The sequence below is a fragment of the Paraburkholderia sp. CI2 genome, assembly GCF_014201055.1.
GTDB lineage: Bacteria > Pseudomonadota > Gammaproteobacteria > Burkholderiales > Burkholderiaceae > Paraburkholderia > Paraburkholderia tuberum.
In genome coordinates this window covers 1-112,362 of the sequence record NZ_JACHDL010000017.1, presented here as the reverse complement: position 1 = coordinate 112,362, position 112,362 = coordinate 1, and the positions used below count along the sequence as shown (strand labels likewise).

105 protein-coding genes, 4 tRNA genes, 1 other RNA gene, 1 pseudogene and 1 riboswitch (1 of these 112 only partly in view) are annotated in these 112,362 nt (G+C 64.5%); of the genes and pseudogenes, 68 read left to right on the top strand and 43 right to left on the bottom strand.

Translation table 11 applies throughout. The features are described 5' to 3' along the window. The 5 genes from HDG32_RS22740 to rph form a co-directional block, all read right to left on the bottom strand. On the bottom strand, window positions 1-517 hold the 5' portion of the coding sequence (locus tag HDG32_RS22740; protein ID WP_184070843.1) for a hypothetical protein. 485 nt of this gene lie to the left of the window's left edge; only the first 517 of its 1,002 coding nucleotides appear in the window; its start codon is at window positions 515-517; the stop codon falls past the left edge of the window. A gap of 91 nt (window positions 518-608) precedes the next feature. Then, window positions 609-698 (bottom strand) — tRNA-Ser (locus tag HDG32_RS22735). Between the two features lie 55 nt (window positions 699-753). Further along, window positions 754-1,983, bottom strand: coding sequence for a radical SAM family heme chaperone HemW (gene hemW, locus HDG32_RS22730; RefSeq protein ID WP_184070841.1), 1,230 nt, complete (start codon window positions 1,981-1,983; stop codon window positions 754-756). Continuing rightward, entirely contained in the window at window positions 1,980-2,642 is a 663-nt protein-coding gene (gene rdgB / locus HDG32_RS22725) for an RdgB/HAM1 family non-canonical purine NTP pyrophosphatase (protein WP_409340050.1), read from the bottom strand. Before rdgB ends, hemW begins: the two co-directional genes overlap by 4 nt. Next, a complete protein-coding gene (rph, locus tag HDG32_RS22720) occupies window positions 2,639-3,376 on the bottom strand; it encodes a ribonuclease PH (protein WP_090801456.1) in 738 nt (245 codons plus the stop codon). The genes rdgB and rph overlap by 4 nt, the downstream gene beginning before the upstream one ends. 200 nt (window positions 3,377-3,576) lie before the next feature. On the opposite strand from rph, the gene HDG32_RS22715 reads away from it, so the two are divergent. The 5 genes from HDG32_RS22715 to HDG32_RS22695 all read left to right on the top strand — a co-directional run bounded on the left by HDG32_RS22715 (window position 3,577) and on the right by HDG32_RS22695 (window position 8,535). After that, window positions 3,577-4,500: a YicC/YloC family endoribonuclease gene (locus HDG32_RS22715; RefSeq protein ID WP_184070839.1), complete on the top strand. Its 924-nt coding sequence runs from the start codon at window positions 3,577-3,579 to the stop codon at window positions 4,498-4,500. A 19-nt stretch (window positions 4,501-4,519) separates the two neighbouring features. Further along, window positions 4,520-5,203: a guanylate kinase gene (gmk, locus tag HDG32_RS22710; RefSeq protein ID WP_090801453.1), complete on the top strand. Its 684-nt coding sequence runs from the start codon at window positions 4,520-4,522 to the stop codon at window positions 5,201-5,203. 60 nt (window positions 5,204-5,263) lie between these two features. Beyond that, complete coding sequence (gene rpoZ, locus HDG32_RS22705; protein WP_008921215.1) at window positions 5,264-5,467, top strand: DNA-directed RNA polymerase subunit omega; 204 nt, start codon at window positions 5,264-5,266, stop codon at window positions 5,465-5,467. A 98-nt stretch (window positions 5,468-5,565) separates the two neighbouring features. After that, entirely contained in the window at window positions 5,566-7,926 is a 2,361-nt protein-coding gene (locus HDG32_RS22700) for a bifunctional (p)ppGpp synthetase/guanosine-3',5'-bis(diphosphate) 3'-pyrophosphohydrolase (protein WP_090801451.1), read from the top strand. Between the two features lie 123 nt (window positions 7,927-8,049). Continuing rightward, complete coding sequence (locus tag HDG32_RS22695; protein WP_184070837.1) at window positions 8,050-8,535, top strand: phage protein NinX family protein; 486 nt, start codon at window positions 8,050-8,052, stop codon at window positions 8,533-8,535. Window positions 8,536-8,609: 74 nt separating this feature from the next. Here HDG32_RS22695 and HDG32_RS22690 read toward each other — a convergent pair. Continuing rightward, window positions 8,610-8,686, bottom strand: a tRNA-Arg gene (locus HDG32_RS22690). Window positions 8,687-8,760: 74 nt separating this feature from the next. Further along, window positions 8,761-8,837 (bottom strand) — tRNA-Arg (locus tag HDG32_RS22685). A 123-nt stretch (window positions 8,838-8,960) separates the two neighbouring features. On the opposite strand from HDG32_RS22685, the gene greB reads away from it, so the two are divergent. Next, window positions 8,961-9,530, top strand: a complete 570-nt coding sequence (greB, locus tag HDG32_RS22680) for a transcription elongation factor GreB (RefSeq protein WP_184023299.1) — start codon at window positions 8,961-8,963, stop codon at window positions 9,528-9,530. Between the two features lie 134 nt (window positions 9,531-9,664). On the opposite strand, the gene HDG32_RS22675 is transcribed toward greB, so the two are convergent. Both HDG32_RS22675 and HDG32_RS22670 read right to left on the bottom strand, forming a co-directional pair. After that, window positions 9,665-10,834, bottom strand: a complete 1,170-nt coding sequence (locus HDG32_RS22675; RefSeq protein WP_184070835.1) for a porin — start codon at window positions 10,832-10,834, stop codon at window positions 9,665-9,667. Between the two features lie 525 nt (window positions 10,835-11,359). Beyond that, window positions 11,360-11,608: a hypothetical protein gene (locus HDG32_RS22670; protein ID WP_184070833.1), complete on the bottom strand. Its 249-nt coding sequence runs from the start codon at window positions 11,606-11,608 to the stop codon at window positions 11,360-11,362. Window positions 11,609-11,999: 391 nt separating this feature from the next. On the opposite strand from HDG32_RS22670, the gene HDG32_RS22665 reads away from it, so the two are divergent. Beyond that, on the top strand, window positions 12,000-12,203 hold the full coding sequence (locus HDG32_RS22665; RefSeq protein ID WP_008921209.1) for a cold-shock protein: 204 nt from the start codon (window positions 12,000-12,002) through the stop codon (window positions 12,201-12,203). 331 nt (window positions 12,204-12,534) lie between these two features. Further along, window positions 12,535-13,683, top strand: coding sequence for an exonuclease domain-containing protein (locus tag HDG32_RS22660; RefSeq protein WP_184070831.1), 1,149 nt, complete (start codon window positions 12,535-12,537; stop codon window positions 13,681-13,683). A gap of 38 nt (window positions 13,684-13,721) precedes the next feature. Here HDG32_RS22660 and HDG32_RS22655 read toward each other — a convergent pair whose 3' ends face one another. Then, entirely contained in the window at window positions 13,722-14,318 is a 597-nt protein-coding gene (locus HDG32_RS22655; protein WP_184070829.1) for a chorismate mutase, read from the bottom strand. 281 nt (window positions 14,319-14,599) lie between these two features. After that, entirely contained in the window at window positions 14,600-14,749 is a 150-nt protein-coding gene (locus tag HDG32_RS22650; RefSeq protein ID WP_018421453.1) for a hypothetical protein, read from the bottom strand. 665 nt (window positions 14,750-15,414) lie between these two features. Here HDG32_RS22650 and HDG32_RS22645 point away from each other — a divergent pair. After that, window positions 15,415-15,666, top strand: a complete 252-nt coding sequence (locus HDG32_RS22645) for a hypothetical protein (protein WP_184070827.1) — start codon at window positions 15,415-15,417, stop codon at window positions 15,664-15,666. Between the two features lie 310 nt (window positions 15,667-15,976). Beyond that, window positions 15,977-16,399: an acyltransferase gene (locus tag HDG32_RS22640; RefSeq protein ID WP_184070826.1), complete on the top strand. Its 423-nt coding sequence runs from the start codon at window positions 15,977-15,979 to the stop codon at window positions 16,397-16,399. Window positions 16,400-17,391: 992 nt separating this feature from the next. On the opposite strand, the gene HDG32_RS22635 is transcribed toward HDG32_RS22640, so the two are convergent. The 3 genes from HDG32_RS22635 to HDG32_RS37285 form a co-directional block, all read right to left on the bottom strand. Beyond that, on the bottom strand, window positions 17,392-17,850 hold the full coding sequence (locus tag HDG32_RS22635; RefSeq protein WP_184070824.1) for a hypothetical protein: 459 nt from the start codon (window positions 17,848-17,850) through the stop codon (window positions 17,392-17,394). 144 nt (window positions 17,851-17,994) lie between these two features. Beyond that, window positions 17,995-18,336, bottom strand: coding sequence for a hypothetical protein (locus tag HDG32_RS22630; protein WP_184070822.1), 342 nt, complete (start codon window positions 18,334-18,336; stop codon window positions 17,995-17,997). A gap of 3 nt (window positions 18,337-18,339) precedes the next feature. Beyond that, a complete protein-coding gene (locus HDG32_RS37285; protein WP_409340049.1) occupies window positions 18,340-18,615 on the bottom strand; it encodes a hypothetical protein in 276 nt (91 codons plus the stop codon). 6 nt (window positions 18,616-18,621) lie between these two features. On the opposite strand from HDG32_RS37285, the gene HDG32_RS22620 reads away from it, so the two are divergent. Beyond that, window positions 18,622-19,221 carry a DedA family protein gene (locus HDG32_RS22620; RefSeq protein WP_260336558.1) on the top strand — a complete coding sequence of 200 codons (600 nt, stop codon included), beginning with the start codon at window positions 18,622-18,624 and terminating at the stop codon, window positions 19,219-19,221. Window positions 19,222-19,268: 47 nt separating this feature from the next. Continuing rightward, window positions 19,269-20,300, top strand: a complete 1,032-nt coding sequence (locus tag HDG32_RS22615) for an AI-2E family transporter (RefSeq protein ID WP_184070819.1) — start codon at window positions 19,269-19,271, stop codon at window positions 20,298-20,300. 142 nt (window positions 20,301-20,442) lie between these two features. Here the strand turns inward: HDG32_RS22615 and HDG32_RS22610 are convergent, their stop codons facing one another. After that, the gene (locus HDG32_RS22610) at window positions 20,443-21,126 is read right to left on the bottom strand and encodes an ureidoglycolate lyase (RefSeq protein ID WP_184070817.1); all 684 of its coding nucleotides are present in this window, start codon (window positions 21,124-21,126) and stop codon (window positions 20,443-20,445) included. Continuing rightward, window positions 21,123-21,602 (bottom strand): nucleotidyltransferase domain-containing protein, encoded by a 480-nt coding sequence (locus tag HDG32_RS37280; RefSeq protein ID WP_409340052.1) that lies wholly within the window; start codon window positions 21,600-21,602, stop codon window positions 21,123-21,125. The genes HDG32_RS22610 and HDG32_RS37280 overlap by 4 nt, the downstream gene beginning before the upstream one ends. Window positions 21,603-22,122: 520 nt before the next feature. Between HDG32_RS37280 and HDG32_RS22600 the strand changes: the two genes are divergently transcribed. From HDG32_RS22600 to HDG32_RS36605, 7 genes are all read left to right on the top strand, one after another. Continuing rightward, on the top strand, window positions 22,123-22,608 hold the full coding sequence (locus HDG32_RS22600) for an SgcJ/EcaC family oxidoreductase (protein WP_184070813.1): 486 nt from the start codon (window positions 22,123-22,125) through the stop codon (window positions 22,606-22,608). A 271-nt stretch (window positions 22,609-22,879) separates the two neighbouring features. Further along, entirely contained in the window at window positions 22,880-23,005 is a 126-nt protein-coding gene (locus tag HDG32_RS37275; protein WP_143037115.1) for a PliI family lysozyme inhibitor of I-type lysozyme, read from the top strand. A gap of 82 nt (window positions 23,006-23,087) precedes the next feature. Beyond that, on the top strand, window positions 23,088-24,347 hold the full coding sequence (locus HDG32_RS22590) for a putative Na+/H+ antiporter (protein WP_184070919.1): 1,260 nt from the start codon (window positions 23,088-23,090) through the stop codon (window positions 24,345-24,347). Window positions 24,348-24,840: 493 nt separating this feature from the next. Further along, window positions 24,841-25,146 (top strand): DUF4148 domain-containing protein, encoded by a 306-nt coding sequence (locus tag HDG32_RS22585; protein WP_184070811.1) that lies wholly within the window; start codon window positions 24,841-24,843, stop codon window positions 25,144-25,146. 384 nt (window positions 25,147-25,530) lie between these two features. Next, window positions 25,531-25,887 carry an HPF/RaiA family ribosome-associated protein gene (locus HDG32_RS22580; protein ID WP_184027342.1) on the top strand — a complete coding sequence of 119 codons (357 nt, stop codon included), beginning with the start codon at window positions 25,531-25,533 and terminating at the stop codon, window positions 25,885-25,887. A gap of 126 nt (window positions 25,888-26,013) precedes the next feature. Further along, on the top strand, window positions 26,014-26,985 hold the full coding sequence (locus HDG32_RS22575; RefSeq protein WP_184070809.1) for a Tim44 domain-containing protein: 972 nt from the start codon (window positions 26,014-26,016) through the stop codon (window positions 26,983-26,985). A gap of 104 nt (window positions 26,986-27,089) precedes the next feature. Beyond that, a complete protein-coding gene (locus HDG32_RS36605; protein ID WP_409340048.1) occupies window positions 27,090-27,353 on the top strand; it encodes a hypothetical protein in 264 nt (87 codons plus the stop codon). 362 nt (window positions 27,354-27,715) lie between these two features. Here HDG32_RS36605 and HDG32_RS22570 read toward each other — a convergent pair. The 5 genes from HDG32_RS22570 to pepN form a co-directional block, all read right to left on the bottom strand. Then, window positions 27,716-27,791 (bottom strand) — tRNA-Thr (locus tag HDG32_RS22570). Window positions 27,792-27,865: 74 nt separating this feature from the next. After that, window positions 27,866-28,882 carry a class 1 fructose-bisphosphatase gene (locus HDG32_RS22565; protein ID WP_184070807.1) on the bottom strand — a complete coding sequence of 339 codons (1,017 nt, stop codon included), beginning with the start codon at window positions 28,880-28,882 and terminating at the stop codon, window positions 27,866-27,868. Window positions 28,883-28,967: 85 nt separating this feature from the next. Then, entirely contained in the window at window positions 28,968-29,420 is a 453-nt protein-coding gene (locus tag HDG32_RS22560; RefSeq protein WP_090801406.1) for a HigA family addiction module antitoxin, read from the bottom strand. A gap of 16 nt (window positions 29,421-29,436) precedes the next feature. Next, window positions 29,437-29,718, bottom strand: coding sequence for a type II toxin-antitoxin system RelE/ParE family toxin (locus HDG32_RS22555; protein WP_184070805.1), 282 nt, complete (start codon window positions 29,716-29,718; stop codon window positions 29,437-29,439). A 198-nt stretch (window positions 29,719-29,916) separates the two neighbouring features. Further along, on the bottom strand, window positions 29,917-32,613 hold the full coding sequence (pepN, locus tag HDG32_RS22550; protein WP_184070803.1) for an aminopeptidase N: 2,697 nt from the start codon (window positions 32,611-32,613) through the stop codon (window positions 29,917-29,919). Between the two features lie 322 nt (window positions 32,614-32,935). Here pepN and HDG32_RS22545 point away from each other — a divergent pair, with 322 nt between their 5' ends. Beyond that, window positions 32,936-33,631 (top strand): DUF4136 domain-containing protein, encoded by a 696-nt coding sequence (locus HDG32_RS22545; protein WP_184070802.1) that lies wholly within the window; start codon window positions 32,936-32,938, stop codon window positions 33,629-33,631. A gap of 1 nt (window position 33,632) precedes the next feature. Here the strand turns inward: HDG32_RS22545 and HDG32_RS22540 are convergent, their stop codons facing one another. Then, window positions 33,633-34,205, bottom strand: a complete 573-nt coding sequence (locus tag HDG32_RS22540; RefSeq protein ID WP_184027431.1) for a TMEM165/GDT1 family protein — start codon at window positions 34,203-34,205, stop codon at window positions 33,633-33,635. Window positions 34,206-34,216: 11 nt separating this feature from the next. Next, window positions 34,217-34,429: riboswitch (yybP-ykoY riboswitch) on the bottom strand. A 494-nt stretch (window positions 34,430-34,923) separates the two neighbouring features. Here HDG32_RS22540 and HDG32_RS22535 point away from each other — a divergent pair. From HDG32_RS22535 to HDG32_RS22450, 18 genes are all read left to right on the top strand, one after another. Next, a complete protein-coding gene (locus HDG32_RS22535) occupies window positions 34,924-35,649 on the top strand; it encodes a beta-ketoacyl synthase chain length factor (RefSeq protein ID WP_184070800.1) in 726 nt (241 codons plus the stop codon). Continuing rightward, window positions 35,633-36,427, top strand: coding sequence for a 1-acyl-sn-glycerol-3-phosphate acyltransferase (locus HDG32_RS22530; protein WP_184070798.1), 795 nt, complete (start codon window positions 35,633-35,635; stop codon window positions 36,425-36,427). Before HDG32_RS22535 ends, HDG32_RS22530 begins: the two co-directional genes overlap by 17 nt. After that, window positions 36,402-36,701, top strand: a complete 300-nt coding sequence (locus HDG32_RS22525) for a phosphopantetheine-binding protein (protein ID WP_090801395.1) — start codon at window positions 36,402-36,404, stop codon at window positions 36,699-36,701. The genes HDG32_RS22530 and HDG32_RS22525 overlap by 26 nt, the downstream gene beginning before the upstream one ends. Before the next feature lie 2 nt (window positions 36,702-36,703). After that, the gene (locus HDG32_RS22520; RefSeq protein WP_013090186.1) at window positions 36,704-36,955 is read left to right on the top strand and encodes an acyl carrier protein; all 252 of its coding nucleotides are present in this window, start codon (window positions 36,704-36,706) and stop codon (window positions 36,953-36,955) included. Beyond that, window positions 36,955-37,623 carry a hypothetical protein gene (locus HDG32_RS22515; protein WP_184070796.1) on the top strand — a complete coding sequence of 223 codons (669 nt, stop codon included), beginning with the start codon at window positions 36,955-36,957 and terminating at the stop codon, window positions 37,621-37,623. Before HDG32_RS22520 ends, HDG32_RS22515 begins: the two co-directional genes overlap by 1 nt. Beyond that, entirely contained in the window at window positions 37,623-39,347 is a 1,725-nt protein-coding gene (locus HDG32_RS22510) for an AMP-binding protein (protein ID WP_184070794.1), read from the top strand. Before HDG32_RS22515 ends, HDG32_RS22510 begins: the two co-directional genes overlap by 1 nt. Beyond that, window positions 39,347-41,071 carry a glycosyltransferase gene (locus tag HDG32_RS22505; RefSeq protein WP_184070792.1) on the top strand — a complete coding sequence of 575 codons (1,725 nt, stop codon included), beginning with the start codon at window positions 39,347-39,349 and terminating at the stop codon, window positions 41,069-41,071. The genes HDG32_RS22510 and HDG32_RS22505 overlap by 1 nt, the downstream gene beginning before the upstream one ends. 90 nt (window positions 41,072-41,161) lie before the next feature. Continuing rightward, complete coding sequence (locus tag HDG32_RS22500; RefSeq protein WP_184070790.1) at window positions 41,162-41,602, top strand: thioesterase family protein; 441 nt, start codon at window positions 41,162-41,164, stop codon at window positions 41,600-41,602. Continuing rightward, window positions 41,590-42,300: an outer membrane lipoprotein carrier protein LolA gene (locus tag HDG32_RS22495; protein ID WP_184070788.1), complete on the top strand. Its 711-nt coding sequence runs from the start codon at window positions 41,590-41,592 to the stop codon at window positions 42,298-42,300. The genes HDG32_RS22500 and HDG32_RS22495 overlap by 13 nt, the downstream gene beginning before the upstream one ends. Then, window positions 42,300-44,759, top strand: coding sequence for an MMPL family transporter (locus HDG32_RS22490; RefSeq protein ID WP_184070786.1), 2,460 nt, complete (start codon window positions 42,300-42,302; stop codon window positions 44,757-44,759). Before HDG32_RS22495 ends, HDG32_RS22490 begins: the two co-directional genes overlap by 1 nt. After that, window positions 44,756-45,940, top strand: a complete 1,185-nt coding sequence (locus tag HDG32_RS22485; RefSeq protein ID WP_184070784.1) for a beta-ketoacyl-[acyl-carrier-protein] synthase family protein — start codon at window positions 44,756-44,758, stop codon at window positions 45,938-45,940. The genes HDG32_RS22490 and HDG32_RS22485 overlap by 4 nt, the downstream gene beginning before the upstream one ends. A gap of 5 nt (window positions 45,941-45,945) precedes the next feature. Continuing rightward, a complete protein-coding gene (locus tag HDG32_RS22480) occupies window positions 45,946-46,434 on the top strand; it encodes a hotdog family protein (protein WP_184070782.1) in 489 nt (162 codons plus the stop codon). Next, window positions 46,431-47,156, top strand: coding sequence for a 3-ketoacyl-ACP reductase FabG2 (locus HDG32_RS22475; protein ID WP_184070780.1), 726 nt, complete (start codon window positions 46,431-46,433; stop codon window positions 47,154-47,156). Before HDG32_RS22480 ends, HDG32_RS22475 begins: the two co-directional genes overlap by 4 nt. Beyond that, the gene (locus HDG32_RS22470; RefSeq protein ID WP_184070778.1) at window positions 47,156-48,382 is read left to right on the top strand and encodes a beta-ketoacyl-ACP synthase; all 1,227 of its coding nucleotides are present in this window, start codon (window positions 47,156-47,158) and stop codon (window positions 48,380-48,382) included. The genes HDG32_RS22475 and HDG32_RS22470 overlap by 1 nt, the downstream gene beginning before the upstream one ends. Then, window positions 48,379-49,659 (top strand): beta-ketoacyl synthase, encoded by a 1,281-nt coding sequence (locus HDG32_RS22465; RefSeq protein ID WP_184070776.1) that lies wholly within the window; start codon window positions 48,379-48,381, stop codon window positions 49,657-49,659. The genes HDG32_RS22470 and HDG32_RS22465 overlap by 4 nt, the downstream gene beginning before the upstream one ends. After that, the gene (locus HDG32_RS22460; RefSeq protein ID WP_184070773.1) at window positions 49,656-50,900 is read left to right on the top strand and encodes an NAD(P)/FAD-dependent oxidoreductase; all 1,245 of its coding nucleotides are present in this window, start codon (window positions 49,656-49,658) and stop codon (window positions 50,898-50,900) included. The genes HDG32_RS22465 and HDG32_RS22460 overlap by 4 nt, the downstream gene beginning before the upstream one ends. Window positions 50,901-51,047: 147 nt before the next feature. Further along, window positions 51,048-51,860 (top strand): hypothetical protein, encoded by an 813-nt coding sequence (locus tag HDG32_RS36600; RefSeq protein ID WP_260336556.1) that lies wholly within the window; start codon window positions 51,048-51,050, stop codon window positions 51,858-51,860. An 11-nt stretch (window positions 51,861-51,871) separates the two neighbouring features. Continuing rightward, window positions 51,872-52,246, top strand: coding sequence for a hypothetical protein (locus tag HDG32_RS22450; RefSeq protein WP_184070771.1), 375 nt, complete (start codon window positions 51,872-51,874; stop codon window positions 52,244-52,246). 78 nt (window positions 52,247-52,324) lie between these two features. On the opposite strand, the gene guaD is transcribed toward HDG32_RS22450, so the two are convergent. The 7 genes from guaD to HDG32_RS22415 all read right to left on the bottom strand — a co-directional run bounded on the left by guaD (window position 52,325) and on the right by HDG32_RS22415 (window position 62,383). Continuing rightward, on the bottom strand, window positions 52,325-53,692 hold the full coding sequence (guaD, locus tag HDG32_RS22445) for a guanine deaminase (protein ID WP_184070769.1): 1,368 nt from the start codon (window positions 53,690-53,692) through the stop codon (window positions 52,325-52,327). Window positions 53,693-53,857: 165 nt separating this feature from the next. Further along, window positions 53,858-54,907, bottom strand: a complete 1,050-nt coding sequence (locus HDG32_RS22440) for an adenosine deaminase (protein ID WP_184070767.1) — start codon at window positions 54,905-54,907, stop codon at window positions 53,858-53,860. Window positions 54,908-54,954: 47 nt separating this feature from the next. Beyond that, entirely contained in the window at window positions 54,955-55,971 is a 1,017-nt protein-coding gene (xdhC, locus tag HDG32_RS22435) for a xanthine dehydrogenase accessory protein XdhC (protein WP_184070765.1), read from the bottom strand. Further along, window positions 55,952-58,441 (bottom strand): xanthine dehydrogenase molybdopterin binding subunit, encoded by a 2,490-nt coding sequence (gene xdhB, locus HDG32_RS22430; RefSeq protein ID WP_184070763.1) that lies wholly within the window; start codon window positions 58,439-58,441, stop codon window positions 55,952-55,954. The genes xdhC and xdhB overlap by 20 nt, the downstream gene beginning before the upstream one ends. After that, window positions 58,441-59,979 carry a xanthine dehydrogenase small subunit gene (gene xdhA / locus HDG32_RS22425; protein WP_184070761.1) on the bottom strand — a complete coding sequence of 513 codons (1,539 nt, stop codon included), beginning with the start codon at window positions 59,977-59,979 and terminating at the stop codon, window positions 58,441-58,443. Before xdhA ends, xdhB begins: the two co-directional genes overlap by 1 nt. A 386-nt stretch (window positions 59,980-60,365) precedes the next feature. Beyond that, entirely contained in the window at window positions 60,366-60,875 is a 510-nt protein-coding gene (locus HDG32_RS22420) for a disulfide bond formation protein B (protein ID WP_184070759.1), read from the bottom strand. A 128-nt stretch (window positions 60,876-61,003) separates the two neighbouring features. Beyond that, the gene (locus tag HDG32_RS22415) at window positions 61,004-62,383 is read right to left on the bottom strand and encodes an amidase (protein WP_184070757.1); all 1,380 of its coding nucleotides are present in this window, start codon (window positions 62,381-62,383) and stop codon (window positions 61,004-61,006) included. Window positions 62,384-62,597: 214 nt separating this feature from the next. Here HDG32_RS22415 and HDG32_RS22410 point away from each other — a divergent pair, with 214 nt between their 5' ends. The 3 genes from HDG32_RS22410 (at window position 62,598) to HDG32_RS22400 (ending at window position 66,994) form a co-directional block, all read left to right on the top strand. Then, complete coding sequence (locus HDG32_RS22410) at window positions 62,598-64,355, top strand: cation:proton antiporter (protein WP_184070755.1); 1,758 nt, start codon at window positions 62,598-62,600, stop codon at window positions 64,353-64,355. 128 nt (window positions 64,356-64,483) lie between these two features. After that, the gene (locus tag HDG32_RS22405) at window positions 64,484-65,935 is read left to right on the top strand and encodes a gamma-glutamyl-gamma-aminobutyrate hydrolase family protein (protein ID WP_184070753.1); all 1,452 of its coding nucleotides are present in this window, start codon (window positions 64,484-64,486) and stop codon (window positions 65,933-65,935) included. Between the two features lie 345 nt (window positions 65,936-66,280). Further along, on the top strand, window positions 66,281-66,994 hold the full coding sequence (locus HDG32_RS22400) for a DUF2968 domain-containing protein (protein ID WP_184070751.1): 714 nt from the start codon (window positions 66,281-66,283) through the stop codon (window positions 66,992-66,994). Window positions 66,995-67,003: 9 nt separating this feature from the next. On the opposite strand, the gene HDG32_RS22395 is transcribed toward HDG32_RS22400, so the two are convergent. Together HDG32_RS22395 and HDG32_RS22390 are read right to left on the bottom strand one after the other, a co-directional pair. After that, the gene (locus HDG32_RS22395) at window positions 67,004-67,834 is read right to left on the bottom strand and encodes a hypothetical protein (protein WP_311540333.1); all 831 of its coding nucleotides are present in this window, start codon (window positions 67,832-67,834) and stop codon (window positions 67,004-67,006) included. Window positions 67,835-68,242: 408 nt separating this feature from the next. Then, window positions 68,243-68,767, bottom strand: a complete 525-nt coding sequence (locus HDG32_RS22390; protein WP_018421404.1) for a GNAT family N-acetyltransferase — start codon at window positions 68,765-68,767, stop codon at window positions 68,243-68,245. A 323-nt stretch (window positions 68,768-69,090) separates the two neighbouring features. On the opposite strand from HDG32_RS22390, the gene HDG32_RS22385 reads away from it, so the two are divergent. Further along, on the top strand, window positions 69,091-70,392 hold the full coding sequence (locus HDG32_RS22385; protein WP_184070747.1) for an MFS transporter: 1,302 nt from the start codon (window positions 69,091-69,093) through the stop codon (window positions 70,390-70,392). 74 nt (window positions 70,393-70,466) lie between these two features. On the opposite strand, the gene HDG32_RS22380 is transcribed toward HDG32_RS22385, so the two are convergent. Then, complete coding sequence (locus tag HDG32_RS22380) at window positions 70,467-72,314, bottom strand: tetratricopeptide repeat protein (protein WP_184070745.1); 1,848 nt, start codon at window positions 72,312-72,314, stop codon at window positions 70,467-70,469. Between the two features lie 228 nt (window positions 72,315-72,542). On the opposite strand from HDG32_RS22380, the gene HDG32_RS22375 reads away from it, so the two are divergent. Beyond that, the gene (locus HDG32_RS22375) at window positions 72,543-74,267 is read left to right on the top strand and encodes an FAD-dependent monooxygenase (protein WP_184070743.1); all 1,725 of its coding nucleotides are present in this window, start codon (window positions 72,543-72,545) and stop codon (window positions 74,265-74,267) included. 87 nt (window positions 74,268-74,354) lie between these two features. On the opposite strand, the gene HDG32_RS22370 is transcribed toward HDG32_RS22375, so the two are convergent. Genes HDG32_RS22370 through HDG32_RS22355 form a run of 4 tightly spaced genes read right to left on the bottom strand, consistent with a single transcriptional unit; the run spans window position 74,355 to window position 79,680 of the window. After that, window positions 74,355-74,615 (bottom strand): formate dehydrogenase subunit delta, encoded by a 261-nt coding sequence (locus HDG32_RS22370; protein WP_184070741.1) that lies wholly within the window; start codon window positions 74,613-74,615, stop codon window positions 74,355-74,357. A gap of 8 nt (window positions 74,616-74,623) precedes the next feature. Continuing rightward, entirely contained in the window at window positions 74,624-77,608 is a 2,985-nt protein-coding gene (fdhF, locus tag HDG32_RS22365) for a formate dehydrogenase subunit alpha (RefSeq protein ID WP_184070739.1), read from the bottom strand. 15 nt (window positions 77,609-77,623) lie between these two features. Then, window positions 77,624-79,198: an NADH-quinone oxidoreductase subunit NuoF gene (locus HDG32_RS22360; RefSeq protein ID WP_184070737.1), complete on the bottom strand. Its 1,575-nt coding sequence runs from the start codon at window positions 79,196-79,198 to the stop codon at window positions 77,624-77,626. Further along, complete coding sequence (locus HDG32_RS22355; RefSeq protein ID WP_184070735.1) at window positions 79,195-79,680, bottom strand: NAD(P)H-dependent oxidoreductase subunit E; 486 nt, start codon at window positions 79,678-79,680, stop codon at window positions 79,195-79,197. Before HDG32_RS22355 ends, HDG32_RS22360 begins: the two co-directional genes overlap by 4 nt. Window positions 79,681-79,814: 134 nt before the next feature. Here HDG32_RS22355 and HDG32_RS22350 point away from each other — a divergent pair, with 134 nt between their 5' ends. Continuing rightward, the gene (locus HDG32_RS22350; RefSeq protein WP_184070733.1) at window positions 79,815-80,894 is read left to right on the top strand and encodes a substrate-binding domain-containing protein; all 1,080 of its coding nucleotides are present in this window, start codon (window positions 79,815-79,817) and stop codon (window positions 80,892-80,894) included. Between the two features lie 130 nt (window positions 80,895-81,024). Then, window positions 81,025-81,291, top strand: a complete 267-nt coding sequence (locus HDG32_RS22345; RefSeq protein ID WP_184070731.1) for a hypothetical protein — start codon at window positions 81,025-81,027, stop codon at window positions 81,289-81,291. Between the two features lie 115 nt (window positions 81,292-81,406). Here the strand turns inward: HDG32_RS22345 and HDG32_RS37070 are convergent, their stop codons facing one another. From HDG32_RS37070 to ompA, 5 genes are all read right to left on the bottom strand, one after another. Continuing rightward, window positions 81,407-81,592, bottom strand: a complete 186-nt coding sequence (locus HDG32_RS37070) for a hypothetical protein (RefSeq protein ID WP_409340051.1) — start codon at window positions 81,590-81,592, stop codon at window positions 81,407-81,409. A gap of 311 nt (window positions 81,593-81,903) precedes the next feature. Continuing rightward, window positions 81,904-82,273, bottom strand: a transfer-messenger RNA (tmRNA) gene (ssrA, locus tag HDG32_RS22335). Window positions 82,274-82,417: 144 nt separating this feature from the next. Then, a complete protein-coding gene (gene gph / locus HDG32_RS22330) occupies window positions 82,418-83,131 on the bottom strand; it encodes a phosphoglycolate phosphatase (RefSeq protein WP_184011034.1) in 714 nt (237 codons plus the stop codon). Between the two features lie 41 nt (window positions 83,132-83,172). After that, a complete protein-coding gene (gene ubiG, locus HDG32_RS22325) occupies window positions 83,173-83,871 on the bottom strand; it encodes a bifunctional 2-polyprenyl-6-hydroxyphenol methylase/3-demethylubiquinol 3-O-methyltransferase UbiG (RefSeq protein ID WP_184070729.1) in 699 nt (232 codons plus the stop codon). Window positions 83,872-84,106: 235 nt separating this feature from the next. Further along, window positions 84,107-84,754 (bottom strand): outer membrane protein OmpA, encoded by a 648-nt coding sequence (gene ompA / locus HDG32_RS22320; RefSeq protein ID WP_090801331.1) that lies wholly within the window; start codon window positions 84,752-84,754, stop codon window positions 84,107-84,109. Window positions 84,755-85,228: 474 nt separating this feature from the next. Here ompA and gyrA point away from each other — a divergent pair, with 474 nt between their 5' ends. The 17 genes from gyrA (at window position 85,229) to cysM (ending at window position 104,540) form a co-directional block, all read left to right on the top strand. Beyond that, the gene (gyrA, locus tag HDG32_RS22315; protein ID WP_184070728.1) at window positions 85,229-87,859 is read left to right on the top strand and encodes a DNA gyrase subunit A; all 2,631 of its coding nucleotides are present in this window, start codon (window positions 85,229-85,231) and stop codon (window positions 87,857-87,859) included. 123 nt (window positions 87,860-87,982) lie between these two features. After that, window positions 87,983-88,588 carry a DUF2059 domain-containing protein gene (locus HDG32_RS22310; RefSeq protein ID WP_184027684.1) on the top strand — a complete coding sequence of 202 codons (606 nt, stop codon included), beginning with the start codon at window positions 87,983-87,985 and terminating at the stop codon, window positions 88,586-88,588. A 206-nt stretch (window positions 88,589-88,794) separates the two neighbouring features. After that, window positions 88,795-89,877 carry a 3-phosphoserine/phosphohydroxythreonine transaminase gene (gene serC, locus HDG32_RS22305; protein WP_184070725.1) on the top strand — a complete coding sequence of 361 codons (1,083 nt, stop codon included), beginning with the start codon at window positions 88,795-88,797 and terminating at the stop codon, window positions 89,875-89,877. Between the two features lie 63 nt (window positions 89,878-89,940). Continuing rightward, entirely contained in the window at window positions 89,941-91,020 is a 1,080-nt protein-coding gene (pheA, locus tag HDG32_RS22300) for a prephenate dehydratase (protein ID WP_018421374.1), read from the top strand. An 81-nt stretch (window positions 91,021-91,101) separates the two neighbouring features. Then, entirely contained in the window at window positions 91,102-92,223 is a 1,122-nt protein-coding gene (hisC, locus tag HDG32_RS22295) for a histidinol-phosphate transaminase (protein WP_184070723.1), read from the top strand. Window positions 92,224-92,285: 62 nt separating this feature from the next. Then, complete coding sequence (locus HDG32_RS36590) at window positions 92,286-93,227, top strand: prephenate dehydrogenase/arogenate dehydrogenase family protein (RefSeq protein WP_311540334.1); 942 nt, start codon at window positions 92,286-92,288, stop codon at window positions 93,225-93,227. Window positions 93,228-93,245: 18 nt separating this feature from the next. Then, window positions 93,246-94,550 carry a 3-phosphoshikimate 1-carboxyvinyltransferase gene (gene aroA / locus HDG32_RS36585; RefSeq protein WP_260336553.1) on the top strand — a complete coding sequence of 435 codons (1,305 nt, stop codon included), beginning with the start codon at window positions 93,246-93,248 and terminating at the stop codon, window positions 94,548-94,550. A gap of 47 nt (window positions 94,551-94,597) precedes the next feature. Further along, window positions 94,598-95,284 carry a (d)CMP kinase gene (cmk, locus tag HDG32_RS22285; protein ID WP_184070721.1) on the top strand — a complete coding sequence of 229 codons (687 nt, stop codon included), beginning with the start codon at window positions 94,598-94,600 and terminating at the stop codon, window positions 95,282-95,284. Window positions 95,285-95,448: 164 nt separating this feature from the next. Beyond that, on the top strand, window positions 95,449-97,182 hold the full coding sequence (gene rpsA / locus HDG32_RS22280; RefSeq protein WP_008921410.1) for a 30S ribosomal protein S1: 1,734 nt from the start codon (window positions 95,449-95,451) through the stop codon (window positions 97,180-97,182). Window positions 97,183-97,203: 21 nt separating this feature from the next. Further along, window positions 97,204-97,527, top strand: coding sequence for an integration host factor subunit beta (locus tag HDG32_RS22275; RefSeq protein WP_006050255.1), 324 nt, complete (start codon window positions 97,204-97,206; stop codon window positions 97,525-97,527). A 298-nt stretch (window positions 97,528-97,825) separates the two neighbouring features. Next, entirely contained in the window at window positions 97,826-98,119 is a 294-nt protein-coding gene (locus HDG32_RS22270) for a lipopolysaccharide assembly LapA domain-containing protein (RefSeq protein ID WP_013090140.1), read from the top strand. A 70-nt stretch (window positions 98,120-98,189) separates the two neighbouring features. Further along, window positions 98,190-99,365, top strand: a complete 1,176-nt coding sequence (lapB, locus tag HDG32_RS22265) for a lipopolysaccharide assembly protein LapB (RefSeq protein WP_184070720.1) — start codon at window positions 98,190-98,192, stop codon at window positions 99,363-99,365. Window positions 99,366-99,491: 126 nt separating this feature from the next. Beyond that, entirely contained in the window at window positions 99,492-100,895 is a 1,404-nt protein-coding gene (locus HDG32_RS22260; protein ID WP_090801314.1) for a UDP-glucose/GDP-mannose dehydrogenase family protein, read from the top strand. Beyond that, complete coding sequence (gene rfaE1 / locus HDG32_RS22255; RefSeq protein ID WP_090801312.1) at window positions 100,861-101,868, top strand: D-glycero-beta-D-manno-heptose-7-phosphate kinase; 1,008 nt, start codon at window positions 100,861-100,863, stop codon at window positions 101,866-101,868. Before HDG32_RS22260 ends, rfaE1 begins: the two co-directional genes overlap by 35 nt. 85 nt (window positions 101,869-101,953) lie before the next feature. Then, window positions 101,954-102,946, top strand: a complete 993-nt coding sequence (gene rfaD, locus HDG32_RS22250) for an ADP-glyceromanno-heptose 6-epimerase (protein ID WP_184011054.1) — start codon at window positions 101,954-101,956, stop codon at window positions 102,944-102,946. A 78-nt stretch (window positions 102,947-103,024) separates the two neighbouring features. Then, complete coding sequence (locus tag HDG32_RS22245; RefSeq protein WP_184070718.1) at window positions 103,025-103,399, top strand: helix-hairpin-helix domain-containing protein; 375 nt, start codon at window positions 103,025-103,027, stop codon at window positions 103,397-103,399. 238 nt (window positions 103,400-103,637) lie between these two features. After that, window positions 103,638-104,540, top strand: a complete 903-nt coding sequence (gene cysM / locus HDG32_RS22240; RefSeq protein WP_184070716.1) for a cysteine synthase CysM — start codon at window positions 103,638-103,640, stop codon at window positions 104,538-104,540. Between the two features lie 113 nt (window positions 104,541-104,653). Here the strand turns inward: cysM and mltB are convergent, their stop codons facing one another. Continuing rightward, window positions 104,654-105,832, bottom strand: a complete 1,179-nt coding sequence (gene mltB / locus HDG32_RS22235) for a lytic murein transglycosylase B (protein WP_184070714.1) — start codon at window positions 105,830-105,832, stop codon at window positions 104,654-104,656. A gap of 334 nt (window positions 105,833-106,166) precedes the next feature. Between mltB and HDG32_RS22230 the strand changes: the two genes are divergently transcribed. Both HDG32_RS22230 and HDG32_RS22225 read left to right on the top strand, forming a co-directional pair. Beyond that, window positions 106,167-107,090 (top strand): histone deacetylase family protein, encoded by a 924-nt coding sequence (locus HDG32_RS22230; RefSeq protein WP_090801305.1) that lies wholly within the window; start codon window positions 106,167-106,169, stop codon window positions 107,088-107,090. Between the two features lie 79 nt (window positions 107,091-107,169). After that, window positions 107,170-107,979, top strand: a complete 810-nt coding sequence (locus HDG32_RS22225) for an enoyl-CoA hydratase (protein ID WP_184070712.1) — start codon at window positions 107,170-107,172, stop codon at window positions 107,977-107,979. 27 nt (window positions 107,980-108,006) lie between these two features. Here HDG32_RS22225 and HDG32_RS22220 read toward each other — a convergent pair whose 3' ends face one another. Beyond that, window positions 108,007-108,912 (bottom strand): alpha/beta hydrolase, encoded by a 906-nt coding sequence (locus tag HDG32_RS22220; protein ID WP_090801301.1) that lies wholly within the window; start codon window positions 108,910-108,912, stop codon window positions 108,007-108,009. A gap of 239 nt (window positions 108,913-109,151) precedes the next feature. On the opposite strand from HDG32_RS22220, the gene HDG32_RS22215 reads away from it, so the two are divergent. The 4 genes and pseudogenes from HDG32_RS22215 to HDG32_RS22200 form a co-directional block, all read left to right on the top strand. After that, complete coding sequence (locus HDG32_RS22215; RefSeq protein WP_184070710.1) at window positions 109,152-110,186, top strand: methionine ABC transporter ATP-binding protein; 1,035 nt, start codon at window positions 109,152-109,154, stop codon at window positions 110,184-110,186. Next, window positions 110,176-110,829 carry a methionine ABC transporter permease gene (locus tag HDG32_RS22210; RefSeq protein ID WP_184070708.1) on the top strand — a complete coding sequence of 218 codons (654 nt, stop codon included), beginning with the start codon at window positions 110,176-110,178 and terminating at the stop codon, window positions 110,827-110,829. The genes HDG32_RS22215 and HDG32_RS22210 overlap by 11 nt, the downstream gene beginning before the upstream one ends. Window positions 110,830-110,877: 48 nt before the next feature. Further along, window positions 110,878-111,675, top strand: a complete 798-nt coding sequence (locus HDG32_RS22205) for a MetQ/NlpA family ABC transporter substrate-binding protein (RefSeq protein WP_184070706.1) — start codon at window positions 110,878-110,880, stop codon at window positions 111,673-111,675. Between the two features lie 235 nt (window positions 111,676-111,910). Further along, window positions 111,911-112,362: pseudogene (locus HDG32_RS22200) on the top strand (electron transfer flavoprotein subunit beta/FixA family protein); the annotation flags it as partial.

Below are 112,362 nucleotides of genomic sequence, written 5' to 3'. Positions count from 1 at the left end.
CGGGGACGCATGTGTTTTCCCTAACCCTTATGCGGTAAAGACCGGAAAACGGCGATGCGCTCTCGTAGCCACCAATGAGGAACTCGATTTCAGGTACGTACTGATACTCCAAGGGTATGACCTCGCCGTACTTGCGGCGCATGAAAGCCAAGAAGTCTTCCGCGACCTGCGCCAACGTTTCGGCTGCAGGGTCTTGAGCGCAATACTCGTCGGCGAGCGCGCTAATAGTCTTGCCACCGATCGTTGCGAGTCCAGAGGTAACCGCCGCCGCCTCCACCCCGCCGTGCGATATGGAGAACATCTTAGTCACGCCCCCAAACGAGTTTGTGACTACGTTTTGCAGTCTGTCCAAAGAAAACTTGGCGGTAACCCGGCCGTCTTCATCAAAGACGAAATTCCCGCCTTCGTCCTTCACCACGTAGTCGAGCGGGCGCAGGAAATAATCGGTTTCGCTGCTGATACTGTCGCAACCGAACACTACGGCTCCGCTCGTTACGAGCGCGATATTGATCGTCATTCGAGCATCAACCTCTTTGAAACCGCCGTGCGGGTAGCAGTGTGGGTAGAAAAGAAGGGTGAGCCGCGAAGCCTTGTCTGGCGGGGAGTCCTGGCGGAGGCGGTGAGATTCGAACTCACGGAAGGATTGCTCCTTCGCCGGTTTTCAAGACCGGTGCCTTAAACCACTCGGCCACACCTCCAAGCCGCAAATTGTAACCTGAAAAGACTTCGCTGCCGAGTCTAGGTGACCCGCCATCACTGCGGATCTTTCAGGAACAGCGCCTGCAAGTCGTTCAGGAACGCCTGCCCAAGCGGCGTCGGCGCGATCCGTTCGTGGTCGCGTGTGATCAGCTTGCGCTGTTCCGCTTCCTGCAACGCCGGCTCGATCGTCGTAATCGACAGGCCCGTGCGCTCGATGAACCGATGCACCGGAAATCCTTCCACCAGGCGCAGCGCGTTCAGCATGAACTCGAACGGCAGATCGCGCGGCCCGACCTCATGCTCTTCCTGCACGCTTGCACCAGCCCTGGCCTGCTCGATGAACGTGGTCGGATGTTTGTAGCGCGCCTGGCGCACGATGCGATTAGGAAACGACAGCTTCGTATGCGCGCCCGCGCCGATGCCGAGATAGTCGCCGAAGCGCCAGTAGTTCAGATTGTGTTTGCTCTGCCGATGCGGCTGCGCATACGCGGACACCTCGTAGCGCCCGTAGCCGGCCTCGGCGGTGCGTTGATGAATCCAGTCCTGCATGTCTGCGGACGCGTCATCGTCGGGCAACGCGGGCGGAAACCTGGCGAATAGCGTGTTCGGTTCGAGCGTCAGGTGATACAGCGACAGATGCGGCGGGGCAAACGACAACGCCGTTTCCACGTCGGCCTGACATTCGGCGAGCGTTTGCTTGGGCAGCGCGAACATCAGGTCGAGGTTGAAGTTGTCGAACGTGGTCGCGGCGACTTCGACCGCGTGGCGTGCCTGCGCCGCGTCGTGAATGCGGCCGAGCGCCTTCAGATGCGTTTCGTTGAAACTCTGGATGCCGACCGACAGCCGGTTCACGCCGCTCGCGCGAAACTGCGCGAACTTGTCGGCTTCGAACGTGCCGGGGTTCGCTTCGAGCGTGATTTCCGCGTCGGCGTCGAGCGGCAGCAGCGCGCGAATATCCGACAGCATGCGATCGAGCCCCGCCGCCGACAGCAAACTAGGCGTGCCGCCGCCGATGAACACCGTATGCACCTGGCGGCCCCAGATCAGTGGCAAGGCCATTTCCAGGTCGGCGCGCAACGCGTCTAGGTAGTCGTTCTCCGGGAACGTCTCGCCTTTCCACTCGTGCGAATTGAAGTCGCAGTACGGGCACTTGCGCACGCACCACGGGAAATGCACGTACAGCGCAAGTGGCGGCAGCGACGTCAAACGGATGCTGCCCGGCGACGTGAACGCACTGACGACACCCTTGCCGATGTCCGCCGGCGTCGATCGGATCGCAATCACGCTTCCTCCGACAGACGCGCGAGCAGTTGCCGCAGCGCGATCGCGCGATGGCTGCTCGCGTTCTTGAGCGCCGGCTCGAGTTCGGCGGCGCTCGCGTTCAGCGACGGCAGATAGAAGTACGGGTCGTAACCGAAGCCATGCTCGCCGCGCGGCGCGTCCAGGATTTCGCCATGCCAGCGGCCTTCGGCGATCAGCGGTTCGGGATCGTCCGCGTGACGCACGAGTGCGAGCACACAGTAGTAATAGCCGCGGCGGTCGCTCACGTCCCGCAGTTCGTCGACGAGGCGCGCGTTGTTCGCCGCGTCGCTTTTCTCGCCGCCGGCGAGTTGCGCGAAGCGGGCCGAGTAGACGCCCGGCGCGCCGCGCAGCGCGCGCACGCAAAGGCCCGAGTCGTCGGCGAGCGCGGGCAGGCCGGTGAGCCGCGCAGCGTGACGGGCCTTCGTCAGCGCGTTTTCGACGAAGGTGGGATGCGGTTCTTCCGCTTCCGGCACGTTGAGCTCGCCTTGCGCGATCAACTCGATGCCGGCCGCGCCGAGCAGCGCCGCAAATTCGCGCAGCTTGCCCGCGTTGTTCGACGCGAGCACAACCTTTTTCAGCGGCATTCCCGACGTTACGCCGTGAGCATTGTTCCCGCCACCGTCCTGACGAACCTCATTCACTGCTGCACTCCCAGCGCCTCTTTCTGCTTCGCGATCAGCGTGCTGATGCCGTCGCTCGCGAGATCGAGCAGCGCATTCATTTCTTCGCGCGAGAACGGCACGCCTTCCGCGGTGCCCTGAATTTCGACGAAGCCGCCCGCCCCCGTCATTACGACGTTCATGTCGGTGTCGCACTGCGAGTCTTCGTCGTAGTCGAGGTCGAGCACCGGCACGCCGTCGTACACGCCGACCGAAATCGCGGCGACGTAATCCAGGATCGGCGAGCTTTCGATGCGGCCCGTGGCAAGCAATCTGGCGACCGCATCATGCGCGGCGACGAACGCGCCGGTAATGCTCGCGGTGCGTGTGCCGCCATCGGCCTGGATCACGTCGCAGTCGAGATTGAGCGTGCGCGCGCCGAGCTTCTCGAGATCGAACACCGAGCGCAGCGCGCGGCCGATCAGCCGCTGGATTTCCTGCGTGCGGCCGGTTTGTTTGCCGCGCGCGGCTTCACGGTCGCTGCGGGTATGCGTGGCGCGCGGCAGCATGCCGTATTCGGCGGTGAGCCAGCCCTGGCCGCGATCGCGCAGAAACGGCGGTACGCTCTCGCTGACGCTCGCGGTGCAGATCACCTTGGTGTCGCCGAATTCGACCAGCACCGAGCCCTCCGCATGCTTCGTGTAGTGACGCGTGATGCGCACGTCGCGCAACTGGTGGGGCTGGCGGCCGCTGGGGCGTTGGGTGTCGTTGCTCATGTCGGAATGGGTCGGGATGGGCTGGAGGAGGGCGGAGGAAAACCCCTAATTTTACCGCCGATCGGATAGGGCGGTTGCCCATACGGATGGCTGCAACAAAAATGGGATAATGCCGATTCCCCGCCCCGCGTCTCGTACACGCCGGGCGATCCGCTTCTCAGGCCATCGTCTACCGCATGGCCGCAATCGCGAGAAATACGATGATCTACAGCATGACTGGCTATGCGAGCGCCACGCGCGAACTCGTGGCAGCCTCGGGCACGGGTGGCGTCAGCGTGTCGGTCGAATTGCGCACGGTGAACTCGCGCTTTCTCGATCTGAACTTCCGCATGCCGGAAGACGTGCGCGTCGTCGAACCGACGCTGCGCGAGATGCTGATGAACAAGCTGTCGCGCGGCAAGGTCGACATTCGCGTGAATCTGCAGCGCAGCGAGCAGTCGGCGAACGCGGGCGCGATCAACCGCGACGCGCTCGCGCAACTCGCGCAGCTGGAACGCACGGTGCTCGGCACGTTTCCTGAAGCTGGCCGTCTGCGCACCGGCGAAATTCTGCGCTGGCCGGGCGTGCTCGCCGAAAGCGGCATCGCGCCCGAGACGCTGCGCGAAGCGGTGCTCGGATGCGGCAAGCAGGCGATCGCGGACCTGATCGACGTGCGCGCGCGTGAAGGCGCGCAACTCGCGACGATGCTGCTCGCCAACGTCACCGAAATGGAGACGATCGTCGTGAAGATCACCCCGCTCGTGCCCGAGCTGATTGCGCGACATCAGCAGAAAATCGTCGAGCGTCTGCAGGAAGCGCTCGGCATCGCCGCGCCGGATGCGGCCGCGACGATCGTGTCGCGCGAAGAGATCAACGAGCGGATTCGCCAGGAAGTGACGATGTACGGCATTCGCATCGACATCGCCGAAGAGCTGTCGCGCCTCACCGCGCACCTGAACGAAACGCGTCACGTGATCGAGAAGGGCGGCAAGGTCGGCAAGCGGCTCGACTTCATGATGCAGGAGCTGAACCGCGAAGCGAACACGCTCGGTTCGAAGGCGGCGGCGAAGGAACTCGCGGATTCGTCGATGACGCTGAAGCTCTTGATCGAACAGATGCGCGAGCAGGTACAGAATCTCGAATAAGGCTGGAGCACCACACATCATGACCGACCACCATCCACGCGAAACCGGCGCGGCGCGCCATTCGTACGCCGGCGCTTATCCCGGCAACCTGTTCATGGTCGTCGCGCCGTCGGGCGCGGGCAAGTCGACGCTCGTGAACGCGTTGCTCGCGAGCGACGACGCGATCCGTCTGTCGATCTCCTACACGACGCGCCCGCCGCGTCCGAAGGAGCAGGACGGCGAGCACTATCACTTCACGAGCGTCGAAGATTTCATGCAGCGTCACGACGCGGGCGAGTTTCTCGAAAGCGCGGAAGTGCACGGCAACTATTACGGCACGTCGCGCGTGTGGATCGAGGAGCAGATGAAAAACGGCCATGACGTGCTGCTCGAAATCGACTGGCAGGGTGCGCAGCAGGTGAAGAAGCAATTCAACAACGCGGTGGAGATTTTCATTCTGCCGCCGTCGCTCGAAGCGCTCGAAGAGCGTCTGAAAAAGCGCGGCCAGGACGAGCCGAACGTAATCACGCGACGCTTGCTCGCGGCGGGCGGCGAGATCGCGCACGCGGCCGAAGCGGAGTACGTCGTGATCAACGAGAACTTCGATCGCGCGCTGGCGGAGTTGCAGTGCCTCGTCGGCGCGACGCGCTCGCGCTTCGCGTCGCAGTACGCACGTCACACGCAGCTTTTCATGCAGCTCGGCATCCACCTGCCGCACGCGTGAGCGCGGCGTGGTGTCAAGCACATAAGGTAGAATAAGCAACATACTGAGAAGGAACCCAACATGGCCCGCATTACCGTCGAAGACTGCCTCAAACAGATCCCGAACCGTTTCGAACTCGCGCTTGCCGCAACCTATCGCGCGCGTCAGCTCGCTCAAGGCCACACGCCGAAAATCGAAAGCCGCGACAAGCCCACCGTCCTCGCCCTGCGTGAAATCGCATCGGGTCAGGTCGGCGTCGAAATGCTGAAGAAGGTGCCGGTCTAAGGCCCACGGATTTTCGTTTTCGACTTGCCGGTATTCGCCACACCGGATTGCTCAACGTGCAGAACTGCGTCCAACCCTGACCGCTACCGGAGGCGACCATGAGTGCTACCCCGCCCACCGCCACGGAAGCGGAGCACGACACCGACTCGCCGTCCTCTGCACGCAAGTACATCGACGCGGTCCTCGAGCAATCGTTTCGCCATCTGTTCGGGCCGACCGCCACGCCGGAGCAGCCGCGCCGGCATGACGTCGTCTCCATCGCCAATCTGACGTCTGCGCTGTCCGGCTATCTGCAGCCGGAAGAGATCAAGGACATCAAGGCGGCGTTCCACTTCAGCGACGAAGCCCACCTCGGCCAGTATCGCCAGAGCGGCGAGCCCTACATCACGCATCCGGTCGCCGTCGCGGAAATCTGCGCGGGCTGGAATCTCGACGCCCAGGCGATCATGGCGGCGCTGCTGCACGACGTGATGGAAGACCAGGGCGTGACCAAGGCGGAGCTCGCCGAGCGCTTCGGCGCGAAGGTCGCGGAGCTGGTCGACGGGTTGTCCAAGCTGGACAAGATGGAGTTTCGCAATCGCGAGGAAGCGCAAGCGGAGAACTTTCGCAAGATGCTGCTCGCGATGGCGCGCGACGTGCGCGTGATCCTCGTGAAGCTCGCCGACCGGCTGCACAACATGCGCACGCTCGGCGCGGTGCCGTCGGAGAAACGTCGCCGTGTCGCGCGCGAAACGCTAGACATTTACGCGCCGATCGCTCACCGGCTCGGCCTGAATAATACCTATCGCGAGCTGCAGGACCTGAGTTTCGCGAACTTTAACCCGCACCGTTACGCGACACTCGAAAAAGCCGTGAAGGCGGCGCGCGGCAATCGTCGCGAGGTGGTCGGCAAGATTCTCGAATCGGTGCAGCGCGCGATTGCGGACGCGAAGCTCGACGCCGAAGTCACCGGTCGCGAGAAAACCATCTTCAGCATTTACAAGAAGATGCGCGACAAGCAGCTGTCGTTTTCGCAGGTGCTCGACGTGTATGGTTTTCGCGTGGTCGTCGAGAGCGCGCTCGAGTGTTATACCTGCATCGGCGCGTTGCATGCGCTTTTCAAGCCTGTTCCGGGCAAGTTCAAGGATTACATCGCGATCCCGAAGGTGAACGGCTATCAGTCGCTGCACACCACGCTCGTCGGCCCGTTCGGCGCACCGATCGAGTTTCAGGTGCGCACGCGCAAGATGCACGAGATCGCCGAGGCGGGCGTCGCCGCGCACTGGCTGTACAAGAACGGCAGCGCGGATCTGAACGACGTGCAGAAGCGTGCGCACCAGTGGCTGAAGTCGCTGCTCGACATTCAGAGCGAAGCGGGCGATTCGAGCGAATTTCTCGAGCACGTGAAGATCGACCTGTTCCCGGATGCGGTCTACGTGTTCACGCCGAAGTCGAAGATCATGGCGCTGCCGCGCGGCGCCACCGCGCTCGACTTCGCGTACTCGATCCACAGCGACCTCGGCAACCAGTGCGTCGCGGTGAAGATCAACAACGAGCTGTTGCCGTTGCGTACCGAGCTGAAGAGCGGCGACATCGTCGAAGTCATCACGGCGCCGTATTCGAAGCCGAACCCCGCATGGCTCGGCTTCGTGCGCAGCGGCAAGGCGCGCTCGGCGATCCGTCATTATCTGAAGACGATGCGTCTGAACGAGTCGGTGCAGCTCGGCGAGCGTCTCGTCGATCAGGCGTTGAAGGGCTATGGCCTTGCGCTATCGGATGTGACGCCGGAGGCGTGGGAAAAGCTCGTGCAGTGGACGGGCAACAAGAACCGTCAGGAAATTTTCGCGGACATTGGTCTCGGCCGGCGGGTCGCCGCGGTGATGGCCAAGCGCATCGAAGTGCTGATGAGCGGGCGCGACGCCGACGACGACGGCTCGCGCTCCGAGTCCGGTTCGACGCCGCACGCGCCGCCGGTCGTCATCACCGGTACCGAGGGCATGTCGGTGCAGCTGTCCGCGTGTTGCCGTCCGATTCCGGGCGACGACATCATGGGCTATATCGGCATCGGTCTCGGCATGGCGATTCATACCACCGACTGCCGCGTCGCGCAGCGTATCCACCGGCGCGATCCGGGCCGCTGGATCGACGTCGCGTGGGCACCGCAGCCGGGGCGGTTGTTCGATGTCGCGGTCAAGGTACTGGTCAAGAACACCAAGGGCGTGTTCGCCCGCGTAGCGGCCGACATCACATCGGCGGACGCGAACATCGTCCATATCGCGATGGACGAAGATCTGTCGCAGGAATCCACGATTCTGCGCTTCGTGATCCAGGTCAGCGATCGGGTGCATCTGGCCAATGTGATGCGGCGCGTGCGCACGAATCCCGATGTGATGCGCATCACGCGTGAGCGGCCGAGCGAAGAGGGGCATCACCGCCACGACGGCGGCATGCGCATCGACCGCGAGCGCGCGGACTACTGAACGGCTTCCGGCTGGGCGTCGGCGCGGCTTGGACTGGCGCTTCTCGCCAGTCAGGCATCTTTCGTGCGGCGGCTCAGGATACAACTCAAGGCAGGTCTCACCTGAACTCCAGGGGGAACGCAGATGAACGTGTCCGACCTCGCTGACGTGGCGCTCGATTACTGGGTGGCGCGCAGCCTGCACGACTTCGTGCGCGAAATCTACTTTACCGATAGCGGCGAGACTGTTGCGATCCGCGGCAACGATCGTGGTCGTCCGTGGGACGGGCGTTTCACGCCTTCCGCGTCATGGGAGGCGGCTGCCGTTGTGCTCGAGCGCGCGATGCGGCTCGACGTGCGCGAGCAGAGCGATAAAGGCGCGGTATGCGTCGCTGAGTTCAAGGGCGGGCAGCGAGCCTCGGAGGGAATGGGCGACTCGCTGCGCATTGCTTTGCTGCGGGCGTTTGTCGTGAGCCATTTTGGCGATACCGTCGACGACGTGCTGCTCGAGCGCCAGGCACTGACCGGCATGCGGACCGAGACGATCAGCGAGCAAACGGTGGGCGAGGTCGTCGAGGACTTGCCGCACCCGGATGGACAAATTGGGGATATCCAGTCGCCGCCGCGATGAGTTGCTGGCGCACGGGCACGGCATGGTGCGCCAGAAAAAACAAAGGGCCTTCCGGTTGGAAGGCCCTTCATAGGTGGTGCGGCTGGCAGGATTCGAACCCACGACCCCTTGGTTCGTAGCCAAGTACTCTATCCAACTGAGCTACAGCCGCACGCAAAACGGTGATGCTTACTGTAAAAACTGATGAAACCTGAGAGCTCCCTGTAAGGGCGCTCTCGAATAAGGTGGCGCGGCTGGCAGGATTCGAACCCACGACCCCTTGGTTCGTAGCCAAGTACTCTATCCAACTGAGCTACAGCCGCACACAGAAACGAGATTATAGCCAACAGATTTGAAAAACGGAAGCCCATCACGGCGATTTGTGTTGCCGGCCCGATCGTGTAACCTTTTATGAGATTGTTGCTAGTTGCTGTTAATGGATGATTATGAACAAGGCCTTTGTCAAAGAGTCGAGCGAAGACAACGATGACGATCTCGACATCGCCCAGCCCGACGTGCCCGCCGGCACCAAAAACTACATGACTCCCGCCGGTCATCGGCGTATGCGTGATGAATTGCTGCATCTGATCGATGTCGAGCGGCCCGAGGTTGTCAAGCTCGTGTCGTGGGCGGCGTCGAACGGCGACCGCTCGGAGAATGGCGACTACATCTACGGCAAACGCCGTCTGCGGGAAATCGACCGGCGCATCCGTTTTCTGACCAAGCGGCTCGATCTAGCCGAGGTCGTCGATAGCAGCCGGCAGGAAAACGTCGACCAGGTGTTTTTCGGCGCGACGGTCGACTATGCGACCGAGGACGGCGAAGAGCATCAGGTGACGATCGTCGGTGTCGACGAGGTGGACCTGGACATCGGGCACGTGAGCTGGATTTCGCCCATTGCGCGTGCGCTGCTGAAGGCTAAAGTCGGCGATACGGTCACGCTGTTCACGCCGGCCGGTCCGCAGCCGATCGATATTCTCGACGTCAAGTATCCGCTGCCTGATAGCGGCCGCTAGGCCTCTGGCGAGGACGTGGGCTCACGTGCACGCACGCAGGCCTGCGCACAAAGCGGCAAAAACCCACGTCGGCACGGACATAAAAAAAGGCGCCGCGAACGGCGCCTTCTCTACTGCCAGTCCTTGCGCAGTGCTTAGAAGCGGTGACGCAGACCTGCGGTCACAGCGACTTGCTTGTTGTTGCCCGAAGCACCGCCCACGCCATTGATGTAGGCGTTAACGATCGAGTCTTCGTTTGCTGCCTGATACACGCCTTGCAGATACACGTCGGTACGCTTGGACAATGCGTACGCGGTTTGCAGGTTGACCTGGTTCCAGTGCACGTGCGAGCTCGACAGGTTCGCGCGCGTGTACGTGTACGCGCCAGCGATGCTGATTGCCGGCGTCAGCGCGTAACGGGCGTTGGCTTCAAAGTTCTGGAACTGAGCGCTGTTGGTCGGGAAGCCGATGCCGCCCGTTATGCCCGAATTGGCCGCGCTGATACCTGCCAAGCCATGCAGGTTCGTCTGCGAGTACACGAGGCCGACGGTTGCCGGGCCGAACGCGTAGTTGGCGCCTGCGCCCCACGTTTGCTGACGCTGAGCGAAGAACGTGTTGTCGCCCGACACCGCGCCACCCGAGTTGAACGCAGCGGCTGCGCTGTTCGCGCCATTGCTGTTCAGTTGCATGTACGCAGCGGCAACGTTCAGGCCGCCCCAGTTATACGACGCGCCCGCACTGTAAGCGCGGTTGTTGGCGAAGCCGGCAGCCTGGTTCGAGAAGCCGTACAAGCCGCCAAACTTGAAGCCGCCGTAGTTCGCGCTCTGGAATTTGGCCGAATTGTTGATACGGAACGAGTTGTTCAAGTTGTCGTTGTCGAACGGGTGCGCGAACTGCGTGCCGCCGTACTGCGTGCCGGTCAGTGCCAGCGGGCCGACGTAGTCGACCATGCTGTCGTATTGACGGCCGAGGGTCACGGCACCGAACTGGTCGCTCGACAGACCGACGAAGGCCTGACGGCCGAACAGACGGCTGTTCTGCTTGAGCGTGCCGTCATTGATGCCGAAGCCGTTCTCCAACGTGAAGATGGCCTTCAGACCACCGCCCAGATCTTCAGCGCCACGCAGGCCGAAACGGCTGCCGTTCACCGAGCCGCTCGTCATCGCCACGTTGGCGCCGTGCTGGTTACTACTCGGATTCGGATGCTGGTTGTTCGTATAAGTGATACCGGCGTCGATCAGGCCATACAGGGTGACGCTACTTTGCGCGTGCGCTGCCGTTACGAAAACGCCCGACAGGGCAGCGACCATGAGTGTCTTCTTCATTGATATAACTCCAAGAGCGAGAGAGGTATAAAACCCTGGCTTGGGAGACCTTCACGCGAGCGCTGCGAGAAGCGGAATCCGCGTGAGAAGCGCGTTGACCAGATCCGCGCCGGTTTCCGATTAGGCAGAGTGTAGAGAGACACTTCCGGGAGTTGGCGTTCCGATTCTCGCAATAAAGTATTACGCGAGGAGAAACGATCGTTAATCGCCATTCGAGCCTTATGGATCAAGGCTTTGCGGCGACTGGGCGGATTCGGCGTCTGAATTTTCCTAAAGCGCGTTGCTGATTCGCGACACCGAATGATGCGGAAAAACAACGGGCAGAAATGCGGGAAAACGATTGTTGTTGTTGCCGCAATAGACGATTGTTAATCGTGTGAATAATCGAACTTGCATATGACCGCTATACTGTAATTTCTGCTTTCCGAAGCAGACTTTTTCGTTGACGAAAAAGATCTCCAAACCTTTGTCAGCGCGACCTTCCAGTCGCGCTTTTTTTATGGCGGACGAGTTTCGCGAATGTCTCTAATGAGCGGGCGCAGTACCTTCCGCGTCGTCCCAGTCCGCCTGCGCGGGCACGCTCCAGTCTTCCATCACATAACGGCGCGCATCCATTGGCGAGGAGAGCAGGTTCTGCCAGTGGTCTCCGTGCCACATCGGATCGAAGTCGAAAACGGTGCATGAATCCCCAGTCTGTGCGGGCTGGTCTGATATGACCTTTGCGTGCGAATGAGTGAGCCAGGTGAAGAGACGGTGAATTTCCTTGGACAGCATGGCAACCTCCTGAAGCGCATCGCTACAACTGACTTGCATCATGCGAGTGGGGCGGCGCCGCAACAAGTCGGACAAACACTTACGCAAAGATAGACTTTGTTACATTCGTGTTGCATATTTTCGCAAATTTTTCCGTTTGCGGACTCGGATTATTTTCGTTCAGGTAAATTCGACGCGCCGACCTATATCCGTGTAGTTTGAAGTCTTATCTTTTTATACGCTAAACGCATATGAAAAGTTTACTTGACGGTCATTCTCTGTTCCCCGTATAACGGCAAAGCCGAATTTGATTGGCTGTTTCTGTCCTGATCAGATATAGGCAACTGAATCGGGGTTAGATCGATTCGAGGGCAACGCCCGCTTTGGATTAATCACAGAGGGAAAACAGGAAATGGAAACTGGTGTCGTCAAATGGTTCAACGATGCTAAGGGTTTTGGCTTCATCACGTCGGACGCGGGTGGCGAGGATCTGTTCGCGCACTTTTCGGAGATCCGCAGCGAGGGCTTCAAGTCGTTGAAGGAAAATCAGCGCGTGTCTTTTGAAATCAAGACCAGCCCGAAGGGCAAGCAGGCGGCCAACATTCAGCCGCTGTAAATGCGCTGGGCTGGGCGCGCCGCCCACCCAGTCGGGAGCGAAAAACCCTCGCCGTCGCGCGAGGGTTTTTATTTTTATCTAGATGTCTCCGAGGTCGGATCTTCGGTAACTGCGTGGTTCAACAATACGCATTATTGTCGGAAGATAATCCATCGAAACGAATTGACTACGTCTGGATTAATGGTCTGGTTTAAGCGTCTGCGGGATTTCAGCGCAAAATCGACGGCCCGTGCGGACGCAGTTTCCAGCTGCGCACGCGGCGCTGTCTGGATGCGCAACGTCCAACTGGTGCATACTTGCCGCAAATTCATGCGCCCGAATCCCTTGTCCCATGTCTGAACTGCTTTCGCCGGAACCGGCGCTCGATGCACCCATCGTTTTCGTAGATCTCGAAACGACCGGCGGCTCCACGAGCGAGCACCGCATTACTGAGGTTGGCGTCGTCGAAGTCGGGCTGGCTGGCGTCTCGCGCTGGAGCAGCCTGATCGACCCGCAGCAGCCGATTCCGTCGTTCATCCAACAGCTGACCGGCATCACGAACGACATGGTGCGCGGCGCACCGACGTTCGAGTCGATCGCGCCCGCATTGTTCGAGCGTTTGAACGGCAAACTGTTCGTCGCGCACAACGCGAGTTTCGATCGCGGATTTTTACGCAGCGAATTTCGTCGCGCGGGAATCGCGTTCGATCCGGACGTGCTGTGCACGGTGCGGCTGTCGCGCGCGCTGTTTCCCGGCGAAAAGCGCCACGGTCTCGATGCGCTGGTCGAACGCCATGCGCTGGTGCCGTCCGACCGCCACCGCGCGCTCGCCGACGCCGATCTGATCTGGCAGTTCTGGCAGTGTCTGCCGACGCTCGTGCCGCTGGAAGCGCTGCGCGCGCAGATCGAGCGCACGACGCGTCGCTACCGGCTCGCCGGCGACATCACCGAGGATTTGCTCGACACCGCGCCGGCTGGCTGTGGCGTGTATGCGTTTTATGGCGAAGACGATGCGCCGCTGTATGTCGGTCGCAGCGTGCGCGTGCGTCAGCGGCTGCGCTCGCATCTGACTGGCGAGCGGCGTTCGTCGAAGGATATGCGGCTAGCGCAGCTCGTGCGACGCGTCGAATGGCACGCGACTGGCGGCGAACTCGGCGCGATGCTCGCGGAGGCGCAGTGGATCGCAACGCTGCGGCCGGGCCACAACCGCTTGCCGCGCGTGACGAAGAGCGATCCCGCGAACGCGCCGTGGCCGTTCGAGGGGCCCATCGTGTTCGAGGAGCGTGAGGACGCGCAGGGTATCTTCCACGTGGTCGATCGCTGGCGCTACCTCGGACACGCGCCGTCGCTCGTCGCGGCGGCGCAGCTGCATGCGTCGACGCTGGCTGGGTCGTTCGAACTCTCGACGTACCGTATCCTGCAAAGCCATCTGGCGCGAGGCCTGCGCGTGACGCCGTTGAGCGTGTCGCGTGACAGCCCTGAGTCGAGCATCGTCGCGTGACGCTTATGCGACGTGCGCGCGCCGTGGCGTTACCGGAATCAGCCGGTGGCGCCGACTCCGCCCGTCTCGCACACGTGACCTAGTGCGTGCGTCAACGCGCTCGAATGCGCAGAGTCATAGCGCGTCAGCGCCTTCCAGTTAGCCAGCGATTGCGCGACCCGCGACGGGCAATCGTCCGCCGCGCGCAGCGGCTGCACGCGCGCCAGACTCGCCATCAACGACTGTGTCAGCTTGTCGAGCTGCGGTCGGGTGCTGGTTGCGAGATCGGGTGCGGGACCTTGCGGTGGCTGGGTGCGACGCCAGTTCGCGAAGAGCGCGTTCTGCACGTCTTTGCTCGCATCGATCTGATCCTGGAAGAACGCGCGGGCGAACGCCGGGTCGACGTTTGCCGCCGCGGCGCGCTTTTCCACCTCGGCGAGCAGCGCGTTTTCACGCGGCGTATCGGTGATCGGCCGGTGGTTCGCCCACTTCCAGCGTGCGACCGGTTCCGCGAGTGCAAGGCGCTGCGAAACCAGCGCGATCAGGCTCGTGAGCGCGGTGTCGTCGCCGTCGGCGAGGGCGGGGACGGGCGAGAAGGCGAAGGCGGCGGCGATGACGAGCGCGCATGACGCGCCGAAGCGATGCAAATGATTCATGAGGCGGACGTGGCCGGGCGGCCGTTGACGGAAAAACAGAAGAATAAATGATGCGCCGCAACCTGCGAGCACCGGGTCGATTCACACGGATCGTCGGGGCGAAGTGGGCGAGAGAAGGACGCGCGTATGAAGGCGCTCGAGCCGCGTGGCCCCGTGCAACTGCTGTGCTCAGGCGAGCTGATCCAACGTCATGACGGAGATGTCGGACGCGTAATGAGGGCGCGAGTATTCGCCGCACGTGAAATCAGCGAGCGCGAATGCTGCACCGCGCCAGGGGTCCGTTACTTCGGATCGCACGACTTGCGTTGTTCGTCAAAGAAAGCGCGAACATGCTCGGGCAGCTCGGCTCCCAAAAACTCGACGGCCACAGGTTCCGGATCCGGGTAAAGAACTTTGTCCGGGGTCGGAATCTTCGGTGGTTTGGCATCCATGATCTTTCTCCTTTGCGAATCGATTATCGGCCTCGTTCCCTGCATCGCACCAGTGTCCGATGCGAGTCATACACACTCTGTTGCTTTAACGGCACAAGCCGACACACCAGCGGAGGGATTGAATAAAATTTATCGTCTGACTATTGCCTGCGTTTCGCGGTCTGCTTGATCCGCTTAATTGCCAGCGCGAAATCATCTCCTTCCCGCTCCTTCTGCCAGTCCCTCTGAGCCTTGTCCAGCGTAGGCTTCAGCACGACCGATCGATATTGTCGCCGCGCTGCATCTAACGTTGTCGCATGACTAAAACGTGACAAACTTGTGCATTGCCGCATCGACAGGTTTTTCGCTTTTCCTGAACTGAACGGACGCAATTTGCCGATTGCATAACTCGCAGTCTAATTCTTGGTAAACGACCCATTCCCCATCGCGTTGACCGCGCAAAACACTATTTAAAGATTTGGTCGTTAATCAACTGACTGACCGGAGTTGGCAAACTCATTCCCGCATTGCTGTGACAAAAGGACCTCATTTGGTGACAAGTCATGCGCAGCGCACCGGGCCACCTATGATTGAAGCGACTACTGATGGCTCGACGTGCGCTGGCAGACGGACACGCGAGGCGCAGCGCGGATGATGACGTTCTTCATGTTCGGGGAGAGGTCGCGATGGAAAACGCTGTCTACTGGAACGGACGTCAGGTTGGCATCGAATGCGCCGGCAGGATCTTGTGGTTCGCGTCGGCACCCGCGCAAGCGATAGCCGCATACGGCGTGCCACGCCAGCAGCCGAGCGCACAGGCCGATACCGTCGTTGCGCGCAACCTCGCGATGCCACGGTCGTACGACCCGCTCCACGTTCCCGACCAGGCTGGCCATGCGTTGCGCCGCGACATCGCGCCGGACGCGGCGCAACGCTGACCGCAAACGGCTGTATCAGGCCCGAAGCGACTCGTCGGCGCACCCTCGAGACCTTACCGATCAAGTGGGGTGTTAGCGCACACACCGCGTTGCGGCGAACTTATACGATGCAATTGCCGTGCTGCCGTCGGCCTCTCACCCGTTGTCGGGCGAATCGGCAACCACACCCGCATCAGTCTGCAAACAGCCGATACCGAAGGCCGGCTGCGCGAGGAGGGTAGGCCTGTCTCGCAACATCGTTGCATCTACACTATTTGCCGCTGGGAGCCGCGCATCGCGTGGCCGCACCTCTTTTACCTGGCGCTGCGTCGTGCTCACTTGCGTGATCGCCGGGCAATTCAATGCGAAAGATCTACGGCCTGACTGGGCTGCGTGCGTTCGCGGCGTTGCTCGCCGTCGTTCATCACTTTGCCGACAACGAAGGGGGCTGCCACGGGGCATTGTGCAACTCATCGATAACCGGGTCTGGGGTGTTGACATCTTTTTCATGCTGCGCGGCTTCATCCTTGCCTATACGTATCTTCCTTCGCGAGCGACCGCGTTCGGCTGGGTCGACTATCGATCGTTTATCGTCAAGCGGTTTGCGCGCGTGTATCCGCTGTATCTGGTGACGTTTCTGGTGTTCGTCGGCCGATGTTTCGTCGCGAAGCGAGCTGGAACTTCGTGTCGTGGTCGATCAGCGCCGAATGGTTTGCCGTTCTGTTTCTGTTTTCGCGGTGCGCGAGAGCGCTGAGCCGGCTGTCGCGCGTGACTTTCGGTGTGCTACGGATCGTGTTGCAGGCGTGGCGCGGGACATCTGGGATGACTTGCCCGACGAAATGGCGCTCCCAGCGTGCGATGCGAAACTACCCACCGAGGCTGGTGAACCGGCGAATCGGGATAACTGGCAAACGGCGGCGCAGCGGATAGCGGATGAGTTGTTCGAGCGCGATACCGCAAATGGTTGTCGTGACTCGCTCGCTGGCTATTCGCAACGGGTGGTAGAGGAAATGAAGGAGCGCTGGCGGTGTTTCAACGCGTATTTGCGCACGAACTGGCCACTGTGCTCCGCGATTCCAATGCGGCGGTTTCGGCAAATCTCGTACGTGGGTCGCATATGCGTGCAATGATGCGTCGGACAGCGAAGCGCAGGACGGGGCGCGATGAGGCGCCTGAAATCTATTTCCACGTCACGCATACCATGCGCTAGTACTTGCGTGGCCTCGCGCGAGCAGGGAGAGGAACTTCTGGTTTCGGCCCAGTTTGGGTCGTTCAACAAACAAGAGTTGAGTCCTGAGCTCATTGTCAACGAGCGAATCCAACATCCATCAGCGGCTCTTTTAGCGGTCTCGGTTTAAGCGCGTACAGCACCGCATCTACAGCTCGTTCCCAGATGACCAGCGCGTTCCTCCTTGCCCGTCCGCTCAGGCGACGAAGTGTAGTTGAACGAGCCAGTTTCAGCGCTACGCGGGTTGAGCACCTTTCCTTACCGGCTTCACCTGAGTGGAGCGAAAGGCCTAGTCGCGAGTGGCGCGCTGGATTGCGCCATACCTATCAATGCGCGGATCTTTGCGGCAGGCCCACGACCGTAGATCCGCGCGACAACCTGGTGCTGTACGGCGTGCATGCCGTGCAGAAAGCGATTCAGCTTTCGGTGCGCTCAAGAATCGGCATAAGCGGATACCGCACCACTCCGAATACTCCACCAAATAAGTTGTGACTGGCTTGAATTCAACCGGCCTTAACTCACGATGCACCACTGGCAGCGAGCTTGACAAATAGTCTGGCTGCTTCGTTGCCAAGGGACAAAGCGCGCAGTGCAAGGGAGAGCGCTAGCTGTGCGTCGTGGGAGGCCGCGCTACGATCCTGATCGAAGAGCTTGACGGCGTGGCGCATATGCTGCGCCGCCTGCGTGTGAAGCTCCACGGCCGCCGCATGATGTTTTGCCACGTCCGCGGCACTTGCGCCTGAGCCGGTCGATGGAGGCGTTATTGATGGCGTATTGGCGCTGTGCGCGCCAGCGTCGTGTGCCTGATCGATCGCATGCAACGTATGGCCATGGGCCATCATCGCCTGATGTGCGGCGTGGGCAAAGTCTTGACCGTCATCGAAATGCCGCGACGCCTCGCGGTGATGTCGCGCGGCCTGCTCGTGGTGTGACGCCGCGGCTTCGAGATGACCTTTCTTGCTGTGCTTCGTGTTCATGCCGGCTCCTGTGCAACTTCAGGACTGGTTCGGATGGCGACCGATTCGAAGACACAGTGGCGGGTCGCAACAAGATCCTAATCTACACGCCCTTGCGCCTTCTGTGGCATTTGCGTCTCGCGGAGAATCGTCGCGCTGTGGCGATCACCGCGCGGTCAGCATCCGGAGGATTTTCTGCACGATGCGCTCATGCTGCTCCAGCGCCTCATCGAGCATACGTGCTCCGTAGCTCGTGTTGTCTCGCGCTTCCATTCCGGCGATGCGCGTCACGAATAGCGAAACCTCCCCGGTTTTCGGTTCGGACACACCGCGGAAGCGGGTCGTGACCGTCACGCCGGATTCGTCCAGCAGCGTGCGGCGGAAGATCAGTTCGTTCTCAGTCATCCAGCGCGACCACTCGCCGCGGTCGAACACCTCGACAGGCCTGCTCTTCGCATCGAGGACATAGAAGCGTTTCCAGCTCGACGGGACGGAGCGTGCTTTCATATTTCAATGCGAAGGCGTGAGCAGGAAGCCGATCGCCTCCCGCCACCAGGTTTCGTCGACGCGGCCCATCCAGTCGTTATGTTCAGCCGCCTTCACCACCATCAGTTGTCTCGGTTCGGCCAGCGAGTTGTAGATCGCTTCGCCGAAGCGCGGGACTGCTGCGCGCTTGCCGCTATACTTCCCCCTCCACCAACGGACACGTAGCCGGCACACATGGCCACGTTCGTGCAATTCGTCTTGCAACTGGACCAGGACCTCGAAGCGCTGCTGGTCCAGCATGGGCCGTTGGCCTACGCAATCCTCGGGGCGATCGTCTTCTGCAGTGTCGGCGTACTGCCGCTCGTCATTCTGCCCGCGGACATGCTCCTGTTCCTGTCCGGCGCGCTCGCTGCCGTCGGCGTGCTGCAGCCTGTGTGGCTCGCGCCGTTGCTGGTCGGGGCCGCGGTTGCAGGAAAAGTGTTCAACTATGCGCTGGCACGTGCCGTCGCGTCGGTATGGAACCCGAAGCGCAGCGGCTGGATCGACAAGGTGACTGCGCGAACGCGCGCGCTCTACGTACGTCACGGCGCCGCGCTGCTGCTGTACTCTCCGTTCATCGCAATCGTCCGGGCGGTCGCGCCCGCGCTCGCCGGCGCGACGAAGATGCCGTTTCGCCGCTTCGTGCGCTTCGCGACCGGCGGCGCGGTGATCTGGATATGCTCACTTGCGGGTCCCGGGTATTTTTTCGGCAACGTGCCGTGGGTCCGCTCGCACCTGCCGGCTGCGATGGCGATCGTGATCGGCGCGGGTGTCGTCGCGCTCGTCGTCAGCCTGCTGTGGCGAGGACGGCGCAAGCGCCACACCACCGACCCGACGCTACCCGACGAAAAGTCCCGCTGCGACTGACGCGGCGGCCCACAACCCGCCAGGCAGCGCTGCTCGCGAGGAAACGCATGAACCCGGGTCTGCTGAAATGCACATGTGCGGCCGTGCTCGCCACACTGCTCGGGTGGGGACTGTATGTCGGCCGCCCCGTGCTGGTGCCAATTGCGTTCGGCATCATCGCGACGTACGTGGTCTTCGGTCTCGCCAACCTGCTGCGCCGCATTCCCTACCTCGGTGCACGCCTGCGGGACGGCCTGCGCCACGCGATCGCTGCGACGCTGATGCTCTTCACGGTCTACCTGTCGGTCGACCTGCTGCTGTCCGACAGGGACCGGCTGATGGCCGTCGCGCCGAAGTACGAGGCGACGCTGCTCGTACTGTTTACGAAGTTCGCCGCGCTGCTGCACATCGAAACGGAGGCCAACTGGGCTGCGATCCGCCGCGACCTGTTAGCGAGCGTCAACGTGCAGGCGATCATAACCGCCACGCTGTCGTCGGTGTCGTCGCTGCTCGCGGCGATCATCGTCGTGCTGCTTTATGCGACGTTCTTTCTCATCGAGCACGCGAAATACCGCCGCAAGCTCGTGAACTTCGCGGGCGACTCGACGCGGATCGTGTCGGTAATCGACGAGATCAACTCGAAGATCGGCGTCTATCTCGCAATGAAGACCCTGCTCGGCGCGATCCTTGGCATCGCGAGCTGGATCTGCATGCGGCTCGTCGGACTCGAATTCGCGGAGCTTTGGGCGGTGCTGGCCGGCCTACTGAACTTTATCCCGTATGCGGGCTCGTGGATCTCGGTCGCGGTGCCGACGCTGCTCGTCGCGCTGCAGTTCGGCCAGTGGAACGCGGCGATCGTGCTGTTCATCTCGCTCACGCTCGCGAACTTCGTGGTCGGCCATCTCCTCGACCCGTGGCTGATGGGCGGCTCACTGAACCTGAGCCCCGCGGTGATCCTGATCAGTCTGGCGGTGTGGTCGTCGATCTGGGGCATCGCGGGCGCCTTCCTCGCAGTGCCGATCACCGTCGGCCTGGTCATTGCGTTTTCCACGTTCGAATCGACACGTCGTTTCGCAGTTTTCCTGACGAACGATGACTAACGTTGTTCGCCTGTCGGTGACGTCCGTTAATTTCAGGGATACTTCGTGCGCGTGGCGCGCGCCTCATCACTCTCATAAAGGGATGCGATACTGGCGAACCGAGGACGTATGTCCGCCGTCGGGAGCGGGTGTTCCCTTCGCGCTACAGCTGTAGGCCGCCGCCTCGAAGGGGTTGGGCGTCGCGGGCAATCGGTGCCTCGAGGAGACAACCAAACTCGCGGGCAAAGTCGACAGAGACGCGCGCGTGGACGGCGCCCTGCTTGTCAAAGAACCGCTGGATTCCTTCGAGAGTGAACACACCTTCATGCCAGATGTTTGGATGGATGTAGAGGCCCTGCTGTCCATCAAAGCGAAAGCACACGAACTTCTCTGGCGCTATGTCGTCCCCCGGGAGCGCCAAGGGAACGTAGAACGGGCGATGGTCGAGAGGAAAGAACAGTTGTCCACCGTCTGGGTGGTAGTTCGCGTGCCAAAGCAACATGCGCTCCGGTACATTGGTGTTGTCGTCACGGGCTGCTTCAGGCTCCACTGCGTACGCAAGGATGTAGTTGCCGCCCACAGCCTCGTTTCGACCGTACAGAATGTCCCCGCGCCATTCGCTCACAAATGTGCCTTCGGTCGTGCCTGCCTCATCACCGGTTCCAGGGTCAACGGGCCTTGCACCCACTGCCGGCCACTGCACAATCTCGATCGAACACTCGCTCGGGTCTGCTACAAGCCTGCCGAATCCATCAAGCGTTGTGGGGGTCGCATCGACCACGGGCATTGACACGCGCCGAAGGCCAGAAGGAAGGCTGGGATTGAGGTAATCGATTTCTTGGGTCATTGCGGCAGTCTACAGGAGTAGAACGTACCGACCGCCGATGGTCGAACAAAGAGGTCGACCGCCGCTTGTCCACGTGGAAACGGCCACTGGCACAACGCCGGACCTGACGTCGGAAGTGGGGCGGCTACGGAAGTTGGCGGCGATGCTGCGGCGCAACCGCAGCAACACAGGTCGACCGTCCGGGCCCGGCCCTTTCGGTCGTTCGACACAGCGGGCTGGATTGTCAACAATGCGTTCTGGAACGCATTAGCGAGGCGATCTATCACTCTGTCCAAATCGTGCATGCCGTCGAACGTGAAAAGAATTTTCGACGGCGCGAATTGCTTGATTATCGTTTGAAGTAACGAATGTCCTGCGCCTTCCAGACAAAAGACTACCAGGTCGATATCAGAGAGACGGTCTGCGCTGTCCTTTGCAAACGACCCCACAACCACCGCACCGGCGCATTCAGGCGATTCTCGAAGAGCAGCGGCGATCCGAATGAGAAGCGCGATCTGTCATGTCGTAGAGGGCTTGTTTCGCGACCTTTCGAGGAATGCGGCCTGTCACATCGGCCGCGTCCGGCCCTCAAGAGACATTCGATTTGCACGATCGAATGGCGGAAGTCCGGCGTGGATTTGACGCTGAATATCTGTCCACTTCTATAAAGAAATCCGCTCAACCTCTTCAAACTGGATCGCGCTCGAATGTTGGTCGTAGCGTTGCGTCGTGCGCGTCGACGCGTGAGTTTCCGCGCTTGCAACGTCATCAGGCGTCTGTTCGCGCGAAGCGTTTGCGAACAACGAGGCTAAAACTTTCCCCTGGCGTCATAGTTGACGAATGCATCAAGATTGGGTTTAATATCACACTACGTCCCGGACAGGTCGACTGACGACGTAGCTGGCTGGCCGTTGGCAGGCGGCGATACCTGAAAGGTTCCCTTGTAGCCTAAGGCGCCTGGTGGCTGTAGTTTCCCGACTCCTCGTTGGCTCTCATTTAAATGGATTGAACGCAAAAATGAAGAAGATTTTGATCGCCGCCGCAGTTGTTTTCAGCACTAGCGTGTTTGCAGGCGAAGTCCTCGTACCGCAGGTCTATCGCGAAATCGCCGTGGCGCCGACGAATCAGCGCGAAGCTGAAATCGCGTCGCTGTTCGATCGGTGGAATGAGGCGCTCGCAACGGGCGACGCCGACTCCGTTGCCAGGCTGTACGCACCCGATGCCGTACTGGAGCCAACGGTTTCCAATGAAGTCCGCACGACTCCCGCCAGCATCAAGGACTATTTCGTGAAGTTTCTGAAGCTGAAACCGCACGGTACGATCAACCTCCGCGAGATCCGCTTGCTGAGCGACGATTCGGCGCTGGACACGGGCGTCTATACGTTCGACCTGGTGAAGAACGGCAAGCATCAGAAGGTGCATGCGCGCTATACATTCGTGTACAAGAAGGTCGATGGGGAGTGGAAGATCCTCAATCACCATTCGTCGGCGATGCCCGAGTAACACTCCATTGAACAACGGGTCCGTGCCAGGCGATCAGATGTGAATGGCTGAGCGTGTTAGACGCCTCACGCCAATTGCTGCCGCGCATGCTTCACCCGCAGAATCGAGGGGAATTTCGGCCGCCAACCCTCATAGATCAAATGAAACTGTCAACTGGCGATTGAGTCCGGCTAGCCCCTCGATAAGAATTTGAGTTCAACGAATTCCAGGCGCCGCTCGGCCCTGTCGCCAAAATTCTCGATTGACACAATTAATTTGCACTACAAACCTCATGGCGGCCTCCGGAAACTTTCTCGAAGTCGACGCGCTCAGGATCGGCCTCCACACGGTCAGGCTGCTTGCCCGCGTCGATACCGATACGCGGCACGATGTCGTGGCTACGCTGAGAGCTGCCTAAAAGCGAGGCCAGCGATCCGGCCGGCGGCAACACTAACCGCGTGCGTTCCAGAGTCCGTTCCATCGCCATTCAAAGCGAACACATGCCACATTCAGTTGAAATCGCCGGCACAGTCATCTTCGGACTGGCCCTGCTCCATACGCTCCTTGCGAAACGCTTCGAGGTTCTGGCCCACCGGCACCCGCACCACGCGGGCCTGTTTCACTTTCTCGGCGAAGTGGAAGTCGTCTTCGGCCTCTGGGCCCTGATCCTGTGTCTGGCTATCGTCGCGCTGGCCGGTTCGGCGCAGGCGGTGGCCTATGCTGAATCGCGCTCCTTCACCGAAGCCCTGTTTGTCTTCGTGATCATGGTGATCGCCGCGAGCCGGCCCATTCTCGACGCGGTCACGACGCTCGTGTCGCACATCGCGCGTGTCCTTCCCGTCAAGACGGAAACAGGCGTCATCTGGCTTTCCCTGACCCTCGTTCCGTTGCTCGGCTCGTTCATCACGGAGCCGGCCGCAATGACGCTGGCAGCGCTGATCCTGCGAGACCGGCTTTTCAGGTCGCCGATCGCCGAACACTGGAAATATCTCACGCTCGCGGTGCTGTTTGTCAACGTGTCGGTCGGCGGCATGCTGACCGCCTATGCCGCGCCTCCGGTGCTGATGGTTGCCGCCGCCTGGGGATGGGACAGCGCGTTCATGGCGGCGCAGTTCGGCTGGAAGGCCGCCATCGCCGTGCTGGTCAACGCAACAGGCTTGCTGCTATTCATGCACCGCAAGCTCCCGAAGCACGCAGAGCGCAACGACGCGCCCGCCGCCGCGGTTCCCGTTCCGACGGGCGTCACGCTGATACACACCGGCTTTCTCGTCGCGGTGGTGCTGTCGGCCCATCACCCGGTTATCTTCATCGGCCTCCTGCTTTTCTTTTTGGGCTTCACGCAGGCATACGAGCAGTACCAGTCGCCGCTGATGTTGCGCGAGAGCCTGCTGGTAGCATTCTTTCTCGGAGGCCTGGTCGTGCTCGGGGGTTTGCAGCGATGGTGGCTGCAGCCGGTCGTCGCATCGCTCGATGCTTACGCACTTTATGCGGGCGCGCTTGGCCTGACGGCGATCATGGACAACGCGGCGATTACCTATCTCGGCTCGCTGATCGCGGGCCTTCCGGACCAGGCGAAGTACATGCTGCTGGCCGGCGCAGTGGCTGGAGGCGGTCTCACAGTGATCGCCAACGCGCCGAATCCCGCAGGACTCGCCATCGTGCACAAGGGATTCCATGATGAGTCAGTCAGCCTGCTCGGCCTGTTGCTCGCTGCCATCGTGCCGACGTGCGTCGTCTCGGCAACGCTGCTTTTGCTGTAGGCTGCCGCACCGCTGTCCGGCAGTGCGCCCAACTGGGTGCGATTCGATGGCGCGCAGTCGCAGGACGCCGGGCCACGATGAATAACGTCTTGCGGCGATAACCAACACCGGCCTGGATTTTGCACGAGACCTCCACGACTGCGCAGGTCGCGGCCAGCGGCCTGACGAACGCGCGTGACGGCAGCCTGCACTTAGCCGCGCAGACCGGCATTCCATCCCCCTTCCAGTATTAGCGACAGTTTCATTGCATTCTTGCGCCGGGGCGAATTCGTTTCGCTCCGGCGTTTCGTCGTTTGTAATTGCTTTGCGCCGCGAGGCACCCCGATGACGTTGCAGATGCGGAAAGTATCTGTTTGGTGAAAGGTGATTGTAATGGTGCGTTAAACCGATAAACTGGCTTCAACGACTAAGCACACAGGCTTCCGCCCCCGGCGGTCGTTGTTTCGCTAACCCAGTATTTTCTGTTTCTGAAATTTAAATTGGAGAATTAACCATGACTAAAACATTCATTCCGGTTATCGCACTCGTTTCGGTCCTCGCGCTGCCCACGATGGCATCCGCTAGCAGCAACGGCCCCCTCACCCGTGAGCAGGTGCGCGCGGAACTGGTCCAGTTGCAGCAGGCGGGCTACGACCGCAACCACAGTGACGCGCACTACCCGGCGCACCTCCAGGGCGCGCTGAAAAGCGTGGCGGCTCAGCAGGCCCTCAGTGGCCACGGTGGCGTGAAATCGGGCTCGGCCGCTTCCGGCGCACCGACCCAGGTGGCCTCGGATCATTCGATCTACAAAGGAAGTTGATGGGCTATCAGCCGGATGGCCGGGCGCTTTCAACTGCCCGGCCCGGTGAGCTCCGGCGAGCGGCATCGTCGCCGCTTCATCGTCTGCAACCGGGCCTGCATTCAGCCGCGCAGACCGGCATTCCATCCCCTTCCAGTATTAGCGTTTCATTGCATTTTTGCGCCGGCGCGAATTCGTCATTCGCTCCGGCGTTTTGTCGTTTGTAATTGCTTTGCGCCCACTGGGGTGACGTTGCAGACGCGACAAGTATTTATTGGGTGAAAGGGGATTGTAATGGTGCGTTAAACCGATAAACTGGTTTCAACGACTAAGCACACAGGCTTCCGCCCCGGCGGTCGTTGTTTCGCTAACCCGTCTTTTCTTTCTGTTTCTGATGGAGGTCTCATGCAAGTCCTGTTCAAGTCCTGCGACATTGAAGCTGCACGCTTGCGCAGCTTCGCGCGCCAACGCACCCAGTTTGTGTTCCGCCGGATGGCCTGGCTGGTTTCCCGGGCCACCGTCAATCTCTCCGACGTCAACGGCCCGCGCCGCGGACTCGATAAGCGTTGCCAGGTGCAGGTGCAGGTGCCCGGTGCGAATCCGGTCGTGGTGACGTCGATTGCGAAAGACTGGCGCGGCGCCCTCGATCTCGCGCTTGCCCGTGCCGTTTCTTCGATCGTCCGCAGGCGCCAGGCGCGCCTCGCGAAGCGCCGCGCGAGTCAACGCGAGTGCACCTGGAGCGCTGAGCCTGATGCCGTCTAAGCAAGCCATGCATGCACGGCTACGGTGGCATCGTACGAGCGGTATTGCTCGCTATTTGCGGTCCGCGATGGAAAGACGCGTTCGGGCGACCTTCGCGAGTTTCTGTCCTACACGAAAGAGATTCTTATGTATTCGCACACAATCAATCAGTTGCGACGCCTTGCGCGTGTCGTGACGCGCGGTACCGCTGTACTGGCCATGGCGCTAGTGCTCGTCGCGGGCACTGTCGCATCCAACCATGCCGAAGCGAAGCGTATTGGCGGTGGTAGTAGTGTCGGCCGCCAGTCGCAGACGGCGTCGCCCTCCGGGCAAGGCCAACGGAGCCAGCAAGCTCAACCGGCGCAGCAGGCCGCGCCGGCGGCCGCTGCCGCGAAGCCAGCCAACCGCTGGATGGGCCCGCTCGCCGGCCTGGCCGCAGGACTCGGCATTGCCGCGCTGATGTCGTCGTTGGGGCTGGGTGAAGGGCTGGCCCAGATGCTGTCGAACGTAGTGGTGATCGGCCTCGTGATTGTCGCCGGCATCATGCTGTTCCGCTTCATTGCCAACCGGCGCCGTCCGGATCTCGCTTATGGGCACGACGCGGCGAACGGGCAGCGCATGAACGGCTCCTGGCTCATGAATCAGAGCGGGCAGGCGGCGCCTGAGACGAATTTCGGTGCCTGGCCGCGCACAGCGATGAATTCCGCCGCAGCGGCACAAACAACGACAGGGCCGGGGCTGCCTGTCGGGCTCGATCAGGCGGTCTTGCTGGCATCGGCCAGGACCTTGTTCCTGCGTCTGCAACGCGCCTGGGACCAGAACGAACAAGGCGACCTTTTCGAACTGACAACCCCGGAAATGTTCGCGGTGATCAAGCGGGACCTGGAAGATCGGGGCAACCAGCCGAGCCATACGGAAATCACGCAGCTGGACGTGGAATTGTTGAGCACGGAACACAATGGCAGCGAAACACTGGTTAGCCTTCGCTTTCACGGCCAGATGCGGGAAGACGAGGACGCGCAGACGGCGCAGCCGTTCGAGGAGGTCTGGAACATCGTGGGCCACGGACATGGCGACCCGGCCTGGCGACTGGCGGGGATACAGCAGATTGGCCGTTAGCATCGAGCGCGGTCGGAACCGGCAGCGGCTCGCTGCCGGTTAGCCCACAAGCGAAACGGCAAAAAGACCAAAATCCGACGTCACACAAATCTGGGACTCATTTTATGCGCCGAGACTACTTTTCTCTTTGCTGGGCCACTGTCACGATGACATGCTTGCTAAGCGCTTGCGCGGCCTCGCCGCCCAGCAGCCCGTCACCCGTTGTCGGTGCAGATCGCGATGCACATGGTTGTATTGGATCGGCTGGGTATTCCTGGTGTGAATCCACGCACCAATGCGAACGTCCTTGGGAACTCGCCAGGCAGAAGGGTTTCGCGCTCTCCGCAGAAAAGTTTGCTCACTACTGCACTACTGGATCAGCCGATTAATCAATGACTTCAATGCACGGACGCGTCAACGATGGCCTCGGGCGAGCAGCGTGCATGCTCGATAGAAATCGGCTTGGCCCCACTTGTCGGCACTGGCAGATTTCCCGATCCTGCCGGCAGGACGCCGTGTCGCATCCCCATCTCAAGGCGGCCATTCAGCCGACGGACAAGCAAACGGCAGAGCAGGGTCGAACTCGGCCAGATGCACCAGGCTAGGCTCGACCGACAGTTCGTGAAATATTCGAGAACCTGGCCGTCCGAAAACACATCTAGTTGACGTGAAATGCCTACACAGCGCCTACACAGACGCCAGAAAACAAAAAGCCCAGTCGCGAGGACTGGGCTTTTTGCTTGAAACTTGATGGTGCCGGAAAGAGGAATCGAACCCCCGACCTTCGCATTACGAATGCGCTGCTCTACCGTCTGAGCTATTCCGGCATCAGGAGAAACGAGATTATAGGGACTACTTTAGTGCCTTGACAAGCCCCTTGAGGCATTTTTTTCTTTCGAGATCACTTCTTCGCTTCGAGGTGATAGCGGGTCACGCGACCGACCTCGTTCTTCGAGCCGAGAAACACCGCGACGCGCTCGTGCAGGCTCTTCGGCTGGATGTCGAGAATGCGCTTCTCGCCGTTGGTTGCGGCGCCGCCCGCCTGCTCGACGATGAACGCCATCGGATTCGCTTCGTACATCAGACGCAGCTTGCCCGGCTTGTCCGGCGTGCGCTTGTCGGCCGGGTACATGAAGATGCCGCCGCGACTCAGGATGCGATGCACGTCGGAGACCATCGACGCGATCCAGCGCATGTTGAAGTCGGCCTGACGCGAACCTTCCTTGCCCGCTTTCAGCTCGCCGATGTATTGCTGAACCGGCGGATACCAGTGGCGTTCGTTCGACGCGTTGATCGCGTACTCGCGCGTTTCGACGGGAATGCGCATGTCGCTTTGCGTGAGCACCCACGAGCCGAGCTCGCGATCGAGCGTGAAGCAGTTCACGCCGTTACCGGTGGTCAGCACGAGCACCGTTTGCGGGCCGTACACCGCATAGCCCGCGGCGACCTGCTGCGTGCCCGGCTGCAGGAACGATTGCTCGGTGGCCTGATGGCCGTCCGGGCAGCGCAGCACCGAGAAGATCGTACCGATCGACACGTTCACGTCGATGTTCGACGAGCCGTCGAGCGGATCGAACACGAGCAGATATTCGCCCTTCGGATAGTTGGCCGGAATCGGGAAGAATTGTTCCATTTCCTCGGAGGCCATGCCCGCGAGGTTGCCGCCCCATTCGTTCGCCTCGAGCAGAATTTCGTTCGAGAGGATGTCGAGCTTCTTCTGCACTTCTCCCTGGACGTTTTCGCTGCCCGCCGAGCCGAGCGCATCGCCGAGCGCGCCCTTGCTGACGTGGTAGCTGATCGCCTTGCACGCGCGCGCGACGACTTCGATCAGCAGGCGCAGGTCGGCGGGCAGGTTGTTGGTTTCGCGCTGCTGCTCGATCAGGTACTTCGTGAGAGTGGTACGACGTTGCAAAGACATTGCTGTACTCCGGAAGGCTAGAAGAATGATGGGATTTTAACCGCTCGTTTGTGTCGGCTCCGTGCTTTTGGTTGCACGACCGGCTTCAGGTCTTGCGGCGCGCCTTGGCCGAGACGGTGCCGCTGACGCTGGCTGCGAGGGCTGCGGCCCGGGCGTGTCCGGCCGGCACGCGGGGCAGTTTCGGGCGCTCGGCGCGCGGCATCGGTTCGATTTCCCGTTCGATCTGCTCGCCGGCGGCGGCGGTGGCGACACGCAGGTCGTAGGCGATTTGCAGATTGAGCCAGAACTGCGCGCTGGCGCCGAAGTAGCGCTCGAGCCGCAGCGCGGTATCGGCGGAGATTGCGCGGCGGCCGCGCACGACGTCGTTGATGCGCGGCGCCGGCACCCGCAGCGCGAGCGCGAGCGCGTTGACGGACATGCCGAGCGGCTCGAGGAACTCGCTGCGCAGAATTTCGCCCGGATGGATCTCGGCAATGGCCGCGCCCGTATCGATGTCGGAGAAATCGATGCTGTTGAGCGCCGAGCGTTTGATGACCATGTCGGTCTCCCAGTAGTCAGTGATAGTCGATGATCACGACATTCAGCGCGTTCTCGCCGACGAAGTAAAAACAGATGCGCCACTGCGCATTGATGCGGATGCTCCATTGCCCGCTGCGCTGGCCTTGCAAGGCTTCGAGCCGGTTTCCGGGCGGCGCGTGCAAATTCGAGACGGAGCTCGCGGCGTCGATCATCAGCCACTTGCGATGCGCTAGCGTCTGGATCGAGCGTGGCAACGAATGCACGAACCTGCCCTGGAAAATTCTTGCGGTGGCCTTGTCTGCGAATGTCGTGATCATCGAATCGTATAACGTGCTGCGTTAAATGTAAACCATCAAACCTGTACGTATACTTTCTGCCCGGCGAGGTCCGATGAACAGTCGGCCAAACGGCTAACGGCGCGACACGAGCGCGTGAACGCAGCTGAAAACAGCGCGAAAAAAAAAGCCGGCAACGCGTGCCGGCTTTCCGATGTGACCCGGGAACTCAGAGAGGCATCACGCCAACGCCTTCTCGACGATCTCGCGCACGTCGCGCGACTTGACCTGTGCGGCCACTTTCTCGAGCGCCGCGCGCATGCTGTCGCGCAGCGCCGGCGTGAAGCGTCGCCACAGTTCGAGCGAGCGCGCGAGGCGCGCGGCCACCTGCGGATTGAGCGCGTCGAGCGCGATCACCTGCTCGGCCCAGAATGCGTAGCCGGAGCCATCTGCCGCGTGGAACTGTGCGGGGTTGGCCGCGCAGAAGCTGAAAATCAGCGAACGCGCCCGGTTCGGGTTCTTCAGGTTGAAGGCCGGATGCGTCATCAGCTTGCGCACCGTATCGATCACCGGATGTCGTGCGCCGCCGCGCTGGGTGGCCTGCAACGCGAACCATTTGTCGATGACGAGCGGCTCCTTCTCGAAGCGTCGATAGAAGTCGTCGAGCGCGTGCTGCGCCTCGGGGCTGCCGCCTTGCGGCGCGGCCGCGTTGAGCAGTGCCGACAGCGCGGCCGCGCGGTCGGTCATGTTGTTCGCGGTTTCATATTGCGCGGCCGCGAGACGCACGGCGTCCGCGGAGTCGTCGAGTTCGGTCAGATACGACAGCGCCAGATTCTTCAGCGCGCGATGACCGGCGGCCTCGGGCGTCGTTTCATAGGCGCCCGGCGTGCGATGCTGCTCGTAGACCTTCAGCCAGTCGTCACGCAGCGCATTCGCGAGGCGCTTGCGCACGAACTGCCGTGCCGCGTGCACCGCGGCCGGATTCGATTCGGCCATCTGCTCGGCGAGATACGCTTCGGACGGCAGCATCAGTGCGAGCTCGCGGAACGCCGGCGAGAGCGTCTCGTCGGTCAAAACGCGCGCGAACGCGGCGACCACCGAGTCGTCGAACTGCAGCGCCGCGCCCGTGGCCGCGCGCGCGGCCAGCGCGAGCAACTCGCGCGTGGCAAGCCGCTGGCCGGCTTCCCAGCGGTTGAACGGATCGCTGTCGTGCGCGAGCAGGAACGCGAGCTGTTCGCCCGTGTAGTCGTATTCGACGATCACCGGCGCCGAGAAATTGCGTAGCAGCGACGGCAGCGGTTCCTGCCCGACGTTGACGAACGTGAAGGTCTGCTCGGTCTGCGTGAATTCGAGCACGCGCGTGGTCGACTCCGACGCCTTCGCCTCGCCGTCGAGCTGCAGCGGCAGATCGCGGCCGTCCTTGCCGATCAGACCGATCGCGAACGGAATCAGCAGCGGCCCCTTCTGCGTTTCGCGCGCGGCCGGCACGGCATCGCCGTAGCCCTGGCGCAGTGTCACGCCGTAGCGCTGCTGCGCGGCGTCGTAGCGCGTGCGCACCGACACGCGCGGCGTGCCGGCCTGGCTATACCAGCGCTCGAACTGCGCGAGGTCGCGGCCGTTCGCGTCGGCGAGCGCGTGACGGAAGTCGTCGCAGGTCACGGCCTGGCCGTCGTGACGCTTGAAGTACAGGTCCATGCCGTGGCGAAAGCCGTCGCGGCCGAACAGCGTCTGATACATCCGCACGACTTCCGAGCCTTTCTCGTAGACGGTCATCGTGTAGAAGTTGTTGATCTCGACGTAGCTTTCCGGGCGCACCGGATGCGCCATCGGGCCCGCGTCCTCGGCGAACTGCATCTGGCGCAGCACCCGCACGTCCTCGATGCGCTTGGTCGCGCGCGCGGCTTCGTCGGTGGCGCCGCCCGCCATGTCGGCCGAGAACTCCTGGTCGCGGAACACCGTCAGGCCTTCCTTCAGGCTCAGCTGGAACCAGTCGCGGCAGGTCACGCGATTGCCGGTCCAGTTGTGGAAGTACTCGTGACCGACCACCGCCTCGATGTTCGAGAAGTCGGTGTCGGTGGCCGTTTCGGGGTTCGCGAGCACGTACTTCGTGTTGAAGATGTTGAGCCCCTTGTTCTCCATCGCGCCCATGTTGAAGTCGCTGACCGCGACGATCATGAAGCGGTCCAGATCGAGCTCGAGCCCGAAGCGCTGTTCGTCCCAGCGGATCGAGTGGATCAGCGAATCCATCGCGTGACGGGTCTTGTCAAGATCGTGCGGCTCGACCCAGACCTGCAGCAGCTTTTCCTTGCCTGAGCCGGTCTTCACGCGTTCTTCGAGCGCGACGAGCTTGCCCGCGACGAGCGCGAACAGATAGCTCGGCTTCCTGAACGGGTCTTCCCAGCGCGCGAAATGGCGGCCGTCGGGCAACTCGCCTTGTTCCAGAAGATTGCCGTTCGACAGCAGCACCGGATAGTCGGCCTTGCTCGCGCGCAGCGTGACCGTGAAGCTCGCCATCACGTCGGGGCGGTCGAGGAAATAGGTGATGCGGCGAAAGCCCTCGGCCTCGCACTGCGTGAAGAAGTTGCCGCTCGACACATACAGCCCCGACAGCGTGGTGTTTTCCGCGGGATTGCAGATGCTGGTGAGGGTCAGCTCGAAGCTGTCCGGCACGTCGTCGAGCAGCAGGCCGTGCTCGTGGGGGTGCGCGTTCGGGAATGGCTTGCCGTCGATCGCGGCGCTGACGAACTCCAGTTGCTCGCCCATCAGTTCGAGATGCGCGGCGCGCGACGCATCCGGGTTGCGGCGAACGTGCATCGTGTTCCTGACGACCGTGCGTTCGGGGACCAGATCGAACTCCAGTGCGACGGTGTCGATCAGGAAGGCGGGCGGCGCGTAATCGGCGCGGCGGATCACATTGGGCGTTGCGGTATCGGCCATGGCGTTCTGTGGTGGTGTACTCGAGCGGTCGGGCGCGCAAACGGCGCGCGAGCCGGGCTTGGTCGACTCATTGTACAAAGCCTCGGGCAATCGTGCGGAAGGGAAGGGGCCGAGTCTCGGCGCCGGGTAGCGCTGCCGCTTTCGACGGACAGGGGAAGAACCTTTTACCGGCTGGCGAGGTCAGCGTATTATCGGGCGCCGCGCGTGGCAGAGCGCCGGCATCGTCCGCCGGGCAGCGGATCGCGCGACGGAATAATCTCGACTGAAGCAGAGTTTTAACTGAAGCAGAATAGATGCAATCAGAGGCATCACGAGGCAGACCATGAACATCGATCGATGGACCCGCCGCGTCGCGCTGCTGTTCGTCGCGCTGACGGCGCTGCTGTCCGGCTGCACGACCTACGTGACCACGCAGGTCACGGCGTTCTCGGACTGGAGCGGAAGCGACGCGACGCGCACCTATGCGTTCACGCGGCACGAGGATCAGAAGAACAATCTCGAGCTGAGCGCGTACGAGCGGATCGTCGCGAACGAGCTCGCCTTGCACGCGTTCCGCGAAGTCTCGCACGACGACGCGCGCTATCTGGTCGAGCTCGCCTATGGCATCCGCTCGGACATCGTGACCGTCGCGCAGCCGGTCTACTACAACCCGTGGCCCGGTCCTTACTGGGGCCGGCCGTTCGATATGTGGGGACCGTGGGGGCCTTTCCCGGCGACGTACGTGAACCAGAGCTATCCGGTGTTCACGCATCTGCTCGGCATCCGGATCACCGAGCGCGCGAGCGGCCGGGAGGTCTACAACGTCACGGCGCGCAATGTCGGCGAGGAGTCGTCGCTGGTGCGGGCAATGCCATATCTGGCGCGTAGCGCGCTGGCTGATTTCCCGCTGGCCAACGGCGCGGTGCACACCGTGAAGATTCCGCTCGGCGGCGGTGGCGGCGCGGACGCCAACGAAGTGTCGCTGCCGGCGGCCACGCCCCCCGCGGGCGCGGCGTCGGCGCCGAAGGCCGCGCAGTAGCTCAGACCCCGACCCCGAACAACGCCATCGCGCCCAGCACCACGAACATCACCGCGGCGATGCCGTGCACGAGCCTGGTCGGCAGACGATGCGCGAAGCGGTCGCCGAGCAGGATCGCCGGCACGTTCGCGATCATCATGCCGAGCGTCGTGCCGGCCACCACGCCGAAGAAATCGTGAAAGCGCGCGGCGAGGGCGACCGTCGCAATCTGTGTCTTGTCGCCCATTTCCGCGAGGAAGAACGTGACGACCGTCGCGCCGAACACCCCGAAGTGCGTGCGGTTCGTGTTGGCTTCCTCGTCGTCGAGCTTGTCGGGCACGAGAATCCACAGCCCCATGCCGATAAACGACGCCGCCAGCGCCCAGCGCATGATGGTCGGCGTCAGCATCGAGCCGAGCCACGCGCCGAGCGCGCCGGCTCCCGCGTGATTGATCAGCGTCGCCGTGAGCACGCCGAGAATGATCGGCACGGGCTTGCGATAGCGCGCGGCCAGCACGAGCGAGAGCAGTTGCGTCTTGTCGCCGATCTCGGCGAGCGCGACCGCTCCGGTCGAAATCAGAAAAGCTTGATTCACGTTGAATGGATTCCTCGGGCCGAAGATGAACGAGCGACGACCCACGACACGCCGGACCCTGTTGCGGCGCGTGTGGATCATCGGTCTCGCCAGGCCAGAGGCTGCGACTGCCATGGCCGTGCAGGCCAAGTCTGTTGACAGGCGCCCCCGCGAACCACACGTGCGACGCACCGGCGAAGCGGTGCGGACGTGCCGCGGGGCGGCTACTCCCCAATGAGGGCCGGAGTATAGCAGGCGCGGGCGCATCGTTGCCACGAATGTTGTTTGCACGGACGACGCGGCGTCGGTGTTTTCGCTCTGCGGCTTATTCGAAGAAAGACGAATGAAAGGTTTTTCGTCGGTTCCGGCGGCGTTGTCGCGCCAGCGCCGACGCACGAGATCGCCTTCCGGTGCGTCGTCGCAGCCGGTCTTGTCAAATCGTCTAACAATGTGTTGCGTGACAGGCGCGGATACAGATGGATACGTCTTTCCTCGCCGATCTGATTCAAAATACCCGGTACTATTCGGCCACAAAAGGAGCCCGAGCCGCTATCCACTACACCGATTGTCAGGGGCGCCTGACAAATCGGGCCCGATCGCCGGTGCTGCATTCCCTGACAGGCAGACTGGTCGGTCCCGGGTTGGAACTTCCCGATCCGCGCGGCGGCGCCCGCCGTGACGGCTGTGTATTCCGTCAGGCGCTTGAGCCCCTTCCCCGTTTCCACGCGCGAACACCAATATGCCCGATCTGCACTGGACCATTCCGGTCGGTCGCTGGTCCAGCTGGCCGGCTACCTCGTCTGCCGCACCCGATATCGGCTTCATCGAGCCGATCGTGCGGCGGCGTCTCAGCACGCTGTCCAAGCTGGCGCTCAAGGTCGCGCACGACTGCGTCGCGCAGGAACCCGCGCGCGTGGTGTTCGCTTCGCGGCACGGGGAGTTGCGGCGTACCACCGACATCCTGCGCAGCATCAGCGCCGGCGAGCCGGTATCGCCGACCGCCTTCAGCCTGTCGGTGTTGAACGCGATGACCGGCGTGTTCGGGATTGCGCGCGGCGACCGCTCGGCCGCGAGCGCGGTATCGGCTGGCGCGCAGACGCTCGGCTATGCACTGCTCGAAGCGTACGCGCAATACGCGACGCAACCGGATGCGCCGGTGCTGCTCGTGTATGCCGACGAACCGGCCGATCTCGCGTACGGCACGATCGAAGACGAAGTGCACGGCGGTGCTATCGCGGTGTTGCTCGACAAAGATGCGTCGGCTGGGCACGTTGTTTGCTCTTTGACCCGCGCTGACGAGGAGGTGGCCGAGCAACGCGGCGACCCGCGATCCGCGTTGAGCGACGCCCCGAGCTTTCCGACCCAGAGCCAGGCGCTGCTGCACTGCCTCGAAACCGGCCAGCCCGCGCGCTGGCAGCGCGCCGGCGCGCTGTGGCACTGGAGGTGGGATGAGCGCGCGGCTTGATTACGCGTGGCGTTTTTGCGCGACTGGCCTCGCTTTCGTCGCGTTCGGCGTGTGCGGCGTGCTGTTTTCGGTACTCGTGTTTCCGCTCGCGTGGCTGTGGCCGCATCGCGCGTCGCGGCAGCGCGCGGTGACCGTCGTGATTCAGCGGTTTTTCCGCGCGCTCGTCGCGGTGCTGCGCGGTCTCGGCGTGATGGAACTCGAAGTGTCCGGCGCGGAGGCGTTGCGCGCGGGCGGGCCGGCGATCGTCGTCGCGAATCACCCGACTTACCTCGACGTGATGGTTCTGCTGTCGTTGACGCCGCGCGCGTGCTGCGTCGTGAAGCACGCGCACTGGCACAACCCGTGTTTCTGGGGCATCGTGCGCGCGGCCGAATACGTGAGCAACGCGGACGCGATCGCGCTCGTCGAGGCCGGCGCGAAGCAGCTCGCGGCCGGCTATACGATGATCATTTTTCCGGAAGGCACGCGCAGCCCGGCGCCGAACCGGCTGCACGCGTTCTCGCGAGGATTCGCGCACATGGCGTTGAAGGCCGGCGCGCCGATCGTGCCGGTATTGATGGATTGCGATCCGCCCGCGTTCACGCGGCAGATGCGCTGGTACGACGTGCCGGTGCGCGCTTTCCGGATGCGCGTGAACGTGCTCGCGCCGCTTGGCGTCGACGAGCTGGCCGCGCACGACACCACCGCGGCCATCGCGGCGCGCAGCGTGACGAATGCCGTAGAAGCCCACATTACCCAGCACCTGTTCGACTATGGATTCTTTAAAACTGGAAATTAAAAAGCTTCTGATCGAAGCCCTCGATCTCGAAGACCTGAGCCCCGCCGATATCGACGACGACGCCCCGTTGTTCGGTTCCGACGGCATCGGTCTCGATTCGATCGACGCGCTCGAAATCGGCATCGTGCTGCGCAAACAATACCAATTGACCATCGTGGCGAACGACGAACGCACGCGCGAGCACTTTCGCTCGATCAACACGCTTGCCGCGTTGGTCGAGAGTCAGCGCGAAGCGGCGCACGCTGCGAACGAAACCGCAAGGAAGGGGGTTTAATCGTGACCGAGACTGAGATTCTTGAGCGCATCCGCGCGATCTTTCAGGAAAACTTCGCGATCGAGCCGCAGCGCGTGACGCCCGACGCTCACCTTTTCGAAGACCTCGATCTCGACAGCATCGACGCGGTCGATCTCGCGATCAAGCTGCAGGAGATGACCGGCCGCCGCATCAAGCCGGAGAACTTCAAATCCGTGCGCACGGTCGGCGACGTGATCGGCGCGGTCGAATCGCTGCTCGCGGCGCAAGGCTGATGCCGGTCGCGCACCCGCGCACGCAGATGTCGCAGCCACGTCCCGCCGCAAGCGAATCCGACGCGCGGCCTCACTGGAGCAGGACCGTCGTGCAGGTGCTGCTGAAACTCGCTTACCCCGCGCTGATCTTGTGCGCATGGCGCTGGGACGCGCCGCGTCTCGTCGGCGGCATGCTGCTGGTGAGTTTATGGCTGCAGCGCTGGGCCGGTGGCGGTCCGGTTGCGATGTCGCTGCGGCAGCTTTCCACGCTCGACTGGAGCGTGGTGGCGATGCTGAGCTGCGCATCGGCGATGATCGTCGTCACCGATAGCGAGCTGCTGCTGCGCTTCTATCCGTCGCTCGTCAATCTCGGTTTGCTGATCGCGTTCGGCGCGACGCTCGTGCGCGGGCCGTCGATGATCGAAAAATTTGCGCGCCTCGGCAGTCCCGATCTGCCGCCGGGTGCGGTGCGCCATACGCGGCGCGTGACCCAGGTCTGGTGCGTTTTCTTCGTGCTGAACGGCGCGGTTTCCGTCTACACCGCGCTCTATTGGAGCCGCGCGGCCTGGTCGCTGTACAACGGCGCGATCGCCTATGCACTGATCGGCGCGCTGCTGGCGGGCGAATACGTATGGCGACGTCTGTTCGTGCTGCCGCGCGCCGCGCGAGCGGATTCGGAGGCCGCCTGATGCTCGCGTTGCACGATCTGTTGTCGGCCGATCCCGCGCTTGCGACGTGCGCCGCACCGGTGTGCCGAGATGGCGCCGTGCTGCTCGATCGCGCGGCGTTTCGCGCGCGCGTCGAGGGCTTGATCGAGCTCGTGCGAACGCCCGACGCGCGGCGCTGCGCGCTCTGCATCGACGATCCGTTCGAGTTCGCCTGCGCATTGTTCGCGCTGTTCGCGTGCGGCAAGGAGCCGGTGATTCCGGCCAATGCAACGCCGGGCTATCTCGCCGATCTCGCGCACGCCTACGACTTCCTGCTGACGGATGCGGATCTGCCGCCGTTCGTCGCAGCGACGCATCGCACGGCTCACACCGCCCACCCGATCGACGCCCATGCGCCGATGACGCTCTACACATCCGGCAGCAGCGGCACGCCGAAGCCGATCCGCAAGACGCTCGCGCAATTCAACGCCGAAGTCCGCACGCTTGAACGGCAATGGGGCGCATTGCTCGGCGACGCGACGATGCTCGCGAGCGTGCCGCATCACCACATCTACGGTTTGCTGTTTCGCGTGTTGTGGCCGCTCGCGGCCGGCCGCGCGTTCGATCGCGCGATCGGCGTCGAGCCGCTGCAGCTGCAGGCGCGCATCGCGCAATGCGGCGCGACGGCGGTGGTGTCGACGCCCGCGCAGCTGTCGCGTTGGCCCGCGTTGCCGGGCTTCGCCGCGCTTACGCCCGCGCCGCGCGCGTTCTTTTCGTCGGGTGGCCCGCTCGCTGCCGACGCCGCGCAGGCCTATGCGGCGAGCTACGGCGCGGCGCCGCTCGAAATCTACGGCAGCACGGAAACCGGCGGGATCGCGTGGCGGCGTCAGGATCAGGGCGACGCGTGGCAGCCGGTCGCCGGCGCCGAGGTGCGCCGCGACGACGACGGCGCGCTGTGCGTGCGCTCGCCGCATCTCGACCACGACGGCTGGCATCGCACCGGCGATCGCATCGCGTTCGATGCCGACGGGCGCTTCCGCTTGCAAGGGCGCCTCGACCGCGTGCTGAAGCTCGGCGGCAAGCGCGTCTCGCTGCCGGAACTCGAGGCGCGTCTCGCGCTGCATCCGTATGTCGCGCAGGCGGCGCTGGTGCCGCTCATAGGCGCGTCGCGCGAACGCGTCGGCGCGGTGGTCGCGCTGACCGAAGCGGGCGGCGCTGCGTTGCGCGACGAAGGCCGCGTCGCGCTGGCGAAAACGCTGCGCCGGCATCTGGCCGATTACTTCGATGCGGTCGTGCTGCCGCGTCATTGGCGTTTTCGCGTGAGCCTGCCATTCGACGCGCGCGGCAAGCTGCCCGCGAGCGCGGTTGCGGCCGCGTTCGCGCCGCTCGCCGAGGGCATGGAAGTGCTCGCCGAAACGCGCGTCGGCGACATGCGCGTCGGCGACATGCGCGTAGGCGACACGCTGCACTACGTGCTGCGCGTGCCGCAGTCACTCCAGCATTTCGCCGGCCACTTTCCGGGTCTGCCGATTCTGCCGGGCGTCGTGCAGGTCGACTGGGCAGCGCGGCTCGCGGCCGGGCATTGGCCGCGCGTGCGAGAGGTGGCATCGGTCGACCGCCTGAAGTTCATGGCGCCGGTGTCGCCCGGTGCGGTGCTCGAGCTCACGCTCGCCTATGATGCCGCGCGCCGGCGTGTGCAGTTCGCGTACCGGCTCGACGGACGCGAATGCGCGTCGGGCTTGCTCGTGCATCGGGAGGACGCGTGATGACGTTCGCGCCCTGCATCGTCATTCCGATCTACAACCACAAGGACGCGATCGGTGCGAGCGTCGCGCATCTCGCGGTGCACGGCCTGCCGATCTTCGTCGTCGACGACGGCAGCGACGCGCCGACCCGGCGGGTACTCGCCGCGCTCGCGCTGCAATACGCGCAGCAGATGACGCTGCTGCGTCTGCCGGCAAACGGCGGCAAGGGCGCGGCAGTGATGGCGGGCCTGCGCGCCGCGCGCGCCGCGGGCTACACGCACGCGCTGCAGATCGACGCCGACGGCCAGCACGATGCGACCGACGTGCCGCGCTTCATCGATGCCGCGCGCGTCGAACCCGGCGCGGTGATTCTCGGCCGTCCGGTCTACGACGACAGCGTGCCGAAGGCACGTCTGTACGGCCGCTATCTGACCCACGTGTGGGTGTGGATCGAGACGCTGTCGCTGACGATTCGCGATTCGATGTGCGGCTTTCGTCTGTATCCGCTCGCGCTCGCGTGCGAGCTGATCGACAGCGTGCGACTGCCCACGCGCATGGACTTCGACATCGAGATCCTCGTGCGTCTCTACTGGCGCCGCGCCGCGTTCCGCTCGATCCCGACGCGCGTGACCTACGCGGCCGACGGCGTGTCGCATTTCGACGTGCTGTGGGACAACGTCCGAATCAGCCGCAGCCATACGCGGCTCGTGTTCGGGATGCTGTGGCGTCTGCCGATGCTGCTCGCGCACAAGCTGATGCCGCGCCGCGGCGCGCTGGCCGACGCCGCCGATGAAGCCCGGCCCGAAGCCTGGTGGCGCATCGCCGAACGCGGCAGCCGCCTCGGCATGAGCCTGCTCGCGCTGAGCTGCAAGCTGTTCGGCCGCCGCTTCACCGCGCTGTGGCTGCATCCGGTCGTCGCGTATTTTCTGCTGACGGGCCGCGCGGCGCGCGCCGCGTCGGACAACTACTTCGCGCATCTGAGCGCGGTCGCGCCGTCGGCGGATACGCCGCGCCCGGGCTGGCTGTCCGCGTATCGCCATATGCTCGCGTTCGCGCAATCGGGCTTCGACAAGCTCGCCGCATGGACCGGCCGCGTCGACGACACCGACGTCACGTTCGACGATCCTGCGGCGTTCGAAGCACTGATCGCGAGCGGCAAGGGCGCGCTCGTGATCGGCGCGCACCTCGGCAATCTGGAGATGATGCGCGCGCTCGCCATCCGCGGCGAACACGCGAAGGTCACGGCGGTCGTCTATACCGGGCACGCGCGCCGCTTCAATGAGGTGCTGGCGTCGTCGAATCGCGACTTCGCGCGGCATCTGCTCGAAGTCGGCGACTTCGGTCCCGAGACGGCGGTGCTGATGCAGCAGCGCATCGATGCGGGCGAGCTGCTGGTGATCGTCGGCGATCGGGTGCCGGCGCGCGAGGCGGGACGCACCACCGACGCGCAATTTCTCGGCGCGAGCGCGCGGTTCGCGCAAGGACCCTACGTGCTCGCGCATGCGCTCGGCTGTCCGGTCTACCTGTTCTTCTGCCTGAAGGAACGCGACGGTTACCGCATGTATTTCGAGCCGTTCGCCGAGCGCATCGAGCTGCCGCGCCGCGAACGCGCGCAGCATCTGGCAGCGTGGGCGCAACGCTACGCGCTGCGCCTCGAACACTATTGCCGCAAGGCCCCTTACCAATGGTTCAATTTCTTCGATTTCTGGGCCAGCCCCGAGCGAGGCGCGAATGGCCGACCATGATCTGAACGATGTGCGGCACGCACGCGCTGTTACGAGTGCCGCGGCGCATGTGGATGCCGGTGCCGCTGCCGATCGCCAAGGAGTCAACGCATGAGCGAGCCCGCGAAAACGCAGCACGTGCTCGCCGCGAGCGCGACCGTCGAAGTGCCGTTTCACGACGTCGACGCAATGAACGTGTGCTGGCACGGCAATTATCTGAAGTACTTCGAGTTGGGCCGCGCGGCGCTGTTGCGCGCGTTCGACTACGACTATCGCGAGATGCGGGCGTCCGGCTATCTGTGGCCGATCGTCGAGGCGCATCTGAGGTACGTGCGGGCCGCCGTGTACGGACAGAAGATCGAGGTGCGCGCGCAACTGCTCGAATACGAAAACCGCCTGAAAATAGGCTATGAAATCGTCGATTTCGCATCGGGCGCGCGGCTCACGAAGGGCTATACGGTCCAGGTCGCCGTCGATGCCGCCACCGAGGAATTGCAGTTCGTGTCGCCGCCGGTCGTATTCGAAAAGCTGGAGCGCGTATGGGGACGGTGAACCGGTGCGCGCTGGGAGCGCTCGTGTTGCGGCTGGCGGGGGCGATCGTCGCAATCGGGGCGCTTGCATTGGCAGCGGCGTCGGCCGATGCGGCCACCGCCAGCAATACGGCTCCAGCCGCCAACGCCGCCAGCAACGCCAACGCCGCGCTCGTCTCGCAGATCGCCGCGCGTCTCGCGCAGCCCAAGGGCGTGCGCGCGCAGTTCACGCAGACGCAGACGCTTGCCGCGATGAAGCAGCCGCTCGTCAGCAACGGCACCTTGCTGTTCTTCCGCGAGCGCGGCGTGATCTGGCGGATCGACACGCCGTACAAGGCCACCTACGTGATCACCGACGCTGGCGTCGCGCAACTCGACGCCAGCGGCCGCCGCGTGAGCACGCATAGCGCGCAGGGCAGCCGCGGCGTCGCGCAAGTGTCGAAGATGATGCGCGCGATGCTCGGCGGCGATCTGTCGGCGCTGTACTCGCAGTTCGACGTGAGCGCCGAAGGCAGCGCCGCGCAATGGCGCATGCGACTCACGCCGAATCAACCGCAGCTCGCGCAATCGATCAAGGGCCTCGACATGAGCGGCGGCGATTATCTGCAAAACCTGCGCATCACGCTCGCGAACGGCGACGTGACGAAGCTCGAGTTCGCGAACAGCATGGCCGTTGCCGAGCCGACGCCGGACGAGCGCAGCCTGTTCGGAGCGCCGTGATGGACATGCCGCAGCAGCGAACCGCGAAACATGCGTGGGGCGTGCGCGCCGCATGGCTCGTGCTCGCGCTGCTGGCGGCGCTGTATTGCGGCTGGCGCTTCGCCGGAGCGTCGCCGCTCGAAACCAATCTGCTCGCGCTGCTGCCCGCGACCGAAGCGGACCCGGTCGCCGAGAAAGCGGTCGACACGCTCGCGAGCGCGCTCGGCGATCGCACCGTGCTGCTCGTCACGAGCCGCGACGATGCGCACGCGAAAGCGGCCGCGAAGCAGTTAGGCGCGTCGCTGCAAAAGAGCGGCGCATTCGCATCGGTGACGGCTGAACTGCCGCCGTTCGACCTGTCGCAGATCTCGGCGCTGTATCTGCCATACCGCTTCGGCCTGCTCGCGCCGGCCGATCGCAGCGCGCTCGCGACCGCGAGCGCGACGACGCTGCACGACATGCTCGCGCAGCGCATCTACAGCCCGCTGCAAGGCGGCCTCAGTACGCAGCTCGCCGACGATCCGTTCGGCTGGCTCGAACGCTGGCTCGGCAATCTGCCGCTCGCGACGTCGAATCTCGAAGTCGAGGACAACCTGCTGGTGTCGCATCGTCACGACGCGCATGGCGACATGACCAGCGTGCTGGTCATCGCGACCCTGCCGGGCTCCGCCTACGAAACGAAGACGCAGCGCGCGGTACACGCGGCGCTCGCCGATGCGCAAAGCGCGTTGCGTCAGACGTTTCCCGACGTATCGGTTGCACGCACGGGCGCCGTGTTCTACGCCGAGGCCGCGCGCAGCGCTTCCGAACACGAGGTGCACGTGATCGGCATCGCGTCGCTCGCCGGCATCGCGCTGCTGATGATGTGGGTGTTCCGCTCGCCGCGTCTGTTGCTGCTCGGCTTCGTATCGACCGCGCTCGGCATCGTCTGCGCGCTCGCGGCGACGCTGCTGATCTTCGGCAAGCTGCATCTGTTGACGCTCGTGTTCGGCGCGAGCCTGATCGGCGAGGCTGTCGATTACTCGATCCAGTATTTCGTCGTCTATCTCGGCGCGGGCCGCGACTGGGATGCGCGGCTCGGCGCGCGGAGGGTACGGCCCGCGCTGGGCGTTGCGCTGGCGACGAGCCTGCTCGGCTACGCGATCCTGATGTGGGTGCCGTTCCCCGCGTTGAAGCAGATCGCGTGCTTCGCGATGGTGGGCATTACGACCGCGTTCGCGTCGGTACTGTCGCTGCTGCCCGCGCTGCTCACGCGCGCGCCGAAGCACAGCCCTCGGCGCCTGTTCGCGAGCGCGGCGCGGCTGCTCGCGCGCTGGCAGCATGCGCTCGGCGGCAAGCGCGCCTGGCTGGTCGCCGCGCTGCTGCTGATCGCGTCGGTGCCCGGTTGGCTGCGTCTGAGCAGCGACGACGACATCCATCTGCTGATCCAGCGCGATGCGTCGCTGGCCGCGCAGGAAGACACGGTGCGCGAGGCGGTCGGCGTCGATAACAGCGCGCAGTTTTTCGTCGTGCGCGGCGCGACCCAGGAAGCGGTGCTGCAACGCGCCGAAGCGCTCGGTGCGAAGCTCGATGCGCTGAACGGCAGCGCCGATAGCGTCGGCGGCTACCAGTCGGTCGCGCAGTTCGTGCCGTCCGCGCAACGTCAGCGCGAGGATCGCGCGCTGCTCGCGCGGCATGTGTTCGGCGACTTCGCCGCGTTGCGTGCGACGCTGCTGCAAGCGGGCTTCAAGGACGAAGTCGCCGATGCGTGGCTCGCCGGCTTCGCTCAGCCGCCCGCGCCGCTGACCGTCGAGCGCTGGCTCGCGGCGCCGTGGTCGCAGCCGTATCGGCATCTGTGGCTCGGCGCGGCGGGATCGAATGACAAGAATCGGGCTCATCAATCTGGCTACGCGGCCGTCGTGATCCCGCAAGGCGTGACGCCGCGCAACGAGCCCGCGCTGATCGCGCTCGCGCGCGGCCTGCCCGGCGTCGTGTTCGTCGATAAGGCCGCGAGCGTGTCGAGGCTGTTCGGCGCGTATCGCGTGGATAGCGGCTGGTGGCTCGGCGGCGCGCTCGTGCTCGTGTGCGTGCTGCTGATGCTGCGCTACGGGGCGCGCGGGGGTATCGCCACGACCTTGCCGGTGCTGTTCGCGGTCGGCGTCGCGCTGGCGGTGTTCGGCTACGCGGGCGTGCCGCTCAATCTGTTCAACTGGCTCGCGCTGATGCTGGTGCTTGGCGTCGGCGCAAACTATGCGGTGTTCCTGCGCGAAGGCTGCGCGCGCGCAGAGGCGGATCTCGGCGCGGTGTGGACCGGCGTGCTGCTGTCGGCGGCGACCACGTTGTTGTCGTTCGGCATGCTCGGCGTGAGCGCGATGCCCGCGCTCAAAAGCTTCGGCACCACGCTCGCGCTCGGCATCGCGGTGGCGGTGCTGCTCGCGCCTCTCGGCATGCCATCGGCAGCGCGCTCGGGCAAGTCATCGGAACCACGGAGGGCGGCATGAAAGCGCCAACAGTTTATTTGCACGCGCTAGGCATGATCAACGCGCTCGGCGGCGACGTCGACGAGATCGTGCCGGCGCTCGCCGCCGCGCGCTCGCCCGGCATGGGCAACGTGCATACCGGTATCGGCGACGCGTTCGTCGGCAGCGTGCTCGCGCCGCTCGATCTCGCGCCGCGCGCCGACCTCGCGCGCTACGACTGCCGCAACAACCGGCTGCTGCTCGCGGCGCTCGCGCAGATCGCGCCCGCGTTCGAAGCCGCGCGCGAGCGCTACGGCCCGCAGCGCATCGGCGTCGTGCTCGGCACCAGCACGTCGGGCATCGAGGCGGCCGAAACCGCGTTCGTCTATCACGCACGAGCCGGCGCGTTGCCGGCCAATTTCAACTATCGGCAAATGGAAATCGGCACCGCCGCGCCGTTCGCTGCCGCCGCGCTCGGCGTGCACGGGCCGGCGTTTACGATTTCGACCGCGTGTACGTCGAGCGCGAAGGCGTTCGCGTCGGCGCGTCGGCTGCTGCAATTGCAGCTATGCGATGCGGTTGTCGTTGGCGGTGTCGATTCGCTATGCGAATTGACGGTGCAGGGCTTTGCGTCGCTCGAATCGACCAGCAGCGCGCGCACCAATCCGATGAGCCGCAATCGCCGCGGCATCAACGTCGGCGAGGGCGCGGCCGTGTTCCTGATGAGCCGCGACGAAGCGGCGGTGCGGCTCGCGGGCCTCGGCGAATCGAGCGACGCGCATCATATTTCGGCGCCGGACCCGCAGGGCGTCGGTGGCGAACTCGCGCTTCGCGAAGCGCTCGCGGACGCGGGCATCGCGGCCTCGGCGGTCGGCTATGTGAATCTGCACGCGACCGCCACGCGGAAGAACGACGAAATGGAAGCGCATCTGATGGCGCGCGTGTTCCCCGGCGGCGTCGCCGCGAGCGGCACCAAGCCGTTGACCGGCCACCAGCTCGGCGCGGCCGGCGCGACCGAACTCGGCTTCGCGTGGCTCACGCTCGCGCGCGAGAACGCAACGCTGCCGCCGCATCTATGGGACGGCGAGGCCGATCCCGCGCTGCCCGCGCTCGATCTCGTCGCGGGCGCGCGCCATCTGCCGCGCGGCACGGGCACGCAGTACGCGATGAGCAATTCGTTCGCGTTCGGCGGCAGCAATGTCAGCCTGATTCTCGCCCGGTAAAGCGCATGACGACTCCGCCATTCACTGTCGAGCAACTCGTGCGTCAGCCGATCGAGGCGATCATCCCGCATCGCGGCAGCATGCTGCTGCTCGATGCGATCGACACGTTCGCCGACACCACGCTGAGCGCCTTCGCCGACGTCGACCCGCACGCATGGTATGCCGACGCCGCCGGCGCGATGCCCGCCTGGATCGGCATCGAGCTGATGGCGCAGGCGATCGCCGCGCACATCGCGCTCGTCGCGATGCGCGGCGGCGGCCATGCGCGTCCCGGCGTGCTGCTCGGCTCGCGCAGCTATCAGGCGCTGCAGCCGGTGTTCCAAAGCGGCGCGCGTTTGCGCGTTCACGTGAGCGAGCTGCTGCGCAGCGACGCAGGCCACAGTGCCTACGAATGCACGATCGACGACGGCGACGCGCGCTGTGCCGAAGCGGTGATCAAGGTGTTTCAACCGCCCGATTTCCAGTCATTCATCGAAGGGAGTATGAGTTCATGAGCCGGCGAGTTCTCGTTACCGGCGCAAGCCGCGGCATCGGCCGCGCGATTGCGTACAAGTTGGCCGCCGACGGTTTCGCCGTGACCGTGCATTGCCGCACCGGACGCAGCGAAGCCGACGCGGTCGCGACGGGCATCGCCGCGCAGGGCGGCACGGCGCGCGTGCTGCAATTCGACGTGCGCGAGCGTGCCGTGTGCCGCGAGGCGCTCGAAGCCGACGTCGCCGCGCACGGTCCGTACTACGGCATCGTGTGCAGCGCGGGTGTCACGCGCGACGCGGCGTTTCCGGCGCTCACCGAAGAAGACTGGGACGTCGTGATCGAAACCGGCCTCGATGCCTTCTACAACGTCGTGCATCCGCTGACCATGCCGATGGTGCGCGCGCGCCAGGGCGGCCGTATCGTCACGATCGCGTCGGTGTCGGGCGTGATGGGCAATCGCGGCCAGGTCAATTACAGCGCCGCGAAAGCGGGACTGATCGGCGCGACCAAGGCGCTCGCGGTCGAACTCGCGTCGCGCAACATCACCGTCAATTGCGTCGCGCCGGGGTTGATCGAAACCGGCATGCTCGAACAGGTGACGCTCGATCACGCGCTGAAGACCGTGCCGATGAACCGCGTCGGCCAGCCGGCCGAGGTCGCGTCGGTGGTGAGCTTTCTGATGTCGGATGGCGCGTCGTATGTGACGCGCCAGGTGATCGGCGTGAACGGCGGGATGGTCTGATGAAGCGCGTCGTCATCACTGGCATGGGCGGCGTGACCGCGTTCGGCGATAGCTGGGACGCGGTTCAAGCGCGCCTGAAACGCGGCGAGAACGCGGTGCGGCGCATCTCCGAGTGGGATTACTTCGAGTCGCTGCATACGCGGCTCGCGTGTCCGCTGCCCGGGTTCACGATCCCCGCGCATTACCCGCGCAAGAAAGTGCGTTCGATGGGCCCGGTGTCGCTGTACTCGGTGCGCGCGAGCGAACTCGCGCTCGCCGACGCGGGCCTCGCCGACGACACGAGCATCGCGGATGGCCGCATGGGCGTCGCGTACGGTTCGTCGTCGGGCTCGGTGCAGCCGATCCGCGCGTTCGGCACGATGCTCGAAACCGGCTTGATGAGCAACGTCACGTCGAACAGCTACGTGCAGATGATGCCGCATACGACGGCCGTCAACGTGAGCCTGTTCTGGGGCCTCAAAGGCCGCATCATCCCGACCTCGTGCGCGTGCGCGTCGGGCAGCCAGGCGATCGGCTATGCGTACGAGGCGATCCAGTCCGGCAAACAGACGCTGATGCTCGCGGGCGGCGCGGAAGAGCTGTCGGGTCCCGCGGTCGCCGTGTTCGACACGCTGTACGCGACCAGCACGCGCAACGACGAGCCGCATCTGACGCCGCGTCCGTTCGATGCCGCGCGCGACGGCCTCGTGGTCGGCGAGGGCGCGGCGACGCTCGTCCTCGAAGAGTACGAGCATGCGCTGGCGCGCGGCGCGCGGATTCACGCGGAAGTGGTCGGCTTCGGCTGCAACTCGGACGGCGCGCACATGACGCAACCCACCGCCGACACGATGGCGCTCGCGATGCAACTCGCGCTGCGCGACGCGCAATTGCCGCCCGAAGCGATTGCCTACGTGAACGCGCACGGTACGTCGACCGATCGCGGCGACATCGCCGAAAGCCATGCGACCGCGCAGACCTTCGGCGCGCGCATGCCGATCAGCTCGCTGAAAAGCTATGTCGGCCATACGCTCGGCGCGTGCGGCGCGCTCGAGGCGTGGTGGACGATCGAGATGATGAAGCGCAACTGGTACGTGCCCACCCTGAATCTCGACCACCTCGATCCGGCTTGCGCGCCGCTGGATTACATCGTCGGCGGCGCGCGCGAGATCGACGCCGAGTACGCGATGAGCAACAACTTCGCGTTCGGCGGCATCAACACGTCGCTGATTTTCCGGCGCGTTCGATGAGCACAGGCCTGCAACGCGTGGTCGTGACCGGCATGGGCATCGTGTCGTGTCTCGGCAATACGCTCGACCAGGTCTGCGCGGCGTTGCGCGCGGGGCACTCGCGAATCGAACGTATCGATGCATGGCGCGAGCGCGGGCTTGCATCGCAAGTCGCGGGCGCGGCGTCGGTCGCGCACGAGGCGCCGTTCGAGCGCAAGCTCGAACGCTTCATGGGCGACACCGCGCGCTTTGCGTGCCACGCGGCGCGACGCGCGATCGACGATGCAAGGCTCGACCTCGTTTCATTGCAGTCGCCGGGCGCGGGTGTCGTGATCGGCTCGGGCGTCGGCACGATGGCGAGCTACGACGCGGCGCTCGCGATCGCGCACTCGCGCGGCGTCGACAAGGTGCCGCCGTTCACGGTGCCGCATGTGATGAGCAGCACCGCGTCGGCGAACGTCGCGCAGATGTTCGGGCTCGAAGGCGTCAGCTATTCGCCGTCATCGGCATGCACGACGTCGGCGCTCGCGATCGGGCAGGCGATGCAGCTGATCCAGACCGGCCGCCAGCAGATCGTGCTCGCGGGCGGCAGCGAAGCGCTGCACGACAACACGACGCTGATGTTCGACGCGATGGGCGCGCTGTCGCGCCGCTTCAACGACACGCCCCGGAGCGCGTCGCGACCGTACGACACGCAGCGCGACGGTTTCGTGATCGCATCGGGCGGCGGCGTGCTCGTGCTCGAAGCGCTCGACCATGCGCTCGCGCGCGGCGCGCGCATCTACGCGGAGCTGAGCGGCTTCGGCGATTGCACCGATCGCGCGGGCATGGTCGCGCCGCGTGCGGCCGGCATCGCGCGCGCGATGCGCGGCGCGCTCGAGCAGGCGGGCCGGCGTCCCGACTACGTGAACACGCATGCGCCGTCCACACCGCTCGGCGATCTCGAAGAGCTGCACGCGTTGCGCGAGGTGTTCGGTGCATCGGCGCAAGGGTTGCCCGCGTTTTCGTCGACCAAGGGCATGACCGGGCATTCGCTCGGCGCGTGCGGCGCGCACGAAGCGATCTATACGCTGTTGATGATGCGCGACGGCTTCATCGCGGCGACCGCGCTGGTCGATACGCCGGAGCCGCAAGTGCGGGACATGCCGCTCGTGCGCTTGCCGCGCGACGCGCGCATCGACACGGCGATGTCGGTTTCTTTCGGGTTCGGCGGGAGCTGCGCGAGCCTGATGTTCGAAGCGTGGCGAGGCTCGCATACGGCGCGGCAACGCACGCAAACCGTTGGAGGAGTGATTTGAACAGCGATTCTTCAAAGCGGACCGTGGTCGACGTCGCGATCATCGGCGCGGGTCCCGCCGGCGCGGTGGCCGCCGCGCTGCTGCGTAAGGCAGGCCGCTCGGTGCTGGTGCTGGAGCGTCAGCACTTTCCGCGCTTCTCGATCGGCGAGAGCCTGTTGCCGCAAAGCATGGCGTACCTCGAAGAGGCCGGCATGCTGCAGGCCGTCGTCGAGGCGGGCTTCCAGTACAAGAACGGCGCGCACTTCGTATATCGCGACCAGAGCTCGTCGTTCGACTTTCGCGACAAGCATTCGCCGGGCTGGGGCACCACGTACCAGGTCGAGCGCGCGCTGTTCGACGACGTGCTGATTCGCTGCGCGGCCGCGCAGGGTGCCGACGTGCGGTTCGGCCACACGGTGAGCGCGGTGCGCACGGGCGCGGCACCGGTGCTCGACGTAGTCGATGAAAGTGCCGGCGCGTATCGGGTCGAAGCGCGTTTCGTGCTCGATGCGAGCGGCTTCGGGCGCGTGCTGCCGCGCCTGCTGAAGCTGGAGGCGCCGACGCGCATGCCGACCCGCGCCGCATTGTTCACGCACGTGCGCGACGGGCTCGCGCTCGACGACATCGATCGCAACAAGATCTGCATTGCGACGCATCCCGAGCGTCGCGACGTGTGGTTCTGGATGATTCCGCTCGCGGGCGGCCGTTGTTCGGTGGGATGTGTCGCCGAGGCGAGTTTTCTCGAGGTGCCCGAAACACAGCGCGAGGCGACGCTGCGCGCGCTGATCCGGCAGGAGCCGACGCTGAACCGGCTGATCGGGCAGGCGCCGTTCCTGATGCCGGTGCGGCAGATCGGCGGCTACGCGGCGAATGTCGCGAGTCTGCACGGGCCGGGCTATGCGCTGCTCGGCAATGCGGGCGAGTTTCTCGATCCGGTGTTTTCGTCGGGCGTGACGATCGCGCTGCGCTCCGCGCATCTGGCGGCGCGCGCGCTGAACCGGCAGCTCGACGGCGCGACGCTCGACTGGTCAGCCGATTACGACGTGCCGTTGCGCAAGGGCATCGATACGTTCCGCGCATTCGTCGAGCGCTGGTACACGGGCGAGCTGCAGGACATCATCTACTACCCGGAACAGGTGACGCCGATCCGCCGCATGATCTGCGCGGTGCTCGCCGGTTACGCGTGGGACGAGTCGAATCCGTATGTCGCGGATCCGGTGCGGCGCCTCAACGCGTTGCACGAGGTGTGCAAGGCGGGCTGAGGCGGGCCGCCGCTTTGGGCGTGTCCCAGGGGATCGAGGGCAGTTGAGGTTTTGGGCTGTCGCCCATATACGGACAACCCCGAGCACGGTATCTATCTGGATGCTGCCAATCCGGGCAGCAACTTCAAATAGATCGTCGACACGCCTATGTCCTTGTCCGTATTTGAAATGCACTCCGTGGAACTGCGCTGTCAAAGGCCCCTCGGTGCCTGTTATGTCATCTGCGATGAGTGGCACTACAAGGCGTGCCTCGGAAGGGCCGCAGACCTTCAGAAGGCCAAGGCGGAGACCCAGGAATTTCTCAGTATTGCCAGATTGAATCAGAGAAAGTGGGAGGAGGACCTAACGCTGCTCAGGCGTCTCATTGATCGTCAGTTGCTGGCGTTTGATGGTGTGCGAAACTGGAACCGCAACACCGATGGCTGGTGGATCATTAATGCGCTTCTCGACGATCTACGCAGAGGTGCTCGTCTTGCCATTAAAGGCCCTCGGGCTGACCTGTTTCCATCCCCCCACAGCACGCCGTTGAGCAATCTCGCGGCGAGGGCCGTCGGTCTCCCGAACGGGGAACCCATGCTGTCCGGCCGGGCTGATCCAGCCACCCGGCAAACCGGGCTGATCGCTGCACGCGCGGCCACGGCACCCAGCAGCAGCGACGGCGATCTGGCCCACGATGCGGGCGCCTCAACGCTGCTCGGCGATGCCCAGCCGTTCGCATACTACGCTAACGACTTGTCGGGGGATTCGACGGAACTGGCTGGAATCCCGTTTGAGGGTATGCCCAACACGTGGGTTGAGAACGCGCCGGGGAAAAAGAAGCAATGGCGGATGTACGGTTCACAAGGCACCCCGACCGTTGATATTGACTTCGACAACCATCATGGCCAGCCAAATCCGCACGCCCACAACTGGGACGACCAGGGTCGCGATCACGGCTGGCCGGTCTCCATACTTCCATAGGACAAGCCACCATGACCATCACAGATGCACTGGAACAGTTCGGCGGTTTTCATGACTGGTACCTGGATGCGATTGCGACCAGCAAGGAAGGTGGCGCCAATACACCAAACGTACTAACACTTGGGTTGTACGAGGAGAGCCGGCGCGCGACCGTTACCTTTCTTGGAGTGACGCGCGCGAGCATCATTGACGGTGGATTGTTGAACATCGTCAATTCGATTGAGGTGTTGAAACCCGGTGACGAGGCATATGCCGCGGCAATCGAGGTACTCAAGAAATCCGCGCATTTTGGAAAGCGCCGTGCCGACCATATCGCATACGTTTTCTCAACAGTTGGCGCTGAGATTGCCGTCGAATTTGAGACGCTCGAAATTGACACTGAATAGCCAATTTGTGAGCACTCGCGGACCAAGACGCGCACTAGCGTTTCTTCTGCGACTGGGGCGTCTCAACCGAAGCTGGTGTCAAGCCGCGATCTTCGCGCGCCCCGGCACGCGCTGGCGCGCGTCGTCGCGGCGATGCACGCACTTGCCGGCCGCATACGTTTCATACACGGCGCGATCGTCACCGAGCAGCGCGAATGCGAACAGCAGCTCCTCGAGCGATTCGCGCCGCGCGGTGCGGCGCGCGAGCAGCGGCGTCGCCTGCGGATCGAGCACGACGAAGTCCGCTTCCGAGCCGTCCCTCAGCGTGCCGATCTTGTCGCCGAGATCGAGCGCTTCGGCCGCGCCGGCGGTCGCGAGATAGAACATGCGCGTCGCCGTCAGATGATGGCCGCCGAGGCGCGCGACCTTGTGCGCTTCGTTCATCGTCTGCAGCATCGAGAACGACGTGCCGCCGCCGACGTCGGTCGCGAGCGCGATCGGCATGCCGGCCGAGTCGGCCTTGTCGAAGTCGAACAGGCCGCTGCCGAGGAACAGGTTCGAGGTCGGGCAGTGCGACGCGAGCGCGCCGGTTTGCGCCATGCGCTTGCGGTCCTCGTCGTCGAGGTAGATGCAATGGCCGTACACCGCGCGACGGCGCAAGAGCCCATAGTGATCGTAGATGTCGAGATAGCTGCGGTGGCCGGGGAACAGCTCGGCGACCCATTTCACCTCGTCGGTGTTCTCGGCGACGTGGCTCTGGACGAACACGTCCGGATGCAGCCGCGCGAGCGCGCCGCATGCTTCGAGCTGCGCCTCGGTCGAGGTCGGCGCGAAGCGCGGCGTCAGCGCGTACATCTGGCGGCCGCGATCGTGCCAGCGGCCGATCAGCTCGGCGCTGTCGTCGTAGCCCGATTGCGCGGTGTCGCGTAGGGACGCGGGGCAGTGGCGGTCCATCAGCACCTTGCCCGCGACCATGCGCAGATTGCGCGCTTCGCTCTCGGCGAAGAGGGCGTCGGCGGATTCCTTGTGGACCGTGCAGTACACGAGCGCGGTCGTCGTGCCGCAGGCGAGCAGTTCGTCGAGGAAAAAGCTCGCCGTGTCGCGGGCGTGCGCGATGTCGGCGAAGCGGCGCTCAGTTGGGAACGTGTACGTGTCGAGCCACGGCAGCAGACCCGGCGCCGGCGACGCGATCATGTCGGTCTGCGGATAGTGGATGTGGGTATCGATGAAGCCCGGCACGATCAGCTTGTCGCGCCGCTCCACGACCTGCGTGCCGGGCGCGAGCCGCGACGCGAGCGCCGCATACGCGTCCGCCGCGACGACGCGGCCGTCTTCCACGATCAGGAGACCGTCCTCGTGAAACACCACGGCGTTCGGCGCGTGCGCCGGATCGCCGTTGAAGGTCAGCAGAGGGGCGCGGAATGCCGCTTGCGCCGCCGCTTGCGCGGTATGAGCCGATTCAGTCATGGAAAAGCTGTCTCCGAATGTTGAAAGCTGGGCGGCGCAGGCAGCGGCAGCGGCTTCCCGGTTCGGGTCGTTGCCGTTTGCCCGAACGAAGCGAAGCCGCCGGCGGCCGACGTCGGTCGAGGCCTGTCAGTTGAAATCCGTCGGCGCGCGGCTCAGTGCCGCCACTCAGTGCCGCCAATACGCGTCGAGCTTACCGATCAGCATCGCGCGTTCCTCGGGCGTCACGAACGACGCCTCGAAGCCGTTGCGGATGATCGTGTAGACCTCGGCGTCGTCGAGCTTCAGCGCGTCGATCGTCGCCAGATAGTTCGCGTTCACGTAGCCGCCGAAATAGGCCGGATCGTCGGAATTGACGGTCACCGCGACGCCGCGATCGAGCAGGTCTTTCAGCGTGTGCCTGGTCAGGTCGTCGAACACGCACAGCTTCAGGTTCGACAGCGGGCACACGGTCAGCGCGACGCGCGTATCGGCGAGACGCGTGACGAGCGCCGGGTCCTCGATGCTGCGCACGCCGTGATCGACGCGGTCGACCTTCAGCACGTCGAGCGCCTCGTAGATGTAGGACGGCGGGCCTTCCTCGCCCGCATGCGCGACGAGCTTCAGACCGAGCGCGCGCGCCTTCGCGAACACGCGCTCGAACTTCGACGGCGGATGGCCGCGTTCCGACGAATCGAGCCCCACGCCGATCAGCCGATGCTCGTACTGCTCGAACAGCGGCAGCGCTTCGTCGAAGGTGGCGAGCGCATCGTCCTCGGACAGATGGCGCAGGAAACACAGGATCAGCTTGCTCGACATGCCGCGCTTCTCCGCGTCGGCGAGCGCGCGTTCGATGCCGGCCACGACGGTCGCGATCCGCACGCCGCGCTCGGTATGCGTCTGCGGGTCGAAGAAGATTTCGCTATGCACGACGTTGTCGGCGAGACAGCGCTCGACGTAGGCCATCGTCATGTCGTAGAAGTCCTGCTCGTGCAGCAGCACGCTCGCGCCCGCGTAGTAGATGTCGAGGAACGATTGCAGGTCGGTGAACGCATAGGCGGCGCGCAAGGCTTCCACCGAGTCGTAGGCGAGCTTCACGCCGTTGCGTTGCGCGAGCGCGAAAATCAGCTCGGGTTCGAGCGAGCCTTCGATGTGGATATGCAGCTCGGCCTTCGGTGCGCGCGCGGTTTTGTCGGCGAGCGTAACGGGGGAAACAGGGGTAGCGGTTGTCGGGTTCATCGTGGTTTGGAATTGTGTGTTGGGTAACGAGCGGCTCCGGCCGCGTATCAAACCGCCTGCGTCGGGTGGCGCGCACCCGCGTTCGCCTCGACGGCCTGCAACACCTGCGCGGCCGCCGAGATCGCGATGACCTCGGGCGACTTGTCGACGATGCCGTCGACACCGAGCGGACACTTCATCCGCGCGATCCGCGCCGGATCGATGCCGCGAGCCGCGAGCCGATGCTCGAACTGCTTGCGCTTGGTATGCGAGCCGATCATGCCGAAGAACGCGAAGTCGCCGCGCCGCAGGATGCGTTCGGCCAGTTCGAGATCGCGCGCGTGGTTGTGCGTCATCACGACGAAGTACGTGTTCGGCGCGGCCTGATCGATCGCCTCGTCGGGTGCGTCGTTCGCGTCGATCGTCACGTTCGGCGCGTGCAGCGCATCGAGCGACGGAAACTGCGCGTCGCGCTCGTCGACCCAGCGCACCGTGCAAGGCAGTGTCGCCAGCACGCGCACGAGCGCCGCGCCGACGTGACCGGCGCCGAACAGCACGACGGCGAATTCGCCCGGCGCGATGGTTTCGGTCAGGAGCGCGCTGCTGTCGTCGAAACCGGCGCCGTCCCACAGCAGACAGTCGGCGCCGTCGATGCCGGGCTCGGGCTCGGACAGCATCACCGCATCCGGCGCGGGGCCGAATGATACGCTACGCACCGTCGATTGCCCCGCCGCGAGGCGCTTGGCGAGCGACGTGAGCCAGCCGAGATCGCCGACGTCGAGCCGCTCGAACGCGAGGATCACGGCGCCGCCGCAGCACTGGCCGAGGCTCGGCCCCAGCGCGAAGCGTTCGAGCCGGCGCATGTGCGGCGCGCGCATGCCGTCGCGCAGCACCTGGCGCGCGGTCTCGATCGCCTTCCATTCGAGGTGGCCGCCGCCAATCGTATGCCTGGCCGCCTCGCGCGTGACGATCATCTTCGTGCCGGCTTCGCGCGGCGCCGAACCTTCGACGCGCGCGACCGTCACCAGCACGGCGGCGTCGCCATGCGCGACAAGATGTTGCAGGTCAGTGAGCCAGGCTTGCATCCGGCGATTCTCCGTGGGGGGCCGCTTCAGGTGTCGGCGCGGCGGGTGGCGTGTGGGGGACGGCGCTGTCGGGGTGCGCGGCGGGTTCGACCGGGTTTGCGTTCTGCGACGCGTCCGGCGCATTCAAAGCGTCCAGCGCATCGAGTATCGCCTCGGGCGTCGCCGGCGCGCGCAACGGCGGAGCATGTCGCGCGCCCGGCACTGCGGCCGCGATCGCGTCGCGAATCGCGAGAAACACCGAAAACGGCAGCAGCAACGGCGGCTCGCCGACCGCCTTCGAGCGGAACACGGTCGGCTCGGCGTTGCTGTTGTCGTAGAGCCGAACGTGGAACGCGGCGGGCGTGTCGCTGACCGCGGGAATCTTGTACGTCGACGGCGCGTGCGTCATCAGGCGGCCGTCGCGGTTCCACCATAGCTCTTCAGTGGTGAGCCAGCCCATGCCCTGAATGAAGCCGCCTTCGATCTGGCCGAGATCGATCGCCGGATTGATCGACTGGCCCGCGTCGTGCAGCAAGTCCGCGCGCAGGAGCTTCCACTCGCCGGTCAGCGTATCGACGACGACCTCCGACACCGCCGCACCGTACGCGAAGTAATAGAACGGATGACCGGTCAGCGACTTCGCATCCCAATGCACTTTCGGCGTCGCGTAGAAGCCGTCCGACCACAACTGCACGCGCGCGAGATACGCGGCGTTGACGAGCTGTTCGAACGGCAGCGCGCCGCCGTTCACCGACACGCTGCCGCGCGCGAATTGCACGTCGTTGGCGTCGCCACCGAGCTGGCGCACCGCGAGTTCGGCGAGCCGCGCGCGGATCGTCCGCGCGGCGGCTTCGGCGGCCATGCCGTTCAGGTCGCTGCCGGTCGAGGCCGCGGTGGCCGACGTGTTGGCGATCTTCGAGGTATCGGTCGCGGTCACCCGGACGCGCGATAACGGCAAGCCGAACTGATTCGCGACCACCTGCGCGACTTTCGTGTTGAGCCCCTGGCCCATCTCGGTGCCGCCGTGATTGACGAGCACGGAGCCGTCCTTGTACACGTGCACGAGCGCGCCGGCCTGATTCAGGAACGGCACGTTGAACGAGATGCCGAACTTGACCGGCGAAAACGCGAGGCCGCGTTTGAGCACGGGACTCTTCGCATTGAATTCGGCGAGTGCCGCGCGACGCGCGCGGTAGTCACACGAATCTAGCAGCGCGTCGGTCAGCGGCGCGATGATGTTGTCTTCGACGCGTTGTCCGTACGGCGTCGTATCCCGTTCGCCGACGCCGTAGTAATTCGCGAGCCGCACGTCGAGCGGATCGAGCCGCAGCTCGCGCGCGATGCCGTCGAGCAGCACCTCCATCACGAGCGCGCCCTGCGGTCCGCCGAAGCCGCGAAACGCGGTGTTCGACTGCGTATTGGTCTTGCAGCACAGCGCGACGATATCGACGTCGGACAGGTAGTACGCGTTGTCGAAGTGGCACACCGCGCGCGTCGCGACCGCGCCGGACAGATCCGCGGAATAGCCGGCGCGCAATGCGATTTCGACGTGCACGCCGCTCAGACGCCCGCTGTCGTCAAAGCCCGCTTCGTACTCGTAGACCGCATCGTGGCGCTTGCCGGTGATCAGAAAGTCGTCGTCGCGATCGGCGCGCAGCTTGACCGGGCGACGCAGGCGTTGCGCCGCAAGCGCGGCCACGCACGCGAACAGCGCCGATTGCGATTCCTTGCCGCCGAAGCCGCCGCCCATGCGCCGGCATTCGCAGACGACGTTATGCGCGGGCCAGTCGAGCATGTGCGCGACGACCTGCTGCATTTCGCTCGGATGCTGCGTCGAGCTGTAGACGAGCATGCCGTCCATTTCCTTCGGCACCGCATAGGCGATCTGGCCTTCGAGATAGAACTGCTCCTGGCCGCCGACCTCGAACCTGCCGGCCAGTCGATGCGGCGCGGCGGCGATCTTCGCGTCGGGGTCGCCGCGCCGCAGATGCAGTGGCGGCAGCACGAACTGCTTCGCGGCTTTCGCGTCGGCGACGGTGAGGATCGCGTCGAGCGGCTCGTAGCGGATCACGTCGTCGCTTTTCGCGAGCGCGGCGGCGCGACGTGCGAGTTCGTGGCTCTCGGCGATCACCGCGAAGACCGGCTGGCCGAGATAGAGCACTTCGCCGTCGGCGAGGATCGGATCGTCGTGCAGCACCGGGCCGCAATTGTTTTCGCCAGGGATATCGTCGGCGCTCAGCACCGCGATCACGCCGGGCGCGTTTCTCACCGCGTCGAGATCCATCGACACGATGCGCGCATGCGCATGGCGCGACAGGCCGAGCGCCGCGTGCAGCGTGCCGTGCAGCTCGGCGATGTCGTCCGTGTAGGTCGCTTCGCCGCTCACGTGCAGCGCGGCGGATTCGTGCGGCAGCGGTACGCCGATCGACGCGTCCTCGCGTTGATCGGCACGCGCGCCCGCGGGTTCGATAAAGGCATCGGTCCGGTTCATCACGGCGACTCCTTCACGACGGCTGCGTTGGCCTCGAACGCGAACGCGTTCACGTCGCAGAGCGCGAGCGGCGCGTCGTCGCGCGTTTCGAGGTAGAGGCGCCACAGCAGATTGCGCGCGACCCTCAGCCGATACGCGCTCGACGCGCGCATGTCGGTGAGCGGCTGATAGTCGGCGGCGAGCGCGTCCATCGCGCGACGGGCCGTCGGTTCGTTCCACGCCGCGCCGCTGAGCGCGGCTTCGGCATGCGCGGCCCGCTTCGGCGTCGCCGCCATGCCGCCGAACGCGACCCGCGCCGCGCGGATCGTGCCATCTTCCGCGACGTGCAGCGCAAACGCTGCGCACACCGCCGAGATGTCCTGGTCGTAACGCTTCGCCACCTTGTAGGTGCGAAACCGCAGCGCGCCGGCCGGGCGAGGCACGCGCAGCGCGCTGACGAATTCGCCTTCCGCGAGCGCGGTCTTCTGATAGCCGAGGTAGAACGCGTCGAGCGGCACGGTGCGGGTCGTGCGATCGCGGCGCAACTCGACATCGGCGCCGAGCGCGAGCAGTGCCGGCATCGAATCGCCGATCGGCGAGCCGTTCGCGACGTTGCCGCCGAGCGTGCCCGCATTGCGGATCGGCAGCGATGCGAAGCGCGTCCATAGTTCGGCGAGTTCGGGGTAGTCGGCGGTGAGCGCCGCGTACGCGTCCTCGAGCGTGACCGCCGCACCGATGGTCAGCGTTTGCGCGTCGCGCGCGATCGTCTTCAGTTCCGCGACGTTGCCGGTGTACAGCAGATCGCCGAGATCGCGGAACTGCTTGGTGACCCACAAGCCGACGTCGGTGCTGCCCGCGACGATGCGCGCGTCCGGGTGCTGCGCGCGCAGCGTCGCGAACGCGTCGAGCGTGAGCGGGGCGTGGAAGGTGGGCGAGCCGAAGGCGGCGCCGCGGGTGCCTGGCGCGCTGTATTCGAACGTGTCTTTGCGTTGCAGCGTACGCAGCGTGGCCGCGATCGCGTCGCGGTCGAGCGCGACGCGCGGATGCTGCGCGTAGTCGAACATCTTCTGCGCGGCGTCGATGATCGGCCGGTAGCCCGTGCAGCGGCACAGATTGCCGGACAGCGCGGCGTCGATTTCATGGCGGGTCGGCAGGCCGGCGCTGACGGGCTGGTTCTCGTAGAGCGCCCACATCGACATGACGAAGCCGGGTGTGCAGAAGCCGCATTGCGAACCATGACAGTCGACCAGCGCCTGCTGCACCGGATGCAGCGCGCCGTTCGCGGCGCGCAGGTCTTCGACGGTGAAGAGGGCGCGGCCGTCGAGTGTCGGCAGGAACTGGATGCAGGCGTTGACCGCCTTCAACGTGAGGTCGCCGCGCGCATCGAGTTCGCCGATCACGACCGTGCATGCGCCGCAGTCGCCTTCCGCGCAGCCTTCCTTGGTGCCGGTGCAGCGCAAGTCCTCGCGCAGGTGCTGCAGCACGGTGCGCGTCGCCGGCACGCCCGCGACCTCGCGGACGGACCCCTGGTGGTAGAAGCGGATGGTTTGCGTTGTCATGGCGAATCGGAAGACAGTGCGGACCGGGCGCGCGTTACGCATGGGGTCGCAAAAAGCCGGCCTCGCGCACGTAGATCGCCATCCATACCCGAAGATAGCACTACCCCGGCCCGAAAATATTTCCCGTGTCGCATGAAGCTCATGCGGCGGCGGTCATGATCCGGGTACGATTCGCGCCGAGGCGAGAAGTTGCGTGCGCGGAGCGGGGACCGACAGGAACGGCGCGCGATCGCGGAACGTCGCGCAGAAAAAACGCCGGACTTCGGTGCCCGGCATGGGCAACACGAAGTCCGGCGTCATTGGCGATGCGAATCGGTAAGCGTCCTGGCGGCGAGTTCGGCGCTTCAGGCGGCGTTCGAAGCTCGCTCGACCAGGCTTGCCCGCCGTCAGGACACCCGATGGCGATTGCGCACCAGGCTCAGCACCAGTGCGACGAACGCGACGATAAACGCGACGCCCGACCACATCGGCAGCGTCAGCCCGAGAATCGGCGGATAGGCGGTTTCGCACAGGCCCGCGACCTTGAACACGCTCGGCAGCCAGTGCGCGGGGGGCAGGCTGTCGACCACCGGCTGCAGTGCGTCGAAGCCGCAGCTGAAGCCAGGATTCGCCTGGATGTACACATGGCGCGCCGCGGTCGCGATGCCGGCGAGCGCCGACAGCGCCGCCATCACTTCGAGCAGGCGCACGCCGCGCCAGTGCCTGAAGCGCGCGCCGAGGAACGCGAAGATCGCGATCAGCAGGAAGAAATAGCGCTGGATGATGCACAGCGGGCACGGGTCTTCGCGCAGGCCGAACTGCAGATACAACGCACCGCCCACGAGGGCGAGGCAGATCAGGCCGAGCAGAACCAGCAGGGTGCGCTCGCGGCGCAGCATTGCGGAGTCGTTAGTCATGGATCATCGATTGGTCTGGAGACGAAAGGGCGGGTGCCCGCGATTCTAGCGCGAACCCCGGCCGCGCCACTTATTGCCTGAACGTTGGCGCCGCGGCGACCGCGCCGGGCTGCCAACCCCGGCGCGCTTTACCGGATCGCTTTCAGCACTGCCTCGGCCGCGCGGCCGATCGCGAGCAGCGCGTCGTCGGCGTGCGGTGCGCCCGCCAGCATCAGGCCGACCGGCGCGTCGCCGCGCAGATGGCACGGCAGCGACAGCGCGCAGCTATCGAGGAAGTTGAACGCGCTCGGATTGCGCAGGATCAGCGCATTGGTGCGGCCGAACGCGTCGTCGTCGTTGAGCAGGTCGGCGAGGCGCGGCGGCACGACCGGCACGGTCGGCGCGACGACCGCGTCGAAACGCTGCCACAGCGTGCGCGCGGCTTCGTCGAGCATCGCGTTGCGCTCGGCGACGAGGTCCAGATAATCGACCGCGCTGGCCGGCTGCCCCTTCATGATGCGCACGAGCACGCGCGGATCGTACTGCTCGCGATGCTTGTCGAGCAGCGGACGATGCCACGCATACGCCTCGATCGACGAAAAGCCGAAGCGGTTGATCTCCGGCAGCCGGTCGAGCGGCGCGAAGCGCACCTCGCTGACGATCGCGCCGGCCGCCTCCAGATGCTTGAGCGCGGTATCGATCGCGCGCGCGACTTCGGGCTCGACGCCGTCGGTCACGAAATTGGTCAGCACGCCGAGGCGCACGCCTTCGAGCGGCCGCGCGGCCGGGATGCGCGGCTCGAGCCCGGCGAGCATCCGGTCGACCAGCGCGCAGCATGCGACCGACACGCCGATCGGCCCGAACGAATCGAGCGTCGACGACAGCGGCACGCCGCCCTGCTTCGGGATGCGCGCGGCGGTCGGCTTGAAGCCGGTCAGCCCGCACAAGGCGGCCGGGATGCGGATCGAGCCGCCGGTGTCGGTGCCGAGCGCGACCGCGGCCATGCCGTCGGCGACCGACGCGCCCGCGCCCGACGACGAGCCGCCCGAAATCCGCTCGTCGCCCTTCACGCCGCGCCGGTACGGCGACAGCGGATGGCCGTAGTGCGGATTCAGGCCGAGTCCGGAAAACGCGAACTCGCTCATGTTGGTCCGCCCGACGATCACGGCGCCGGCCCGCTTCAGACGCGCGACCGCGACCGCGTCGGCCTTCGCGGCGGGCGCGTCGGCGAGCACGACGGAGCCCGCGCGGGTCGGCTGGCCTTCGATGTCGAACAGGTCCTTGACCGACACCGGAATCCCGGCGAGCGGCGACAGCACGGTGCCGGCCGCGCGCAGGCGGTCGTGCGCGTCGGCGGCGGCGCGCGCGGCGTCGGTGTCGACGTGCATGAAGACGGCGGCGCCCTGGCCGGCCGGATCGGCGATCCGGTCCAGCGCGGTTTCGACGAGCGCGCGGCTCGTCGTGCGGCCGGCGGCGAGATCGGCGGCAAGCTGGGCAAGCGGTGGGAACGGGGCGAATTCAGTGGCCATGATGTCGGTAGAAATCCGGTTGAGCGCAGCGCGGGCGCATGAGCGAAGCAGTGCGGAGCCAAAGGGAAAGGTCCGTCCGCATTGTAGAGCAAGGTTTTGCGGCCGAGCGGCCTGCTACTGGCGGCGCGACGCGGCGCGCGAATTCGCCAGAAAGATGGCCGGTTCGTTTGCTACACTGCGCTTTTCGAGATTACTGTTTGTAAGGAAAGCGCTCATGCACCATGGCATCGGCTTCATCCAGGATCTGGCCGTCGTGATGGCGCTGGCCGGCGTCGTCACCGTGCTGTTCCATCGCCTGAAGCAGCCGGTGGTGCTCGGCTATATCGCGGCCGGCGTGATCATCGGACCGTACACGCCGCCGTTCCAATTGATCCACGACGAACAGACGATCCAGACGCTCGGCGAGCTGGGCGTCGTGTTCCTGATGTTTTCGCTGGGCCTCGAATTCAGCCTGCGCAAGCTGTTCGAGGTCGGCGCGACGGCGATCGTCGCCGCGCTGTCCGAAATCGTGCTGATGCTGTGGATCGGCTACGAGATCGGCAGCGCGTTCGGCTGGACTCCGATGGACTCGCTGTTCCTCGGCGCGATCCTCGCGATCTCGTCGACGACGATCATCGTGAAGGCGCTGTCCGATCTCGGACTCAAACGCGAAAGCTTCGCGCAGCTCGTGTTCGGCATTCTGATCGTCGAGGACATTCTCGGTATCGCGATGCTCGTGCTGCTGACCGGCATCGCGCAGACCGGGCAGCTGTCGGCCGGGCTCGCGGCCGTCACGCTCGGCAAGCTGCTGCTGTTCATGACGGTGTCGCTGCTGGTCGGCGTGCTGCTCGTGCCGCGCGCGCTGAACTACGTCGCGCGCACGGGCAGCGACGAGATGATGCTCGTGTCCGTGCTCGGCTTCTGCTTCGGCTTCTGTCTGCTGGTCCTCAAGCTCGATTACAGCATCGCGCTCGGCGCGTTCCTGATCGGCGCGATCATGGCCGAGTCGCGTCATCTGCGTCGGATAGAGCATCTGATCGCGCCGCTGCGCGACGCGTTTTCCGCGATCTTCTTCGTGACGATCGGACTGATGCTGAACCCGGCCGTGATGCTCGACTACGGATGGCCGATCGCCGTGATCACGCTCGCGGTGATCGTCGGCAAGATCGTGTCGTGCGGGCTCGGCACGTTTCTGTCGGGGCAGGACGCGCGCACCTCGATGCGCGTCGGCATGACCGTGTCGCAGATCGGCGAGTTCTCGTTCATCATCGCGACGCTCGGTCTGACGTTGAAGGTGACGAGCGGGTTTCTGTATCCGATCGCGGTCGCCGTGTCGGCATTGACGACGCTGACGACGCCATATCTGATCCGCGTCGCCGATCCGCTCACGCGCCGCATCGGACAGGCGATGCCCGCCACGTTGTCCAACGTGTTCGGCATGTACGGGCAATGGCTGCGCAGTTTGATCACGGCGCGCGGCGAGCCGACGCTCGTCAGCATGACGCGGCGGATCGTATTGCAGATCGCGGTGAATCTCGCGCTCGTCGCGGCCATTTTCCTGGCCGTGTCGTATAGCGCGCCGCATAGCGGCCGGCTGCTCGCGCACTGGCTCGACGACGAGCCGCTGCAACGCGTCGTGCAGTGGAGCGTCGCGCTCGTCGTTTCGCTGCCGTTTCTCGTGGCCGTGTATCGCAAGACCAAGTCGCTCGCGCTGCTGCTCGCCGAAGTCAGCGTGCAGGGGACCACCGCGGGACGCTTCACGAGCGCGCTGCGTCACGCGATCGCCGATCTCGTGCCGATCGTGTCGATGATCGGCGTGTTTCTGCTGGTGGCGGCGCTGTCGGGCAGCATTCTGCCGCCGACTGGCCTGCTCGTCGCGGTGCTCGTGTGCGCCGCGCTGCTGCTCGCGCTCGTGTGGCGCTGGTGCGTGAAGATTCATGCGTCGATGCAGATCGCGTTGCGGGAAACCTTCGAAGAGCGGCCGGATCCTTGACCCATCGGGGTCGGTGTAACGCTTCGCAACAATGTGAGCAATTGTGTGCGGATTTGCGGGGCCTGCAGCACTGACGGATAATCAGGGCATATTCATTCGTTCGCGTGTAAGGCGCCCGTCCGACAGTCATGAGCGAAAACAAACCCGAAAACGCCGGCACGACCGGCAGTCCGCAGCCGGCCTCCTCCGCGCCGAGCAGCGCGCCGGCCGAACCGGCCGCCTCGCTTCCTCCGTCGCATGAAGATGCCATCCAGTCGGCCGCCAAAGACACGAGCCCGGCGGCCGAGGAGGCGACCGCGAGGTCGTCGACCGACGATCCGCTCAGCGCATCGTCGGTCACGCCCGAAGATCCGCGCACGGCGCGGCTGCGCGACGCGGCCGAGGCGCGCAGCGCCGCCGCCGAATCGACCGCGCGGCAGGAAGCCAAGGTGCACGAGCGCGAAGCGCGGCGCGCTGGTCCGTACGCCGGCGGCGCGACCATGGTGAAACCCGAGCCAGTCGTCAAACCGACGGCGGCCGCCGGCGAGCCGCCCGCGGGCGGCATTAGGGCCACGGACCTCGCCACCGACGACGAAATCGCCACCGAGGCAGCCGCCGCACCCGCGGCGCGTGCGCCCGGCTCGCCGCCGCCCGGTTTCGGCGCGGCACCCGATTTCAGCGCCACGAACCCGCCGCCACCCAACGCGCTGCCGCCGTCGCCACCGCGTTATCTGAAGCAGAGCGACTCCGCGTGGAGCGTGTTCGGCCGCATCATCGCGGCGCGCGCGCGGCAGCTGTTCGATCGCGCGGGGCAGCGGATCACGCAGCGCACGCTGCGCATCGGCGTGTCGGCGCGCATCTTCCATCCGGAACCGGGCGCGAAGGGCTTGCGCGGCAAGACGCTGCAGTATCTGGAGGAGTCGGTCGCGCACTGGGTGATGTCGCGCGACGTGCTGGTGTTCATGATCCCGACCGTTGGTCATCAGGGCATGCTGCACCCGAGCAACATCCGTCTGCGCGACTATGCGAAGCATCTCGATGGCCTGCTGCTGCAAGGCGGCGCCGACGTGTCGCCGCAGACGTATGCGGAATCGGCGGCCAGCCACGAATGGCCCGGTGACCGCGTGCGCGACATGTACGAGCTCGAGCTGCTGCACGAGTTCGTCGAATCGGGCAAGCCGGTGCTCGGCGTGTGCCGCGGCTGTCAGCTGATCAATGTCGCGTTCGGCGGCACGCTATATCAGGACATCGCGACCGAAGTGCCCACCGCGAACGCCCACGTCAACGAAAACTACGATCAGCACCGGCACGGCGTGCATTTTCCGGATGGCTCGACGCTGCTGAACATGTTCCCCGGACGGCGCGACGCGATCGTCAACTCGATCCACCATCAGGCGGTAAAGACGCTGGGCCGCGATCTGAATATCGAGGCGGTGTCGGCGTCGGACGGCATCATCGAGGCCGTGCGCTACCGGCGCGCGCCGTTCGTGATGGGCGTGCAGTGGCACCCGGAGTTTCATCGCGCGGGCGGACCGGAGCTGCTCGATTGCACACCGTTGCTCGATACGTTCCTGCGGGTCGCGCGGGAGACGCGGTTTTAAGCATGGCGGGTTTGGGTTGGCGCGGCGTGCGCGGTCGAGGTTGAGTCCGCGGCGTGGTTGCGCATCGGTCCCGCGCTTTCGCTGTTTTCCGCAGCCCGACGGAGCCATTCCATCCATCTGACGCACTATCACGTTATGTGGCAGTGCGTTTTCTTCTCTCGAAATAATCAGGAGTGCGAGCTGGGTGGCGTCTTCATTTTGCGACTGTGATTTTGGATGGAGTGGTTCGCTGCGCCAACCGTCTATCTCGATTTCGAGCGTGTCCATACAGTGCCCACGAGCTTCGCGTCGCGATAAATCCGCGCGATAATCCAACGTCATTCTCGATCGGCGTGGAGCAGGCATATGAAGTACTCCTTGGTTATCCGGCGCGCTATGTTGCTCGCCGGTGTCTATGCGTTGTGGCATACGGGTGTTGCGGTGGCACAGCAGGACAGCGTGAGCGCGCCGCTGGCGGGCACGCGGCCGGCTCCAGGGGAGGTGGCGCCGCGAGAGGCTGGCCCCCAGTCCGTCGCTGAGCCCGAGGTGTCCGCGAATACGCCCGCCGCCGCGCGCGGCGACGTCGCCGATTTGATCCAGTTGATCCACGACGCGACCCTCAGCGAACTGCGCACGACCTACGACGGCAGCTACGGTGCGAGCCTGTTCTTCGATCCGCTGCGGATGACGTACTACGTCGCGTTGTTTCAGAACAAGCATTTCTGGCGCGTGATCAGGAGCGATTCGGCAGAGCGCGCGGAAGCGATCTACGCCGGTTTCGCGCAGCAGACGCAGCAACTCGCGGACGTCGAGATTCATCGCACGCGGTTGCAGGCGCAGAATGCGTATCTGCAGGGCAGCATCGCGATATCGCAGCAGCAGGCGCAACGGCTGCAGACCGATCTCGACGTCGCCCGCACGCAGCAGGCGAAGGTCGACGACCGGCAGCGGCAGACGCGCGACGAGGCGCTCGCGCTGCGCGCGGAGCGCGACAACGCGCAGGCGCAATTGCGTCAGCTTCAGAGCGCGGTCACGCGCTTGCAGCAGCAGACGGAAGCGGGTTTGCCTGCGTCGAAGTAACGGCGGCGCTCATTGCGCGAATTGTTCCGGGATTTCGGTGACGCGACGCTGCGATATGTGGTTCATCCACTCGGTGCTATTTACCGGCAGATTGTTCGACACGGTGGAGCGCGGCAGCGGCGCGACGTCGCGCAAAGACATCATGGCGAACGTCGTCACATCAGCGTATCCGTCTTCGCCGAACCGGGTACGAACGCGCGCTTCATGCGATGGGTCATTCGCGGCATGGCGATTTACCGGAAGCGGATGCGTTTGCACGCGAAGCGCACGACGCGGAGGCGATGAGCGAATCGCGTCACGCGGCGTGGGCGCATGTCGCGTGGCGGTGCCCTGAGGCAAAGCCACGATGCGCGCGGGTGCGGCGGCGGCCACGTCGACAGGTAATGGCGGAAGCACAGGAGCCGGAGTGACGGCCTCCCCAATCACCGGTGCCTCGGGACTCGCAACCGGATGCTGCGCACGACGCTTTTCTACCGGCGCCGGCGCATCACGACGGGGCATCAGAGCTTGCGCCGATTTCAGCATGTCGGAGGCCATATGCCGCGGCGCCGGAGGCTGATCGACGATCCACCACGCCAGCACCGCGACGCAGCCGATTACGCCGGCACTCGCCGCGACCGTTCGCCGATGCCGCACAGTGCGCCGCTGCGCGATTCGCGGCGAGCGGGCCTTGAGCGGGATTCGCATTGGACCCTGAGGCACCTTCCGTTGCATAGCGGGATGCGCCGCCGTCGCGGTATGCGACGGTTCCCCGGCAGGCTGCGTGGCGTTCGCGACGGGCGTCTCTGCCGGCCGCTTCATGTCGGTCAGCACGCCGGTCAGCACGCCGTCGATCGACACCCACTGCCCATACGACAGCAACTGCTGATCTCTGATGCACACGGTGCGCAGCAGCGCGGCATACAGCGAATCGAGCCCGGTTCGCCAGCGCTGAGCGCCGGACAGCAACGCCCAGTCGCGGCCGAACGGTTCGGGCAGGTGGTCGAGCGTACGGAGAGGGGGAAGCGCAAATGCGCCTTCGATCAGGATGAGCGGCGTGCTGGTCATCGGGTTTCTTCCGGTGTCTCGGACAGGCTCACCGGTGCGGCAGTGACGGAATTTGTAGGGGGCCGATGAAGCCATCGGCAACAGAAAATCATGCCTCGAAACTACGTCGTCCACCGTTCAGATGACTCCGAAAACAGGAACACCGCCGGCGCGCGCCGTCCCCGCGACGCCACGCGCTTCACGCACGCTCAACCACGGCGTTCAAGCCTTCAACCGGTACACGTAGCGCAACGCGGTGATATCCACGCCGCCCATCTGATCGGGCTCCGCGCCGACCAACTGCCAGCCGTGTCGCTCGTAAAAGCCGATCGCCGCCGTATTGCCCTCGAGCACGTACAGATACAGCTGTGCCTCGCCTTGCGCGCGCGTCCAGTCTACGGCTGCGTGCATCAGTGTTTTGCCGACGCCGATGCCCTGATAACCGGGCAGCGCATGCAGGTTGTCGAGCAGCACGCCCCACGCGGACTCGGGCTGGCGCTCGACACACACGAAGCCGGCCGGCTCGCCGGCCAGCTCGGCGATCAGCACGATGCGGCGCTCGCCGCCCGGCGCGCCGAGACGTGCTTCCCAATAGGCGGCGCGTTCGCGCGTGACTTCGCCGTCGAGGAACGCGTCGGGCAACAGACCGCGATAGGTCGCCTGCCAACTGGCGCTGTGGATCGACGCAATCAGCGCGGCGTCCTCGAGCGTGGCGGGGCGCAGGGAAAGAGCAGGGGTGGTTCGCATCGGCGTAATCGACTGAATGGCCTCGCGCGGACAGTCTACCGCCGCCCGCGGGTGTCGCGCGTAAGCAAACTGTATGCGTTTCGCGTCGACCCTATCAGCAGTAACATTACGTGGCATCGGCCCGACATCGAGCTCAGCGTTTACCCTCATATCGAATGAGCGCCGTGAGCAGCAGAATGCGGCGCCCGCGGGCGCACTTTGCTTATACCTGTGCGTCCGCCTGCAGCATCCGCTTGCCAAACGCAGTGGATCGTTTCAACTGCCCGCTCGTCACCGTCCGCGTCGATCCGTCCGACAGGGCGGCGGGCCTATCCGAGAGTGTCATGTCTACAGCGACCCACGCCGCTTCCACCACCGAAGAATCCAAGGTCAAGACAGTGTTCCGCGTTGTCAGCGGCAACTTTCTTGAAATGTACGACTTCATGGTCTATGGCTACTACGCTTCCGCGATCGCCAAGACCTACTTTCCTGGCGGCAGCGATTTCGCGTCGCTGATGCTGTCGCTGTCCGTGTTCGGCGCGGGCTTCCTGATGCGTCCGCTCGGCGCGATCGTGCTCGGCGCCTACATCGACCATCACGGCCGTCGCAAAGGCCTGATCCTCACACTGAGCCTGATGGCGCTCGGCACGCTGACGGTCGCGACGATACCGGGCTACGCGACCATCGGGCTCGTGGCGCCCGTGCTGGTGCTGCTCGGCCGGCTGCTGCAAGGCTTCTCCGCCGGCGCTGAGCTCGGCGGCGTGTCGGTGTATCTGTCGGAGATCGCGACGAAGGGCAACAAGGGCTTCTATTGCTCGTGGCAGTCGGGCAGCCAGCAGGTCGCGGTGGTATTCGCCGCGCTGATCGGCGTGATGCTCAACAAGATTCTGCCCGCCGAGCAGATGTTCGCGTGGGGCTGGCGCGTGCCGTTCCTGATCGGCTGTCTGATCGTGCCGTTCCTGTTCATCATCCGCCGCTCGCTGCAGGAAACCGAGGAGTTCACGGCGCGCAAGCATCGTCCGAGCATGGGCGAGATCCTGAAGTCGATGCTCGCGAACTACCCGATCGTGCTGGGCGGCATGGGCATGGTCGTCATGACGACCGTGTCGTTCTACACGATCACCGCTTACACGCCGACCTTCGGCAGGGAAGTGCTGAAGCTGTCGGCGATCGACGCGCTCGTCGTCACCGTCTGCGTCGGTATCTCGAATCTGATCTGGCTGCCGTTGTCCGGCGCGTTGTCGGACCGCATCGGCCGCCGTCCGGTGCTGCTCGCGTTCACGATCCTGACGATCCTCACCGCGTATCCGGCGCTGCAATGGCTCGTCGCCGAACCGTCGTTCGCGCGTCTGCTCGCCGTGCAGCTGTGGTTGTCGTTCCTGTACGGCTGCTACAACGGCGCGATGGTCGTCGCGCTGACCGAAGTGATGCCGGTCGAAGTGCGAACCGCTGGCTTCTCGCTCGCGTACAGTCTCGCGACGACGATCGGCGGCTTCACGCCGGCCATCGCCACGCTGCTGATCCACGTGACCAGCAACAAGGCGGCGCCGGGCCTGGTCCTCGGCGTGGCGGCAATCTGCGGTCTGCTCGCGACGCTGTTCCTGTATCGCACGCCGGAGTCACGCAATCAGTATCGGGCGGCCTGACGGTTCACTTCGTGTGCTGAAAACAAAAGACCCCGCGCTAGCGGGGTCTTTTGTTTGCGGCGCGTGGTCTGTGGCTACCCGTGCCGCAATTCGTTAGCGACCACCTCGACGACTTCATCCCACGCGCCCGGCCGCGGCTGACGCACGAGCGTCGCGCCGGGATACCACGGGCTGCGCGTGTCGCCGTCGAACCAGCGCCAGTCGGCGGCGAACGGCAGCATCAGCCACAGCGGCTTGCGCAGCGCGCCCGCGAGGTGCGCGATCGACGTGTCGATCGACACCACCGCGTCGAGCCGCTCGACGATCGCCGCGGTATCCGCGAAATCGCCGATGCGGTGGTCGAAGCGATGGATCGCGGCCGCGCGCGGATGCGCGTCGAGCGCCGCGCGGTCGTCCTCGGACAGATCGGGCTGCAACACGATCCAGTCGATGCCATCCAGTGCGAACAGCGGCTCCAGCGCGGCGAGCGGCATCGTGCGGGTTTCGTTGCGCTGGATGCGCCCCGACCATGCGAGCCCGATCTTGCGCTTCGCCTGACCGCCAAGCGAGCCGCGCCATTTGCGGCCATAGGCCGGCGGCACGCTCAGATAGGGCGTGCGCGCGTCAATCGTGTCGTAGCGCGTGCCGAGCGCCAGCGGCAGGCTCAAGAGCGGAATCTGCAGATCGGCGGCGGGGCGCGGCTGGCCCTGCGCGATCAGCGAGACGCGCCATGCCTGCGCGACGGGCGCGAAGAGCGGCACCAACTGCGGCTGCACTTCCAGCACGACGCGCGCGGCGCGAAGCGCTGCGCGCGGTACGAAGCGCACGAACTGCAGCGTGTCGCCGAAACCCTGTTCGGCATGGATCAGCAGCGTGTATTTTTCGATCGACTCGCCGTGCCAACGCGGCAACGTCTGGATCACCGGTTGCGCGACGGTTTGCAAGCGCCATTCGTATTCGGGCAGCCCGCGCTCGAAGTCGCGCATCGCGAGCCACGCGAGCGCACGGTTCATATGCGCGGACGCGAGATCCGGGCGCAGCCGCAACGCCTGATCGAGCGCGCGCACCGCGGCCGCGTGCGCGCCGAGCGCCTGGTGCGCGGTGCCGAGCGCAAGCCACGCGAGCGCGAATTGCGGATCGAGCCCGACCGCGCGCTCCAGATACGGCAGCGCCTGTTCGGCACGGCCGAGCGCCGCGAGCGCGTTGCCCATGCCATAGATCGCGGGCGGCAGGTTCGGCTGCAGACGCAGCGCCGCTTCAAATGACGCGACTGCCCGCGCATGGCGGCCGGTCGCATCGAACGTATTCGCGAGATTGAAGTGCGCGGCGACGAAGCGCGGCTCGGCGGCGAGCGCGGCCTCGAAGCAGGGCACCGCCTCGTTCGGTCGATCGAGCGCGTTCAGCGACATGCCCATGTTGTTCAGCGCGCCCGCGTGACCGGGGCGCAGCTCGAGCGCGCGCCGGAACGACGCGATCGCGTCCGCGTGACGGCCGAGCGCGTGCAGCGCGTTGCCGAGATTGTTGTGCGACGACGCGTCGTTCGGCTGCAGGCGCAGCGAACGTTCGAACGCATCGGCGGCGTCTTCGTGACGGCCTTGCGACGCGTACGCGTTGCCGAGGTTGTAGTGCGCCATCGGGAAGGTCGGCGCGAGCGTCAGCGCGTTGCGGAACTGCTCGATCGCGGCGTCGATCTGGCCGAGCGCCTTCAGCGCATTGCCGAGGTTCAGCTGCAGCGCCGCGTCTTCGGGGCGCAGATCGACCGCGCGCCGCACCAGCGCCGCGGCTTCTGCGTGCTGGCCCTGCTGGTGGCGCAGCACGCCGAGCAGATGCAGCGCGTCGACGTGGCTGGGGTCGTGGTCGAGCGTGGCGCGGTAGCCGCGTTCGGCGTCGTCGAGGCGGCCGTCACGATGCGCCGCGAACGCGCGGTCAAATACAGGTTGCATGACGGGGAGGGCATTTGGATCAATCAGACTGAGGGCGCATTTTCCCATACTTGCGCAAGCGGCCCGGATTTGCGCGGAGCGTGAGTTCATGGGCAACGACGGATGGAACCCCCGCGCGACCCGTCTTGCCGACGCGCGATTGATGCAGCGCACCCGTGTGCGCAAGAGCGGCGGCGTACACTAGGGTCTGTTTGCATATGGAACGCATTGTTGCCTCCGGAGTTCCGCATGGACGCTGCCGCCTACGACGCGTCGCCGGTGCTGATCGTCGGGGCCGGTCCCACCGGACTTGCCGCAGCGATGAGTCTCGCGCGCGCCCACGTCCCCGTGCGCCTGATCGACAAGGCGCCCCAGCCGAACCCTTACTCGCGCGCGATCGGCATTCAGGCACGCACGCTCGAACTGCTCGAGCAGCATCGACTGGTCGAACCGTTTCTCGAGCTCGGCCATCGCGCTCGCGTGGCGAATCTGTCTTCGAACGGCATGCGGCTTGCGCAGCTCGATTTCGACCCGTTGCACACGCGCTATCCCTATCTGCTGTTTCTCGACCAGTCGGTGACCGAGCGGCTCCTGACCGAGCATCTGGCGACGCTCGGCGTGAAGGTCGAACGCGGCGTCGAGCTCGTGGCGTTCATGCAAGGCTCCGCGAGCGTTCAGGCGACCTTGCGCCGCGCGGACGGCCGCACGGAAGCCATGCGCCCGTCGTATCTGATCGCGGCCGATGGCGCGCACAGTTCGATTCGCCATCGCCTCGACCTGAACTTCGAGGGCAAGACCTTCGACCAGACCTTTCTGCTCGCCGACCTGCACGCCGAAACCGACTGGCCCGACGACGAGTTCCATATCTTCGCGTCGGGCGACGGTCTCGTCGCGCTGTTTCCGATGGGCCACGGCCGCCATCGTCTGATCGCCGATCATGCGGTCGAGCCGTCCGGCAGCGCCGCGCCGCCGGCCCCCGCGGTGCTCGGCGAGCCGCCGCTGGAGCGGGCGCCGGCGCCGTCGCTCGAACAATGCAAGGCGCTGATCGCGCGACGCGTGCGCGAGCGCGTCGACGTCTCGGAGCTGGCGTGGTCGGCGTACTTCCACGTGAACAGCCGGATGGTCGACCGGCTGCGCGTGGGCCGCATCTTCCTCGCCGGCGATGCCGCGCACGTACACAGCCCCGCGGCCGCACAAGGCATGAACACCGGCATCCAGGAAGCGCTCAATCTCGGCTGGAAGCTCGCGCGCGTGATCGGCGGCGCGGCGCCGGATCGTCTGCTCGACACGTACCACGCCGAACGACATCCGATCGAGCGCGAGGTGCTGCGGCAGACCGGTTTCATCACGCAGATGGCCGAGGCCGATCACGGACCGATGAAGCTGCTGCGCGAGCGCGTGATGCCGGTGCTGGCCACGTTCGGTCCGCTGCGCGATGCCGCACGCGCGACGATCAGCGAGCTGTCGATCCAGTACCGGCGCAGTCCGCTGACGCTCGAACGCGTGCTCGACGGCGGCCCGCGCGCGGGCGAGCGCGCACCCGATGCGCTCGTGCACGTCGTCGACGGTCCGCTGGGGCGCGCGCCGGGCGTCGGCTGCATTTTCGATCTGCACGATCCGGCGTTCTTCTCGCTGTTTCTGCTGTTGCCGCCGCTGCCCGTCGATGGCACGCCGCTCGATCCCGCCGCCAAACATGCACCGCCGCCGGACCCCGAAGTAGAAAAGCTCGCCGCCGAGGTCGAGCGGCTGCTGCCGAACGCGGTGCGGATCTGGCGCGTCACCGATACGAGCGGCGACGGCGGCCCGGCGTTGTCCGAATCGTATGGGCGCACGCGGCCGTCGTTTTATCTGGTGCGGCCCGACGGCTACATCAGCGCGCGCGGACGCACCGGCTCGGACCTGCACGGTCTCGTACGGCACTGCGAAGCGTGGTTTACGGTTGGGGGAGAGATCTCGGAACAGGCGACGTTGTGATTGGCGCCGCCTGTTGCGTGGCATGGGCACGCACGCGGCAGCGGATCGCGCCGCCGCGCCTGGTTGATTGGGGGAAACGGCCCGAGCCTAAGCCGCCGGCGCCCGGGCCTGCGCCGGCGTCAACTTTTCGCGATACCTGACGATCGCCTCGCGCGTGAAGTCCGATAGCGCGATGTCATACGTGTCCGGCGCTTCGTCGAGCGTCGCGAGCAGCGCGCGCCGCATGCGCGGCTCCCAGAAGCGGCGGATGTGTTCGGCGACGCCGGTCAGCGCTTCCTCGTGATCGGGCATCGACTCGAAGAAGTCGCCGATCCGGTTCGCCATGTCGATCAGATTCCGATTGTCCATGGCTCGTCTCACTTGCCCGCGGTGACGGCCGCGGCCGCATTGGCCGGTTCGCGCTGCTTCAGCAGTTCGAGCTGTTCGCTATTGAAGCGCGAATAGTCCTTCTGCCATTGCGACGGCTGCTCGACCGGCATCACCTGCACCGCGGTCACCTTGTATTCGGGGCAGTTGGTCGCCCAGTCGGAGCTGTCGGTCGTGATCACGTTCGCGCCCGATTCGGGGAAGTGGAACGTCGTATAGACGACGCCCGGCTGCATCCGCTCCGTCACCTTCGCGCGCAACACGGTTTGCCCCGCGCGCGATTCGATGCCGACCCAGTCGCCGGTTTTGATGCCGCGTTCCTCGGCATCGTGCGGATGCAGTTCGAGCCGGTCTTCGTCATGCCAGCGCGAATTCTCGGTGCGGCGCGTCTGCGCGCCGACGTTGTACTGCGACAGAATGCGCCCGGTCGTCAGCAGCAACGGATACTTGCGCGTGACCTTCTCCGGCGATGCGATGAACTTCGTGATCACGAACCTGCCCTTGCCGCGCACGAAGGTGTCGACGTGCATCGTCGGCGTGCCGTCGGGCGCGTCCTCGTTGCATGGCCACTGGATGCTGCCCATTTCGTCGATCTTCCGGTACGACACGCCGTGGAAGGTCGGTGTGAGCCGCGCGATTTCGTCCATGATCTCGGACGGATGCGTGTAGTCCATCTCGTAGCCGAGCGCGCGCGACAGCAACTGCGTGACTTCCCAGTCCGCGTAGCCGCCGAGCGGCGGCATCACCTTGCGCACGCGCGAGATGCGGCGCTCGGCATTGGTGAACGTGCCGTCCTTTTCGAGGAACGACGAGCCGGGCAGCAGCACGTGTGCATACTTGGCGGTCTCGTTCAGGAAGATGTCCTGCACGACGATGCATTCCATCGACGACAGCGCCGCCGCCACATGATGCGTGTTCGGGTCCGACTGCACGATGTCCTCGCCCTGGCAGTACAGACCCTTGAAACTGCCGTGCAGCGCGGCGTCGAACATGTTCGGAATGCGCAGGCCAGGTTCCGGTTGCAGTGTGACGGCCCAGGCGTTTTCGAACTGCGTGCGCACGAGCGGATCGCCGATGTGACGATAGCCGGGCAGCTCGTGCGGGAACGAGCCCATGTCGCACGAACCCTGCACGTTGTTCTGGCCGCGCAGCGGATTCACGCCGACACCTTCGCGGCCGATGTTGCCGGTCGCCATCGCCAGGTTCGCGATGCCGATCACCATCGTCGAGCCTTGCGCGTGTTCGGTGACGCCGAGGCCGTAGTAGATCGCGGCGTTGCCGGCGCTCGCGTAGATGCGCGCGGCTTCGCGTACCTGTTGCGCGGGCACGCCGGTCGCCGCTTCGGTCGCTTCCGGCGAGTTCTCCGGCAGCGCGACGAAATCGCGCCACTGTTCGAACGCGCGGGTTTCGCAGCGCTCGGCCACAAACGCTGCGTCGAGCAGGCCTTCAGTGACGATCACATGCGCGAGCGCGTTGACGATCGCGACGTTGGTGCCGGGCCGCAATTGCAGATGGTGCGACGCCTTCACGTGCGGCGTATCGACGATATCGATCCGGCGCGGATCGACGACGATCAGTTTCGCACCCTCGCGCACGCGCCGCTTCAGACGCGAGGCGAACACCGGGTGGCCATCGGTCGGATTCGCGCCGATCACCATGATCACGTCGGCTTTGTCGACGGAGGCGAACGTCTGCGTGCCGGCCGATTCGCCGAGCGTCGTCTTCAGACCATAGCCAGTCGGCGAGTGGCAGACGCGCGCGCAGGTGTCGACGTTGTTGTTACCGAACGCGGCGCGCACGAGCTTCTGCACGAGGTAGGTTTCCTCGTTCGTGCAACGCGACGACGTGATGCCGCCGATCGAATCGCGCCCATGCTTCGCCTGGATGCGACGGAATTCCGATGCCGCGTACGAGATCGCTTCGTCCCAGCTGACTTCGCGCCACGGGTCGGTGATCGTCGCGCGGATCATCGGCTTTTTGATGCGGTCCTTGTGCGTCGCGTAGCCCCACGCGAAGCGGCCCTTCACGCATGCATGACCCTCGTTGGCCTGGCCGTTCTTGTGCGGCACCATCCGCACGACCTGGTTGCCCTTCATCTCTGCCTTGAACGAGCAGCCGACGCCGCAATAGGCACAGGTGGTGACGACCGAGTGCTCGGGCTGGCCGAGCATCACGACGGACTTTTCCTGCAAGGTCGCGGTCGGGCACGCGGCCACGCAGGCGCCGCACGACACGCACTCCGATTCCATGAACGGCTGGTTCTCGCTGGCCGCGACGCGAGATTCGAAGCCGCGTCCGGTGATCGTCAGCGCGAACGTGCCCTGGGTTTCCTCGCACGCGCGCACGCAGCGATTGCAGACGATGCACTTCGCCGGGTCGTACGTGAAGTACGGATTCGATTCGTCCTTCTGGTCCTTCAGATGATTCGCGCCGTCGAAGCCGTAGCGCACTTCGCGCAGGCCGGTCACGCCCGCCATGTCCTGCAGTTCGCAGTCGCCGTTGGCGGGGCAGGTCAGGCAATCGAGCGGATGGTCGGAGATGTACAGCTCCATCACGTTGCGACGCAGCGACTGCAGACGGTCGGTCTGCGTGCGCACCTTCATGCCGGCTTCGACCGGCGTCGTGCACGAGGCCGGATAGCCGCGCCGTCCTTCGATTTCGACGAGACACAGGCGGCATGAGCCGAACGGTTCGAGCGAATCGGTCGCGCACAGCTTCGGCACGTTGACGCCAGCTTCAGCCGCCGCGCGCATCACCGACGTGCCCGCCGGTACGGTCACCGCCTGGCCGTCGATTTCGAGCGTCACGTCGACGTCCGAGTGGCGGGCGGGGGTGCCGTAGTCGGTGTCGTCGGCGAACGCGTTGGCGGCGCGTGGCAGGGCTTGCGACTTGCACGCGCAGTTGCCTGAGCCGCAGCCGCCCCCCAGGGGGACTTCCTTCGGGGCGCCGGCAGGGGAGTTGAACTGGTCGGACATGGTGAACTCCTGGAGTCAGGCCGCGGCCGCTTTGGTGGCGTGGTCGGCAGTGGGATCGGCGGCGAGACCGAAGTCTTCAGGGAAATGATCGAGCGCGGACAGCACCGGATAGGGCGTCATGCCGCCCATCGCGCACAGCGAGCCGGCTACCATCGTGTCGCACAGATCGCGCAGCAATTGCACCTGACGCGTCGATGTGTCGCCGCTGCGAATCCGCGCGATCACCTCGACGCCGCGCGTCGAGCCGATCCGGCACGGTGTGCATTTGCCGCACGATTCGAGCGCACAGAAGTGCATTGCGTATTGCGCGAGCTCGGCGAGGTTCGAGGTGTCGTCATGTACGACGAGACCGCCGTGGCCGATCACCGCGCCGATCGCCGCATACGCCTCGTAGTCCATCGGAATGTCCCACTGGCTTGGCGGCAGATAGGTGCCGAGCGGACCGCCGACCTGCACCGCGCGCGCCGGCCGGCCGCTCGCGGTGCCGCCGCCGAAGTCGTCGAGCAGTTGGCGCAATGTCACGCCGAACGCGAGTTCGACGAGGCCGCCTCGCTTGATGTTGCCGGCCAGTTGGAACGGCAGCGTGCCACGCGAGCGGCCCATGCCGAAGTCTTTATAGAACGAGGCGCCGCGCGCGAAGATGATCGGCGCGGTGGCGAGCGTGATCGCGTTGTTGATCACGGTGGGCTGGCCATAGAGACCCACGAGTGCGGGCACCGGCGGCTTTGCGCGGACGATGCCGCGCTTGCCTTCGAGCGATTCCAGCATCGCGGTTTCCTCGCCGCACACATACGAGCCCGCGCCTTTCGCGACGAACAGCTCGAAACGCTGCCCGCTCGAGAGCACGCTGTCGCCGAGCCAGCCGGCTGTGCGCGCACGGGCGATGGCAGCTTCGAGCGTCGCGATCGAGTGCGGGTATTCGCTGCGCACATAGATGTAGCCGACGGTCGCGCCGGTCACGACGCCGGCGATGATCATGCCTTCGATGAGCACGTACGGATCGCTTTCCATCACGAGACGATCGGAGAAGGTGCCGGAATCGCCTTCGTCGGCATTGCAGACGACATACTTCTGCGCGGCTTTCGCGCCGCGCACCGTGCGCCACTTGATGCCGGCCGGGAAGGCCGCGCCGCCGCGGCCGCGCAGACCGGATTCGATCAGCGCTTCGCAGGCGGCATCGGCGTCGGTTTGCAGGGCGTTGCGTAGGCCTTCGAGGCCGCCGTGCGCGACGTAATCGTCGATGGACAGCGGGTCGGTGATGCCGATCCGCGCGAAGGTCAGGCGCTGCTGCTTCTTCAGATACGGAATCTCGTCGACCACGCCGACGCGCCGCGCATGCTCGCCACCCTCGACGAAGCCCGCGTCGAACAACGCGGCGACGTCTTCCACGTCGACATTCGCATAGCCGATGCGGCCTTCGGGCGTCGCAACTTCGACGAGCGGTTCGAGCCACAGCAACCCGCGCGAACCGTTGCGGATCAGTTCGATCGCAATGTCGCGGCGCGCGGCTTCGCTGGCGATGGCTTCGGCCAGCGCATCGGCGCCGAGCGCGAGCGCCGAGGAATCTCGCGGAACATAGATGCGCGTCATGCCGGCACCTCCGCGCGTTTGCGGGCAGCGGCGAACAGGGCGTCGAATTTTTGCGGCGACACGCGCGCGTGCAGCGTGCCGTTGAGCATCATCGCCGGCGACAGCGCGCATTGGCCGAGGCAGTACACCGATTCGAGTTCCACCGTTGCGCCGTCATGGTGACCGGTGTCGAAGCGGCATCCGGTGTGCGCCTCGATCTGCTGGGCAAGCGCCTCGGTGCCCATGCTGCGGCACGCTTCGGCGCGGCACAGCTGCACCGTGACGGGCGCGGCAGGCGAGGTGCGAAAGTGATGGTAGTAAGTGATGACGCCGTGCACTTCCGCTCGCGACAGGTTCAGCGCACGGGCGAGCGGTCCGACCGCCGCGGGTGGCACAAAGCCGAGTTCGTCCTGGATCGCGTGCAGGATCGTGATGAGTGTGCGGCCCGGCTGCGCGTGACGTTGCACGAGCTGATCCGGCGCCGTGGCGAGAGAATCGTCCAAAGGGGGGCTCCTCCGAAGCGATATATGCACTTGTTATTCATAATGCATGCACGTATGCTTCGCTTATTCGATATGGTATAGCCGAAAGATAGGCGGGCCGACCGGCGCGCGCAATAGGAAACAGTCAAACATATATGGTCAGGATCGAATGTCAGGTCGAGCTGGTGGTGAAGGGCGCGGACGGCCGCGAGGCCAGCCTGTCTGACGTAGTGCCGCTGCTCGCGCTCGTCGATGAATCTGGCAGCATTGCGCAGGCCGCGGCGCTTAAGGGTTTGTCCTATCGGCACGCATGGGGCTTGCTGCGCAGCATCGAGGAGCGGTTTGGTGGTCCTCTGATCGCGAAAGAGCGTGGGCGCGGCTCGGTGTTGTCCGAGCTCGGTCACGCGGTGCTGCGCGGGCAGCGGCTCTGCGGCGAGCGGCTCGACGGCAATTTGCAGGCGCTCGCGAGCGAAGTGGCGAGCGATCTGAACCGCTGGCTTGCGCCCCCCGCCGATGACGTGCGCATCCACGCGTCGCACGGTTACGCGGTGGCTGCGCTTGTTACGGCGCTGGTCGCCAACGATCTGCCGGTCGAGATCAAGTACCGCGACAGCGCCGAGGCGGTCAGTGCGCTCGCGCGCGGCGAGTGCGATCTGGCGGGCTTTCATCTGCCGCTCGGCGAGTTCCGCGCGGTGTGCGCCGATACCTACCGGCGCTGGCTCGATCCGCAACGCCATGTGCTCGTGCATCTGACCCGACGCAAGCAGGGTCTGTTCATCGGCAAGGGCAATCCGAAGCGGATCGGCGGGCTCGGCGATCTGGCGCGCGACGACATCCGTTTCGTCAACCGCCAGCCGGGCTCGGGTACGCGGATGCTGCTCGATCTCGCGCTGCGACAGGTCGGTGTGGACCCGGACCGCGTCAACGGCTATGCATCGACCGAGCTGACGCACTCGGCGATCGCGGCGTTCGTCGCGAGCGGCATGGTGGACATAGGCTTCGGCGTCGAACCGGCCGCGCATCATTTCGGGCTCGACTTCATTCCGATCGTCGACGAGGACTATTACTTCGCGTGCGATCGCGCGCACCTCTCTCGCGCGCCGCTCGCGACGGTGATCAACCTGTTGCGCGGCAGCGCGTTTCACCAACGCGTCGAGCAACTCGCCGGCTACGATCCGTGCGACTGCGGCAGGCTCGTCGATCTGGATGAGGGGCTCGGCGGCGCGCTCGCGTAACGGCGGAGTAAGAGCCTGTAACCAGAAAAGCGGTGGCGCTCGGCGTGCGCGGCTGCGCAGCGCGCCGGTTTCGGCTACTCTCTTGGCTTCGTATCCGCCTTTACCGCGCGCCAAGCTGCGCTGAACCGACATGAAATCTCTTCTCCATGCATGTGCCGCTGCTGCCGCGGCTGGTGTGCTCTGTGCCACCGTCTCCGTCGCTTACGCGCAAAATTCGCCTGGCGTGCCGGGTGGCATCCTGACCGACGAATTCCGCATTAACGAGCATCCGCAGATGCCGTTCGCCGCGTCCGCCCCGTCGGACAAGTATCAGCACGGCCAACGTTCGAAGGCGCGCAAGCGCGGCGACATGGGAGATCCGAATGGCTGCAATCTGCAGTGCCCGAAAGACGAATAAGAATTGGCTCGGGCTTCGCTCGAGCTTCGAGGTTTGACGCAACGCCGGCCCTTGGGTCGGCGTTGTGCTTTGTGGCGGGGGCGATGGCGGCCCAGTTGCCGGCTGGAGTGGCTTCTTATGGCCTGGCGATGTGCCAGATTTCCTTGAAACCGTCCCCCTTTGCATCGCCCGCCTGCTTGTCGGTCGGCGCCGCCGTGGCCGCCGGCCAGTTGCTCATGCAGCCGCTGACGCCGGGCCTGGTGTCCTTGTCGAACGTGTGGAGCGTCATGCCGTCAGCGGTGACGAAGCGGCCGTCGGACAGTTTGGGCGGATCGGCAAAGGCACCGGGCGTGTAGAACGGGGAGTGCGAGCGGGGCCAGCAGAGCGATGGTCTTGCGCATGACGCAGGCTCCTGTTTTGGCGACGTGGTTGACGAATCACGACTCGCTTCGAGCTACGAGTATAAGCAACGGCCGCGGATTTACCGGGGCGTGTTGTGCGTCCCCGTTGAGTGAAGGGGAGATGTGTGGCCGGCCCGCAAAGCGTCGCAGACGGTGCCGAAAATAAAAAACCCCGGCAGCGTTACGCTACCGGGGTTTTTTGGGGCCGTTCATCGCGAACGTTCCAGGTATTTGGTGGAGGCGGCGGGAATCGAACCCGCGTCCAGAAGTCCTCTACGACCAGTTCTACATGTTTAGTTCTGTCTTTTGATTTAACCGCAGCGACGCGGACGAACACGCTGCGCTACGGCGATTCACTAAATTTTCGACCCGGACGTCGTGACGCCGCCAAGGCTTAACTGACGTATATGACCTCTGTCGGTATTGCTACCGGTCTTGCGACACTAGCCCGTCAGTGAACTAGGCAGAGGACGGCGGCCCTTAGGCTGCCAGTGCGAACGTATCGTCGTTTGCAGTTACGTTTTTCCCATTGATTAACGAGGTGACGGGTCCTCGACATGCCCTAGCCGCTTCGCAACCCCTGTCGAAACCAGGTCGCCCCCGCGGTTCGTTGCTCATATATGTGAGCCAAAGGAGATTTTACAATAGATCGAGGGCTGCGTCGTGCGTCTTTGGTGGCTGCTGAATGGTGCAACATGGTTAACAAGAGTGCGGGCCGGGACCTTCAACCGATCTGTCTGACTTTGTCAGCCGATGTCGCGCAGCAGGGTTTGCAACTCGGCCGTCGATTCTACGACGTGTTGCGCGTGCCACCGTGTCGGCGGAATGTCGTTGCCGCAATAGCCGTACGCCGCGGCGACGGTCTTCATGCCGGCGGCAAAACCGGCCTGCACGTCGCGCAGATCGTCGCCGATATAGACGACGCGCTCCGGCGCGATGTCCAGCTCACGCGCCGCGTGCAGCAATGGCGCGGGGTGCGGCTTCGAATGCGGGGTCGTGTCGCCGCTCACCACGCAGCCGGCGCGCTCCTCGAGCCCGAGTTGCGCGACGAGCGGCTCGGTAAGCCGCGCGACCTTGTTCGTGACGATGCCCCAGCGCACGCCGCGCGCGTCGAGTTCGTCGAGCACTTCCGCGATACCCGGAAAGAGCGTCGTCTCGATGCACAGATCTGCTTCGTAGTTCGCGAGAAACTCCTCGCGCATCGATGCGAATTCGTGATGATCGGGCCCGATGCCGAACGCCCCGCAGATCAGTCCGCGCGCTCCGGCTGAAGCCAGCGGGCGCAGCTTCTCGAGCGGCACCATCTCGAGCCCCCGGTCGTGGCGCATCTTGTTGACGGCGGCCGCGAGGTCGGGCGCCGTGTCGGCAAGCGTGCCGTCGAGGTCGAAAAGCACGGCGAGGCAAAAGCCGAGCGTGTCGTCGTTGTCTTCGCGTTGCGGCAGGGGAGTCGGGTCGCTCATTGTTCGTTTCGGATACGGCGGATCGGGGCGGTTCGGGCAATTCAGACGTCGCGGCGACAGGCGAGCATATAGTTGACGCTCGTGTCGGACGACAGCGCGAAAAGCTTGCTGAGCGGGTTGTACACGATGCCCTTGATGTCCGCCGTGCGCAGCTCGGCGGCGCGCACGAAGCCGGCGAGCTCCGACGGGCGGATGAAGCGCGCGTAGTCGTGCGTGCCCATCGGCAGCATTCGCGCGATGTATTCGGCGCCGATCACCGCGAACAGATACGACTTGACATTGCGGTTCAGCGTGGAGAAAAACACCCAGCCGCCCGGCTTCACGAGATTCTTGCAGGCCTCGACGATCGCGGCCGGCCTGGGCACGTGCTCGAGCATTTCCATGCAGGTGACCACGTCATAGGTGCCCGGTTCGCGTGCGGCCAGCGCCTCAGCCGCGATTTCTTCGTAATCGACGGTTACACCGCTTTCAAGACTGTGAAGATCGGCGACACCGAGTGCCTGGGTCGACAGATCGATGCCCTTCACATGAGCGCCCAAACCTGCCATCGATTCCGACAGGATGCCGCCGCCGCAGCCGATATCGAGCACCTTTTTGCCGGCGAGATGGGCGTGGGCGTCGATCCAGCTTAGACGAATCGGATTCAGTTCGTGCAGCGGCTTGAATTCGGCGTTCGGGTCCCACCAACGATGCGCGAGGTCGCTGAATTTCTGTAGTTCGTGAGGATCGGCGTTGGTCATGGTGAAGGCTGCCTCGATGAAAGCGGTGAGCGGACGCTCGAGGATAAACCCTGAGTATATAGGGCGAGAGAAAGAGCGGCAAAAGCGCGTCGGGTAGCGGGCGCTGATGCAAGCTGCGAGCCGCTGGTAGCGGAGCGGGACGCTCCTGCGTCGCGCATCACGTCAGGTCGCGGTACCCGCGCATAAAAAAAGCCCCGCCGAAGCGGGGCTTTCGATACTGCGGTAATTTTCCAGCTTACTGCTTCGGCGTACCGACAACTTCGACTTCCACGCGGCGGTCCGGTGCGAGGCAGGCGATGAGTTGCTTGCGGTTCTTCTGGTTGCAACCGGTGGTAACCGGGTTGCGCGGACCCTTGCCTTCCGTGTAAATACGGTTGGCTTCGACGCCCTTGCTGACCAGGAAGGCCTTCACAGCTTGAGCACGACGCAGCGACAGACGGTCGTTGTAGGCGACGGAACCGATACGGTCGGTGTGGCCCGTAGCGACGACGACTTCGAGGTTGATGCCCTGGATCTTCGATGCCAGTTCGCTCAGACGTTCCTTGCCGGCCGGCTTCAGGATTGCCTTGTCGAAGTCGAACAGCGCATCAGCTTGATACGTAATCTTTTCGCTGGAGATAGCCGGAGGCGGAGGGACCGGTGCCGGCGGGGTCGGAGCCTGAGCAACCAGAGCGCCGTCGCACTTGGCGTTAGCCGTTGCGGGCGTCCAGAATGCATCGCGCCAGCAAAGCTCGTTCGTGCCGTTCATCCACACGTATTCGCCAGTACCATTCACCCAGTTGTCGTTGGTAGCTTGTCGCGACGCCGGCACCGACTGCGCCATGGCGGATGCAGCCATAACTGCGGTAGCTGCAATGAACGCGAGCTTTGAAAGTTTATTCATATTTCTCCTCTCGAAATTGAGATTACCGCAGGTTTACTGCGAGCCTGTTGACGAAGACCAGTCATACATTGCTCGAAGTATAACATTGGTGCGGAACAAAAACCGTTTGTGTAGACTTCGAGCAGTGTCTGACTCTTTGTGCGTTGGCATTTTGCCATATCGTTCCCTTCCGACGAAAAAAAAATCCGCCCCCGATCAAATCCCCCTCCAATTGTGGTGCATGCGCAACAAATGTTTTCGTCTGAGCGGTCCGCCGGCTCTGGCTGAGCGGCGAATTGGTCCCACGCAGGAATCGAGCCTGACGAGACTGAAATTGTGTGATCGGCGAGGTGTTGGCGGGCGCCCCTCTAATATGTATACGTACCTTCGTCGGGCGTGGATTCGTGGCATGTTAGAATCGCGTGATGCGTTGCGCCTGCAATGCTTACGCGAAGAAGCGGCGAAACCCGCCTTCGCACGTAAAAGATACGGATAATGGATCAATTCGCCAAAGAGACTCTGCCAATCTCCCTTGAGGAGGAAATGCGCCGTTCGTATCTCGATTACGCGATGAGCGTGATCGTAGGGCGAGCGCTTCCCGATGTCCGCGATGGCCTGAAGCCGGTGCACCGGCGCGTGCTGTTCGCGATGCACGAGCTGAACAACGACTGGAACCGCGCCTACAAGAAGTCGGCGCGTATCGTCGGCGACGTCATCGGTAAATACCATCCGCACGGCGACACCGCTGTCTACGACACGATCGTACGGATGGCGCAGGACTTCTCGCTGCGCTACATGCTCGTCGACGGCCAGGGGAACTTCGGTTCCGTCGACGGCGACAACGCCGCGGCGATGCGTTACACCGAAATCCGCATGGCGAAGATCGGCCACGAACTGCTGGCCGATATCGACAAGGAAACGGTCGACTTCGTGCCGAACTACGACGGCAGCGAGAACGAGCCGGCCATCCTGCCCGCGCGCATCCCTAATCTGCTGATCAATGGCTCGTCCGGCATCGCGGTCGGCATGGCGACCAATATCCCGCCGCACAACCTCAATGAAGTCGTCGACGCGTGTCAGCATCTGCTGAAAAACCCGGAAGCGACGATCGACGAGCTGATCGAGATCATCCCCGCGCCCGACTTCCCGACCGCCGGCATCATCTACGGCGTGGCCGGCGTGCGCGACGGCTATCGGACCGGTCGCGGCCGCGTCGTGATGCGCGCGCTGACGCACTTCGAGGAAATCGACCGCGGCCAGCGCATGGCGATCATTGTCGATGAACTGCCCTATCAGGTGAACAAGCGCTCGCTGCTCGAGCGCATCGCCGAGCTCGTCAACGAGAAGAAGCTCGAAGGCATTTCCGACATCCGCGACGAATCCGACAAGAGCGGCATGCGCGTCGTGATCGAGCTGAAGCGCGGCGAAGTGCCCGAGGTCGTGCTGAACAATCTGTACAAGGCGACCCAGCTTCAGGACACGTTCGGTATGAACATGGTCGCGCTCGTCGACGGCCAGCCGAAGCTCCTGAATCTGAAGGAAATGCTGACGTGCTTCCTGTCGCATCGCCGGGAAGTGCTGACGCGGCGCACCGTCTACGAACTGCGCAAGGCGCGCGAACGTGGTCACGTGCTCGAAGGTCTCGCGGTTGCGCTCGCGAACATCGACGAATTCATCGCGCTCATCAAGGCCGCGCCGACACCACCGATCGCCAAGCAGGAGCTGATGTCGCGCGCGTGGGATTCGTCGCTCGTGCGCGAAATGCTGTCACGCGCCGAGTCGGAAAACGCGTCGGCGGGCGGTCGCGAAGCTTATCGTCCGGAGGGACTGAACCCGTCGTTCGGCATGCAGACCGACGGCCTTTACCGTCTGTCCGATACGCAGGCGCAGGAAATCCTGCAGATGCGCCTGCAGCGACTGACCGGTCTCGAGCAAGACAAGATCATCGGCGAATACCGCGACGTGATGGCGCAGATCGCTGACCTGCTGGACATTCTGGCTCGCCCGGAACGCATTTCGGCGATCATCGTCGGCGAACTCACGTCCATCAAGGCCGAATTCGGCGATGCGCGTCGCTCGAAGATCGAGTTGAACGCGACCGAGCTGAACACCGAAGACCTGATCACGCCGCAGGAAATGGTCGTGACGATGTCGCACGCGGGCTACGTGAAATCGCAACCGTTGTCCGAATATCGAGCCCAGAAGCGCGGTGGTCGTGGCAAGCAGGCCACTTCCATGAAGGAAGACGACTGGATCGACACGCTGTTCATTGCCAATACGCACGACCACATCCTGTGCTTCTCGAACCGCGGCCGTGTGTACTGGGTCAAGGTCTACGAAGTGCCGCAGGGTTCGCGCAATTCGCGCGGCCGGCCGATCGTCAATATGTTCCCGCTGCAAGAAGGCGAAAAGATCACGGTCGTGCTGCCGGTCAAGGAGTTCTCGGCCGACAAGTTCGTGTTCATGGCGACCGCGTTGGGAACGGTAAAAAAGACGCCGCTGGAAGCATTTAGCCGGCCGTTGCGCAAGGGTATTATTGCGGTCGGTCTCGATGAGGGCGATTACCTGATCGGCGCCGCGATCACCGACGGCCAGCACGACGTGATGCTGTTCTCGGATTCGGGCAAGGCAGTGCGCTTCGACGAAAACGACGTGCGTCCGATGGGCCGCGAGGCGCGCGGCGTGCGCGGCATGCAACTCGAGGACGGCCAGAACGTGATCGCGTTGCTGGTGGCCGGCGACGAGCAGCAGTCGGTGCTCACCGCAACCGAGAACGGCTACGGCAAGCGCACCCCAATCACCGAGTACACGCGTCACGGCCGCGGCACGAAGGGCATGATCGCAATCCAGACGTCGGAGCGTAACGGCAAGGTCGTTGCCGCGACGCTCGTGGACCCGGAAGCGCAGATCATGCTGATTACCACTACGGGCGTGCTGATTCGCACGCGCGTGTCGGAAATTCGCGAAATGGGACGCGCAACGCAAGGTGTTACACTCATCAGCCTTGACGAAGGGACCAAGCTGTCCGGTCTGCAGCAGGTAGCGGAGGCCGAGGGCGAGTCGGAAAGCGATTCCGACGGCTCCGCTGAAGGTGATAACGGCGGTGAGGGCGGCGGCGCGGCTTGATCCGTGCCAGCGGCTTTCAGTCTCAGTTAATACGTTGAAGCTACGCTGCGGGTCACGGCGTATCGGGCCGGTACGCTTCCCGTGTGGCGTGCAGTTCAAGTTAATTTCTCTTAGGGAGTAGTGATGCAAAAACGATTCAAACAACTGATGTTGCTGGCTGCCATCGTGCCGACCTTCGCCATGGCTCAAGCGCTGCAGAACCAGGCGCCTGCGGCTCCGGCTGCCGCAGCAGCACCGGTTGATCCGGCCAAGCAAGCTGCCATCAAGGAGCTGCTCGACGCCATCGATGCGCAGAAGCTGGTTGGCGCAATCGGCAACAGCGCGCAGATGCAGGCCAAGCAGCTCGTTCCGGCAATCCTGTCGGACGCGCTGACCGAGAACAAGACGATGACGGACAAGCAGAAGCAGGCCGCCGTGCCGACGCTGCAAAAGAACGCGGTGCCGAAGCTGGTGGACAGCGCGGGCCAGGTGTTCGCGACCGACTCTTTCCGTCAGGACGCGATGCAATCTCAGTACGACGCGTACGCGAAGTACTACAGCACGTCGGAAATCAAGGATCTGACCACGTTCTACAAGAGCCCGACCGGTCGCAAGTTCATCCAGGTGCAAGACCAGGTTGGCCGCGACGTCGTGAACGGTCTGATGCAGAAGTACATGCCGGAATCGATCAAGGCAACGCGTGACCAGGCCGACAAGGAAGTCGCATCGGTCAAGCCGGCTGCCAAGTAAATTCCGCTCGCAGGCTGCGCTGATCAGCCGGCCTGTCGTCGCGCCCGCTGGGCCACCCGGCGTGGCGGGTTGGCGGCGACAATGCGATAATGGTCGTTTGCGCACTGGCGCAGACGGCCATTATCTTTTTCGGCGAGCCATTTCGCAGCTCTTTTCGCCGATTCCCGCGCGACTTCGTTATTTCGCGCCCGCTTCCAGGACCTCACATGCGCGTCTTTAATTTCTCCGCCGGCCCGGCGGCCATGCCTGAAGAAGTGCTGCGCCAGGCAGCCGACGAGATGCTGAATTGGCAAGGCAGTGGTATGAGCGTGATGGAAATGAGCCATCGCGGCAAGGAATTCATGTTGATCCACGAGGAAGCGCTGACCGATCTGCGCGAGTTGCTGCAGGTGCCGGCAAGCCACCGCATCCTGTTTCTGCAGGGCGGCGGCCTCGGCGAAAACGCGATCGTGCCGATGAACCTGCTCGGCTCGAAACCGCGCGCGGATTTCGTCATCACCGGCTCGTGGTCGGAGAAATCGTTCAAGGAAGCGCAGAAATACGGCAGCGTGCATCTCGCCGCGACCGGCAAGACAGCCGAGGGCTTCACCCGCGCGCCGGCGCGCTCGGAATGGCAGCTGTCGGACGATCCGGCTTACGTGCACTTGTGCACCAACGAGACCATTCACGGCGTCGAAACCTTCGAGATTCCCGACCTCGGCGATACTCCGCTCGTCGCGGACGCGTCGTCGCATATCCTGTCGCGCCCGATGGACATCGCCAAATACGGCGTGCTATTCGGCGGTGCGCAGAAGAACATCGGCATGGCCGGCGTGACGGTCGTGATCGTGCGTGAGGACATGCTCGATCGCGCGATGCCGATCTGCCCGTCGGCGTTCGAATGGAAGACCGTCGCCGAGAACAATTCGATGTACAACACTCCGCCCACCTACGCGATCTATATCGCCGGGCTCGTGTTCAAGTGGTTGAAGAAGCAGGGCGGCCTCCTGGCGATGGAGGCACGCAACCTCGAAAAATCGAAGCTGCTGTACGACACGATCGACTCGAGCAGCTTCTATCTGAACAAGGTCGAGCGTGGCTCGCGCTCCCGGATGAACGTACCGTTCTTTCTCGCCGACGAGTCGCGCAACGAAGATTTCCTGTCCGGCGCGAAAGCGCGGGGATTGGTGCAGCTAAAGGGCCACAAGTCCGTCGGCGGCATGCGGGCGTCGATTTATAACGCCGTCCCGCTCGAAGGCGTCAAAGCGCTTGTCGAATACATGAAGGAATTCGAACAGCGCAGTGCCTGAGCCACACTGACCGGCAGGCGTGCGCATCTTTTCCAGCATTTACCCGGCAAAGCCGTTTTACGCATGGACGACGAACTCAATACACGACTCAAACCTCTGCGCGATCGCATCGACGCGCTCGACGCGCAGCTGATCGCGCTCCTGAACCAGCGCGCGTCGGTCGCGCTCGAAGTCGGGGAGGTCAAGAAGCATTTCAACGCACCGGTGTTCCGACCCGAGCGCGAGATGCAGGTGATCGCGCGCCTGCAGGAGATGAGCGCGGGGCCGCTTGCGGACGAACACATCAGCGCGATCTGGCGCGAGATCATGGCCGCAAGCCGCGCGCTCGAAAAGACCATCAAGGCCGCGTACCTCGGGCCCGTCGGCACCTATAGCGAACAGGCGATGCATGAGTACTTCGGTCAGTCGATCGAAGGGCTGCCGTGCCCGTCGATCGATGAAGTGTTCCGCTCGGTCGAGGCGGGCGCCGCCGACTACGGGGTCGTGCCGGTCGAGAATTCGACCGAAGGCGCGGTGTCGCGCACGCTGGATCTGCTGCTGCAAACGCAGCTGACCATCGGCGGCGAACTCGCATTGCCGATTCATCACAACCTGCTCACGCAAAACGGGCTCGCCGGCGTCACGCGCGTGTGCGCGCACGCCCAGGCGCTCGCGCAATGCCAGCGCTGGCTGTCGACCAACGCGCCGCATCTCGAGCGCCAGGCGGTGTCGAGCAACGCGGAAGCTGCACGGATGGCAGCCGAAGATCCGACCGTCGCGGCCATCGCCGGCGACCGCGCCGCGATCCACTACGGCCTGCAGGTCACCAACGCGCTGATCCAGGACGATCCGCACAACCGCACACGCTTCGTCATGATCGGCAAGCAGCCGACCGGTCCGAGCGGCTACGACCAGACCTCGCTGATTGTGTCGGTCGTGAACGAACCCGGTGCGATGGTCAAGCTGCTCGAGCCGCTGGCGCGCCACGGCGTGTCGATGACGCGTTTCGAATCGCGCCCGGCGCGCGTCGGCACGTGGGAGTACTACTTCTATATCGACGTCGAAGGCCATCGCGACGACCCGGCCGTGGCCGCCGCGCTCGCCGGGCTCGGCGAGAAGGCCGCGTTCCTGAAAATACTCGGCTCGTATCCGCGCGCCCGGTAAGGGCCGGCAGCGCAGTCCGGGCGGCGCCAAGTGCACTGCCCGAACGCATATTTCACGATCCATCGTCGTTCGGAGATTTTCATGACAGCGTCTTTCGGCCCTTCCTATGTGCGTGCGATCGCGCCGTACATCGCCGGCAAGCCGATTTCGGAAGTGGCCCGCGAGTTTGGTCTCGACGAGGCGAGCATCGTGAAGCTGGCATCGAACGAGAATCCGCTCGGCATGCCGGAATCCGCGCAGCGCGCGATGGCGCAGGCGATCGCCGACCTCGGCCGCTATCCGGACTCGAACGGTTTCGAACTGAAGGCGGCGCTCGCCGCGCGCTACGGCGTGCCGGCCGAGTGGATCACGCTCGGCAACGGCAGCAATGACATCCTCGAACTCGCCGCGCACGCGTTCGTCGAGAAGGGCCAGGCGGTAGTGTTCTCGGAGTATTCGTTCGCGGTCTATGCGCTCGCAACGCAAGGCGTCGGCGCGCGCGCGATCGTCGTGCCGGCCGTGCACTATGGTCACGACCTCGACGCGATGCTTGCCGCGATCGACGACGACACGCGTCTCGTGTTCGTCGCCAATCCGAACAATCCGACCGGTACGTTCGTCGACGGTCCGACGCTCGAGGCGTTTCTCGGCAAATTGCCGCGCCATGTGGTCGTCGTGCTCGACGAGGCGTACACCGAGTATCTGTCGGCGGACAAGCGCTATAACTCGATCGACTGGGTGCGCCGCTATCCGAACCTGCTGGTGTCGCGCACTTTCTCGAAGGCGTTCGGCCTGGCGGGCCTGCGTATCGGCTTCGCGATCGCGCAGCCCAGCTTGACCGATCTGCTGAATCGACTGCGTCAGCCGTTTAACGTCAATACGCTCGCGCAGGCCGCGGCGATTGCGGCACTGAACGACAGCGCATTTCTGGAAAAGAGCGCGGCGCTGAACGCGCAGGGCTATAAGCTTCTGACCGAGGCGTTCGACAAGCTCGGTCTCGAATACGTGCCATCCGAAGGTAACTTCGTGCTCGTGCGCGTCGGCGGTGACGACGAAGCCGGCGCCCGGGTGAATCTCGCGCTGCTGAAACAGGCTGTGATCGTGCGACCGGTCGGCAACTACGGTTTGCCGCAGTGGCTACGCATCACGATCGGCCTGCCGGAGGAAAACGGAGCGTTCCTCGCGGCGCTCGAAAAGACGCTTGCCGAGCCTGCCGCTGCGTAAGCATTGCTTCCTTGATCCCGCGCGTCGGCCGGCAGGAGCGGCGCGCTTATTGTCCGTATTGTGTGAGCGACGTGGCCGCGTTTTCTTTTAACAAGCTGGTGATTTTCGGTGTCGGCCTGATCGGCGGATCGCTCGCGCGCGCGTTGCGTGAACGCGGCGAGGCCGGTGGGGCACGCACGGTGGTTGGGGTGGGACGGACGTCCGCGTCGAGCGGGCGCGCGTTGGCGCTCGGGGTGATCGACGGCGCCGCGGCGCTCACCGACGACGCCGCGCTGCGCGACGCGCTAGCGGGCGCGGACTTCGTGCTGCTCGCGGCGCCGGTCGCGCAGACACAGCCGCTACTCGAACGCATCGCGCTGCATCTCGACGCCAACACGATCGTCACCGACGCGGGCAGCACCAAGTCCGACGTGGTCGCCGCCGCGCGCGCGGCGCTCGGTGCACGGATCGGCCAGTTCGTGCCGGGCCATCCGATCGCCGGCCGCGAGTCGAGCGGCGTCGACGCCGCGTTGCCCGATCTGTACGTGAACCGCAACGTCGTGCTGTGCCCGCTGCCGGAGAACGCGCCGGAAGCGGTCGAGCGCGTCGCGGCGATGTGGCGCGCCACCGGCGCCTTGGTGCGCGAGATGACGCCGCAGCAGCACGACCGCGTGTTCGCGTCGGTCAGTCATCTACCGCACGTGCTGTCGTTCGCGCTCGTCGAACAGATCCTCAGTTCGCCCGACGCCGCTTTGAAGTTCTCATTCGCGGCGGGCGGATTCCGCGACTTCACGCGCATCGCCGCGTCGAGTCCGGAGATGTGGCGCGACGTCTGCGTCGCCAATCGCGCGGCGCTGCTCGACGAACTCGACGCGTATACCGCGGTGCTCGCGCGCCTGCGCACGGCGATCGAGGCCGGCGACGGCGCCGCGCTCGAAGCGGTGTTCGCGCGCTCGCGCGTCGCGCGCAGTCAGTGGCAGGAGCAGCGCGCGGCTGGCGTGGCCGCCAGCGACGCGTCCAAATAACCGGAAACTGGACACATCATGGAATTCCTCGATCTCGGACCTTTTTCCCGTGCGTCCGGCACGATTCGTCTGCCCGGCTCGAAGAGCATCTCGAACCGCGTGCTGCTGCTCGCCGCGCTCGCCGAAGGCGAGACGACGATCACGAACCTGCTCGATTCCGATGACACCCGCGTGATGCTCGCCGCGCTCGAAAAGCTTGGCGTACGTCTGAAGCGCGACGGTGACACCTGCGTCGTGACCGGCACGCGCGGCGCGTTCACCGCGCGAACGGCCGACCTGTTCCTCGGCAACGCGGGTACGGCGGTGCGTCCGCTGACCGCGGCCCTCTCCGTGAACGGCGGCGACTACCGGATCCACGGCGTGCCGCGCATGCACGAGCGGCCGATCGGCGATCTCGTCGACGGCCTGCGCCAGATCGGCGCGAAGATCGACTACGAACAGAACGAAGGCTATCCGCCGCTACGCATCCGTCCCGCCCAGATCACGGCCGACGCGCCGATCCGCGTGCGCGGCGACGTGTCGAGCCAGTTTCTGACCTCGCTGCTGATGACGCTGCCGCTCTTGCGCACCGCAAGCGGCGTCACCACCCTGCAGGTCGACGGCGAGCTGATCTCGAAGCCGTACATCGAGATCACGATCAAGCTGATGGCGCGCTTCGGCATCGACGTCGAGCGTCACGGCTGGCACCAGTTCGTGGTGCCGGCCGGGCAGCGTTATCAGTCGCCAGGCGCGATCATGGTGGAAGGGGATGCGTCGTCGGCGTCGTATTTCCTCGCCGCGGGAGCGCTCGGCGGCGGCCCGCTGAGAGTGGAAGGGGTGGGCCGCGCGAGCATCCAGGGTGACGTCGGCTTTGCCGATGCGCTGATCAAGATGGGCGCGAACCTGCAGATGGGCGAGGACTGGATCGAAGTGCGCGGCGTCGGCAACGACCATGGCAAGCTCGATCCGATCGACATGGACTTCAACCTGATCCCCGACGCGGCGATGACGATCGCGGTCGCCGCGCTGTTCGCGGACGGCACGACCACGCTGCGCAACATCGCAAGCTGGCGCGTCAAGGAAACCGACCGCATCGCCGCGATGGCGACCGAGCTGCGCAAGGTCGGCGCGAAGGTGCAGGAGGGCGAGGATTTCCTCGTCGTCACGCCGCCCGAAAAGCTCATCCCGAATGCCGCGATCGACACCTACGACGACCACCGTATGGCGATGTGCTTCTCGCTCGTGAGCTTGGGCGGTGTGCCGATCCGCATCAATGACCCGAAGTGCGTCGGCAAGACGTTCCCCGATTATTTCGAGCGCTTCACGGCGCTCGCGCAACCCTGATGCAATCCAGATTCGCGTGCGAATCGCCCGATGTGCGACATTTTTAGATGAAACCGATCCGTCCCTTTCACCAGACGCCCGTCATTACGATCGACGGCCCCAGCGCCTCCGGCAAAGGCACTGTGGCCGCGATGGTGGCCGCCAACCTCGGCTTTCACCTGCTCGACAGCGGCGCGCTCTACAGGCTCGCGGCACTCGCGAGCCTGCGCTACGGCATCGCGGCGGACGACGTCGACGCACTTGTCAAACTGATCGACGACCTTCATATCACGTTTCGCGAGGGGCTCGCGCAGCTCGACGGCGTCGATGTATCGACCGAAATTCGTGCCGAGGAAGTGGGCAGCCGCGCCTCGGCGATCGCCGTTCACGCGCCGGTGCGAACCGCGCTGGTGGCGCGTCAGCGGGCGTTTCGCAAGGAGCCGGGGCTCGTCGCCGACGGGCGCGACATGGGCACCGTGATCTTTCAGGATGCCGTGCTGAAGGTGTTCATGACGGCGAGCGTCGAGGCCCGCGCGACGCGCCGGCATAAGCAATTGATCCAAAAAGGATTTTCTGCTAATATAGATGACTTGCTCCGGGATTTGCGTGAGCGCGACGAGCGTGACAGTCAGCGCGCGGCCGCGCCGCTCAAGCCCGCGGCGGATGCAAAACTGCTTGATACCTCCGCATTGTCGGTCGACCAGGCGGTCGAGCAGGTGGTGCAATGGTATGAAGCGCTGGTCCCGCATGCGTAAATGAAACGGTCATGCGGTAGTGGCCAGACAGCGGCAGTCCTGTTGTTGGTAGGTGCTTCGCGATGGTCGCGAAGCGTTGTTTTTTTAACCCTTTAACCCCGCGTGGCGTTCGCGTATTTGCCGCAGTTGCTGACCAGTCCGGTGAGCCAGGCGTTGCGAAGACCATGCAAACTCTGATTTTTATGTCCGACCTGCAAACCTCTACCCCGAATACCGAATCTTTTGCGGCTCTGTTCGAAGAGTCGCTGACCAAGCAGGACATGCGCGCTGGCGAAGTGATCTCCGCGGAAGTCGTGCGTGTCGACCACAACTTCGTGGTCGTGAACGCTGGTCTGAAGTCCGAAGCCTACATCCCGCTCGAAGAGTTCCTGAACGACGCGGGCGAGGTAGAAGTGCAGGCGGGCGACTTCGTTTCCGTCGCGATCGACGCGCTGGAAAACGGCTATGGCGACACCATCCTGTCGCGTGACAAGGCGAAGCGTCTGGCTTCGTGGCTGTCGCTGGAAAAGGCGCTGGACAACAACGAACTCGTAACCGGCACGATCACGGGCAAGGTCAAGGGCGGTATGACCGTGATGGTCAACGGCATTCGCGCGTTCCTGCCGGGTTCGCTGGTTGATACGCGTCCGGTCAAGGACACCACCCCGTACGAAGGCAAGACGCTCGAATTCCGCGTCATCAAGCTCGACCGCAAGCGTAACAACGTCGTGCTGTCGCGCCGCGCTGTCATCGAGGCAACGCAAGGCGAAGAGCGCGCGAAGCTGCTCGAAACGCTGAAGGAAGGCGCGATCGTCGAAGGCGTGGTCAAGAACATCACCGACTACGGCGCGTTCGTGGACCTCGGCGGTATCGACGGCCTGCTGCACATCACGGACATCGCTTGGCGTCGTGTGCGTCACCCGAGCGAAGTTCTGTCGGTTGGCCAGGAAGTCACCGCGAAGATCCTCAAGTTCGACCAGGAAAAGAACCGCGTTTCGCTCGGTATCAAGCAACTGGGCGACGATCCGTGGGAAGGCATCTCGCGCCGTTACCCGTCGGGCACGCGTCTGTTCGGTAAGGTCACCAACATCACCGACTACGGCGCATTCGTCGAAGTGGAATCGGGCATCGAAGGCCTCGTCCACGTGTCGGAAATGGACTGGACCAACAAGAACGTTGCTCCGTCGAAGGTTGTCCAATTGGGCGACGAAGTCGAAGTCATGGTTCTCGAAATCGACGAAGACCGCCGTCGTATCAGCCTCGGCATGAAGCAGTGCAAGCCGAACCCGTGGGACGACTTCAGCCGCAACTTCAAGAAGGGCGACAAGATCAGCGGCGCCATCAAGTCGATCACCGACTTCGGCGTGTTCATCGGTCTGCCGGGCGGCATCGACGGTCTGGTTCACCTGTCGGATCTGTCGTGGAGCGAAACCGGCGAGGAAGCCGTTCGCAAGTACAAGAAGGGCGACGAAGTGGAAGCGATCGTTCTCGGCATCGACGTCGAGAAGGAACGTATTTCGCTGGGTATCAAGCAGCTCGAAGGCGACCCGTTCAGCAACTACGTTGCAATGAACGACAAGGGTTCGGTCGTCGACGGTACTGTCAAGTCGGTGGACGCGAAGGGTGCTGTGGTCCAGCTGTCGGGTGAAGTCGAAGGCTACCTGCGTGCTTCGGAAATCGCCCAGGACCGCGTGGAAGACGCTCGCAACGTGCTGAAGGAAGGCGACAAGGTCAACGCGATGATCATCAACATCGATCGCAAGTCGCGTGGCATCAACCTGTCGATCAAGGCGAAGGATTCGGCTGAGCAGCAGGAAGCCATCCGCGGTCTCGCTGCTTCGGATTCGAGCGCAGCCGCTACCGGCACGACGAACCTCGGCGCGCTGCTGAAGGCCAAGCTCGACGGCCAGAACCAGTAAGCCTGAGAGGTCTGCTGCAGTATGACCAAATCGGAATTGGTCGCCCAGCTGGCTACGCGGTTTCCGCAACTTGTTCTCAAGGATGCGGATTTCGCGGTGAAGACGATGCTCGATGCGATGTCGGAGGCACTTGCCAAAGGTCATCGCATCGAAATTCGAGGCTTCGGCAGCTTCGGGCTCAACCGCCGTCCCTCCCGCGTTGGACGCAATCCGAAGTCGGGCGAGAAGGTGCTGGTACCTGAGAAGTACGTACCGCACTTCAAGCCAGGCAAGGAATTGCGCGAGCGGGTGGATCGTCGCGCGGGCGAGCCGCTGAAGGCCGAAGAGCCGGATGACGACCTTTAATGAGTCCGCTGTGCGTCTTGCAGCGTGGCATAGCTAGCGTCAGCGGCCAAAGCCAGTCGGCAAAAGACCAGGAAAAGCGCCTTCGGGCGCTTTTTTTTCGACCATCGTTTGAGAAGAGGGCGCCTTCCGGTGCGGCCTTTGCATTTCGCGAATCACCCGTCAGTGCGCCATCCCGCCACTTGCTGCCCAGCCCCGAGGTCATCCATTACAATACGGGTCACTTCGGCGCGGGCAACACCGTGGCGCGACGCGTCATCGAGCCGGCGTCACCCCGCAACTGCCGTCAAGAGATCTATTCATGAAATTTATCGTCTGGCTGATCCGTGTGCTGGTGTTCGTGCTGCTGCTGGTGCTGGCGCTCTCCAACACGCAACCCGCTACGCTGAATTTCCTCGCCGGCTACGTCTGGTCGGCGCCTCTGATTTTGATCGGTCTCGCGTTTTTCGTGATCGGCTTGCTCGCGGGGCTCGTGTCGGCGATGCCGGCCGTCGTACGTCTGCGCATGGAGAATGGCCGGCTCAGGCGCGAGTTGCGCGTGGCGCGCGAAACTCCAGCCGTCGTCGAGCAGCCGCCGATGCCGCCGCTGATCTGAACTCCGTTGCGCCGCGCGCTCTGAGCGCGGCTTTTCGTTTTTCGCTTTCCCGCACATTTGCATTAATCGCATGGATCTAGACTTCTGGTGGCTGCTGGTCATACCCGTCGCATTCGCGTTCGGCTGGATGGCGGCGCGCTACGACCTCAAGACGCTGCTGTCCGAGAGCGCGAACCTGCCGCGGTCCTATTTTCGCGGCCTGAACTTCCTGCTCAACGAGCAGCCCGACCAGGCGATCGACGCATTCATCGAGGTCGTCAAGCTCGACCCTGAAACGGTCGAATTGCATTTCGCGCTCGGCAATCTGTTCCGCCGGCGCGGCGAAACGGATCGAGCGATCCGCGTGCATCAAAATCTGCTGAGCCGCGCGGACCTGCCTGTCAGTGAGCGCGATCACGCGCTGTACGAACTCGGCCAGGACTTCCTGAAAGCGGGTCTGCTCGACCGTGCCGAGGAAACCTTCCGCTCGCTGCAGGCGGGCGATTACGCACTCGGCGCTCAACGCGCGCTGTTGACGATCTACGAGATCGAGAAGGACTGGGTCAAGTCGATCGATACCGCGCGACATCTCGAAACGATGGGCGCGCCATCGCTCGAGAAGGAAATCGCGCAGTTCCATTGCGAACTTGCTCAGGAAGCGCTGCAGCAGAAGAAACCGGACGAAGCGCGTCATCAGCTCGGTCTCGCGCTGAAGGCGAACCCGACCAACGTGCGCGCGACGATCCTGTTCGGCGACGTCGACGCGGCCGGCGGCGCGTCCGAAGCGGCGATCGGTCAATGGCGCGGCGTCGAGGAGCAGAACCCCGCGTATCTGCCGCTCGTCGCCGAGAAAATCATGAAGGCGTATGAAGCGCTTGGCCGCGCGCAGGAGGGCGCCGATCTGCTGACCACGTGGGTCGACCGTCATCCGAGCAACGATCTGCTCGACGTCGCGTATCAGTACGTCGCGTCGCTGCGCGGCGCCGATGCCGCGCATGCGCTCGCGCGCACGCAGATGCAGAAGTCGCCGAATCTGGCCGGCATGACGCGTCTGCTCGAAGCGCAGCAGGCCGTCGCCGAAGAGCCGCGGCGCAGCGAGCTCGAACTGATGCACACACTGATCCGCCAGCGCACCAAGAATCTGCCACGCTATACGTGCCAGACTTGTGGTTTCCGGGCGCGGCTTTTCTACTGGCAGTGCCCCGGATGCAGCGGTTGGGAAACCTATGCACCGCGCCGCGTCGAGCCGATTACCGCGTCGAGTTGACGCCGCACGGGCGGCTTTGGCCGCGTCGGCGTTCATTGCGACGCAACCGCTCCGCGAATTTCGCAACGAGTTTATCGCCGGCCTCATGAGCGGCATTCATTACCGGAACCTTCCACCGGAAAGCGTATGAAAATCACCATTATCGGCACCGGCTATGTGGGCCTTGTCACCGGCGCCTGTCTCGCCGAAATCGGCAATGACGTCTTCTGTCTCGACGTCGATCAGCGCAAGATCGACATCCTCAACAAAGGCGGCGTGCCGATTCACGAACCGGGCTTGCAGGAGATGATCGCCCGCACGCGCGCGGCTGGCCGCATCACGTTCTCGACCGATGTCGCCGCGAGCGTCGCGCACGGCGACGTGCAGTTCATCGCGGTCGGCACGCCGCCCGACGAAGACGGCTCCGCCGATCTGCAATATGTGCTCGAGGCCGCGCGCAACATCGGCCGCACGATGAATGGTTTCAAGGTGATCGTCGACAAATCGACGGTGCCGGTCGGCACCGCGCAGCGCGTGCGCGCGGTGATCAATGAAGAGCTCGCGAAACGCGGGCTCGCCGGCAGCGCGCAGCATCGCTTCTCGGTCGTGTCGAATCCGGAGTTCCTGAAGGAAGGTGCGGCCGTCGACGACTTCATGCGCCCCGACCGTATCGTGATCGGTATCGACGAAGACGAACCGGGCGTGCGGGCGCGCGAAATGATGAAGCGTCTGTACGCGCCGTTCAACCGCAATCACGAACGCACGCTGTACATGGACGTTCGCTCGGCCGAGTTCACCAAGTACGCGGCCAACGCGATGCTCGCGACGCGCATCTCGTTCATGAACGAGATGTCGAATCTCGCGGACAAGGTCGGCGCCGACATCGAAGCGGTGCGCCGCGGCATCGGTTCCGATCCGCGCATCGGCTATCACTTCCTGTATGCGGGCTGCGGCTATGGCGGCTCGTGCTTCCCGAAGGACGTGCAGGCGTTGATTCGCACCGCGAGCGAGAGCGGCCACAACCTGCGGATTCTCGAGGCGGTCGAGGAAGTGAACTACCAGCAGAAGGACGTGCTCGTGAACAAGATCACCGCGAAGCTCGGCGAGGATTTGAGCGGCCGCGCGTTCGCGGTGTGGGGTCTCGCGTTCAAGCCGAATACCGACGACATGCGCGAGGCGCCGAGCCGTCGCGTGATCGGCGAGTTGCTTGCGCGCGGCGCGAACGTGCGTGCGTACGATCCGGTCGCCGTGACCGAGGCGCGTCGCGTCTTCGCGATGGATCTGCACGCTGCGCCGGAGCAGCTGGCGCGTCTCACGTTCACGAGCACTCAGGACGAAACGCTGATCGGCGCCGACGCACTCGTGATCGTGACCGAATGGAAGGAGTTCAAGAGTCCTGATTTCGTGCATCTGAAATCGGTGCTGAAGACACCGCTGATTTTCGACGGCCGCAACCTGTACGAACCGGACGCGATGACCGAGCTCGGTATCGACTACCACGCCATTGGACGCCCCTATGCCCAACCCTCTGAACTTCCGGTCGATGCCTGAGGCCATGCCCGCGGCGCCCGCGTCCACGACGGCGCAGAAGCTCACGGTCGTGCCGCGCGCGCAGCTCAACGCGGCGCGCGTGCTGGTGGTCGGCGACGTGATGCTCGACCGATACTGGTTCGGCGACGTCAACCGCATTTCTCCGGAGGCGCCCGTGCCGGTCGTGCACGTGCAGCGCCAGGAAGATCGGCTGGGCGGCGCGGCGAACGTCGCGCGCAACGCGGTCGCGCTCAGCGCGCAGGCGGGTCTTTTGTGCGTGGTCGGTCATGACGAGCCCGGCGAGCGCATCGTGCAGCTGCTCGGCGAAAGCGGCGTCACGCCGCATCTGGAACGCGATCCGGCCTTGCTGACGACGATCAAGCTGCGCGTGCTGTCGCGTCAGCAACAGTTGCTGCGCGTCGATTTCGAAAACTCGCCGGCACACGAGGTGCTGCTCGCGGGCCTCGCGCGTTTCGACGAGCTGCTGCCATCGTACGACGTGATCCTGATGTCCGACTACGCGAAGGGCGGCCTCACGCACGTCACGCAAATGATCGCGAAGGCGCACGCGGCCGGCAAACCGGTGCTCGTCGATCCGAAGGGCGACGACTGGGAGCGCTATCGCGGCGCGACGCTGATCACGCCGAATCGCGCGGAATTGCGCGAGGTCGTCGGACAGTGGAAGTCCGAGGAAGATCTGATCGCGCGCGTCACGAAGCTGCGCGCCGAGCTCCAGTTCAAGGCGCTGCTGCTGACGCGCTCGGAGGAGGGCATGACGCTGTTCTCCGACGATGGCATCCTGCACGCGTCGGCCGTTGCGCGCGAAGTGTATGATGTGTCGGGCGCGGGCGACACCGTGATCGCGACACTCGCCGCGATGCTCGGCGCGGGTCTTTCGCTCGTTGACGCGGTGGGACTCGCGAATCGCGCGGCCGGCATCGTGGTCGGCAAACTGGGCACCGCCACCGTCGACTACGACGAACTCTTTTCCTGATGCAGCCCGCGGGGCGCCGTCGTCCGACGGACCAGCGGACCCCGCGCGGCGTTGACTGAACGAAGCTCACTACCGCAGGATCACCATGACCGTCATCGTCACCGGCGCGGCCGGTTTTATCGGCAGCAATCTCGTGAAGGCGCTCAACGAGCGCGGCGAACAGCGCATCATCGCCGTCGATAACCTCACGCGTGCGGACAAGTTCAGGAATCTGGTCGACTGCGAAATCGACGACTATCTCGACAAAACCGAATTCGTCGAGCGCTTCAGGCGCGGCGACTTCGGCAAGGTGCGCGCGATATTCCACGAAGGCGCCTGCTCGGACACGATGGAAACCGACGGCCGCTACATGATGGACAACAACTACCGCTATAGCCGCGACGTGCTGGACATCTGCCTCGCGCAGAACGTCCAGTTCCTGTACGCGTCGTCGGCGGCGACGTATGGCGGCTCGAGCCGCTTCGTCGAGGAGCGCGAGGTCGAGCAGCCGCTGAACGTGTACGGCTATTCGAAGTTCCTGTTCGATCAGGTGATTCGCCGCGTGCTGCCCACCGCGAAGAGCCAGATCGTGGGCTTCCGTTATTTCAACGTCTACGGTCCGCGCGAAACGCACAAGGCGCGCATGGCGTCGGTCGCGTTTCACAACTTCAACCAGTTCCGCGCCGAGGGCAAGGTCAAGCTGTTCGGCGAGTACAACGGCTATGCGGCCGGCGAGCAGACGCGCGATTTCATCTCGGTCGAAGACGTCGTCAAGGTCAACCTGTTCTTCTTCGATCATCCGGAGAAGTCAGGCATTTTCAATCTCGGCACCGGCCGCGCGCAGCCGTTCAACGATATCGCGAGCACCGTGGTCAACACGCTGCGCGCGCTGAACAACGAGCCGGCGCTGTCGCTCGCGGATCAGGTGCAACGCGGGCTGATCGAATACATTCCGTTCCCCGACGCGCTGCGCGGCAAGTACCAGTGCTTCACGCAGGCCGATCAGTCGAAACTGCGCACGGCCGGCTACGACGCGCCGTTTCTGAGCGTGCAGGAAGGTGTCGATCGTTACGTGCGTTGGCTGTTCGGCCAGGTGTGATTCGTACGTCATCCTCTTTAAACTGGAATCTCCTGGCCGGTGATGGTCGCCGGCCAGTGGCAACAGGGAGATTCCAATATGTTTCGAAAAGTACTGGTTACCGCGGCGATGCTCGCCGCTTTCGGCCACGCGTATGCGGCGGTCGACGTCAATACGGCTAACGAAGACGCGCTGCGCGGCATCAAGGGCATCGGTCCGGCAAAAGCCAAAGCGATTGTCGAGGAACGTAATGCGCACGGCCCGTTCAAGGACGCGGCGGATTTCGGCAAGCGCGTCAAGGGCATGGGCGGGCACACCATCGAGCGCCTGCAGGCGGAGGGTCTCGCTGTCGGACCGGCTGGCGCGGCTGCTAGCACGCAGGTTGCGGCAACTGCGGCGGGCAAGGAGCCGGCCGCTACGGCCGCGTCCGCCGCCACGCAGAAGGGCGCCGCCGCAGTGGCGGTGAAGAAGTAAGCGGCCGCGAGCCGTGCGCGTGCCATGCTGACGAGCGGCTTGCGGCGCGTAGGGTTCGCGAACGTTCCATTGCATCGATTGGTACACACGTTTTCCCGCGGCTCGCAGCCGCGGGCTTTTTGCGTAGCAACCGCCATGCATCCATGCGGACAGAAGGGCTGCAGGGCAGCGCCGGAGATCGTGGTTTAGAATCGATGGATTGAAGACACTCTTTCGCGCATCGATCGCTAGACCCCATATGGCATACCAAACGATTGAAGACACGGTCGGCAATACGCCGCTCGTACAACTCGTCCGGCTTCCCGACGACGAGATCCGTAGCCGCAACAATGTGATCCTCGCGAAGCTCGAGGGCAACAATCCAGCGGGGTCGGTGAAAGACCGGCCGGCGTTGTCCATGATCAAGAAGGCCGAAGCGCGCGGACGCATCAAGCCGGGCGACACGCTGATCGAATCGACGAGCGGCAACACCGGCATCGCGCTCGCGATGGCCGCCGCAGTCCGCGGCTACAAGATGGTGCTGATCATGCCGGAAGATCTGTCGGTCGAGCGCCGCCAGAGCATGGCCGCTTACGGCGCGGAAATCATCCTGACGCCTGTCAAAGGCGGCATGGAGTACGCGCGCGATCTCGCCGAGCAGATGCAGCGCGAAGGCAAGGGCATCATCCTCGATCAGTTCGCGAATCCGGACAATCCGGCTTCGCACATCGAAGGCACGGGCCCGGAAATCTGGCGCGACACGGAAGGGCGCATCACGCACTTCGTGTCGTCGATGGGCACGACCGGCACGATCATGGGCGTGTCGACGTATCTGAAAACGCAGAACGAGCAGATCGAAATCATCGGCGCGCAGCCGGAAGAGGGCTCGCGTATTCCGGGTATTCGCAAATGGCCGGAAGCGTATCTGCCGAAAATCTTCGACCGCAGCCGCGTCGACCGCGTGGAGAACGTCAGCCAATCCGCGGCCGAGGCGATGGCGCGCCGCCTGGCGTCGGTCGAAGGCATCTTCGCGGGCATTTCGTCGGGTGGCGCGTGCGAAGTCGCGCTGCGCATCGCGCGTCAGGTCGAGAACGCGACGATCGTGTTCATCGTCTGCGATCGCGGCGACCGTTATCTGTCCACGGGGGTATTTCCAGCGTAAGCGGGTCGCCGGGCGCCTTCGCGGGCACACGAGTTAATAAAAAGCGCCGGTCGAGCCGGCGCTTTTTTTTGCGTCTTTCAACGCGAGGCGCCCGCGGCGACTCGCGGTGTGACTCACTGCGAATCTGAGTTCGACTGATCCGCCTGGCCTTGCGACGCGCTGCCGTTGTTGGCCGCTTTTGCGGCATTCGCCGCGTCGATCGCTTGCATCTGCGCCTTGACCTTCTGACCCAGCTGATACACCGCGAGCGCATAGAAGAAGCTGCGGTTGTAGCGCGTGAGCACGTAGAAATTCTTCAGGCCGAGCACGAACTCGGTGCCGCGTCCCGGTGTCGGCAGATCGACCACCGTGACCGGGGTGCCCGCTTCGGAAGCAATGTCGACGTTCGGCTCGTTCAGCACGAGGCCGGCACGCAGCAACTGGTCGAGCGGCCAGTGCGGCTCCGGCTGCCCATTGGCCGCGGCCTGCGCGACACCGAGGCTGCCCGCGTCCGAGCCGATTCGCCATACCACCGGCCGGCCGCTTTCCCAGCCGTTCTGGCGCAGATAATTCGCGACGCTGCCGATCGCATCCGCATCGCTCGTGCGCAGATCGATGCGCTTGTTGCCTTCGTAGTCGACCGCGTATTGGACGATGCTGCTCGGCAGGAACTGCGGAATGCCGATCGCGCCGGTGTACGAGCCGAGCACCGTGTTCGGGTCGATTTGCGCGTCGCGCGTCCACACCAGGTAGTCTTCGAGATTCTTGCGGAAGGTCGCCTGGCGGTCCGCGCGATTCGCGGTGTTCGGATAATCGAAGCTCAGCGTGGTCAGCGCATCGAGCACGCGGAAATCACCCATGTAGCGACCGTAGATCGTCTCGACGCCGATGATGCCGACGATCATCTCCGGCGGCACGCCGAACTCCTGATACGCGCGCTGCAGCGTGGCCCGGTTCTCGCGCCAGAACTGCACGCCGGCATTGACGCGCACCGGGTCGAGGAAGCGCGCCTGATACGAGCGCCAGTTCTTGACCGACGGCGTCGATGACGGGGTGACCAGCTTCACTGCGGTCGCCGAGTAGCTGACGCCGGTGAACAGCGCGTGCAGCGACGCTTCGTCGAAATCGTAGCGCGCGACCATCTCGTTGATGAACGCATCGACGTTCGCGTTGTGCGCATAGCGCTGCGGAATGATCTCTTCCTCGAACGTCTGTCCTTGCGGTACCGGCTGCTGCGGCTGGCTTTGCGCGAGTTGCACCGGCGCTTTCCTCGTGGCGCTTTGCGCGCTCGCGGGACTTGCTGCGATGAACATGCACGATGCGACGATCAGTGAGGCGGCGTGGGTGCCGAGGCGAAGCCGGTGGCGTGGGGATCCTGCGGACAGAGCAAGCTTGACGGTCATGGTGAGCAGTGAGCGCGATGCGTGAAAGGCTGGAAGCAGTCGGAAAGCGGCAGGAACGAAACGGCGAATAACGGGTCGGGGAAGTATATCCGACGACTCCCGCAAAACCGTGCTGAATCGGCGACAGCGGCGTCGTGTGGTAACTTGACGAATGGAGGCGCGCGGGGGCGCGCGCCGCTCGACGGAGACACGCCGCGCGCGCAGTTCATGCGTCGCGCCGTAGAAGAGACGCACAACACGAACTATGGCAACAGGCTTCTATTCCCACCCCGACTGTCTGCTGCACGACATGGGGCAGTGGCACCCCGAGTGTCCCGCGCGCCTGCAGGCGATCGAGGATCAACTGATCGCAAGCCGCATCGACGCGCTGATCGAGCGCGAATCGCCGCCGCTCGTCGACGAGGCCGCGCTGCTGCGAGTGCACACGCAGGCGCACGTCGACTACATCCGCGGTCGCTCGCCCGTCGAGGGCGTCGCCGAGATCGATCCCGACACGACGATGAATCCGCACACGTGGCAGGCCGCGCTGCGCGCGGCGGGCGCGGCGGTCGCCGCCACCGACGCGGTGATCGAAGGCCGCTACGACAACGCGTTCTGCAGCGTGCGGCCGCCGGGCCATCACGCGGAGCCGGCGCGTGCGATGGGCTTCTGCTTTTTCAACAACATCGCGATCGCCGCGCGCCACGCGCTCGACGTGCATGGTCTCGCGCGCGTCGCCATCATCGACTTCGACGTGCATCACGGCAACGGCACCGAGGCCGCGTTCTCGGGCGACCCGCGCGTGCTGATGTGCAGTATCTTCCAGCACCCGTTCTATCCGTTCACGGGCGCCGACAACCAGGCGTCCAACATGTGCAACGTGCCGATGCCGGCGCGTTCGAACGGCATGGCCGTGCGCGAAGCGGTCGATATGCTGTGGTTGCCGCGCCTGCACGAATTCAGGCCGGAGATGCTGTTCATCTCGGCCGGCTTCGACGCGCATCGCGAGGACGACCTCGGCAACATGGGCCTCGTCGAAGACGATTACGCGTGGATCACCGACCAGATGCGCGAGATCGCGCGGCGTTATGCGCGTGGGCGCATCGTCAGTTGTCTCGAGGGCGGCTACAACCTGTCGGCGCTCGGGCGCAGCGTGGTCGCGCACGTGCGGTCGCTGGCGGAGATCTGAGGTTGCCGGACTGCACGCGGCGACAGTGGCTCGAAAGCCAGCGAGCGAAAATCGACATTCACGTACCGAGGAGCGAGCCATGAACGCCAGTCCCGCCAGCACCGGCGACGCGTCGCTGGTCACGATCGAACACGACGCGTATCGCGTAGCGGGCGTCGTGCACGTGACGATGAATCGGCCCGATGCGTTCAACGCGCTGTCCGAAGCGTTGCTCGACGGACTGCAGCAGACGCTGACCGGGATCGCGAAGACCGATGCCCGCGTGGTCGTGATCGCCGGCGCTGGCCGCGCGTTCTGCGCGGGGCACGACCTGAAGGAAATGCGCGCGGCGCCATCGCTTGCTTATTACCAGCAACTGTTCGCGCGCTGCACGAAGCTGATGCTGACGATCCAGCGCATGCCGCAGCCGGTGATCGCGCGCGTGCATGGCATCGCGACCGCCGCCGGCTGCCAGCTGGTCGCAATGTGCGATCTCGCGGTCGCCGCCGATACCGCACGCTTCGCCGTATCGGGCGTGAACCTCGGATTGTTCTGCGCGACACCGTCGGTGCCGCTGTCGCGCAACCTGTCGCGCAAGGCCGCGCTAGAAATGCTGCTGACCGGAGATTTCATCGACGCCGCCGAAGCGCGCAAGCAGGGGCTCGTGAACCGCGTCGCCCCAGCCGATGCGCTCGACGACGAAGTCGCGCGGCTCGCCGCGAGCATCTGCGCGAAGCCGGTCGAAGCTGTCAGCGCGGGCAAGGGCCTGTTCTACCGGCAGCTCGAAATGGGTATCGAAGCCGCGTACCAGCTCGCGGGGCAGACGATGGCCTGCAACATGATGGACGACTCGGCGCTCGAAGGCGTGCAGGCTTTCATCGACAAACGCGCGCCGAAGTGGAAGCGGTAGTCGACGGCCAGCAAGCGCCGCGTCTTGTCAACTCGGTCCCACCGCCCGCCTTTCGATCCACTCGACCAACGCCTCGATCACCCGATCGCGATCGAGGTCGTTCATCGTCTCGTGGTAGCTACCCTCGTGCAGCGTGAGCGTCTTGTCCGGCGAGCCCGCGTGCTCGCCGAACGCGCGGCTGCCGTCGGGCTCGGTCACTTTGTCGTCGGTGCCATGAAACACGAGCAGCGGCATGCGCAGCCTCGCGCGTCCGCGTTCGATGCGCGCCATCGCGAGCAGCAGCTCGGCGCCCGTGCGCGCCGGAATCGCGTCGTGATGCACGAGCGGATCGTTGAGGTTGGCTTTGACCACCGGCTGAAGGCGCGAGAGCAGCGCAGGGTCGATCTTCATCGCCGGGAAGGTTGGGTAGACGCGGCTGATCACCTGGCTTAGCGCGAGCATCCACTTCGGCACGTCGCGGCCCGGCGCGAGCGCGGGGCTCGACAGGATCAGGCCGGCGAGGCGCCGCCCGCTCGCGTCGAGGCGCTCTATCGCATACAGCGCCGCCACCGCGCCACCCATGCTGTGACCCATCAGGAATAACGGCGCACAGCTTTGCGCGGCGGCGTCGAGCAGCGCCTGCGCATCGAGCAGGTAGTCGTCGAAGCGTTTCACATAGGCGCGCTTGCCGGGCGCGTGGCCGTGGCCGCGCAGATCGATCGCGACGAGTTCGATGCCCGCCGCGTTGAGCCGGCCCGCAACGGCGGCGTAACGGCCGGCGTGCTCGGCGAGGCCGTGCAGCAGCGCGACCGTCGCGCGTATGGGCCCGTTCGGCCGCCAGCGATACAGCGGCAATTCGATGCCATCGCCGGTCGTCACCGACCCGCGCTGCGGCGCATCTTTATTGAGACTGCCGGCGCTCGCGCGCACGGTGTGGCTCGGAGAAGTCTGCATGGCGGCGGCCTGTGCTGAAGGTGAGTGGCCCGATCATAGTCGTAGCGGCGCGAAGCGCGTGAGCTTCGTGCATAAGGCGCGGCTCTAATGCCCGCAGGTTATGAAAAGATCGAAATTGATTATTAAAGGGCATGTCGTCGCTGCGGTAGAATGACGACCTCAAATCCCAATAAAAGAAACGGCGGCCGCTTGTCGGGAGCACGATGCTCGCCGGCAGCCTCCGCCGTTTTTGTTTGTCCATGATCGAAATACGCAATGTTTCCCAGCGGTTTGCCGGATCCCGGGGGTGGGTCGAGGCGCTGCACAACGTCAATCTGACGATTCCGGCGGGCGAGGTGTTCGGCATCATCGGCCGCAGCGGCGCGGGCAAGAGCACGCTCGTGCGCACGATCAACCTGCTGACGCGCCCATCCGAGGGCAACATCCTCGTCAACTGCCGCGATCTGACGACGCTGCCCGCCGCGCAACTGCGCGACGCGCGTCGCGAGATCGGCATGATCTTCCAGCACTTCAATCTGTTGTCGTCGCGCACCGTGTACGAGAACGTCGCGCTGCCGCTCGAACTGGCCGGCATGAAGCGCGACGAGATCGAGGCGAACGTGCTGCCGCTGCTCGAGCTCGTCGGTCTGTCGGCGCAGAAGGACCGCTATCCGGCGCAGATCAGCGGCGGGCAGAAGCAGCGCGTGGGCATCGCGCGTGCGCTCGCGAGCAAGCCGAAGGTGCTGCTGTCGGACGAGGCCACCTCCGCGCTCGACCCCGAAACCACCCGCGCGATCCTCGATCTGCTCAAGCGCATCAACCGCGAACTGAACCTGACGATCGTGCTGATCACTCACCAGATGGACGTGATCAAGCAGGTCTGCGATCGCGTCGCGGTGCTCGACGCGGGCCGCGTCGTCGAAGAGGGCAGGGTGATCGACGTGTTCCTGCAGCCGCACCACGAAGTCACGCGCGCGCTGATCGGCGACGTGATCGCGCAGGAGCTGCCGCCCGCCATGAAGGCGCGCGTCGCGCAGCGGTTGAAGACCGGCAGCGGCCATCTGCTGCGCCTCGCGTTCACCGGTTCGGGCGTCGATCAGCCGATCCTGTCGGAGACGATTCGCCGCTACGAGCTCGACTTCAACATCCTGCACGGCCAGATCGACGAAATCCAGGGGCAGGCGTTCGGCTCGCTCGCGGTACTCGCGGGCGGCGATCCGGCCAAGGTCGCGCAGGCGATCACGTTTCTGCGCGAGCAGGGTGTCGTAGTGGAGGAGCTCTCGCATGTTGAGTGAAATGTTCGATATGTTCGTCCAGTCGTTCTGGGAGACGCTCATCATGGTGGGCGTCTCCGGACTGATTGGCGCTGTGGTCGGCGTGCCGCTCGGCGTGCTGCTGTATTTGACCAACCGCCAGGGCGTGCTCGAAAACGTCGCGTTGAATCGCGTGATGGGCGTGATCGTCAACGCGGTGCGCTCGACGCCGTTCATCATCCTGCTGGTCGCGGTGATTCCGTTTACGCGACTTGTCGTCGGTTCGTCAATCGGCACCGCGGCCGCGATCGTGCCGCTGACGATCGCCGCGGCGCCGTTCATCGCGCGCCTGGTCGAAACGGCACTGCGCGAGGTCGATCGCGGGCTCATCGAGGCGGCCCAGGCGATGGGCGCGACCACCAGCCAGATCGTCTTCAAGGTGCTGTTGCCGGAATCGCTGCCGGGGGTGGTCGCCGGGTTGACGATCACGTTCGTGTCGCTGGTCGGCTATTCGGCGATGGCCGGCGCGATCGGCGGCGGCGGTCTTGGCGACCTCGGCATCCGCTACGGCTATCAGCGCTTCCTGCCGGAAGTGATGCTCGCGGTCGTGCTGATACTGATCGTGTTCGTGCAACTGGTGCAGTCGTTTGGGGATTGGCTCGTGCGTCGTCTGAGCCACAAATAAACAAGGGCGTTCGGAAGCCCGCTAATAAAGATTCGGAAAAGGTCCATCATGCAACGTCGCTTCATTCTCAAGCTGGCCGCCGCATTCGGCGCGGCAACGCTCTTCGCCACCACCGCGGCGCATGCCGAAGACACGATCAAGGTTGGTGTCACCGGCGGCCCGCACGCGCAGATCATGGACGTCGTGAAGACGGTCGCCGCGAAGAACGGCCTGAACATCAGGATCGTCGAATTCTCCGACTACGTGCAGCCGAACGCGGCGCTCGCGGGCGGCGATCTGGACGCGAACAGCTACCAGCACGGCCCGTACTTGCAGGCGCAGGTGAAGGATCGCGGCTACAAGCTGATCCGTATCGCCGATACGGTCACGTACCCGATGGGTATCTACTCGAAGAAGGTGAAGTCGCTCGCCGAACTGCAGCCGGGCGCGAAGATCGCCGTGCCGAACGACCCGACCAACGGCGGCCGCGCGCTGCTGTTGCTGCAGAAGCAGGGCTTGCTGAAGCTGCGCGCCGAGGCGGGCCTGAAGGCGACGCCGCTCGACATCGTCGACAATCCGAAGAAACTAAAGATCGTCGAGCTTGACGCGGCGCAGATTCCGCGTTCGCTGGGCGATGTCGATGCCGCCGCGATCAACACCAACTTCGCGATGGAAGCGGGCCTCAAGCCAACGCAGGACGCTATCGCGATCGAGGACCGGAAAGGTCCCTACGTAAACGTGATCGCGATTCGCGAAGCGGACAAGAACAAGCCGTGGGTCGCGAAGCTCGTCGCGGCGTACCACTCGCCGGAAGTGAAGCAGTTCGTCGACAGCAAATTCGGCGGCTCGGTGATCACCTCCTGGTGATGCAACGCCCGCGGACCTCGCAGAACACGACGGCAATGCGAAATTAGAGGTCTGAGTCGGAACCCGGGGTTGTCTCCCGGGTTTTTTGGAGATTAAAATAGAACGATCGTTCGGTATTGCCGGCACGCCGCTGAGGAGCGATATCCTCCCGCAAAGCGCCCGCGACACGGCTGTCATGAGGGCAGTCGCTATAATGTTCATCGGGTTGACGTATTCGTAACTTTGGAGCGTGTGCATGAAAATTCTGGTGCCAGTGAAAAGAGTGGTCGACTACAACGTGAAGGTCCGCGTGAAATCGGACGGTACGGGCGTCGATATCGCGAACGTGAAAATGTCGATGAACCCGTTCGACGAAATCGCGGTTGAAGAAGCCGTGCGTCTGAAGGAAGCGGGCGTCGCGACCGAAGTGATCGCCGTGTCGGCCGGTGTTGCGCAGGCGCAGGAAACGCTGCGCACGGCGCTCGCCATCGGCGCGGATCGCGCGATCCTGATCGAATCTGGTGAAGACCTGCAGCCGCTCGCCGTCGCGAAGCTGCTCAAGGCGCTCGTCGACAAGGAGCAGCCGCAACTGGTGATCCTCGGCAAACAGGCGATCGACGACGACTCCAACCAGACCGGCCAGATGCTCGCCGCGCTCGCGAATCTGCCGCAGGCGACGTTCGCGTCGAAGCTTGTCGTGGCGGACGG

What these genes read in the sequence shown, in the direction of transcription:
- rph (WP_090801456.1), bottom strand. Translation starts at nt 3,376, where the DNA reads ATGAGCAACGACACCCAACGCCCCAGCGGCCGCCAGCCCCACCAGTTG.
- HDG32_RS22715 (WP_184070839.1), top strand. Translation starts at nt 3,577, where the DNA reads ATGATCTACAGCATGACTGGCTATGCGAGCGCCACGCGCGAACTCGTG.
- gmk (WP_090801453.1), top strand. Translation starts at nt 4,520, where the DNA reads ATGACCGACCACCATCCACGCGAAACCGGCGCGGCGCGCCATTCGTAC.
- rpoZ (WP_008921215.1), top strand. Translation starts at nt 5,264, where the DNA reads ATGGCCCGCATTACCGTCGAAGACTGCCTCAAACAGATCCCGAACCGT.
- HDG32_RS22700 (WP_090801451.1), top strand. Translation starts at nt 5,566, where the DNA reads ATGAGTGCTACCCCGCCCACCGCCACGGAAGCGGAGCACGACACCGAC.
- HDG32_RS22695 (WP_184070837.1), top strand. Translation starts at nt 8,050, where the DNA reads ATGAACGTGTCCGACCTCGCTGACGTGGCGCTCGATTACTGGGTGGCG.
- greB (WP_184023299.1), top strand. Translation starts at nt 8,961, where the DNA reads ATGAACAAGGCCTTTGTCAAAGAGTCGAGCGAAGACAACGATGACGAT.
- HDG32_RS22675 (WP_184070835.1), bottom strand. Translation starts at nt 10,834, where the DNA reads ATGAAGAAGACACTCATGGTCGCTGCCCTGTCGGGCGTTTTCGTAACG.
- HDG32_RS22670 (WP_184070833.1), bottom strand. Translation starts at nt 11,608, where the DNA reads ATGCTGTCCAAGGAAATTCACCGTCTCTTCACCTGGCTCACTCATTCG.
- HDG32_RS22665 (WP_008921209.1), top strand. Translation starts at nt 12,000, where the DNA reads ATGGAAACTGGTGTCGTCAAATGGTTCAACGATGCTAAGGGTTTTGGC.
- HDG32_RS22660 (WP_184070831.1), top strand. Translation starts at nt 12,535, where the DNA reads ATGTCTGAACTGCTTTCGCCGGAACCGGCGCTCGATGCACCCATCGTT.
- HDG32_RS22655 (WP_184070829.1), bottom strand. Translation starts at nt 14,318, where the DNA reads ATGAATCATTTGCATCGCTTCGGCGCGTCATGCGCGCTCGTCATCGCC.
- HDG32_RS22650 (WP_018421453.1), bottom strand. Translation starts at nt 14,749, where the DNA reads ATGGATGCCAAACCACCGAAGATTCCGACCCCGGACAAAGTTCTTTAC.
- HDG32_RS22645 (WP_184070827.1), top strand. Translation starts at nt 15,415, where the DNA reads ATGGAAAACGCTGTCTACTGGAACGGACGTCAGGTTGGCATCGAATGC.
- HDG32_RS22635 (WP_184070824.1), bottom strand. Translation starts at nt 17,850, where the DNA reads ATGAACACGAAGCACAGCAAGAAAGGTCATCTCGAAGCCGCGGCGTCA.
- HDG32_RS22630 (WP_184070822.1), bottom strand. Translation starts at nt 18,336, where the DNA reads ATGAAAGCACGCTCCGTCCCGTCGAGCTGGAAACGCTTCTATGTCCTC.
- HDG32_RS37285 (WP_409340049.1), bottom strand. Translation starts at nt 18,615, where the DNA reads ATGCTGGACCAGCAGCGCTTCGAGGTCCTGGTCCAGTTGCAAGACGAA.
- HDG32_RS22615 (WP_184070819.1), top strand. Translation starts at nt 19,269, where the DNA reads ATGAACCCGGGTCTGCTGAAATGCACATGTGCGGCCGTGCTCGCCACA.
- HDG32_RS22610 (WP_184070817.1), bottom strand. Translation starts at nt 21,126, where the DNA reads ATGACCCAAGAAATCGATTACCTCAATCCCAGCCTTCCTTCTGGCCTT.
- HDG32_RS22600 (WP_184070813.1), top strand. Translation starts at nt 22,123, where the DNA reads ATGAAGAAGATTTTGATCGCCGCCGCAGTTGTTTTCAGCACTAGCGTG.
- HDG32_RS37275 (WP_143037115.1), top strand. Translation starts at nt 22,880, where the DNA reads ATGGCGGCCTCCGGAAACTTTCTCGAAGTCGACGCGCTCAGGATCGGC.
- HDG32_RS22590 (WP_184070919.1), top strand. Translation starts at nt 23,088, where the DNA reads ATGCCACATTCAGTTGAAATCGCCGGCACAGTCATCTTCGGACTGGCC.
- HDG32_RS22585 (WP_184070811.1), top strand. Translation starts at nt 24,841, where the DNA reads ATGACTAAAACATTCATTCCGGTTATCGCACTCGTTTCGGTCCTCGCG.
- HDG32_RS22580 (WP_184027342.1), top strand. Translation starts at nt 25,531, where the DNA reads ATGCAAGTCCTGTTCAAGTCCTGCGACATTGAAGCTGCACGCTTGCGC.
- HDG32_RS22575 (WP_184070809.1), top strand. Translation starts at nt 26,014, where the DNA reads ATGTATTCGCACACAATCAATCAGTTGCGACGCCTTGCGCGTGTCGTG.
- HDG32_RS36605 (WP_409340048.1), top strand. Translation starts at nt 27,090, where the DNA reads ATGCGCCGAGACTACTTTTCTCTTTGCTGGGCCACTGTCACGATGACA.
- HDG32_RS22565 (WP_184070807.1), bottom strand. Translation starts at nt 28,882, where the DNA reads ATGTCTTTGCAACGTCGTACCACTCTCACGAAGTACCTGATCGAGCAG.
- HDG32_RS22560 (WP_090801406.1), bottom strand. Translation starts at nt 29,420, where the DNA reads ATGGTCATCAAACGCTCGGCGCTCAACAGCATCGATTTCTCCGACATC.
- HDG32_RS22555 (WP_184070805.1), bottom strand. Translation starts at nt 29,718, where the DNA reads ATGATCACGACATTCGCAGACAAGGCCACCGCAAGAATTTTCCAGGGC.
- pepN (WP_184070803.1), bottom strand. Translation starts at nt 32,613, where the DNA reads ATGGCCGATACCGCAACGCCCAATGTGATCCGCCGCGCCGATTACGCG.
- HDG32_RS22545 (WP_184070802.1), top strand. Translation starts at nt 32,936, where the DNA reads ATGAACATCGATCGATGGACCCGCCGCGTCGCGCTGCTGTTCGTCGCG.
- HDG32_RS22535 (WP_184070800.1), top strand. Translation starts at nt 34,924, where the DNA reads ATGCCCGATCTGCACTGGACCATTCCGGTCGGTCGCTGGTCCAGCTGG.
- HDG32_RS22530 (WP_184070798.1), top strand. Translation starts at nt 35,633, where the DNA reads ATGAGCGCGCGGCTTGATTACGCGTGGCGTTTTTGCGCGACTGGCCTC.
- HDG32_RS22525 (WP_090801395.1), top strand. Translation starts at nt 36,402, where the DNA reads ATGGATTCTTTAAAACTGGAAATTAAAAAGCTTCTGATCGAAGCCCTC.
- HDG32_RS22515 (WP_184070796.1), top strand. Translation starts at nt 36,955, where the DNA reads ATGCCGGTCGCGCACCCGCGCACGCAGATGTCGCAGCCACGTCCCGCC.
- HDG32_RS22510 (WP_184070794.1), top strand. Translation starts at nt 37,623, where the DNA reads ATGCTCGCGTTGCACGATCTGTTGTCGGCCGATCCCGCGCTTGCGACG.
- HDG32_RS22505 (WP_184070792.1), top strand. Translation starts at nt 39,347, where the DNA reads ATGACGTTCGCGCCCTGCATCGTCATTCCGATCTACAACCACAAGGAC.
- HDG32_RS22500 (WP_184070790.1), top strand. Translation starts at nt 41,162, where the DNA reads ATGAGCGAGCCCGCGAAAACGCAGCACGTGCTCGCCGCGAGCGCGACC.
- HDG32_RS22495 (WP_184070788.1), top strand. Translation starts at nt 41,590, where the DNA reads ATGGGGACGGTGAACCGGTGCGCGCTGGGAGCGCTCGTGTTGCGGCTG.
- HDG32_RS22490 (WP_184070786.1), top strand. Translation starts at nt 42,300, where the DNA reads ATGGACATGCCGCAGCAGCGAACCGCGAAACATGCGTGGGGCGTGCGC.
- HDG32_RS22485 (WP_184070784.1), top strand. Translation starts at nt 44,756, where the DNA reads ATGAAAGCGCCAACAGTTTATTTGCACGCGCTAGGCATGATCAACGCG.
- HDG32_RS22480 (WP_184070782.1), top strand. Translation starts at nt 45,946, where the DNA reads ATGACGACTCCGCCATTCACTGTCGAGCAACTCGTGCGTCAGCCGATC.
- HDG32_RS22475 (WP_184070780.1), top strand. Translation starts at nt 46,431, where the DNA reads ATGAGCCGGCGAGTTCTCGTTACCGGCGCAAGCCGCGGCATCGGCCGC.
- HDG32_RS22470 (WP_184070778.1), top strand. Translation starts at nt 47,156, where the DNA reads ATGAAGCGCGTCGTCATCACTGGCATGGGCGGCGTGACCGCGTTCGGC.
- HDG32_RS22465 (WP_184070776.1), top strand. Translation starts at nt 48,379, where the DNA reads ATGAGCACAGGCCTGCAACGCGTGGTCGTGACCGGCATGGGCATCGTG.
- HDG32_RS36600 (WP_260336556.1), top strand. Translation starts at nt 51,048, where the DNA reads ATGTCCTTGTCCGTATTTGAAATGCACTCCGTGGAACTGCGCTGTCAA.
- HDG32_RS22450 (WP_184070771.1), top strand. Translation starts at nt 51,872, where the DNA reads ATGACCATCACAGATGCACTGGAACAGTTCGGCGGTTTTCATGACTGG.
- guaD (WP_184070769.1), bottom strand. Translation starts at nt 53,692, where the DNA reads ATGACTGAATCGGCTCATACCGCGCAAGCGGCGGCGCAAGCGGCATTC.
- HDG32_RS22440 (WP_184070767.1), bottom strand. Translation starts at nt 54,907, where the DNA reads ATGAACCCGACAACCGCTACCCCTGTTTCCCCCGTTACGCTCGCCGAC.
- xdhC (WP_184070765.1), bottom strand. Translation starts at nt 55,971, where the DNA reads ATGCAAGCCTGGCTCACTGACCTGCAACATCTTGTCGCGCATGGCGAC.
- xdhB (WP_184070763.1), bottom strand. Translation starts at nt 58,441, where the DNA reads ATGAACCGGACCGATGCCTTTATCGAACCCGCGGGCGCGCGTGCCGAT.
- xdhA (WP_184070761.1), bottom strand. Translation starts at nt 59,979, where the DNA reads ATGACAACGCAAACCATCCGCTTCTACCACCAGGGGTCCGTCCGCGAG.
- HDG32_RS22420 (WP_184070759.1), bottom strand. Translation starts at nt 60,875, where the DNA reads ATGACTAACGACTCCGCAATGCTGCGCCGCGAGCGCACCCTGCTGGTT.
- HDG32_RS22415 (WP_184070757.1), bottom strand. Translation starts at nt 62,383, where the DNA reads ATGGCCACTGAATTCGCCCCGTTCCCACCGCTTGCCCAGCTTGCCGCC.
- HDG32_RS22410 (WP_184070755.1), top strand. Translation starts at nt 62,598, where the DNA reads ATGCACCATGGCATCGGCTTCATCCAGGATCTGGCCGTCGTGATGGCG.
- HDG32_RS22405 (WP_184070753.1), top strand. Translation starts at nt 64,484, where the DNA reads ATGAGCGAAAACAAACCCGAAAACGCCGGCACGACCGGCAGTCCGCAG.
- HDG32_RS22400 (WP_184070751.1), top strand. Translation starts at nt 66,281, where the DNA reads ATGAAGTACTCCTTGGTTATCCGGCGCGCTATGTTGCTCGCCGGTGTC.
- HDG32_RS22390 (WP_018421404.1), bottom strand. Translation starts at nt 68,767, where the DNA reads ATGCGAACCACCCCTGCTCTTTCCCTGCGCCCCGCCACGCTCGAGGAC.
- HDG32_RS22385 (WP_184070747.1), top strand. Translation starts at nt 69,091, where the DNA reads ATGTCTACAGCGACCCACGCCGCTTCCACCACCGAAGAATCCAAGGTC.
- HDG32_RS22380 (WP_184070745.1), bottom strand. Translation starts at nt 72,314, where the DNA reads ATGCAACCTGTATTTGACCGCGCGTTCGCGGCGCATCGTGACGGCCGC.
- HDG32_RS22375 (WP_184070743.1), top strand. Translation starts at nt 72,543, where the DNA reads ATGGACGCTGCCGCCTACGACGCGTCGCCGGTGCTGATCGTCGGGGCC.
- HDG32_RS22370 (WP_184070741.1), bottom strand. Translation starts at nt 74,615, where the DNA reads ATGGACAATCGGAATCTGATCGACATGGCGAACCGGATCGGCGACTTC.
- fdhF (WP_184070739.1), bottom strand. Translation starts at nt 77,608, where the DNA reads ATGTCCGACCAGTTCAACTCCCCTGCCGGCGCCCCGAAGGAAGTCCCC.
- HDG32_RS22360 (WP_184070737.1), bottom strand. Translation starts at nt 79,198, where the DNA reads ATGACGCGCATCTATGTTCCGCGAGATTCCTCGGCGCTCGCGCTCGGC.
- HDG32_RS22350 (WP_184070733.1), top strand. Translation starts at nt 79,815, where the DNA reads ATGGTCAGGATCGAATGTCAGGTCGAGCTGGTGGTGAAGGGCGCGGAC.
- HDG32_RS22345 (WP_184070731.1), top strand. Translation starts at nt 81,025, where the DNA reads ATGAAATCTCTTCTCCATGCATGTGCCGCTGCTGCCGCGGCTGGTGTG.
- gph (WP_184011034.1), bottom strand. Translation starts at nt 83,131, where the DNA reads ATGAGCGACCCGACTCCCCTGCCGCAACGCGAAGACAACGACGACACG.
- ubiG (WP_184070729.1), bottom strand. Translation starts at nt 83,871, where the DNA reads ATGACCAACGCCGATCCTCACGAACTACAGAAATTCAGCGACCTCGCG.
- ompA (WP_090801331.1), bottom strand. Translation starts at nt 84,754, where the DNA reads ATGAATAAACTTTCAAAGCTCGCGTTCATTGCAGCTACCGCAGTTATG.
- gyrA (WP_184070728.1), top strand. Translation starts at nt 85,229, where the DNA reads ATGGATCAATTCGCCAAAGAGACTCTGCCAATCTCCCTTGAGGAGGAA.
- HDG32_RS22310 (WP_184027684.1), top strand. Translation starts at nt 87,983, where the DNA reads ATGCAAAAACGATTCAAACAACTGATGTTGCTGGCTGCCATCGTGCCG.
- serC (WP_184070725.1), top strand. Translation starts at nt 88,795, where the DNA reads ATGCGCGTCTTTAATTTCTCCGCCGGCCCGGCGGCCATGCCTGAAGAA.
- pheA (WP_018421374.1), top strand. Translation starts at nt 89,941, where the DNA reads ATGGACGACGAACTCAATACACGACTCAAACCTCTGCGCGATCGCATC.
- hisC (WP_184070723.1), top strand. Translation starts at nt 91,102, where the DNA reads ATGACAGCGTCTTTCGGCCCTTCCTATGTGCGTGCGATCGCGCCGTAC.
- aroA (WP_260336553.1), top strand. Translation starts at nt 93,246, where the DNA reads ATGGAATTCCTCGATCTCGGACCTTTTTCCCGTGCGTCCGGCACGATT.
- cmk (WP_184070721.1), top strand. Translation starts at nt 94,598, where the DNA reads ATGAAACCGATCCGTCCCTTTCACCAGACGCCCGTCATTACGATCGAC.
- rpsA (WP_008921410.1), top strand. Translation starts at nt 95,449, where the DNA reads ATGCAAACTCTGATTTTTATGTCCGACCTGCAAACCTCTACCCCGAAT.
- HDG32_RS22275 (WP_006050255.1), top strand. Translation starts at nt 97,204, where the DNA reads ATGACCAAATCGGAATTGGTCGCCCAGCTGGCTACGCGGTTTCCGCAA.
- HDG32_RS22270 (WP_013090140.1), top strand. Translation starts at nt 97,826, where the DNA reads ATGAAATTTATCGTCTGGCTGATCCGTGTGCTGGTGTTCGTGCTGCTG.
- lapB (WP_184070720.1), top strand. Translation starts at nt 98,190, where the DNA reads ATGGATCTAGACTTCTGGTGGCTGCTGGTCATACCCGTCGCATTCGCG.
- HDG32_RS22260 (WP_090801314.1), top strand. Translation starts at nt 99,492, where the DNA reads ATGAAAATCACCATTATCGGCACCGGCTATGTGGGCCTTGTCACCGGC.
- rfaE1 (WP_090801312.1), top strand. Translation starts at nt 100,861, where the DNA reads ATGCCCAACCCTCTGAACTTCCGGTCGATGCCTGAGGCCATGCCCGCG.
- rfaD (WP_184011054.1), top strand. Translation starts at nt 101,954, where the DNA reads ATGACCGTCATCGTCACCGGCGCGGCCGGTTTTATCGGCAGCAATCTC.
- HDG32_RS22245 (WP_184070718.1), top strand. Translation starts at nt 103,025, where the DNA reads ATGTTTCGAAAAGTACTGGTTACCGCGGCGATGCTCGCCGCTTTCGGC.
- cysM (WP_184070716.1), top strand. Translation starts at nt 103,638, where the DNA reads ATGGCATACCAAACGATTGAAGACACGGTCGGCAATACGCCGCTCGTA.
- mltB (WP_184070714.1), bottom strand. Translation starts at nt 105,832, where the DNA reads ATGTTCATCGCAGCAAGTCCCGCGAGCGCGCAAAGCGCCACGAGGAAA.
- HDG32_RS22230 (WP_090801305.1), top strand. Translation starts at nt 106,167, where the DNA reads ATGGCAACAGGCTTCTATTCCCACCCCGACTGTCTGCTGCACGACATG.
- HDG32_RS22225 (WP_184070712.1), top strand. Translation starts at nt 107,170, where the DNA reads ATGAACGCCAGTCCCGCCAGCACCGGCGACGCGTCGCTGGTCACGATC.
- HDG32_RS22220 (WP_090801301.1), bottom strand. Translation starts at nt 108,912, where the DNA reads ATGCAGACTTCTCCGAGCCACACCGTGCGCGCGAGCGCCGGCAGTCTC.
- HDG32_RS22215 (WP_184070710.1), top strand. Translation starts at nt 109,152, where the DNA reads ATGATCGAAATACGCAATGTTTCCCAGCGGTTTGCCGGATCCCGGGGG.
- HDG32_RS22210 (WP_184070708.1), top strand. Translation starts at nt 110,176, where the DNA reads ATGTTGAGTGAAATGTTCGATATGTTCGTCCAGTCGTTCTGGGAGACG.
- HDG32_RS22205 (WP_184070706.1), top strand. Translation starts at nt 110,878, where the DNA reads ATGCAACGTCGCTTCATTCTCAAGCTGGCCGCCGCATTCGGCGCGGCA.